Here is a 110,953-nt window from a genome sequence, read left to right as displayed (position 1 = left end):
ACATGTTTTCTCCCCTGTTGCCGACGATCCGGCCTTCGACGTCTGCGCGGCCCATACGAAAGCGGATTTTCTCGACGAGGCGGCCCTCGCCGCTTTCGCCGAGTCGGTCGACGTCGTGACGTACGAGTTCGAGAATGTTCCTGCCCGCACCGCGGAAGTTCTGGAAGCGCATCGGCCCGTGCGACCCAATCCGAAGGTTCTCGCGCTCACCCAGGACCGGCTGATCGAGAAGGAATTCGTGCGCGGGCTGGGCGTCGCGACCGCCGATTTCGCCGATGTGACGGACGCTGAGAGCCTGGCGCGCGCCGTGGCGCGGCTCGGACGGCCCTCGATCCTCAAGACGCGCCGGTTCGGCTATGACGGCAAGGGCCAGACGCAAATCCGCGAGGGGGTCGATCTCGCCGAGGCCTTCGCCGCGCTCGGCGGCGCACCCTGCATTCTCGAAGGCTTCGTGCCTTTCTCCAAGGAGGTTTCGGTCGTGGCCGCGCGCGGGCTAGACGGAGAGTTTCGCGCCTATGACGTCTGCGAGAATGTGCACGAGCGTCATATTCTCGCTGTGACGACCGCGCCCGCCGCGATGAGCGAGGCGACGGCGCGCGCGGCGGTCGAGATGGCCCGGAAGATTGCCGAAGCCGCCGATTACGTTGGCGTCATCGCGGTGGAGATGTTCGTCGTCGCCGACGGGTCCGGGGAGCGGCTCGTCGTCAATGAAATTGCGCCGCGCGTGCATAATTCCGGGCACTGGACGCTCGACGGCGCCGTGACCTCGCAATTCGAGCAGCATATGCGCGCCGTTGCGGGCATGCCGCTCGGCGCCACGACCCGCCATGGGCGGCAGGTGACGATGCAAAATCTCATCGGCGCCGACGTCGACAGATGGGCCGACATTCTCCGCGAAGACGGCGCCTGCCTGCACCTCTATGGCAAGACGGAGTCGCGCCCTGGCCGCAAGATGGGCCATGTCACCCGGGTGAAGCGCTAAGGGGTGACGAGCCAGTCCCGCGCGTTGTCCAATATGGTCGTGATCGCCGGATGATCCACTTTTCGGCGCAGGGTGATCGCGTAGAAACTTTCCGTCACCCCGTCGAGCTCGCCAATATTCACCACGCCATATTGACGCTCGATCGCCTCCGTGACGGCGACGGGCGCGACGAAAAGCCCTGCGCCGGCTGCGGCGAACGTTTTCAACAACGCGCTGTCCTCGATCTCCGCCCGTACTGCGGGCGCAATGCGCCTCTGCTCGAACCACAGATCGAGCGACCGGCGCAGCGCCGTGGCAGGCGTCGGGAACAGGAAAGGCGCGCCCTCGAGCGAATTCGGGAAGTTTTCGCAATATCGGGCGGCAAGCTGCGGCGCGGAGAAGACGGCCACGCCGCACTCCCCGAGCAAATGATTGAAGACGCGCCCGCCGATTGCGGTGGTCGCCGGCGTGTCGGCCAGCACGAGATCGACGCCATGCAGCGTGAGTTCCGCGAGCAGCCGCTCGACCTTGTCCTCATGGCAAACAATTTGAGTCTGCTGCTCCTGGTTGAGCGCCGGCTCGATCAAGCGATAGACGATGAGTTTTGGCAGCGCATCGGCGATGCCGACGCTCAATCTCATGCCCATGGCCCCGGCATGGCCCTTCAGCGTATTGGTGAGTTCGCGCCCTAAAGCGAAAATTTCATCCGCATAGTGATAGACCGTGCGGCCTTTTTCGGTAAGCGTCAGTTTGCGGCCTTCCTTTCGCAGGAGCTGCGCGCCGATCGCGTCCTCGAAGACCGCGAGCTGGCCACTGATCGTCGGCTGCGCCAGTCGCAACTTCTCGCTGGCCCGCGTCACGCTGCCTTCGCGAGCCACGTTCCAGAAGTAGAAGAGATGCTGGTAATTGAGCCGGTCCATGCTGAGCCCATCGGAAATACCTATGCTTTGCACAGAAATATTCTATTTTTAAAATAGCGCAACGTCTGGATAATAAAATTTGCTTTGCCTCCCGACCCCCACACTGGCAAATGACGGGACGGGAAGCGTCGAGAGGTCCGAGAGCTGCATGTATCCTGTATCGCCCAGCAGGCGAAAGTGGTCTCGCGTCTCATCAATCCGCCGACGCTTCCCGGTTCTTCGCGCCGCCTGCGGCGTCTCCTGCGCGCGTGGCGCATCCGTAAAACCTCTCGATCATATTTGTTCTGGCTATTTCCCCTCGGCAAAGCCTCTCTCTATGTTCGGGAAAGTCGCACGGAATTTACGTTGAACGCATGGCCCAGACGCTTGTCCCGAAGTCACTCTCTGGCCTGACATTCCGCGCGCTTCGCCTTTGGGAGGAGACGAAGCCGGCCGAGCAATCCAGCGCTATGTCGTCGGGCGGGGGCCGCTTTGCTGCGCCTGAGACGGTGCGCAGGCTTTCAGCGGCGCCATGACGGCCTCATTCGACCGGCTGACCGGCGGCAGGCTTCTGCTGCTCCTCCTCGCGCTCGGCGTGGGATATGTCGACGTCTTGTCCAATGTCTCGGGCCACAGCGTCCTCACCCCCTATTCGGCGGGCTCGCTCGAGGGCGTAACGCCGAGTTACGCCGCCTGGGGAACGACCTTCTACCTCATCGGCGTCGCGCTCGGCGTGCCGTTGGCGCGCATCCTCTCGGGCCGTTACGGCGACTATCGCGTTCTCACTCTTGGCTATCTCGGCTACGCGATCACCTCGCTGATCTGCGTCTCGAGCTTTTCGGTCTTCATGTATGCGCCGACGCGTTTCGTCTTTGGCGTCTTCGGCGGCTTCCTCGCCGTCGTCAGCCAGGCGGCGGCGCTCGGCGAACTGCCCGAGAAGCAATACCGGATCGGCCTCGGCTATTGGGCCGCGCTCGGCATTCTGCCCTATACGCTCGCCGTTTTTCTGGGTGGCTTCTGGGCCGAATATTTTTCCTGGCGCTGGCTCTTTTACGCCAATGCGACAATCGGCTTTCTGATCTCGGCCACTGTCGGCGCGCTGCTCTATGGCCGCAGCTACGAGCGCAAGATCGTGCGTTTCGACGCCGTCGGCTTTGCGCTGCTCGCCGTCATATTGATCTGCGTGCAGATGATCTTCAGTCTGGGCAACGACTTCGACTGGCTCGACTCGTCGCTTTTGTCGGCGGACGCTATTCTCGTCGCCGTCGCAATTCCGGCTTTCGTCGTCTGGGAATGGGGCGAGCGTCATCCGATCATCGACGTGCGCCTGTTCGCGCGGTCGAGTTACGCCATGGGAGTGCTTTCGGGCTTCTTCGGCTTCCTGACCATTCAGGGGCTGATGTCGCTTCTTTCCGTACAGATGCAGATCCTGCTCGGCTACACATCGTCGATCGCCGGCCACGTCTATCTGACCATGATGATCGCCGGCCTGCCGCTGGCGGCGGTCATGTATGAAATCTCCAAGAAGATCGACGTTCGGCTCGTCATTTGCCTCATGTGCATGTGTTCATCGGTGGTGTTGACCTGGCTCGGCCTCTTCGACAAGCACGCCTCGTTCGACGCGCTGGTCATCCCGGTCATTTTCCTCGGCTTTTGCGTCGCCGCGCTCTCAGCCCCGACGTCGACGCTCGCGACCTATGGGCTCACCGGCAAGACCTACAAACGCGCCGCCGAGGAGTTTCTGCTGTTTCGCCTCGTCGGCGGCGCCATCGGCATCGCCTTTCAAAGCGTGGTTTATTTTCGCCGCACGCCATGGCATCAACTCAATTTGTCGGAATATCTCGGCGGCCGGCGTTACGCGTCTCTGGACACGCTCTCCGCCCTGACCCAACAATTACAGTCGCTGGGCATGTCCGAATCGGTCGCCCGCCGGCAGATTGCGCGATTGATCCGCCAGCAGGCGGGCATTCTCGCCTTAAACGACGCCTTCCTTCTCGGCGCCTGTATCATGTTCCTGTTGGGCGTCCTGGTCTGGTTCGCCCGGCTCAAAAAGGAGCCTTCGGCCTATGCCGCGCAAGCGACGGCCAAAACGAAGATCGAGAGCAGAGCGGCCGTGACGGCGGACCACTGATGCGCGCGCGCATGCGACTTTATCAACCACGACGCCCGTTGGCGCGGCGCGGGGCCCTTGCCGCCGCGCCGCTGGCGCTCGCGCTCGCCGGCTGCATGCCGACCGCCCAGGACCAGCGCGCGGAATTCATGGAGGTCCCCTCCATGAGCCGCACCATCGCGGCCTCCGGCGTGAAAAGCGTCAGCAGCGAAAAAGGCTGGCCCGGCCAGCAGTGGTGGCGGGCCTTCCGCAGCGCGGACCTCGACCGCATCATGGAAAAGGCGCTCATCGACAATCAGAACCTGCGCAAAGCCGCCGACACGCTCAAAGAGGCCGAGGCCGCCGTCGACATCGCGAGTTCGCGTTTAACGCCCTATGTCGAGGCCGATCTCACCTACAAGCAATATCGCTACGCCGAGCGCGGCGTCGCGGCCGGGCTCAATCCCCGCCAGGGCGGGCTCGAGAAATCGGCGGCTTTCCTCAACCCCATTTCGGCGAAATGGGAGCTGGATTTCTGGGGCAAGAACCGCGCCTTGCTCGACGCCGCCATCGGCGACGCGCTGGCGCAGGCGGGCGAATTGGAGCAGACCCGGCTGCTGCTCACGACGAGCGTCGCGCGGGCCTATCTGCGTGGATTCGTGCTCGCCGAACAGCTCAAGCTCGCAAATGAGCTGACCGGCCTGCGGCGCGAACTGCGCCAGCTCGCCGAGACGCGCTACGCGACCGGCATCGAGGCGCTCGACTTCGTCCAGATCGCCCGCAGCAACGAGGAAGCCGCGGTGCGGCGCGAAGCGGCGCTGACAGCGGCCATTTCCATTCAGGAGAACGCCCTCGCCCGGCTGATGGGCGAAGGCCCGGACGTCGCGCGCGGCCTCTTCGAGGCCAGGAAGAAGGTCGCCCCGGTGCAGCCGGCGCTGCCCCAGCGTCTGCCGATCGAGCTTCTTGCGCATCGCCCGGATCTGATGGCGGCGCTGCGGCGTGCAGAGGCCTGGGCCGATCGCATTCATGCGGCCAAGGCGCTGTTTCTGCCCTCAATCGACCTTTCCGTGTCCGCGGGGCTCGAAGCCTCGGTCACGTCGACCCAATTCGCCAAGCTCGGCGGCTACCTCTTTAACCCGGGCGCCATGGTCTACAGCGTCACGCCCGGCCTGCATCTGCCGATCTTCCAGGGCGGCAAGCTGACCGGAAATCTCGAAGTGCAGCGGGCGGATTACGATCAGGCCGTGGACACCTATAACGAGACGCTTCTGACGGCCGCGCAGCAGGTCGCCGACGCGCTGGTCAATCTCAAACGCTTCAAATCCGAATACGAGTCGCAGTCGCGGTTCATCAAGGCCCGTCGCGCCGAAGTCGAGCTGGCGCGCATCAGGCTGCGCGACGGGCTGCGCGACCGGCGCGAATATGTGCAGGAATACGCCGACATGCTCGACGCCGTCTTTATCCAGCGCGGCCTCGAGGGCGACAAATTCGTCTCGACGGTGGACCTTTTCCAGGCGCTCGGCGGCGGCTATGACGCGGGACCGCAGGCCTATGAGCCCAGACCCGCGCCGGAGACCGATCCGATCACACCGGTCGTCGACGCCGTGCAATCGCTCGGGGGAGGCTGAATTTGGCTTCAGAAGAGACAGACGCGCCGCGGGCGATTGGAAGCGCCCCGCCCCTGTCGCGCAAGACCATCCGCGCACGGCGCGCTTTCCTGCTCAAGGCGCTGGCCGTCGGCGTCGGCATCGGGGTTTTGGTCACGGCCTTTCGCTGGTTCACTTATGACCGCGACTGGGTGACGACCGACAACGCCTTCGTCTCCGGCAACATCATTCCCGTGCAGGCGGACGCGACGGGCGTCGTCGCCAAGGTGCTCGCGGAGGAGACGCAGCTCGTCAAGAAAGGCGACGTGCTGATCCAGCTCGACGCCCAACGTGCGCGGGCCGCGCTAGGCCAAGCCGAGGCCGAGCTTGCCCGCGCGGTGCGCAATGTCGGCGCGCTCTACGCCAACCGCCGTCAGGTCTGTCAGAAGATCGGCGCGCGCGCCGCGGTCCGCGAGCGGACGCGCCACGATCTCGCGCGGTATCGCAAGGCCGCGACGAGCGGCGCCGCTTCGGGACAAATTCTGCAGAACACCGAGGATACGCTCGCTGCGCAAGAAGCGGATCTGCGCGAGGCGCGCGCCGAATATCAGGCGATCGAATCGCGCGTCGGCGGGGTAGAGCTCGTCAAACACCCGGACATCGAACTCGCCAAGGCGCGCTTCAATGACGCCTATATTGAATATCTGCGCCAAAACATTCGCGCTCCGGCGACGGGTTATGTCGCCAAGCGGCGCGTGCAGGTCGGCCAGCGCGTGCGCCCCGGCGACCAGATCATGAATATCGTGCCGCTCGACCACCTCTGGGTCGAAGCCAATCTGTGGGAAAACCGCATGGAGCGGATTCGCCCCGGCCAGCCAGCGCTGATCAAGGTCGATCTCTACGGATCGAGCGCGCTGTTCCATGGCACGGTCGAGGGTCTCGTGCCCGGCTCGGGCAGCGTCTTCGCGACCCTGCCCCCGGACAACGCCACCGGCAATTTCATCCGCATCGTGCAGCGGGTGCCGGTGCGCATCGCCATCGATCCCGAGGAGTTGAAGAAAACCCCATTGCGGCCGGGGCTTTCGACGGTCACCTCGATTAATGTGAGCGCCGAACCCAAGACGATGAACGAGTCCATCGTGAAGACGGCCGCCGGCGAATATGCAACCGAAGTCTTCGACAAGGACCTCGAAGAGGCGCGCGCGCGCGCGCAAAAGATCGTGCGGGAAAATCTCGTCGGCGGGGCAAACGCCGGCGACGGCGCATGCGCGGCGGCGGCGGATTAATCCGCAGCCCTGCCGCTTCTCGGCTCGGTTTCGGCGACAACGTCACGCGGCGACGCCGGCTGCTTGCTCGGACCGCCGAGGCTGGTCACGAAGCCGAGCGCCAGGAAGCAAATCCAAAATGCGATCGGCACGATCTTCGAAAAAGGAACCACATCGCCCCCCTGTCAATTTTTTTGTCCACTAATCTTATAGACTAAAAAGAATGTCTTTGAAAGGCGCCCGCAACCGTCCGGGCGGCCGACCGGGCGGAAGCCTCGGGGGGTCTGCGCCGGTGACTGTCCGGTATATGGCGCGTTCATTTCAACGGTTCGCGTCGCGTGGATGACGCTCGCCCCGCTGACGGAATCGGTGATGGACCGCTGACAAATCGCAACAGACGCCCTCGTGCTTCGAGACGCCTGCCGCGCAGCCGCCTCAGGCGAATTCCATGATCACCGCGTCGACGGCGAGACTGTCGCCCGGCTTGGCGAGAATCTTCTTGATGGTCACGTCGCGCTCGGCGCGCAGCACGTTCTCCATCTTCATCGCCTCGACCATGCAAAGCGCCTCGCCCGCCTTGACCTCCTGCCCTTCCGTTACATCCACGGTCTTGACCAGACCCGGCATGGGGCAAAGCAGATGCTTGGACGCGCCGGCGTCCTTTTTCTTGGGCATGAGCGCGGCAAGCTCCGCCTCGCGCTGCGTATAGACGCGGGCCGGAACGCTGACGCCCTGATGAGACAGTTCGTAGCCGTTGAGGATCGCCCGCGCCTGCACATAGACCGTGTGGCCGTCGACGTCGCCGACGAACAGCTCGTGGCCCGGCCGCCACTGCGACGAAATACGATGGGCGCGACTGTCGCCGTCGGCGAAGCGAACGACGAGGGCCTCGCCCTGCTCCTCGAGCTGCACGTCGAAGCGGGCCTCGCCCAACATGCAGACGCGGTCACGGGTAAATTCGACCGGCCGGCCGTTCATCAGCTGGCCGCTGATCTGACGCTTGCGCGCGTTGCCGATGTGATCCATCAGCGTCGCCACGGCGGCGAGCGTCCAGGCGACGTCGCCGATCGGGGCCGGCGCGGAGAAGCCCTCGGGATATTCCTCGGCGATGAAGCCCGTCGACAGATTTCCAGAGCGCCAGCGCGCGCTCTGCATCAGCGACGACAGGAACGGAATATTGTGGCGGATGCCGTCGATCACGAAACGATCGAGCGCGTCGGCCTGTGCCACGATGGCGCGCAGACGATCCGGCGCGTGAGTCACGAGCTTTGCGATCATCGGATCGTAATGGATCGAAATCTCGCGGCCCTCGGTGACGCCGGTGTCATTGCGCACCGTGATTCCGCCGTCCTTGCGCTCTTCCGGCGGGCGATACTTCACCAGTCGGCCGATCGAGGGCAGGAAGTTGCGCGTCGGGTCTTCGGCGTAAATGCGGCTCTCCACCGCCCAGCCGTTGATCTTGACGTTCTCCTGCTTGATCTGCAGCGGCTCTCCGGCCGCGACGCGGATCATCTGCTCGACGAGGTCGATACCGGTGATGAGCTCAGTGACCGGATGCTCCACCTGCAGGCGGGTGTTCATCTCGAGGAAGTAGAAGCTCTTGTCCTGGCCCGCGACGAATTCGACCGTGCCGGCAGAGTCGTAATCCACCGCCTTGGCGAGCGCGACGGCCTGGGCGCCCATTTCGGCGCGGGTCGCTTCGTCGAGCAGCGGCGACGGCGCTTCTTCAATAACTTTCTGGTTGCGGCGCTGAATCGAGCATTCACGCTCATTCAAGTGAATGACGTTGCCGTGCTTGTCGCCGAGCACCTGGATTTCGATGTGGCGCGGATTGACGATGAATTTCTCGACGAAGACTCGGTCGTCGCCGAAGGAGGACGCCGCCTCGGAGCGGGCGCGCGTGAAGCCCTCGACGACCTCGGCGTCGTTGAAGGCGATGCGCATGCCCTTGCCGCCGCCGCCGGCGGAGGCCTTCAGCATCACCGGATAGCCGATGTCCTTGGCGATCCGCACCGCTTCTTCGGGCGTTTCGATGACGCCGAGATAGCCCGGCACGACGCTCACCTTGGCGGCGGAGGCGAATTTCTTCGATTCGATCTTGTCGCCCATCGCCTCGATGGCGCGCGGATTGGGGCCGATAAAGACGATCCCCGCCTCTTTCAGCGCATTGGCGAAAGCCGCGCGCTCGGAGAGAAAGCCATAGCCCGGATGAACCGCCTCGGCGCCGGTCTGTTTGCAAGCGGCGACGATCTTGTCGATCAGGAGATAGGACTGCGCGGCGGGCGGGGGGCCGAGATGGATCGCCTCGTCCGCCATTTCGACGTGGAGCGAGTCAGCGTCGGCGTCCGAATAGACGGCGACCGTGGCGATGCCCATCTTCTTCGCGGTCTTGATGATGCGGCAGGCGATTTCGCCACGGTTGGCGATCAAAATTTTGCGAAACATGCGAGCCCCAATTGCCCTTTCGATCCTCGGACGCTCCGGCGCGGCGGCTATTCTGATCGATAGCGGTTCCGCGCCTCTCCCTTTTGAATTTTACTTGGCTTCTGTCTCGCTCTCGGCGCGCTTCTCCTGCACGCTGTCGACAATGCCGAACGCCTTGGCCTCCTCCGCCGACATGAAATGATCGCGGTCGAGCGTGCGCTCGATCAGGTCATAATCCTTGCCGGTGTGGCGGACGTAGATGTCGTTCAACCGCTTCTTGACCTTGAGGATGTCCTCCGCGTGGCGCTGAATGTCGGAGGCCTGGCCCTGAAAGCCGCCCGACGGCTGATGCAGCATCACGCGGGCGTTCGGCAACGCGAAGCGCAGCCCCGCCTCGCCGGCGCAGAGCAGCAGCGAGCCCATCGACGCCGCCTGCCCGACGCAGAGCGTCGAAACCTTGGGCTTGATGAACTGCATCGTATCGTAGATGGCGAGGCCCGCCGTCACCACGCCGCCCGGCGAGTTGATGTAGAGCGAGATTTCCTTCTTCGGATTTTCCGATTCCAGGAACAAGAGCTGCGCGATGATCACCGAAGCCATATGGTCTTCGACCGGCCCGGTAAGAAAGATGATCCGCTCGCGCAGAAGACGCGAATAGATGTCGAACCCGCGCTCGCCTCGCGACGTGTTTTCGATCACCTGGGGAATGAGATACTGGTTGTAGACCTCGATCGGATCACGCATCGCATCGCCTTCCTAAGACCGCCGCACGGCCTTGCCGGCGGAGGCCGCCCCCCGCCGTCCATATCATTGTCCCGTCATATGCCGGAGCGCGACGGGACGCAAACGAAGCTTACGCTTCATCCTCTTCCTTGAAGAGCTCGTCCTTGGTCACGGGCTTGTCCGTGATCTTGATCAGCTTGGAGATGTGATCGACGACGCGCTCTTCATAGATCGGCGCGCGCAGCTGAGCGAGCGCCTGCTCGTTGTTGCGGTAGAAATCCCAGACCTGCTTTTCCTGGCCCGGGAACATTCGGGCGCGCTCGACCAGCGCCTCGGTCAGATCCTTGTCCTCGACCTTCACGCCGGCGTTCTGGCCGATTTCAGCAAGAACGAGGCCAAGGCGCACGCGACGCTCGGCGATCTTGCGGAACTCGGCGCGCGTCTCTTCTTCGGTCTTGCCTTCCTCAGCGAGCGGCTGGCCGCTGCGGCGGGCCTCGGCCTCATGCTGCTGCCAGATATTGTTGAACTCCTGCTCGACGAGCGTTTCGGGCAGTTCGAAAGAATAACGGCCGTCGAGCGCGTCCAGCAGGGCGCGCTTCAGGCGGTCGCGCGAGACCTTGTGGAAGTCCGCTTCGAGATTGCCCTTCACGGCGGTTTTCATCGCCTCGAAATTCTCGAAGCCGTATTTCTTGGCCAGGTCCTCGCCGATCTCCATCGCCTTCGGCGCGGCGACGCCCTTGACCGTCACGTCGAACTCCGCGTCCTTGCCGGCGAGATGGGCGGCCGAATAGTCGTCGGGGAACTTGACCTTGACGAGCCGCTGGTCGCCGACGCCGGCGCCCTCGAGCTGCTCCTCGAAACCGGGGATAAAAGTGCCGGAGCCGAGCACGATGTCGATGTCGCCGCCCGTGCCCCCTTCGAAGGGCACGCCGTCGAGCCTGCCGGTGAAGTCGATCGTGAGCTTGTCGCCCTTTTCGGCCTTGGAGCCTTCGGCGCGCGGCTCGAACTCCTGAACCCGGTCCGCGAGATTCTTGAGAGCGGCGTCAACGTCGTCATCGCCGACCTCGGCGACGGGGCGCTCGAGCGCAATGTCGTCGAGCGCGCCGACTTCGAACTTCGGCAGGGTCTCGAAGGTGACGGTGAAGGCGAAATCGCCCTCGGCCGCCAGCGCGCGCTCCACCTCGTCCTGTCCGCCGGGGAAATCGAGCTTGGGTTCGACCGCGATTCGCAGCCCGTTATCCTCGACGATCTTGCGGTTGGCCTCGTTGACCGCCTCCTGCAGCACCTCGCCCATGATGCTCTTGCCATAGAGCTTCTTGAGATGGCCGATCGGCGCTTTGCCGGGACGGAAGCCCTTGATCTGGGCCTTGGCCTGCACCTCGGCGAGTTGCGCCCCGAGCTTGGCCGCGAGGTCCGCCGCCGGCAGCACGACCTTGAATTCCTGCTTCAAACCCTGCGAGGAGGTTTGCGTCACTTGCATTGTCGATCGCCTTCTACAACTTCAATGCCGCCGGCGCGCGCCCGGGCGGTTATGTCGATAATTTCCGCGAAACTGCGGCCTTTGGTGCGGGCGGAGGGAGTCGAACCCCCACGACTTTCGTCACCGGAACCTAAATCCGGCGCGTCTACCAGTTCCGCCACGCCCGCGAGAGCGGCCCCATTCGGACCCGCCGCGAAACCCGAACGCCCGCGAGCGCGGGCGCCGCTCTATAGCATGGTCGGCGCAGGATGCTCGAAAAAAATACGAGGCGTTTCGGGGTCTGGCCGCTAAAGTCCGCGCTGGCCGACCGGCGCGGCGCGGAAGCGGGGCGAAGCTGAATTCCGGACGACGAACACGCAAGCGATTCTCGGTTTGCCGGGCAAGCGGAGGCTGGCCTGCGTGCTCCTGGAAGCGCGGTTAGGTTGCCCCCTCTCATTTCGTCGGTCATAGGGAAATCCCGCCAAGATACGGAAGAACCGCCCATGCCCTCGCTCGATCGCCGCGCCTTCCTCTCCGGCGCCGCCGCCACCGTCCTGGCGCTCCCGGCCGGGGCCACGGCGCCGCTCGGCCCCCGGGCGCTCGAGGCGCGGCCGGGAATGGCGGCGCTGGCGCCAGCCGGGGAGACCGACATTCTCGGCTTCGACGGCGTCTCGCCCGGGCCCGTGCTCCGCTACAAGCAGGGACAGGAGCTGAACGTCCACTTCGTCAACAAGCTCGATCTCCCCGCCTCGATCCACTGGCACGGCCTGCGCGGGGAGAACGCCATGGATGGCGTCGCCCCCCTGACTCAGCCCGCCGTTGCGCCGGGCGGCTCCTTCGACTACCGGCGCAAGCTTACGGAGCCCGGCCTCTTCTGCTACCGGCCGAGCGTCTACGGCAAGACGCCCGAATTGATGGGCCGCGGCCTCAAGGGCCTGTTGATCGTCGACGAGCCGGAGCCCCTGCCCGCCGACCATGACCTGCTGCTCGTCCTCGACGACTGGCGGCTCGACGCCAAGGGGAAGATCGAAGGGGCCTTCGGCGATGCGGCGGCGGCGCAGGGCGCGGGGCGCATCGGCCCGCTCCTCGCCGTCAACGGCAAGGCGGCGCCGGCGACCTACGACTTTCCAGCCAATTCCCGCGTGCGGCTGCGCCTCGCCAATCTCGCCAACGCCCGCATCATGATTTTGACCTTCGATGGGGTGCAGCCCTTCGTCGTCGCGATCGACAGCCAGCCGTGCGACGCTTTCGAGCCGGTGCGCCGAAGCATTCCGGTCGCGCCCGGCGCGCGCTTCGAACTCATCTTCGACATGCCGCCGACGGAAGGCGCCAAGGCGCGCGTCATGTTGCGCGGCGGGGGCGGCGCGGACAGCGACTTGCTCGTGGCGACGGCCAAGGGAGCCAAGGCCGAGCGGCGCGGCCTCATTTATTCCTTGCCGCAAAATCCGACGCTGCCGCCGGAAATCAAGCTCAACAACGCCAAGAAGGTCGACCTCGCCATCGACGTCGGCGCCGGCGGCTGGACGATCAACGGCGCCGCAACCAAGGGCTACGAAGGGCCGCCGCTGTTCCGGGTGAAACCCGGAACGCCCGTCACACTCGGCTATGTCAACAAATCCAAGGTTCCGCTCGCAATGCATGTGCACGGGCATGCGATGCGGCTTCTTCACGATCTCGACGACGGCTGGGAGCCGTACTGGCGCAACGGCGTCATCATTCCCGCAGGAAAGACGAAGCATGTCTCCTTCATCGCCGACGCCCCAGGCAAATGGGCGATCCACGACGACATATTGGAGCATGAAGCCGCGGGACTCGCGACCTGGTTCGACGTCGGCTGACGCCGTGGTTTGGTGTGGCGAAAGCCCGACTTGACCTTTACATTAAGGCTTCGCGTTGGTCCACTGGGCGAAATGTCTGCTGCGGGGCTTTGCGTTGCGTATAAGAACCCGCCGCCGCTTTTACCCTTTTGGCGCATTCGTGTGTGGCTGAAGGTCGCAAGACAGGCGCCCTTGAATTGATATATGCTAACCACAAGCTGCTAATCAGGCGGCTCCCCGCCCGCCCGGGCAAGGGGTCGTCCTGCGGTTCGTCCCGTGGCGACGATCACGTAAAGGAGCGCCCGCTGGCCAAGAAGCGGCAAATAATTGGTAAGGGAGAAAACTAAGATGAAAATGCGCTTTCTCGTCGCCATGACGTTGGCGACGGTCGGTTGGGTGGCTCAGGCGCACGCTCACGGCGACGTCGGCTCCAACCAGGGGCAGTGCCTGATGAAAATCGGGCCGGACACGATGAGCTTCACGGGCTATCAGCCGCTCAAGTCGCGCGAGCAGTTCTGTGACGACATCCCCGATGCGGGCCCGACCATCATCACCCTCGACGCGCAGCAGGACGAATTGCGTGATATGAACCTCGAGATGCGCGTGTTGCGCGACGTCGGCCAAAAGGACGACAACGAGAACCTCGAGGCGAATACCGAATATTATTCTCCGCCGAAGAAGTACAAGACCGGCACGCTGACCTTCGACCACAATTTCGTGAACGAAGGCAAATATATCGGCATCGTCAAGGCGAAGAGCGACGACGGCAGCAAAGAATATGTCGCCCGCTTCCCCTTCTCCGTCGGCCTCACCGCCAACAAGGAGTTGATGACCTTCCTCGTGCTCGGCGCCGCGGCCGCGGTGGGCTTCGGCTTGTGGTACAAGCACTTCATCCACGACAAGAAGAAGGCCGCCTGATCGGCAGGCCCCCGCTGCTGAGGAGCCGCCACGGCGGCGCCTCCACCGCGAGGGGGTCGACCGCGCAGCTGGCAGAGGCCTTACGTCAGTTCTTCGATGCGACCGTCGCGTAGCGTTACGCGGCGGTCCATTTGTTTGGCGAGGTCGAGATTATGGGTCGCGATGAGCGCGGCGAGTCCGGAGTGGCGGGCGAGCGTCATCAGCGTCGCGAAGACATGTTCCGCCGTGCGCGGGTCGAGATTGCCGGTCGGCTCGTCGGCAAGCAGAAGATGCGGCGCATTGGCGACCGCGCGGGCGATGGCGACGCGCTGCTGCTCGCCGCCCGACAACTCGGACGGCCGATGCGAGGCGCGCGGCCCAAGCCGCAGATACTCCAGCAACTGCTGCGCGCGGGCCTCCGCCTCCTTGCGGGCGAGACCGCAGATCATCTGCGGCACGACGATATTCTCCAGCGCCGTGAATTCCGGCAGCAGATGATGGAACTGGTAGATGAAGCCGATGGCGTCCCGGCGCAGCCTCGTGCGATCATTGTCGCTCATGCTGGAGGTCGGCGCCGAATTGATCAGGGTTTCGCCGCTGTCTTGCCGCTCGAGCAGGCCGGCGATATGGAGCAGCGTCGATTTTCCCGCGCCCGAGGGCGCGACGAGGGCCACCGTCTCGCCGGGATAGATGGCGAGATTGGCGTCGACCAGAATGTCGAGACGCGCCTCGCCCTCGCGGTAATGCCGGGCGATGTTGCGCAATTCGAGAACGGCGTCGCTCATGCCTTGGCCTTCTGCGCTCATTCGTGCCGGAGCGCTTCGATCGGATCGAGCGAGGCGGCCTTCCAGGCGGGGTAGATCGAGGCGAGAACGGCGAGCGCCAGAGTCATCGCGACGATCATCGTCACCTCCCGCATGTCGACGATCGCCGGCAGCCGCGACAGGAAATAGAACTCCGCCGGGAAAAGATTGGCGTCGAAAGCCTTGTTCAGCGCCACCCGGATCGTGTCGAGATTCTTGGCGATCAGCAGGCCGAGCAGGAAGCCCGCGAGGGCGCCCATGACGCCGATCGACGCGCCGATGATGAGGAAAACGCGCAGCACCGCGCCGCGCGACGCCCCCATGGTGCGCAGAATGGCGATGTCCTGCGTCTTGTCCTTCACCAGCATGGTCAGGCCGGAGATAATGTTGAAGGCCGCGACGATGACGATGAGCGTGAGGATGATGAAGAGGATGTTTTTCTCGACCTGCAGCGTGTCGAAGAAGGTCTTGTTGCGCTGACGCCAGTCCGTGACGATGAGCGGCCGCGCGACCGCCTTGTCGAGGCGCGCGCGAAAGAGGTCCATCTCGTCGGGATCGTCGACGAAAGCCTCGACGACCGTCGCCTCCTTGGCCTTGTTAAAGAAGAGCTGCGCCTCGGCGAGCGGCATGTAGACGAACACATTGTCGAATTCCGACATGCCGATCGAAAAGATCGCCGCCACCGTATAGGCCTTGATGCGCGGCGCGACGCCGAAGGGCGTCTGCGCGCCCTTGGCGACGAGCAGGCTCACCTTGTCGCCAACGGAGACGCCGAGCGTCTCGGCGAGACGCTGGCCGATGGCGACGCCCTCGCCCTTGTCAAATCCTTTGAGAGCGCCGCTTTTCACATTGCCGGCGATGCCCGGCAGGCGGGAAAGATCGTTTTCTCGCACGCCCCGCACCAAGACGCCCGACTGGCCGAACTGCGTCGAAATGCCGGCCGCGCCCTCGACCATCGGAACGGCGAGCTTGACGCCCTGCACGGCCGAGGTCTTCGCGGCGACCTCTGACCAGTCGGTGAAGGGCGTCTCGACGGCCTGCAGGAAGGCGTGGCCGTTGACGCCCATGATCTTGTCCATGAGCTCGCGGTGAAATCCATTCATCACCGAGGTGACGACGATCAGCGTCGCGACGCCGAGCATGATGCCGAGGAAGGAAAAGCCGGCGATGACGGAGACGAAGCCGTCCGCACGGCGGGCCCGCAGATAGCGCAGCGCCACCATCCATTCGAAAGGCGAGAAGGCCCTGGCGCCGTCCTGCGGCGTCGGGGCGGCTCCGGTCTCGCTCATGCGCCCGCCTGCTTGACCGCGGCGACGACTCGCGCCGCCGCCTCTGCGGGCGACAGCAGCTCACGCTCGCCGGTGCGCCGGTTCTTCACCTCGACGCGGCCGTCGGCGAGCCCCTTGGGGCCGACGAGAATCTGCCATGGCAGACCGATGAGATCGAGCGTGGCGAACTTCCCGCCCGGCCGCTCGTCGCGATCGTCATGGAGCACGTCGAGCCCGGCGTTTTCGAGCTGCTCGACCAGTTCGGCGCAGACCTTTCCGGTCGTCGGGTCTCCGACCTTCAGATCGGCCACGCCGACATGGAAGGGCGCGACCGTTTCCGGCCAGATGACGCCCGCGTCGTCGTGATTGGCCTCGATGATCGCGGCGACGAGACGCGAAGGGCCGATGCCGTAGGAACCCATCTGCACGACGACCTCCTTGCCGTCGGGGCCGTTGACCACGGCCTTCATGGGTTCGGAATATTTGGTCCCGAAGTAGAAAATATGGCCGACTTCGATTCCGCGCGCAGAAACTTGCGACTCGGCCGGCACGGCGGCGAAGGCGCCCGCGTCATGCATCTCGCTCGTCGCCGCGTAGCGGCTCGTCCATTGGCCGACGATCCCTTCGAGGGCCGCAACATCGTCGAAATCGATGTTTGCGGGCGGCGGCGGGAAGGACAGGAAATCCTTGTGGCAGAACACCTCGCTCTCGCCGGTCTCGGCGAGAATGATGAATTCGTGGCTCAGATTGCCGCCGATCGGGCCGGATTCCGCGGCCATCGGAATGGCGGTGAGCCCCATGCGCCCGAACGTGCGCAGGTAGGCCACGAACATCTTATTGTAGGAATGGCGGCCGGCTTCGGCGGTGAGGTCGAAGGAGTAAGCGTCCTTCATGAGGAATTCGCGCGAGCGCATGACGCCGAAGCGCGGGCGCACCTCGTCGCGGAACTTCCACTGGATATGGTAAAGATTGAGCGGGAGATCCTTGTAGGAGCGCACATAGGCGCGGAAAATCTCCGTGATCATCTCCTCGTTGGTCGGGCCGAACAGCATTTCCCGGTCATGCCGGTCGGCGATGCGCAGCATCTCCTTGCCATAGGCGTCGTAGCGGCCGGATTCGCGCCACAGATCGGCCGACTGGATCGTCGGCATCAGCAATTCGACGGCGCCCGCCCGGTTCTGCTCCTCGCGGATGATGCGGTTGATGTTGTTCAGCACTTTGAGGCCCAGCGGCAGCCAGGCGTAAATGCCGGCCGACTCCTGCCGGATCATGCCCGCCCGCAGCATCAGCCGATGCGAGACGATCTCGGCCTCCTTGGGCGTCTCGCGCAGGATGGGCAGGAAGTAACGGGACAGGCGCATGGGAGCTTCCACTCAACGATTCGGACGGGTTGGCGAGCATAACGGCCGCTCGCGGGCGGTTGAAGCGCCTAACCACGCAAAAGGCAAGCGCCTCGGGCGTGGCCGGCAGGTCGACGGGGGAGCAATTCAAGCGGGAGCCTGGCCGCCTGCTAGGTGAGGGCGCTCTCTGCGTCCGGAATTTTCTCTACGTCCGTCTCATATTTGCTGAACCAATATCCCTCCGGCGCCTTATCGCCGTGCCTGTTGAAGCACCGGCATGGGAGGTCTTTGATGGTCTTCAGCTCGCGCGCCGCCTCGTCGCCGAGGGCGTCGGCGAAGGCGCGCTCGATTTCTTCCTTTATCTTCTTTGCGGCGGCATAGCGGTCCCTATAGGTTTCCGCGCCCCCGCCCTTGACGAAGATAAACCCGCATTTCTGCATTTCCTTCATGCATAGAATATACTCGACGTAGTTCTCCTTCATGTTCTGGATTGTCGCGCGGTCGTTTTGGTGCTTCAGGCTCAGATATTTGAACCACGACCGGATCAGATGAAGATAAATGTAGAGGTCTCTCCCCGAAAAGGCGGTCGAGTCGTTCTTGCTGTCCTCGATATGCCGCTGAAACTCGACGACCGCGCGTTCGAAAGGGTCGCCGATTGTCGGCTCGCGCCTGTCGGAAAGCGGCGGGGCTGCGCTGCGCGCCCCGCCCGGAAGTAAAGAACTGAAGTAAATGAGCTTGGCTATTACTGACATCTTTTCGTCCTTATGGACGTCCTTTCGAAGGCTTCAGCAAAACTGCAATTTATTAAAATAGTTTGAGTCGTTGTTTACATTGCGGGAAGCGCGTCCGGGTCCAGAAACGGCATGCCCGCGCCCGTCGCCAAGCCCTTGGCGGGCGTGATAATCTCTCTCGATCGTCCAGCGGCGCGAGCCGCCTCAACAAGCCGCCGCCTCATGAAGAAGTTTTTCGCCGCTCTGCTTTTCGCCTTCGCCTGCGCGCCCGCCTCCGGGGCCGAGCGCGTCGTCAATATTTTCAACTGGAGCGACTATATCGATCCGGGCGTGCTGGAGAATTTCACCCGCGAGACGGGGATCAAGGTCGTCTACGACACCTACGACTCCAATGAGATGCTCGAGTCGCGGCTTCTCGCCGGCGCCACCGGATATGACATCGTCGTGCCCTCGGCGACCTTCCTGGAGCGTCAGATCAAGGCGGGCGTGCTGCAGCCGATCGACCGCAAACGGCTCGCAAACGCGGCGAATATCTGGAGCGAGATCGACGGCCGGCTGTCGCGTTACGACCCCGGCAACGCGCATGCCGTAAACTACATGTGGTACACGACCGGCGTCGCCTATAATGTCGCCAAGATCACGCAGCGCCTCGGCAAGCCGATCACCAGCTGGGACCAGGTGCTGCGGCCGGAAGCCTTGAAGAAACTCGCCGACTGCGGCGTCTATGTGCTCGATAGTCCCGAGGACGTTTTCGCGATCACGCTCAATTATCTCAAGCTCGATCCCAATTCGAAGCGCGAGGCCGATTTGAAGCGCGCGGCCGACCATCTTTCGGGACTGCGCCGTTACATCAAGAAATTCCACTCGTCGGAATATATCAACGCGCTCGCCAATGGCGACATTTGCCTCGCCATCGGCTGGGCGGGCGACAGCCTGCAGGCGCGCAACCGCGCGCGCGAGGCCGGCGCCGACGTCGATATCGCCTACGTCATCCCGGCGGAAGGCACGCTGATGTCAATGGACAATTTCGCCATCCCCGTCGACGCGCCACATGTCAAGGAGGCTTATCAGTTCATCGATTACATGCTGCGGCCGGACGTCGCGGCGCGCAACACCAAGGCGACCAATTTCGCCAATGGCGTCGGCCCCTCGCGCCCGCTCATCGACAGATCCATCGCCGACGATCCGGGCGTCTATCCGCCGGAATCGACCATGCGCCGCCTCTTCACCGTGACGACGCCCAATCAGCCCGAGCAGAAATTCATCACGCGCCTCTGGACGACGGTGAAGACCGGCAAATAGCCGCAACGCCAGAAGCGCTGTCGATAACCTGCTCCGCCGGCGCGGCCGGGCTGCTCGTCCCGGCCATCCACGCCGGGACGCAGACGCTTCAGAGTCCTACGCTTTTCCTTGCGGGCGGGACGAACGCCTGCGCATTACTGCTCGCTCAGAATTCGCTTCAACAAATCGACGACTTCCGCGAGGCTCTTGTCCTTGGAGACGAGCTCTTCGATCTTGCGCACCGCATGTAGCACGGTCGTATGGTCGCGGCCGCCGAAGCGCCGGCCGATCTCGGGCAGCGAGCGCAGCGTCAACACTTTCGACAGATACATGGCGATCTGCCGCGGGCGCACGACATTCGCGGTGCGACGCGAGGAGAGAATGTCGGCGCGCGAGATATTGTAGTGCGACGCGACGAGCTTCTGAATGTCGTCGATCTTGACGCGCTTGGGCTCCTGCGTGCGCACGAGATCACGGATCGCCGTTTCGGCCGTGTCGACCGTCAAGGGCGCGCCATTGAGCGTCACATGCGCGAGAAGGCGGTTAACCGCGCCTTCGAGATCGCGGCCGTTTGTGATGATGGTGCGCGCGACGTAAGAGACGACCTCCGGCGGCACGTGGAAACCTGGATTAGCCTCCTGCGCGGCAAAAATGCGCGCGGATAGAATCTTGACGCGCAGCGCCTCGTCGAGCGGTCCGATATCGACGCAGAGCCCGCCCTTGAAGCGGGATAGAACCCGCTCATCGAGCGTCTCCAGGTCGGACGGCGGACGGTCCGCCGCAACCACCACCTGTCGGCCGGCGTCGATCAGCGCGTTGAGCGTGTGACAGAACTCCTGCTGAATGGACTTGCCCTGCAGAAACTGCACGTCATCGATGATCAGCATGTCGATCGCGCGCAGTCTTTCCTTGAAGGCGATCGAGGTCTGTGAATTGAGCGACGCTACGAAGCCGCTCATGAAACGCTCCGCCGTCAAATAGACCGCCCGGCGGCGATTGTCGTTGGTCGCGTGGGCGAGCGCCTGCAGCAGATGGGTTTTGCCGAGCCCCACCGCGGCGTGCGCGTAAAGCGGGTTGAACATCGGCGTGTCGCCCGGACGCGCCTCCGCTACGCGGCAGGCGGCGGCGTAGGCGAGTTGATTGGAGGGTCCGACCAGGAAGGTCGAAAAAGACAAACGCCGATCGAGCGGAGAGCCGATCAGCGCGTCGCCGTCGGCCCTGGCGGGCGCACGCATCGTGCGGCGCGGCGCCATGACGACGTCAGCCGCCTCGACGCCGTTCGCCTGCGCAGGCGTCTTTTCAAAAATAAGCGTCGGCGCGTCGGGCTCGCGCTCCGCCGCCGCCTCTCGCAACTTCGGCTTGCGCGCTGTCGACCGGACGTCGATCACGACACGTTCGATCTTGTCGAATTCATTGGCCGCGCGCGCCTTGATTCGCGACGCATAGTGGGACTGCACCCAGCTCTTCAAGAATTTGGTCGGCACCGAAAGGTGCAAGGCGCCGCTCTCGACGCGATCGAGTTCGAGGCGCGTGAACCAGGAATTATAGACAGCGTCGCCGAGTTCGGCGCGAAGTCGCTGGCGAACGCGTTCCCATCGATTTTGGTGCTCCGCGGGGATTTCGTCAGCCCGCATCTCTCGGTTCGACATTGTGCTTTCCAAAAATTGCGCACGGCGCCAAATCCCCGCGTCACAAAACGCGAGCAGCGCCCTTTCCTGAAGTCAGATACGTGTCGCCGCGGCGGAACGCCGGGTGTTGGAAAAAGCTAGCGCGGCGGTCCCACCGCGCACCCCACGCCGCTGGCGTTTGGCTTGGAGTCGTCTTTACTGAAACCAACGCAAAAAACGGAAGCAACACAAAGTCGCGCGACGCCATCGCGCTCGGTACGCAGCACGCCAATCACATTGGTTCGCCGCAGTTCCGTCATGACAAAGCCCCCGGTTCCCGGGATCGAACAGAACCCGGATTTGCACTAGATTACACACAGAGCGCACGCGCCCTGAACTCAGACTGTTTGAATCAGGTCGAACGGGAAGGGAGACGATCAGACGCCTGAAGCCTTGGCTCTTTGAGGCAGGATACCGACACGACGTCGCTCCTTTGGTGCGCTCAGCCGAAAGCTGATCTGGTCAGGCGTCGATCTCTTTCGTTCGACACAAAAGAACCTACACGCGAGGCCGTCTTCTCGCAACGACCCCGGCGCCCCAGCGTCGCGCTTTTGCCGCGTCTTTGGCGCCATCCTGCGCGCGCCTTCGACTAATGTCTTTCTAAATTTATGATTCGACGCGTGTACGATCGAAACGTCGCAGGCGGCGCGATCGCGCGCTTAAGCGGCGCAATTTCGCCGGGGAGGCCTGTCAAGAGGGGCGCTGACGACGCTCTCTCGGGGTCTTGGTTGCAACAGATTGAATCATGGCGAATTTGCCTGATCACAACTTTCCCGTGAAAAAAATTATACGGCTTGTGTCTTTCCTGCTGCAGGCGCGAGACGAATAAAAAAAGGCCCGGCTGAGCCGGGCCTTTTTTGTGGGCTTTGTAACCGCGAACGAGGCATTTTGCGCGCTAAACTTGCACAATGCCCGCCTACTTGGCGGCAAGCGCCTTAACGCGGGCGCTGAGGCGGGACACCTTCCGCGACGCCGTGTTCTTGTGAAGGACGCCCTTCTGCGCGGCGCGCATCATTTCCGGAACGGCGCTCTGCAGGGCGGCGGCGGCGACCGACGCGTCGCCCGAGGCGATCGCCTCCTCGACCTTGCGCACGAAGGTGCGCATGCGGCTGCGGCGCGCGCGGTTTACCGCCGTGCGGCGCTCGATCTTGCGAACGGCTTTTTTGGCCGAAGCAGTATTGGCCATGTTCTATCTGTCCTCGAAGCTGTGGGCGGCCGCGATGGCGGCCAAAAACCGTTGCGGCCGCGAAATCGCGGCCACGTCGCGCGCCTTATAAGCGGGAGGCCTCATTTCGTCAATGGCGGCCGCCCGCTTCCGCGTCCCTTACCGGTGGCGAAAGCCGGCTTTGCGCTTTTCCACGAATGCGGCCATGCCCTCTTTCTGATCCTCCGTGGCGAAGAGAGAGTAGAACAGCCGCCGCTCGAATCGCACGCCCTCGGTCAAAGTGGTCTCGAAGGCGGCGTTCACCGCCTCCTTGGCCATCAGCGCCGCCGGCAGCGACATGGCGGCGACGGCCGCGCCCGCCTTGAGCGCCTCGGAAAGGAGGTCGGCGGCGGGGACCACCCGCGCCACGAGCCCCGCGCGCTCGGCCTCCTCCGCCCCCATCATCCGCCCTGTAAGAACAAGGTCCATCGCCTTGGCTTTGCCCACGGCGCGGGTCAGCCGCTGCGTGCCCCCGGCGCCGGGAATGACCCCGAGCTTGATCTCGGGCTGGCCGAACTGGGCCGTATCGGCGGCGATGATGAAGTCGCACATCATGGCGAGCTCGCAGCCCCCGCCGAGCGCAAAGCCCGCTACGGCGGCGATGGTCGGCTTGCGGAAGCGCGCCAACGTGTCCCAGCGGCCGATGAAGTCGCTCAAGAAGGCGTCGGCGAAACTCTTGTCGGCCATTTCCTTGATGTCGGCGCCGGCGGCGAAGGCCTTCTCCGAGCCGGTGATGACGACGCAGCCGACGCCCTCGTCCGCCGCGAAGCCGGCAAGCGCGCAATCGAGTTCGCTGATGAGCAGCGCATTCAGCGCATTGAGCGCCTGCGGCCGGTTGAGCCGCACCAGGGCGACGCGGCCGTGCGACTCCAGTTCAATCGTCTCATAGGTCATGCGGGCCTCCTCATGCGCCGGGGCGCTTTAAATCTCGAAATCGCTGGTCGGCTGTTTTTCGCCGAAGCCCTGGGCGACGGCGCGGGCGTAAAGGTCTTCGAGCGTGATGTCGTCGAGCCGGGCGAGCGTCGCCTCCTCGGTTTCGGCAATCAGCGGCTCGAGCACCGCGACGAGCAGCGCCGGCGCCTCGTCGGCTTCCTCCTCGGCGCGCAAGGCGACGCGCACGATCTCGCCGACGCAAAGGCGGCGCCGCTCGCGGGCGAGTTCATAGCCGCCGGCGGGGCCGCGGACGCTCTTCAAGATCCCCGCGCGCACCAGCGCCTGCAGCAGCGTCTCCAGACGCCGCGGCGGCAGATCGTGACGCGCCGCGAGCTCTTTGGACGAGACCGGCCGGCCGCGCGCATGGAGCGCGACGTCGAGCGTCGCCATGAGGGCGAATCGCGCGGGCCGCGGCAGAAGCTTCATTCCCCGCGCTCTCCGAGCCCGGTCGAGCCGAAGCCGCCCGCGCCGCGGGCGGTCTCCTCGAGCTCTTCACATTCGACCAGGGCCGCATGCGCGACCGGGGCGATCACGAGCTGGGCGATGCGCATGCCGCGCGTGATCTCGAAGGGCTGGCCGCCGTGATTGATGAGCAGCGCCTTCACCTCGCCGCGGTAATCGCTGTCGATCGTGCCCGGCGCATTGAGCACCGTCACGCCAAATTCGACGGCCAGTCCCGAGCGCGGCCGCAGTTGCGCCTCGAAGCCAGCGGGCAGCGCAATCTGCACGCCGGTTGGAATCAGATCGCGGGCGCCCGGCTCGAGCACGAGTTTCTGTCCGGCGGGCAGGGCCGCATAGAGATCGAGTCCGGCGGCGCCGTCGCTCGCATAGGCCGGTAGCGGCAAGCCCTCGCCATTGGTCAGACGGCGGATGGAGAGTTTCATTCGGGGGCCTCGCTGTCGGCGATGATTTCAGCAATGCGCCCGACAAGGCGTGCGGCGACCGCCTCCTTGCTCATGCGCGGCCAGCTCTCGACGCCGCCGCTGGAGACGAGATGCGCTTCATTGGCGTCGCCGCCGAAAACGCCAGACCCCTCGGAGACGTCGTTGGCGACGATGAGATCGCAGCCCTTGCGGTTCAGCTTCTGTCGCGCGTGGGCGATGACGTCGCAAGTCTCGGCGGCGAAGCCGACGACGAGGCGCGGGCGTCGCGACGCGCGCGCGACGCTTGCGAGAATGTCGGGGTTCTCGACCAGAGAGAAAGCCGGCGCCGAAGCCCCCTGCTCTTTCTTGATCTTGTGAGCGGCCGCTTCGACGCGCCAGTCGGCGACCGCCGCCGCCCCAATGAACACATCGGCCGGCAGCGCGTCGTTGACCGCGGCGAACATCTCGCGCGCGCTTTCGACGCGCACGACCGCGCAGCCTTTTGGATCGGGCAGCGTCACCGGCCCGGACACGAGCGTCACCCGCGCGCCGGCGGCGGCCGCCGCCGCGGCGATCGCGTGGCCCTGCTTGCCGGAGGAACGGTTGGCGATATAGCGCACTGGATCAATCGCCTCATGGGTCGGGCCCGAGGTCACGATCACGTGGCGGCCCGAGAGCGGGCCTGCCTTGACGAGCGGCAGCGGCAGACGCGCGTCGCCTTGGAGCGCGGCCTCGACCGCGGCAGCGATGTCCAACGGTTCGCTCATGCGGCCGGGCCCATACTCGCCACAGGCCATATCGCCCTCCTCCGGCCCGACGAACAGGGCGCCATCCTGTTTCAGCGTCGCGACGTTGCGCTGCGTCGCCGCCGCGAGCCACATGCGCAGATTCATCGCGGGCGCGTAGAGCGCGCGCTTGTCGGTGGCGAGCAGAAGCGTGGTGGCGAGATCGTCGCAAAGCCCCTGCGCCGCGCGGGCGAGAAGATGCGCCGTCGCCGGCGCGACGACGATCAGATCGGCCGCGCGCGAGAGCTGGATATGGCCCATCTCCTGTTCGTCGGTCGGCGAGAAAAGGTTCTCGTGAACCTTCTCGTTCGTCAGGCTGGCGAAGGCGAGCGGCGTGACGAATTCCTTGGCGGCGGCGGTCATGACGACCCGCACCCGCGCGCCGCGCTCGCGCAGCCGGCGCACGAGATCGAGCGACTTATAGGCCGCGATCCCGCCGCCAACGATCAGCAGAATCGTCTTGCCATCAAGGCTTTGCCTCAAGTTAAACCCCGCCGAGCGCGCAAATTTCCTCTCCCGTAGGGCGCGGAGAATACAGATTTTGGGCGCGGCGCCAAAGCGGCGATAGGGGACGTGGTCAAAGCGGGGGTTTGGCGTTGGACCTTTGGCGTCGACGCGTTTAGGTTTACGCGCGTTTGGCGCCACGACCTGCCTTCAGGCCTTTCCTCAATGATGTACATGACAGTTTCAGAAAGAAGCCGGCGCTTGCTCGCTCTCGGCGCGGCCCTCGCCGCGCTTTTTGCCGCCGACGCTGTCTCTTCACGCGACCGGGACCAGTCCGCGGTCATCGTCAGCCCCGAAGCGACCGCGCCCCCGCCGGAGCAGAAGCTTTCCAACCTCGGACGCAGCTTCGTGCCGCTGCACTCGACCCTCATCGGACAAGGCGGCGTGACGCGGCTCAATTTCTCGGCGACGCTCTCGATCCACAATGCGTCGGCGACCCATGTCCTCGCCGTGCAGCAAATCGACTATCGCAGCGGGTCGGGCCAGCTTGTCGAGAGCTATCTTCCCGCGCCGATCTATCTGAAGCCCTATGCCTCCCTGCAGGTCATCATCGCCCAGGACGACGTGCGCGCCGGCGTCGGCGCGAGCTTCACCGTCGACTGGGGCGCCGCGGCGGGCGCGGACGAGCCCGTGGTCGACGCGCTCATGGCGTCCTTCGTCGGAACGCGCAGCTATAGCTTCCTCTCGCCGGGCCGGCGCGTGTCGCGCCCGCAATGACGCGCTGACGCGATGACTCTGCCCGCGCCGCGCCTGCGGCGCCTGTCGCTTTCCGATTATCGTTCCTATGCGCAGGCGCGCTGCGAGATCGACGCGCAGCTTGTGGCGCTTGTCGGGGAAAACGGCGCCGGCAAGACCAATGTGCTCGAGGCTTTATCGCTGTTCTCGCCCGGCCGGGGCCTGCGTCGCGCCGAGCTCGGCGACTGCGCGAGGCGCGGCGGCGCCGGCGGCTTTGCGGTCTCGATCGAGATGGAAACCGATGGCGCGGCCACGCAGCTCGGACATGGCCTGACGTCTGAAGGGGAGCGGCAATTTCGCATCGATCGCGCCCCCGTCGGCTCTGCGCGCGCCTTCGCCGACCATCTGCGCGTCCTATGGCTGACGCCCGCGATGGACGGATTGTTCAATGGCCCCGCCGGCGAGCGTCGGCGTTTCCTCGACCGCCTCGCGCTGGGCGTCGACGCGGATCACGGCGCGCGCGTCAACAAGCTCGAGCGCGCTTTGCGCAATCGCAACCGCCTGCTGGAGGACGGCGACTCCGACCGCCGCTGGCTCGATGCGACGGAACAGGAAATCGCCGCGCTCGGCGTCGCCGTCGCCGCCGCGCGCCGCGAGACCGTCACCCGTCTTACCGCCTTGATCGTGACCCGAGAAAGCGCCTTTCCCTGGGCCGAGGCGTCGATCGACGGCGAGATCGAGAACATGCTGGCCGAAGCGCCCGCGCTTGCCGTCGAAGAGCATTTCCGCCAGACGCTTTCAGCGACCCGCCGCCGGGACGCCGCCGCGGGCCGAACGCTCACGGGGCCGCAAACCAGCGACCTCCTCGTCCGCCATGGCCCGAAGCAAGAGGCCGCGCGCGACTGTTCGACTGGCGAGCAAAAGGCGCTGTTGATGGGGTTGACGCTGGCGCATGCGCGTCTCGTCGGCGAAATGACCGGCAAGGCGCCATTGCTCCTTCTCGACGAAGTCGCCGCCCATTTCGATCCGAAGCGGCGCGAGGCTTTGTTCACCGAATTGGAGGCGCTCGGCGGGCAAGTATGGATGAGCGGCGCCGATCCGCTGCTCTTCGCTTCGCTGAGGGGCCGCGCGGAAATATTTCAGGTGACGCCGGGAAAGCTTACGCGCTAGCCGGAACCAAGACAGGAGACGCCATGCATTGGCACGTTTATGCAATCATCGCCGGCGTTGCGGCGCCTTGGATCATCCTCGGCAAAAGCCTGCGCAACACCTTCAAGGAAGGCGGCGTCGTGACCGGCCTCTCGGTCTGGGCCGGCATGTCGGTCTTCACGACGCTCGTCGCGCTGCTGATCGGCTGGATCGCCGCCAAGCTTATCGGCTGACTACGGCTGCAGCATCACCTTGATGCAGCCGTCTTTATGATTGCGGAAAGTCTTGTACATCTCCGGCCCTTCCTCGAGCGCGGCGCGATGCGTGACGATGAAGGAGGGATCGATGTCTCCCCGTTCGATGCGCTCCAGAAGACGCGGCAGATAGCGCTGCACCGGCGTTTGCGCCATGCGGAACGTCAGGCCGCGATTGATCGCCGATCCCATGGGGAATTTGTCGATAAAGCCGCCATAAACCCCGACGACGGAGACCGTGCCGAAGTTGCGGCAGCAGTGAATCGCTTGCCGCAAGACATGCGGCTGATCGGTGCCGAGGAAGGTCGCGACCTTGACGCGATCGATCATCGAATCGATGCTGGCGGTTGGATCGGGCTCGGTGCCGACCGCGTCGATGCAGGCGTCGGCGCCGCGGCCATTGGTCATGCTCTGGATGGCGTCGTAGATATCGGCTTTTGAGAAATCGAGCGTCTCCGCGCCGGCCTTTTCCGCGAGCGCCAACCGCTCCGGCACGTTGTCGATGGCGATGACGCGTTCAGCTCCGAGCATGAAGGCGCTGCGGATGGCGAACTGCCCGACGGGGCCGCAGCCCCATATGGCGATGGTGTCGCCGGGTTTGATGTCGCAGAACTCGGCCGCCATATAGCCAGTGGGGAAAATATCCGAGAGAAACAGCGCCTGATCGTCGGCAAGCGACTCCGGCACCTTGATCGGTCCCGAATCAGCGAAGGGCACGCGCAAATATTCCGCCTGGCCGCCGCGATAGCCGCCGAGCAGATGCGAATAGCCGTAAAGGCCCGCGGGCGAGTGGCCCCAGAGTGTCTCGGCCTTCTTATGGTCGGGATTGGTGCGCTCACACGCGGAATAATAGCCATGCTGGCAGAACCAGCAGTCGCCACAGGAGATGGTGAAGGGAACGACGACGCGATCGCCGACCTTCAAATTCTTGACGGACGAGCCGACTTCCACGACTTCGCCCATGGTTTCGTGGCCCAAGACGTCGCCGTCATGCATCTGCGGGATGACCCCGTCATAGATGTGCAGATCGGAGCCGCAGATCGCGCAGGCGGTGACCTTGATCACGACGTCGCGGGGATCTTCGATCCCAGGGTCCGGGATGCTCTCGCAGCGAATGTCTCCTTTGCCGTGAAAGGTGAGCGCTTTCATGTGCGAAGCTCCGATTCGGCCAGATGGCCGCGCGCCAACGCGCGCCCCCCGTGGTCAACGTATCCGGATGGCGATCGTTCCAGGGCCCGGTATGGCGCGGTCCACGCCTGTGCTATTGCACGCACATGCCCCAGCTTCCCCCGCAGGCGCGCGCGCTTCTCAAATCCGTCTTCGGCTACGACGACTTCCGGCCTGGCCAGGCGGAGATCATCGCCGCCGTGCTCGAGGGCGGCCCGGTGCTCGCCGTCATGCCGACCGGCAGCGGCAAATCCATGTGCTACCAGCTTCCGGCGATCATCGAGGAAGCGCTGACCGTCGTGGTCTCGCCGCTCATCGCGCTGATGCGCGATCAGGTGCGGCAGATGCGGGCGCTCGGCGTCGCCGCGGCGACGCTCAATTCGACGAACAGCGCCGAAGAGAACGAGGACGCGCGCCGCGCCATGCGCGCGGGCGATCTGCGCCTGCTCTTCGTCTCGCCGGAGCGTCTGCTGATGGACGGACTCATCGCCGATCTGCGCCGCGCGCGGCCGCGTCGCCTCGCCATCGACGAAGCGCATTGCGTCTCGGAGTGGGGCCACGACTTCCGCCCCGAATATCGCGACATCGGCCGCGCCGCGGAAGCGCTCGGCAAATTGCAGGTCATCGGCCTCACCGCCACCGCCGACGCCGCGACGCGCGCGGACATCGCCGCGCGTCTCTTCCCGTCGTCGCCGCAACTCTTTCTGCACAGCTTCGACCGGCCCAACATTGCGTTGAACTTCGCCGTAAAGGACCAGCCGCGGCGGCAATTGTCGCGCTTTCTCGAACGCCACAAAGGCGAGAGCGGCATTGTCTACTGTTCGTCGCGCCAGCGCACGGAAGACCTCGCGCGTTACTTTGCCGATCAGGGCCATGAAGCCCTCGCCTATCACGCCGGCCTCGATCAGGAGACGCGCAACCGCAACCAGGACCGTTTCCTTCGTGAAGACGGCGTGATCGCGGTCGCGACCATTGCCTTCGGCATGGGCGTCAACAAGCCGGATGTGCGCTTTGTCGCCCATGCCGACATGCCAGGCTCCGTCGAAGCCTATTATCAGGAGATCGGCCGCGCCGGCCGTGACGGGCTGCCCGCAGATACGCTGACGCTCTACAGTCTCGACGATATGGCGTTCCGCCGCCGCCGGATCGACGAGAAGGAAATCGGCGAAGAGCGGCGACGCATCGAGCATGAGCGTTTCTCCGCGCTGGCCATGCTCTGCGAGACGCCGCGCTGCCGGCGCCAGACGTTGCTCGCCTATTTCGCCGAGGAAGCGCCACCCTGCGGGCGCTGCGACCTGTGCGAGGGAAAGGTTGCGGTTTTCGACGGGGTCATCCCCTCGCAAAAGGCGCTGTCCGCGGTCTATCGCACCGGGCAACGCTTCGGCGCCGGCCATATCGCCGAGGTGCTGAGAGGCGAGCCGACCGAGGCGGTGCGCCGCCATGGACATGACGCAATCAAGACCTTCGGCGCCGGCAGGGAACATTCAAAACCGGAATGGGCCTCGATTCTGCGCCAGCTTTTCGCCGTCGGGGCGCTGCAATCGGCGAGCGCGGAACACGGCGGCTTCGCGCTGACGTCGAAGGGCGAGGACATTCTATTCGGCCGCGAGACGATCCTTCTACGCAGCGACCCGCTGACGCCGCGCGATCGCCGCCGCCGCAAAGAGGCGCCAAGCCTCGACGAAGCAACTGACCGCATTCTCGCCGCGCTGAAACGCAAGCGGCGCGAACTCGCGCAGGAGGAAGGCGTGCCGGCCTACGTCATCTTTGCCGACCGCACGCTGATCGACATGGCGGAAAAGCGTCCGGCGACGCTCGACGAGATGCTGAGCGTTCATGGCGTCGGCGAGAGAAAACTCGCGCGCTATGGCGACGCTTTTCTGGAGGCGCTGAACGAGGCGCTGTGAAGCACGATTCTCTGGCGCCACTGTTGCAAAACGGGCGCAATAGAAAGGCTGCTTGCATGAAATTCTACATGACCCCCGGCTCCTGCTCGACGGGCGTTCACATCCTGCTCGAAGAGATCGGCGTCGTTTTCGAAGCCTATGTGCTCAACCTGCCGCGCGGCGATCATCTCAAGCCCGACTATCTCGCCATCAATCCGCACGGGACGATCCCGACGCTGGTGCGCGACGACGGCGTGGCGCTCACGGACTTCGTCAGCATTGCGACATGGCTGGCCGAAACCTATCCGCGCCGCAAGCTCATGCCGGACGATCCGGCGCTGGCGGAGGAGGCCCGCGCCATGCTCGAATTCTGCACGCGCCACATTCATGGCGAAGGCTTTCGCCGCGTCTTCACGCCCGAACGTTATGGCGGCGACCGCGAGACGACGATCGCGGAAGGCCAGGCCATCGCGACCTCCGCCTTCGACGCCGTCAACAGCGCGCTCGCGGGCCGGGATTATGTCGCCGGCGGCTTTTCCATCGCCGATGCGGCGCTGTTCTATGTCGAGTTCTGGGCGGCGAAGACCGGCATGACTCTGCCGCCCAATTGCCTGGCGCATTACGCGCGCATGAAATCGCGACCCGCGGTTGTCCAGGTGCTGGCGGAAGAAGGCTATCGCTGAGAGCGGGAAACAAAAGCCTCGCAAGTCGACGGCGGCCCCTGTAGAAACGCGTGGAGGACCCAGAAACCACGTTTACAATCAATCGTTTGTAAACATCGAAAATCGCTTTTTCCGGCGTGCATTTGGCTTGCAAAACAGCGTAAAATGCGCTCTACGAATCATGAGAGGCCAAGCCTCCGGAAAAGCGGGCAGATGAGCGAGAACGACCAGATCAGAGACCCTTCGGAATATGGCGCTGAATCCATCAAGGTGCTGCGCGGCCTCGACGCCGTCCGCAAGCGTCCGGGCATGTATATCGGCGACACGGATGACGGCACCGGCCTTCATCACATGGTCTATGAGGTCGTCGACAACGCCATCGACGAGGCGCTCGCCGGCCACGCCACGCGCGTCACGGTCACGCTGAACGCCGACGGCTCCTGCACCGTCACCGACAATGGCCGCGGCATTCCGACCGACATCCACCCCGAAGAAGGCGTGTCGGCGGCCGAAGTCATCATGACCCAGCTCCATGCGGGCGGCAAGTTCGACCAGAATTCCTACAAAGTTTCCGGCGGCCTCCACGGCGTCGGCGTTTCGGTGGTCAACGCCCTCTCGGTCTGGCTGAAGCTGCGCATCTGGCGCGGCGGCAAAGAACATTCCATGGAGTTTTCGAACGGCGACGCCGTGGGCAAGCTCGAGATCGTCGGAGACGCCCCCGTCGAGGACGGCGCGCCCAAGCGCGGCACGGAAGTCACCTTCCTGCCCTCGTCCGCGACCTTCACCATGGTGGATTTCGATTATGCGACCATCGAGCACAGGTTGCGCGAACTCGCCTTCCTGAACTCCGGCGTCCGCATCATCCTCACCGACGCCCGCCACGCCGAGGTGAAGCGCGAGGAGCTTTTCTACGAAGGCGGGCTCGAAGCTTTCGTGCGCTGGCTCGACCGCGCCAAGCAGCCGCTGGTCTCTTCGCCCATCCTCATCAAGGGCCAGCGCGAGCACATCAACGTCGAAGTCGCGCTGTGGTGGAACGACAGCTACCACGAGAATGTGCTGGCCTTCACCAACAACATTCCGCAGCGCGACGGCGGCACGCATCTCGCGGGGTTCCGTGCGGCGCTGACCCGCCAGATCACGGGCTATGCGGATTCATCCGGCCTCACCAAGCGCGAGAAGGTCGATCTCTCCGGCGACGACTGCCGCGAGGGGCTCACCTGCGTCCTGTCCGTCAAGGTCCCCGACCCCAAGTTTTCGTCGCAAACGAAAGACAAGCTGGTCTCCTCCGAAGTGCGTCCGGCGGTCGAAAACGTCGTGAACGAACTTCTCGGCCAGTGGCTCGAGGAGCATCCGGCAGAGGCGAAAAACGTCGTCTCCAAGGTCGTCGAGGCGGCGGCCGCGCGCGAAGCGGCGCGCAAGGCGCGCGAACTCACGCGCCGCAAGGGCGCGCTCGACGTCGCAAATCTGCCCGGCAAGCTCGCCGACTGTCAGGAGCGCGATCCGGCCAAAGCGGAACTCTTCATCGTCGAGGGCGACTCGGCCGGCGGCACCGCCAAACAGGGGCGCGACCGCGCCTTCCAGGCCGTCCTGCCGCTGCGCGGCAAGATCCTCAACGTCGAGCGAGCGCGCTTCGACAAAATGCTGTCCTCGGAACAGATCGGCACGCTGATCACAGCGCTCGGCACCGGCGTCGGACGCGACGAATTCAACGCCGACAAGCTGCGCTATCACAAAATCATCATCATGACGGACGCCGACGTCGACGGCGCCCATATTCGCACGCTGATCCTCACCTTCTTCTACCGGCAAATGCCGGAGCTGATCGAGCGCGGCCACGTCTTCATCGCCCAGGCGCCCCTCTACAAGGTGACCAAGGGCAAATCGACGCAATATCTCAAAGATGAGCGCGCGTTGGAAGATTATCTCATCGACAGCCTGCTCGACGGCGCGGTGCTGCGCACGGGGACGGAAGACCGCGCCGGCTCCGATCTGCGCAAGGTGCTCGAGGATGCGCGGGCCTTCCGCACCATCATGGGCGCCCTGCACTCGCGCTACGACCGCAACGTCGTGGAGCAGGCGGCGATGGCCGGCGCCCTCGCGCCGCAGACCGACGAGGCCGAGGCCACGCGACTCGCGACGCTCGTGGCGCAGCGTCTCGACGCCATCGCGGAAGAGACGGAACGCGGCTGGACCGGCGAGGTCCGCGACGGCGGTTATGTCTTCCGCCGCACGTTGCGCGGCGTGGCGCAGGCGGTCGTTCTCGACGCGGCGATGCTCAATTCCTCCGAAGCGCGCAAGCTGCATGAACGGACCGAGAGTCTGCGCGACGTCTTCTCGGCGCCGGCGACGTTGATCCGCCGGGGCGACGAGGCGCCGCTGTCCGGTCCGATTGCGCTCTATGACGCCATGGCCCAGATCGGCCGCAAGGGCCTCACGGTGCAGCGCTACAAAGGTCTCGGCGAGATGAACGCCGAGCAGCTCTGGGAAACGACGCTCGACCGCGAAGCGCGCTCGCTGCTTCAGGTGCGCGTGAAGGAAGCGGCCGAGGCCGACGATATCTTTGTGAAGCTCATGGGCGACGTCGTCGAGCCCCGACGCGAATTCATCCACGAGAATGCTTTGAATGTCGCCAATCTAGACGTGTAGCGGGGCTTCGGCCCCCGAGTATTGAGTTATGAAAAAGCAAGACCTTGTTACGCTCTTCGAGCGCACGCTCGCCTGCGATTACGACGACGACAGCGCATGGGAGGCGGTCAACGCGCTCAGAAAGAGGGGCGGTCGAGAGGTCTTCGGCACAGCGGCGCAATGGCTCAAATCCCCGCGACCCTTGGAGCGCGCGCGCGGGGCCGATATTCTGGGCCAGATCGGGGTCGGTCCCGGACGCCCGCACGAATCGCCGGCGGAAGCCTGCGAACTGCTCATCGAACTGTTGCTCAACGAGCAGCACCCGCGCGTGGCGGCTTCGGCGCTCATCGCGCTCGGCCATATCGAGGATTCGCGGGCGCTGCCGGTGATCTACAGATTTATCGGACATGAGGACGCGGTGTTGCGGCACGCCGTCGCCTTTGCGCTGGGCTGCTTCGTCAAAGACCCGGCCAGCCATCCCGGGCTTATGCTGCTCATGATCGACGCCGACCAGGATGTGCGTGACTGGGCGACTTTCAGCCTTGGCGATCTGGGCGATCTCGATTCGCCGCGCGTGCGTGAAGCGCTCGCCGCGCGGCTCGACGACGCCTTCGAAAGCGTCCGGATCGAAGCCATCGCCGGCCTGGCGAAACGTCACGACCTTCGGGTGCTTTCGGTGCTGATCGAAACGCTCGAGGCGCAGGAAGATCCCGAGCAGAAGCTCATCGACGCCGCCTGCGCCCTGCTGGGGCTCGGCAGAGAGCCCGCCGGCTGGACGGGCCTCGATTACGCCGAGGCCCTGCGCGCGCGCTTCAACGGCGAGGCCACGCCAAAGTGGCAATAGCGGCCGGAAGTCGAACCATCCGCCTTCTTATTTGCGTCGGGCCGCGCTGCGACGCCGAGGGACGCGGGCGCGCGCTGCTCGACAAGGCGCAGGCGTCTCTGAACGAGCGCTTCGCGGAGGCGTTTGCAGAGGGGCGGCTCGCGATCGCCACGCGCGACTGCCTTCGGCTCTGCACCCGCGATCCTGTCGTGCGGCTCGAGCCTTCGGGCGAGGCATTCTCCAACCCCGATCTGGAAGATCTCTTGCGCGACGTGATATGCGCGCTGGAGGCGACGCAAAAATAACCCGCGCCGCCGCTTCCGCCTTTCGTGCGGGCGCTAGATAGAATGGCGACAGTCGGCGCGAGTGGCGCCGGCGGAGCGCCTCCCATGAGAATGAAGTCTTACGCCGCAGCCATTGGGCTGCTGGCCGCCGCAATTTTCTCCCTGCCCCTGGGCTCGGTCTGGGCTGAGCCCGCCGAAGGGCCGCCCGCGGATGCGCGCGAGGCGGAAAGACCAACGCAGGCGCTTCCGAGCTACGGGCCCGAAACCGAAAGCGCGACGCTCCAGGCCGCGCGGCGATATGCGGATATTGCGGCGTCCGGCGGCTGGCCGCGAATCCACCGCCCGCTTCACCCGGACTCCTATGGCAAGCCCGTCGCCGATCTTCGCAGGAGGCTCGCGCTCGAAGGCTATCTGCCTGAGGCCCAAGCCCGGGACGGCGACGAGAACTGGGACGACGAACTCGGCGACGCCGTGAGGCGCTTCCAGGCGCATGTTGGACTGGAACAAACCGGGGAGGCGTCGCGTCAGACCCTGCGCCAGCTCAACGTTGCGCCTGCAGCGCGCGCCCGCGCCCTCTCTGCGACGGCCGCGCGGCTCTCAAAAATGCGATTCCGCTTCCCCGAACGTTATGTGGCCGTCAATCTTCCCGCCGCCTCCGTCGAGGCGGTTGAAAACGACGAAATGCAGGCGCGCTATGACGCCATCGTCGGCGGCAAGCGCAACCGCTCCCCTCAGATCACGGCGCGGATCGTCTCGGTCGACATCAATCCGACCTGGACCGTCCCGGCCTCGATCATCCGCAAGGAGCTGGCGCCGAAACTGCGGCGCAATCCGAAATATTTCGAGCGCGAGAACATCAAGGTGCTCGATGGCCGCGGCCGTGAAGTCGACCTGCAGCGGCTGCGGCGCCTCTCAGCCGCGCGCGCGGCGAATTTTACCTTCCGCCAGGAGCCCGGCCCCAAGAATGCGCTCGGCTCGCTGAGGCTGTTCATGCCGAATAAGGAGCAGGTGTTCATGCACGACACGCCCAGGAAGGATTTGTTCGACAAGAACTATCGCTTCCTCTCGCATGGCTGCGTGCGCGTGGAGGGCGTTTACGACCTCGCCGCCTGGCTTCTCGACGACGGCTCGCAGCAATGGGACGAAGCGGCGTTGCGCGACAAAGTCGACGAGGGCGCTAGCGAAAAGATCGAACTCAGCGATCCAACCGCCGTGGCGTGGGTCTATATGACCGGCTGGGCCACGGACGACGGCCCGGCTCATTTCCGCCGGGACATCTATAACCTCGACAAGGGCGCAAAGCCGCCGCCGCGCGGGAAGGCCTTCGCGAGCCGATGAGGGCTCCCCGTCTTGGCCGGGCTCGTTCCGGCCATCCACGCCTTGGTCAGAACTGCGGCTTGGCGACCATCAGCCAGAAAATAACCAGCATGGAGATGAAGGCGGGCCAGCCGAGCGCGAACCACCACCAGAAGTAACGCTTGTATTCCCGCGGCAACGGCGCGCCTGTCTCTAAGCAGGCCTCGGCGATCTTCGCCATGCGCATCTGCAGCCACACGACCGGCAGCCAGCAGGCGCCGACGAAGATGTAGAGCGCAATCGACGCCAATATCCAATGGCTGTCGAGCGGCCAGCCCTCCTGGAGCGCGAGCGCGACGCCGGTCGCGGGCTGGACGATGACGGCCGGAGTCGTGAAGATCCAGTCGGCCAGCACCACGTTCTTGTTGCCGACGACAATGGCGCGCAGATCGCCGCGAAGATTGCTCGCGAGCCCGTGAAAAGCCGTGCCCAGCCCGGTGCCGAACAGCACCGTGGAGCTGATGATGTGAATCAATTTTAGTAAGTCGATATCCATTCAACCCGCCTCCATCGCGATCATCACGAGGATCGCCGCCGCGATTGGCAAATTCTTCACAATCGGCCCGAACGGATGCAGCCAGTAATCGGCGGGAAGGCCGAACGCGAGCAAAGTGAAGGCCGCCATGCTCGCCAGCATCAGCCAGCCGATGAGCGCCGGGCGCCAGCCGCGCAGCAGGAGCAGCCCAAGCAAAAGATCGAGCGCCGCGCCGCCATAAAGCGACAGCGATGCGACAAGCCCCGTAAGGCCAAGCGTCGCGAGCATCTCGTAGCTCTTCTCCACGGGATAAAGCCCAAAGGACAACAGGCCGGTGACGATCCACAGGATCGCCAGGCTCCAGCGCAACACGGGCTTGAGAAGGAAGAGGCGCGCCGCCAGGCGATCGGCGTCGGACGCCGGCTCCATGGCGAGCGCAGTTCGGATGCTCCTTGGCGGACGCCCCAGCGCCGCCGTCAGTCCCGCCGGATCCGACACATTTCCGCCCGCCAGCATTTTCATCACATCGCGATTGAGCGGGCCGCTGGTGAAGCGGCCGCCGATCGTGGTCGCCGTCTCGAACAGGCGGTCGGGAATGCGCACGGAGCCCGTCGGGCGCAGGCGCAGCCAGTTCCGCAAAATCCGGGTCAGTTCATAGGCCGTCATGGGCTCTGGCCCCACGACGTCGATCATCCGTTGCGAGCTGGCGCCTTCGGCGAGCCGCATCACGAGCTCGGCGAGATCATCGACATGGACCGGCTGGAACTTCCAGTCCTCGCGTCCGATGCGCGGCAGGACTGGCAAGGCGGCGGCGGCGAGAAGCCAGGTCGTGCTCGCCCCGCCCCGCCCCACCACGACGGAGGGGCGCAGCACGCGCCAGTCGAGGCGTTCGCCATCTGGATCGGCGTCCATGAAAAAGGCCTCGGACGTGCCTTTGCTGCGCTGATAATCGGTCTCGCCCTGCGGGGCCGCGCCCAGCGCTGAAAGGTGGATGAAGCGCACGACGCCCGCGCCGATACAGGCGGAAAAGAGGCGCATGGCGCCTTCCGCGTGCACGGCGTCCATGGTATTGCCGCCAACGTCCCGCACGAGGCCGGCGCAGTTGACGACGACGTCGAAGCCCGCGACCTTGGCCTGAAGACGGGCGGCGTCGTCGCGGGCGAGGTCGACGTCGCCGCGTCCGGCGGCCATGACCGAATGGCCCGCGGCTGCAAGCCGCCCGGCGATATGGCGGCCGATGAAGCCGGTCCCGCCAACGATGAGAATCCGGGCCAAGCTCTCCTCCCGCACGGCGCCACCGGCGGACATATAGGCGTTCCGCCGGCTGCGCCCTGCGTTTAGGGCGATTTCATGCGATAAGGGGACTATGGCGACGATTCGGAATGCTTTCGACCCTGGCTTCGGCGTTTATGTCCACTGGCCATTCTGCCTGTCGAAATGCCCCTATTGCGACTTCAACAGCCACGTCCGCCGCGGCGACGTGGATGAGGACCGCTTTGTCGAGGCCTTTGCGGTCGAGCTCGCCCATCGCGCGCGGCTCGCGCCGGGGCGCGAGGTGCGTTCTGTGTTTTTCGGCGGCGGCACGCCCTCGCTCATGTCGCCCTCGACGGCTGAAGCGATCCTGGCGCAGATCGCCAGCCACTGGACCCTGGCCAAGGATGTCGAGATCACGCTCGAAGCCAATCCGACGAGCGTCGAGGCGTCCCGCTTCAGGGGCTTCAAGGCGGCCGGGATCAATCGCGTCTCGCTCGGCGTCCAGGCCTTAAACGACATCGACCTCAAGGCGCTCGGCCGCCAGCATTCCGTCGCCGAGGCGCTGATGGCGGTGGATATCGCCAATTCGGTCTTTGACCGCACCTCTTTCGATCTGATCTACGGCCGCTCGGGCCAGACGCCGGCGGCCTGGCGCAAAGAGCTCGACCTCGCGCTCGCCCGCGCGCCCGAGCATGTGTCGCTCTACCAATTGACCATCGAGCCCGACACCATGTTCGAGCGCATGGTCAACACCGGCAAGATGGCGATTCCCGACGCCGACACGCAGCGCGCGCTGTGGGACGTGACGCAGGAGATCACCGCGCGCCACGGCCTGCCGGCCTACGAAGTCTCGAACCACGCACGCCCGGGCGCCGAGTGCCGGCACAATCTCGTTTATTGGCGCTACGGCGAATATGTGGGGGTCGGACCCGGCGCGCATGGCCGCATCGTCACCCCGCGCGGACGGCGCGCGCAGGCCTGCGAACGCCATCCCGAGATGTGGCTCACCTGCGTCGAGACCGAGGGGCATGGCCTCGTCGAAGACGAATTGCTCAACGCCGAGCAGGAAGGCGACGAGTTTCTGCTGATGGGCCTGCGCCTGCGCGAGGGGATCGATCCGCAGCGCTATTTCCTGCTGACCGGCAAGAAGCTCGCCCAGTCGCGCATCAGCGAACTGGTCGGCGACGGCCTCGTCGAGGTCACGCGCGAAAACCGGCTTCGGGTGAGTTCGGAAGGCTTCCCCGTGCTCGACGCCGTCGTCGCCGATCTCGCCGCCTAGCAACGGAACCAAAGCTCGGACTGAGGAATTATCCTTTGTGGATGATGACTTGGTCTGGAGCTTTCTCAATGTCGATTACCGATATTCTCATTCAGGTCGTCGCCGGCGCGCTCGGCGGCAAGGCGGCTGGCAAGGCGACGAAGAGCGATAATGCGCTGGGCGATCTGATCAGCGGCGCGCTCGGCGGCGGCATTGGCGGCCAGATCCTCGCCGCCATCATCCCCTCGCTCGCGAGCGCCGCGAGCGGCGGCGGAACCTTCGATCTCGGCGTGCTTCTCGGACAGGCGGCCGGCGGCGGCGTGACGGGCGCCGTCGTGACATTGGCCTATAACGTCCTCAAGAAGCGCTTCTTCGGATAGGGTCAGCGCGCATTCTCGCGCATGAAGGCGAGCGCGCCGGGTGCGATGGTCTGGCTTGTCTTGAAGAAGCCATTCCAAGCGTCTTTGACCTTGAGGGCGCTGCGAATGTCGAAGGCGCTGGCGCTCTCGACCGATTGCAGCGCTTCCCATGACAAGGGCGTCGCCACGGTGGCGCCGCGCCGGGCGCGCAGCGACCAGGGCAGAATGGCCGTCGCGGTTTTCTTGTTGCGCAGCCAGTCGATGAAAATGCGCCCCACGCGCCGGCGCTTGCTCATAGTGGCGACGAATCGATTGGGCTCCTGCTGCGCCAGACCGCGCGCAAAGCCCGCGGCGAAGACTTCCGTCTGGGCGTAGGCAAGCGAGCGGTCGAGCGGCAAGACGACATGTATGCCCTTGCCGCCCGTGACCATTGGCCAGCTCTTGAGGCCGATCGCCTTCAGATAGTCGCGAATGTCGGCGGCCGCTTTGCAGACCTCCCTGAACTGCAGCTCCTCGTCCGGATCGAGGTCGAAGACCATCCGGTCCGGCCGGTCGAGATCGCTTGCGAGCGACATCCAGCCATGAATCTCGATGGCCCCAAACTGCGCCGCCGTATGCAGGCCGAGCGCGCCATCGAGCGCGATATAGGGTTCGCCGCCTTCGTCCTCGACCTTGAGGATGCCTTTTGTCATCCCCTTGAGCGGATGTCGCTGGAAGAAGAGGTCGCCGATATTCTCTGGAGCCCGCAGCAGGCTGATGGGGCGGTCGGCGAGATGCGGGGCCATGCGCGGAGCGACTGCGTCGTAATAGGCGGCGATCTCGCCCTTGGTGACGCCATCCTCGGGGAAAACCACGCGGCTCGCATGGGTGATGCGCGCCAGCTTCGGCGGCTCCTTCGACTGCGAGGCCGCGGCCTTTGGCTTTACGTCTTCGCGCACGCCCAGGAACCGCGCCTGCCGCATTTGTCCGTCCATGGTCCAGCCTCCGAACCGCACTTCCGCCGGAAAAGGGTTTTCGAGAAAGACTATGCCTCTTGGAATAAGGTTCGCGGCGGCGATCGGTTGGGGCGGCTTGGCGCCGGCGCGCTTGGCGAGCAAAGGTTCGAGCGCGCGGCGCGTCGGCCCGCCATAGCCGGTTCCAATTCGGCCAACATAGCGCAGCCCCTCCGGCGTCTCCTTGGCGGCGACGAGCGACGCGAAGCTCTCCCCCTTGTCCGAAGGTCGATAGCCGATGATGACCACGTCCTCGCGGAAATCGCCCTTGATTTTCAGCCAGTCCGAGAAGCGCCCGCTGCGGTAGGGCGCGTCGCCGCGCTTGGCGATGATCCCTTCGGCCCCGGCCTGCGTCGCCTGTCGAAAGACCGCGGCGCCGTCGCCCTCGATGTAATCGCCGTAACGCAGCGGGCCGGAGGCGCCGGAGAGAAGCTTCTTCAGCATCGCCTTGCGCTCGCGCAAAGGCTGGCGCCGCAAATCCTTCTCGTCGAGCATGAGCAGGTCGAAGGCGACGAACTCCACCCGCTCGCTGCGCCCGGCCTCGAGCGCCGAGACGAGCATGGCGAAATCGGAAAGGCCCTTCTCGTCGAAGACCACCGCCTCGCCGTCGAGAAGCGCATTGCGGCAGGGAAGCGCGAAGGCGGCGCGGGCGAGCCCCGGAAAACGATTGGTCCAGTCGAGCCCCGAGCGCGTATAGACCACCGCCCCATCGGCGCCGGTCGCCAGCTCCAGACGGTAGCCGTCGTATTTCAGCTCGAAAATCCAGTCGGCGCCCGCTGGCGGCGTCTCGGATGTTTCGCAAAGCTGCGGGGCGACGAATTTCGGCGTGGGCGCGCTCGCGAGCGGCTTATCCGACCAATAAGCGGCTTTGGCGCGGGCGGCGGGAGCTCTCTTTCGCCTGGCCTTGGCGCCGCGTTCAATCTCCTCGCGCGTGCGGCCAGTGGCGACGCTTGTCGCGAAACGCTCGGTTAGATCTTCATCGGGGTCGGCGAATTCGTCGCGCTCTTTTATCAGCAGCCAGTTCTCGTGCTTGTCGCGCGTTTTCATGCGCACGAGCACATAGCCGCCCTGCATTCTCTCGCCATTTACGCGGAACTTGACCTCGCCCTTGTCGAGCGCCGCGAGCGGATCGCCGTTCGTCGGCGCATAGGTCGTGTCTTCCCAGAGCATCACTGTGCCGCCGCCATATTCCCCCTTGGGGATCAGACCTTCGAAATCCCCGTAATCGAGCGGATGGTCCTCCGTGCGCACGGCGAGGCGCCGGTCGGCGGGGTTGGCGGAAGGGCCGCGGGTCACGGCCCAGCTTTTCAGCACGCCGTCCATTTCGAGGCGCAGGTCGAAATGCTCCCGCCGGGCGAAGTGGCGCTGCACGACCAGTCGCTGCGCTCGTCCGCGCGAGGCCCCGCCCTGCGGCTCCGGCGTGACGGAGAAGTCACGTTTGGCGCGATAGGCGGCGAGCGCGCTCTCGTCCTTGCCTCGCGCGCGCGCCGGCATGGATCAGGCTCGCCGGCGCGTGGGCGCCTTGGCCGATTTGGGCTTGGCGGATTTCGTGGTCGGCGGTTTTTTCGCCGGCGCCCGGCCTTTCTTCGGCGGCTCGCCCTTGCGGGGAGGCTCTGGCGGCGCTTCGCCGCCACCGCTCGCCGCGACCGACCGCTTCAGCGCCTCCATGAAATCGAGCACCTTGGCGCCGCCCGGTTCGGCCTGCTCCTCGACCGGCACGGTCTCGCCGCGCCCGAGCTTCGCCTTCACCAGATCGCGCAGCGCCTCGGCGTAATGATTGCGGAATTTCGCGGCGTCGAACGGCTCGCTGCGTCGCTCGATCAAATCCTCCGCCATCTGCACCATATCTTCGCGCGGCCTCTCGCGCCCGATGCCGGAAAAGATATCGTCGGCCGCTTTGAGCTCGGTCTCGTAGCGCAGCGTATCGAGCGCGAGCCCCTGCCCTTCTCCCGTCGGGTAAAGCGCGACGAGATGCTCGCGTCCGCGCAACGTGAGCTGGCCGATGCCGACCTTATGCTTCGCCCAGAGCGCGTCGCGCAACACGCGATAGCCTTCCTCGGCGACCTCGCCGTCCGGCAGAACGAAATAGGGCCTGTTGTAATAGACCGGCTCAATTTCGTCGGCGTCGACGAACTGGGACAGTTCGATGGTGTGGCGAGACGAGAGCTTGAGCGAGTCGAGCTCCTCGTCCTCCATGAAAACATAATTGCCGGGCTCGACCTCGTATCCCAGCACAATGTCTTCCTTCGCCACCTCGCCCTTGCCGGGCGCAACCTTGAGATAGCGGATGCGCTGCTTCGAATTGCGGTCCACCTGATGAAAGCGGATCTCGGATTCGGCCTTCTCCGCCGCGACCAGACGCACGGGGATCGAAACGAGGGCCAGACGCAAGTGGCCCTTCCAGAAAGTGCGCGCCGACTCGGCCATTACTCGCTCCTGCACGCGCGGTGGGAATTCGTTTTTTAGATAAGGCGCGGCAAATGGCGCACAGCCCCCGGCCACGAAAAAGGCTGCGGCCGCGAAAGAACCGGCCTTCGACGAACTCTACTCGCCTTTTGCAGGCGGGTCGGAGAGCGGATGCAGGTCGCGCACCATGGCGCGCATCCGCTCGTCGAGGACATGCGTGTAAATCTGAGTCGTGGCGATATCGGCGTGGCCAAGCAGCTCCTGCACCACGCGCAGATCGGCCCCGTTCTGCAGAAGATGGCTCGCGAAAGCGTGGCGTAACGCATGGGGATGAACTTGGGCCGCCGAGAGACCGGCGGCGACGCCGAGGGTTTTTAATTCACGAGCGAAAGCCTGGCGGGTGAGGTGGCCGCTATCGCTGTCAGCGGGAAAAAGAAAGCGGCCTTCGGCAAGCGCTGGCGTCACCGCTTCGAGAAGGTCGCGATAATCGGCGAGCGCGCGCTTGGCCCGGCCGGTCAGCGGCGCCAGCCGCTCGCGGCCGCCCTTGCCCTTGATCGTGACGAAAGGATCGCGCGCCCGCGCCGCGCTTTTTGGGAGGGAAACAAGCTCCGAGACGCGCAGGCCGGTCGCATAAAGCGTTTCGAGCAGCGCGTGAAGACGCGCGGCGCGCAGCCGTTCGCGCAAGGGGCGCTTCTCGTCGTCGAGCCCCTCGCGCGCCGTGGCGAGCAGACGATCGACCTCCGCGATCGACATGACGCCCGGCGCGCTTCGCCTGAGCCTGGGCCCCTCGAGGGCGGCGGCCGGGTCGTCGGCGCGATGGCGGTCGACATAGAGGAATTTGTGGAACTGCCGCAGCGCCGAGAGCCGCCGCGCAACCGTCGCGGCGGACATGCCGCGCGCGTCGAGCGCGGCGAGATAGGCGCGTAAATCTTCTGTCGCGGCGTCGCCGGGATCGCGCCCCTGGCGGGCGAGAAAGTCGGCGTAATCCGAAAGATCGCGGCGATAGGCGTCCTGCGTATTATGCGCCGCGCCGCGCTCCGCCGCCAGCATGTCGAGGAAGGCGTCGAGCTGGCGGGCGGCGCGCGCCTTCATGGCCATCGCCTCACTTGTTGAGGCGCTGGGCCGGGATCGTATAGGTCATTTCGCGCGGCTGCGGCGTCACGTAGGAGACGACCGCGACCATCGCGCCGTAAACGAGCGCAACGATTGCCGCCACGATGGCGAGGAAACGAAGAAGACTCGGCAAGGAAAGAGCTCGTCAGCAAGAATCCTTCTCAAGTCTATCGCGCGAAGCGCGGCCGAATGCAACCGACGGGAGTCTAGCGAACGACGACCCTCGTCCCCACGGGCGCGCGATCATAGAGGTCGATCACGTCCTCATTCATCATGCGGATACAGCCCGAGGAGACATTTTGGCCGATGGTGCCGGGCTCATTGGTGCCGTGGATGCGATAGAGAGACGAACCCAAGTAAAGCGCCCGGGCGCCGAGCGGATTGGCGGGGCCGCCGTCCATGTGCCGCGGCAGGTCGGGGCGCCGCGCCAGCATTTCGGCAGGGGGCGTCCAATCCGGCCATTCCGCCTTGCGGCTCACCGTCTTCACGCCCGACCACTCGAACCCTGGCCGGCCGACGCCGACGCCGTAGCGGGTCGCCCGGCCGCGACCGTTGATGAAGTAGAGAAATTTGCTCGGCGTATCGACGACGATTGTGCCCGGCGCCTCGGGGCCATCGTAGGCCACATCGGTCCGCGCATAGCTTGGATCGAGCGCGCGCTGCGGCTGCTGCAAGGGCGCCGCCGGCGCATAAGCCGCGACATGTGCGCCCGGCGGCGGCGCGGCGGAGCGCACGCGCGGCGCGCCGGCCCCCACGAGCGCCTCGATCAACCCGCCGCCGAGCGCGCTCTGCTGGGGGTAATAGGCCTCGGGATAGGGCGGCGCGGCGGTGAGCGCCGGATTGGCGCCGGCCGGGTCGGCACAGGCGGCCCCAAGCAAAAGCACCAGGAAAGCCGCCGGCGCGGCGCGACGAAAGAAAGCGGATCGGTCAGCCATGTTGGAAACCATTGACAGGCGCGCGGCCCTCTGCAGGCTTGTGCGAATGACGATGGCGACACTCTGCTATGCTTAAGCTATACCGTAAACGCGCGTCTAGTTACATGGTTACGCGCAAGTGTCGCTTAATCATGAATCGTTTCTTGCGCTTCCGCCGGCTCAGAAATGCGACTCCGTGTCTTCCTCCTCCGGCGCGATCTCGTGGCGCATGATCAAGGGCGCCTGGGCGACGGCGAAGAGGATCGTCAGCGGCAAAATGCCGAACACCTTGAAGTTCACCCAGGAGTCTGTCGAGACCATGTGGCGGACGACTTCATTGAGCCCGGCGAGGAAGAAGAAGAACAGGCCCCAGCGCCAGGTGAGCTTGCGCCAGCCGGCGTCGTCGATATGGATCGCCATGTCGAAGACGATCGGCAATAGGAGCTTGTTGAAATAAAGCGCGCCGATGAGCGCAGCGCCGAACATGGAATAAAGGATCGTCACCTTCAGCTTGATGAAATCCTCGTTTTGCAAGAAGACGGTGAGCCCGCCGAAGACGAGGACGAGGATCGCCGTGACGACCGGCATCGCCGGCAGATGTTTCGTGATCGCCCAGGAGACGGCGAGCGTCAGCAGCACGCCGGCCATCAGCACGCCGGTCGCGTAGAAGATGCCGAACTTGCTGTTGACGACGAAGAAGACGATCAGCGGCCCGAGTTCGAGCGCGATTTTCAGTCCGGGGTTGAGTTTTTTCTTTTGCCTCGCCGCCGGCGCGGTCTTGATTGAGGTCGTCGTTTCCTGGGTCATTGCTTAGCTTTCCGGCGCCGCCTCCGGCGCGTCTTCTTCGTCGAGGCCGGCGATCGCACGAGCGAAGTCACGGGCGGTGAAGGGCTCCAGATCCTCGGCGCCCTCGCCGACGCCGATGAAGTGGATCGGCAGGCCATAGGCTTCCGCGATCGCGACCAGAATGCCGCCGCGCGCCGTGCCGTCGAGCTTGGTCATGACGAGTCCGGTGACGCCGGCCGTGCGCCCGAAAATCTCGACCTGCTGCAAGGCATTCTGGCCGACTGTGGCGTCCAGGACAAGCAGCACCGCATGCGGCGCCTCGCCCTCCGCCTTCTTCATGACGCGCACGATTTTCTCGAGCTCGGCCATGAGTTCGGCGCGGTTCTGCAGACGTCCGGCCGTGTCCATCAACAGAATGTCGGCGTCAGTCTCGCGGGCGCGCTTGATGGCGTCGAAGGCGAGGCCGGCGGCGTCCGCCCCTTCATTGCCCGAAACCACTTCGGCCCCAAGCCGGGAGCCCCAAATTTTCAGCTGATCGACTGCGGCGGCGCGGAAGGTGTCGCCCGCGGCCAGCACCACCTTCTTGCCCTCGCCGGTCCATTTGGAGGCGAGCTTGGCGATGGTCGTCGTCTTGCCGGAGCCATTGACGCCCACAACCAGAATGATGAACGGCTTCTTGGCCTCGTCGAGTTCGAACGGCGTCGCGACGGGCATCAGCACGGCCTCGACTTCGCGGGCGAGAATGGCGCGGACTTCCTCGGGAGCGATGTCTTTTTCGTAGCGCGCCTTACCCACCGCCTGGGTGATGCGCGTCGCGGCGCCGACGCCAAGGTCCGCGCGCAGCAGCACGTCCTCGAGCTCCTCGAGCGTCAGGGCGTCGAGCTTGCGCTTGGTGAAGATGTCGGCGACGCCCTGGGTGATCGCCTGCGAGGTGCGGGCGAGGCCGCCGGACAGCCGGCTCCACCAGGAGCGTTTGGGCGCCTCCGGCTCTACAGCGGCTTCGGGCGCCGCAGGCTCCTCGGCCTCCGGCTCCCCGCCCCTGCCGAACAGGCGCGAGAACATGCCGCGCTTCTTAGACCCGTTTGCGTCCGTGCTCATGCATCCCTCTTGCGGGGGCATGCCTACACTAGTCGCGCATAAAGGGCCAGCGCATCTCCCGGGGAGGCCGCCCTTTTGGGCTGGAAGCTGCGATGAATCGCCGCGCCGCGCTTCTCTGGAGGGCGCGGGACCCTACCTCCCTGGCGAGGGATCGCGTTGCGGCGGCGTAGAGTCGTATTGATCCCCACAAGGGCGAGCGGCCACAGCGGCTCGCCCTTTCGGCGCGGGCGTCACCAGCGCAGCACCGCCCCGCCCCAGGTCATGCCGGCCCCGATGGCCATCATGGCGATGACGTCGCCTCTTTTGAGCTTGCCGGCGCGATGGGCCTCGTCGAGCGAGATCGGCATGGAGGCGCTCGACGTATTGCCGTAGCGGTCGATGTTGATCCAGCACCTCTCACGCGGGACGCCCAAGGCATCCAGGGCCGACTCGATGATGCGCTGGTTGGCCTGATGGCAGATGACGTGATCGACGTCGTCGGGCGACAGCCCCGCCTTCGCCAGCGTGTCGGCCACAACCTCGGGCAGCAGCCGGGTCGCCACTTTATAGACCTCGCGGCCGCGCATTTTGATTTTATTGCCATTTTCCGCGAGCATTTCCGACGAAACCGGGCGGCGGCTGCCGCCGCCGAAAATGCCGAGAATGCCCGTCATCGAGCCGTCGGTGCGCAAGGTGGCGGCGAGCAGCCCGTGCCCTTCCTCCTCCGTCCCGCCGAGCAGGATCGCCCCGGCGGCGTCGCCGAACAATACGCAGGTCTCGCGATTGGTCCAGTCGACGAAGCGGCTCAAGGTCTCCGCGCCGATGACCAGCGCGCGCCTGACCATCCCCGAGCGGATGAACTGGTCGGCGATGGTAAGCCCATAGATCGATCCGGCGCAGGCGGCGGCGACGTCGAAGCAGAAGGCGTTCCGGGCGCCGATCAATTCCTGCACATAGGCCGCGCAGGAGGGCGTCGGCGTGTCGCCGGTGACCGTGCCGACGACGATCATGTCGACCTCGGCGGCCGAGACGCCGGCGTTCGCAAGCGCCTGCCGCGCCGCAGCGGCGGCGAGGTCCGAGGTCGCCTCGCCGTCGGCCGCGACATGGCGCTCCATGATGCCGGTGCGGCTGACGATCCACTCGCTGTTGGTGGCGACGATTTTCTCGAGATCGGCGTTGGTGAGAATGCGCTCAGGCGCATAGGAACCGGTTCCGAGAACGATCGAATTCGGCAAGGCAGGGTCTTTCTGAAAAAGCCGCCGTCCAACGCGGCGTTAACGAGCGCCAGCGCCTCGAGGCGCCCGGCGGGCTCCGGCGCGGCTATTCATATCGGCGCGGGCAGGAAGCGCAAACGGTTTTTGCGGCGCAAGATAATCATCTGATTTCAAAAAGCCTTTTAACCGGCCCAGTCGTGCGCGGGAGAATCGGCGTCCGGATTTCGCACAGTCCGGCGCAGCGCCGCGCAAGCATTCCTTAAGAGGGTTCATTTATTAACGGGAGCCAAGGCATAGGCCGTCGCCTCGCCTTACCTCGTCGTCATTTGTCCTTGCTTCGTGACGGGCCGCCGCCCGCCGCAATAGGAGATTTTGCCCGTGATCCACGCCTTGATCTTTGCCGCTGTGGCGCTCTACGCCCTCGTCGGCGCGCTGACCGCCTGACTTTTCTGCGGTTTCGATTGCCTTCCGCCTCGCGCCGTGGCAATCGGGCGCGATGCAGGAAGACCTGAAGCGCACCGCCCCGCGCGTTTCCTTCGTTTCGCTCGGCTGCCCCAAGGCGCTCGTCGACAGCGAGCGCATCGTCACGAGATTACGCGCCGAGGGCTATGAGCTCGCCCGCCATCATGCCGGCGCCGATGTCGTCGTCGTCAACACTTGCGGCTTTCTCGACAGCGCCAAGGCCGAGTCGCTCGACGCCATTGGCGCGGCCCTCGCCGAAAACGGCAAGGTCATCGTCACCGGCTGCATGGGCGCCGAGCCCGAGGCGATCAGCGCGCGCTTTCCCGACGTTCTGGCGATCACCGGCCCGCAGCAATATGAGAGCGTGGTCGAGGCCGTGCACCGCGCCGCCGCGCCGGCGCATGACCCCTTCCTCGATCTCGTGCCCGAGCAGGGGGTGAAGCTCACCCCGCGCCATTACGCCTATCTGAAAATCTCGGAGGGATGCGACAATAGCTGCTCCTTCTGCATCATCCCGCATCTGCGCGGGCCGCTCGTGTCGCGCCCAGCCGCCGACGTGCTGCGCGAGGCGGAGAAGCTCGCCCGCGCCGGCGTGAAGGAATTGCTCGTCATCTCCCAGGACACGAGCGCCTACGGCCGCGACCTGCGCTACGCCGAAAGCCAGTTCGGCGACCGCGTCATTCGCACGCGCTTCCTCGATCTCGCGCGTGAACTCGGCGACCTCGGCCTCTGGGTGCGCCTCCACTACGTCTACCCCTACCCTCACGTCGACGAGGTCATCGGCCTGATGGCGGACGGCAAGGTCCTTCCCTATCTCGACATCCCCTTCCAGCACGCGGCGCCCAATGTGCTGAAGGCGATGAAGCGCCCAGCCAATGAGGAAAAGACGCTGGCGCGGATCAAGTCCTGGCGCGCCGCCTGCCCCGACCTTACCTTGCGCTCGACTTTCATCGTCGGCTTCCCCGGCGAGACGGACGCGGATTTCGAGACGCTGCTCGACTGGCTCGACGAGGCGGAGATCGACCGCGCCGGCGCCTTCAAATATGAGCCTGTCGCCGGCGCCCCGGCGAATGACCTCGGCCTCGAACCGGTTCCGGACGACGTGAAGGAGACGCGCTGGAAGCGATTCATGGAGAAGCAGCAGGCGGTGAGCGCCCGGCTGATGAAGCGAAAGATCGGCAAGAGGCTCCAGGTCATCATCGACGAGCCCGGCGGCGGCCCGTCCGGCGCGCTCGCCAAGGGCCGCACCAAGGCGGACGCCCCCGAGATCGACGGCTCGGCCTTCGTCTCGTCGCGCCGCCCGCTGCGGGCGGGCGACGTCGTGACCATCAAGGTCGACCGCGCCGACGCTTATGACGTTTACGGCGGCGCCGCCGGTTAGCCGCCCATCTTGGCGGATATCGGTTCCGGTTTGGCGGACACCGCCGCTTCCCCGCCGGCTTCGCCTCCGTATGATCCTCGGAACAACGCGAGGAAACGTCATGTCCGAGAACGAAAGCCAGCAAAACAAGCTCACGTCGCAGCGCCGCCGCGGGGAGGACCCTCAGTTCATTTTCCCCGTGCCGAAGAACATGGTCTATGGGACGGTCGCGGTGGTGGTCGCCTCGCTGCTGGTGACCTTCTTCGTGCGCAACCCCTATACGCAGGCGACCACGGAAGGCAGCCTCTACTACGAGCGCGGCATGGAGACCAATATGGCCCTCTGGGTCGTGATCTTCATCGGAATTCCGGCAAGCTTCCTCGCCTATAAGCACTGGCTCCTGCCAATGCTCGAGCGCCGGGCGAAGGCGCGGCGGTAGGCCTTTCGGCACGTTGCGGAGCGGGGCGCGGGGACGCTCTATGGCGCGGGCTTTCGGTCTGATCCATATTAGACGCCGAAAGCCACGCCTTGAGGAGCGACTCCATGACCGACGACCGCAACGACCGCCGCGAGCCACCGCAAAAGCAGAAGCCGGGGCAGCCGGTCATGCTGATCCCGAAAAGCTTCATCTATATCGTCGGCGCTATCGTCGTCGGCTCCTTTCTGCTGACGCTGTTCGTGCGTAACCCCTACACCCAGTCTGTGCACGAGGGCGGCACCTTCTATGAGAACGGCGTCGACAACTCGGCCCTGATGTGGGTCGCCATCTTCATCGGCATTCCGGCGAGCTTCTGGGCGTATAAGCGCTGGATTCTGCCGCTGTTCGAGAAGAAGTGATCAAGGCGCTTTCCGCCGCAGCGCCGTCGAAGACGAGGCGCTGCGCGGGCCATGCAGATACACCAAGGCCGGGGGCGCAGCCGTTGGAAGGAGACGCGCGTCTCTCTCGTCGAGGCGCGCGCGCGGAAACCGTTGCATCGCCTTGGCGCTTGCGGCCTTGGCTGTCGCGCCGGGTCGGTCGATGATCGCGACCGGCGTCGTGCGCATGATCTCCTCCCAGTCGCGCCAGCGGTGGAATTGAAGCAGATTATCCGCGCCCATGATCCAGACGAAATGGACCCCCGGGCAGCGCTTGCGCAAAAAGCGCAGCGTGTCCGCGGTATAGCGCGCGCCGACGTCGGCCTCTAATCCCGTCACCACGATGCGCGGGTCTTGAGCGATCCGGCGCGCGGCGGCGATCCGCACCGCGAGCGGCGGCAAGGCGCGCGTGTCCTTCAGCGGATTGCCGGGCGTCACGAGCCACCATAGCCGGTCAAGTCCAAGCCGGGTGAACGCCAGGCGCGCGACGAGCGCATGGCCTTCATGCGGCGGATTGAAGGAGCCGCCAAAGAGCCCGATGCGCATGCCGGGCGCATGCGGCGGCAGGCGGACCGGCTGCGCCGTCATTCACGCGCCGCCCGCATTCAAAGCCGCGCTCACCCCCGCACCTGTCCGGCGCCATGCACGCGATATTTGAAGGAGGTGAGTTGCTCGACCCCCACCGGCCCGCGCGCATGCATGCGACCGGTGGCGATGCCGATTTCGGCGCCGAAGCCGAATTCGCCGCCATCCGCGAACTGCGTCGAGGCGTTGTGCAGCACGATCGCCGAGTCGACTTCGTTCATGAACCTCTGGGCGACCGCGTCGTCGCGGGTGATGATGCAATCGGTGTGATGCGAGCCATAGGTCTCGATGTGCTCGATCGCCGCGTCGACGCCGTCGACGACCTTCGCCGCAATGATCGCGTCGAGATATTCCGCGCGCCAGTCGTCTTCGGCCGCGGGCTTTACGCGCGCATCCGCCGCCTGAGTCGAAGCGTCGCCGCGCACCTCGCAGCCCGCGTCGATGAGCATGGAGACGAGCGGCGCGAGATGCGTCGCCGCGCAGGCCTTGTCGACGAGCAGCGTCTCGGCCGCGCCACAAATGCCGGTGCGTCGCATTTTGGCGTTGAGCAGAACGCGTTTCGCCATGCCGAGATCGGCGTCCTCGTGCACGAAGACATGCACGATCCCTTCGAGATGCGCGAACACCGGCACGCGCGCCTCGTGCTGGACGCGCGCGACGAGGCTTTTGCCGCCCCGCGGCACGATCACGTCGATGGCGCCGTCGAGGCCGGCGAGCATGGCGCCGACGGCGGCGCGGTCGGGCGTGTCGATCAGCGCAATCGCAGCTTCCGGCAGTCCTGCGGCCTCGAGCCCCGTGACGAGGCAGGCGTGGATCGCGCGCGACGAGCGCAGGCTTTCTGAGCCGCCGCGCAGAATGGCGGCGTTGCCGGCCTTGAGGCAGAGCGCTCCGGCGTCGGCCGTAACATTGGGACGACTCTCGTAGATCACGCCGATGACCCCGAGCGGGGTCGCGACGCGCTCGATGACGAGCCCGTTCGGCCGCTCGAAGCGCGCCAGCACTTTTCCAACGGGGTCGGGCAGATCGGCGATCTCCTCGACGCCCCGCGCAATGGCCTCTACCCGACCCGGATCGAGCGTGAGCCGATCGATGAAGGAGCCCGCCGTGCCGCGCGCCTTGGCGTCGGCGACGTCGAGCGCGTTCGCTGCGAGAATCGCCCCGCTCTGGCGGCGTATCTCCGCGGCCGCGACCCGCAGCGCCTTGTTCCTGACCTCCGCCGGCGCGAGCGCGACAGCCCGCGCCGCTTTGCGCGCGGCGCGCCCGAGAGCGACAAGCGAAGCCTCGAGGCGCGCTGCCTCCGGCGTATTGTTGATGAGCGGCTGCGTCATGATCGTTAGGTCCAAGACAGGAAGGACATCCGCTATCACGCCGCAGGCAGGCGCGAAAGTCGCCCCGCCGGGGCCTTGCGAAGCCGACCCGGCCAGTCTATAGAACCGCAGCGCCCGCTCCCTTCGTCTAGCGGTCTAGGACGTCGCCCTCTCACGGCGAAAACAGGGGTTCGAGTCCCCTAGGGAGCGCCAGTAAAATCAGCCATTTGCCGCCTTCGCCACCCGAATTCCGGCTCCCCATACGGAGAATTTACGGAAAAGGCGTTGTTGGACAGGCGCGCACAGCGCCCACTCTTGCGCCGTCAGCTGAGCAGCGTTACCCGCCGTTACGCCCGCCAGTCCCGCTTGCCCTCTGTTGCGGCCAGGCTGCACGTCCTTCGAAGGCAGGCGTCCTCAATCCGCGTAAATGCTACCGCTCCCGCTTATCTCCAGTGAACGCAACTCTTATGGCCGAAACCGTCCGATGGGTGATAACGACGCGTCCACTTGATGCATTCCTTGCCCGGAGGGGCATATAAAGCCTCGCCTCTTGGACAAGCGACCGCATCCTGCCGCGACGGCGCACTTGGCCCGCCTGATAGCCCCGCGCATTGGCGACGTTCTTCGATGAGAGCGTTCTCAGCGTCGTAGTTCAACTGGTTCGCTTCGTTTACAAGTGCTAGGAGATGCAAAGCAAGAAGTTGCAGCGAGGCCTCTCGCTACCTGTGACTGACCGCAATTTAGAAAGCTCTAGCATGAGGTCTACTGAGGGAGGGGGGCGCCGGGTTGCTATCCTTGGCGCAGGAATTATGGGCGCAAGTCTAGCGCTCTTTTTGGCCAGGCACGGTTTTAGAGTATCTCTTTTCGATAGGGAGAACGTGCCGCTTGCGGGGGCCAGCCGGTGGAACGAAGGAAAAATCCACCTCGGCTATTTGTACGGCGCTGACCCCTCCTTGGATACGGCTCGCCGCGTCATTCCAGGGGGCTTAAATTTCGGACCGTTGATTTCGAAGCTTATCGGCGCCGATATTTCCCCTGCAATCACGGAGCAGGACGACATTTATCTTATACATCGCGACACGGTCGCCACTCCGGAAGCAGTCGCGGCAACCTTCGAGGGCGTTAGCGCGCTCCTTAGAGAACATCCCGATTCTCGCCGGTATCTGGTCGACGTGTCGCGCGCCAATTTCCGCCGCATGTCTCGCAAGGAGGTGGGCAATGTTGCGAATGATGACCTGCTGACCGCGGGCTTTGTCACGCCAGAGCGCTCCGTCGATACGCGATGGATTGCGGATCGCCTTTGCGATGCGCTTTTGAATGAGTCTCGCATTTCTTTTTGCCCCGGCGTCGCCATTAAAGCGGCTACCCCGGTGGATTCGGTAAACGGTCCTTGGCGCGTTCAAGGAACGCCGGATGTGGATGACCGCTTCGATATCGTAGTGAATGCGCTGTGGCATGGTCGGCTGGAAATTGATCTGACGGCAGGGGCGCCGGCTCCAGACCAATGGTCAAATCGGTTTCGACATTCCCTTTTCATCCAGACCCCAAATGATCTCGACCTTCCTAGCGTCGTAGTCGCTTTCGGCCCCTTCGGAGACGTTAAGAACTATAACGGACGCGATTTTTACGCTTCTTGGTACCCTGCCGGTCTTATTTTTGAATCTAACGAGATCAGTCCACCGGCGCTGCAGCCCTGGACCACCTCGCAACAGAAGGAGCTGATTGCGAAGGTGCGGTCAGCCTTGGGAGAGCTTTTGCCCTGGACGAGCAAGATTTTTGATTCCGCCGAAACGATCGTCGTTCAAGGAGGCTTCGTTTTTGCTCAGGGCCGGGGTTCGCTTGCAGACCCGCGGTCAACGCTGCATAGGCGAGACCGGTTCGGTATATTGAGGCGCGGGCGCTACTACTCGGTAGACACTGGAAAATACTCGACAGCGCCTTGGCTGGCTTGGAATTTGGCGCAGGAGCTTATAGGAAATTGACGCGCAACCAGGCGCGCCAATCGACAGATTGAGGGGGTGACTTTTGACTGATGGCGGCAATCTGCCTGGCCCTGTCGGCGAGATGGAGTGGCGCCCGAAGGTTACGGCGCTCGTCCCGTGTTACAATGCAGAGGACTTCATCCAGCGCACCCTTGACAGCCTAGCTGCCCAAACTTGGCCGAACCTCGAAATCCTCATCGGCGACGATTGCTCGACCGACTCGACACTGGAAATCGTCGAGCGCTTTGCCGCGACACGAGCAAACGTGCGCGTCGCGCCTCGCGACTCGAACTTGGGGTGGTTGCGGAACTCCAACGACCTGATGGCGCAAGCCCACGGCGAGCTGATGTTCTTTGCTTTTCACGACGATGTTGTCGCGCCCACATATGTCGAGCGACTGGCGCATGAGCTATCCGCCCGGCCGAACGCTATCATTGCGTTTAGCGACGTAGAGGTAATAGACCTTGACGGCTCTTCCAGCATCTATGCTTTCACCAGCTTGACCAACGTGACTGGCGCAATCAGGCGAGCAGCCGCGTTTCTAACAGGCGCGAACTGGTGGGTCCCGAATCGTGGCCTTTTCCGCGCTGAGGCTTTCCATCGCATTGGCGGCATCATGCCAAACGATTGCGGGGAGTATTCTGCTGACCATACTTGGCTTCTTCATATGGCGCTTTTGGGAGACTTTGTCCGTACGCCAGAAGTTCTTTGCTGGAAATTCTTCAAGAGAGGCAGCTTAAGCAAGCGATGGGCTTGCGGCTCAGAACAAAATGCTGCGATTCGAAAAGCTACGATGAGAGAGATCAAGCGAAGCGACCTGCCCCGATATCAAAAATGGCTTATCGCTTCTATTATCACAGTGTACCACCGCTTGCCACAGAACACGCGATCTACGCTTAAGTCCGCAGCATTACGTCTGTTATCTGCTGGCGATCCTAAACCCTGAAATTCCCCTTTGAGCGCCTGCGAGTGACGCGATCTGCGCGATCCGCGGAAAGCGCCTTGAACTCGCGTTCCACTTGATATGCGGACGCGACGATCTCTTGAGCCTCGCAGGGTCTACCGCAGAGATTGTAAGTAATAGCACTTAACCCCTATGGACACCTATCCAAAGAGGCGCCTGTGCGTGTGCTTGCCACGGCCTACTTCCTCACCTGAAGCGCCAAAAGGCAGCTTCAATTAAGTATGGAGAATACTCATGAGGAAGCTCCTTCTTATTCCTGCGGCTCTGGTTCTTTCCACTAGCTTCGCATTTGCTCTCGATCTGACCCAGTCGCTCACGCTGAATCAGTCGATCGGCAACACCTCGAAGGGCGGCTTTGCGCTCAACAAGGCTTTCGTCGTGCAAGCGCAGGTCCCGGTCAACCAGTGGCATGGCGATCTGTCGCAGTCAGCGACCATCAATCAGTCGATTGGCAACACTTCGAAGGGCGGCGACGCCATCAACAAGGCGACCGTTATCCAGGCGCAGGTTCCGCTGAACTTCGGCGCTCCATGAGACGTCGCTGCTCTCCTGGCTTGAAAAGGATCGCGGCCAACGGCGGCCGCGGTCTTCTCTTCGAGGGAGCGCGCGTCCTGCCTGTCGCAATCGGCGTATCAGCGGAAAATCGAGGAGCAGAAGATGAGATATTTCACAATTGCCGTTCTTGTCTCGATCGCAGCCGCTCAGGCGCAAGCGCAAAATTTCATCAGCGTCAAGCCGAGCTTCATCGGCGTCAACTTCGGCAACAATCCCCTTCTGAGCGCCAAAGCCGGTGTGTCGTTTGGTCAGAACAACGTAGATAGCACCACGCAGAACAGCGCCGTGGACTTTTACGGGGTGCAGCAAGTCGCCATCGGGAAGGCAGGCAGCAATCTGAGTAATAGCGCGACGGTCAACCAACAGGGCGCGTCGACTTATGCAGGTGTTGGCCAGGCGATTCGATCCTTGCCCCCCATGCCGTCCTTGGGCGGGCCTTAATCGGTTTTCGGCTCACATAAACAGCGCGATCGGCTGCGCTTAGTTACCTTCCAGGCTGAGCGCGGCCCCTTGAGGATCGCTGTGACGCGCCGAAGATGACGTCGCCCTTCCGAAGGTCATTTTCGAATCTTGGCTGCAACTCAAATCAATGGAATTGACAGCTAGTCGCCGATAAAGTCTTCCAAGGGCGGACCAAGATCTGAGATAGGCAGGCTCGCTATGCAGACGCGCTGGTGCTTGGACCAAATCAGACCAACTCCCAACATCGACAGCGAGTGGAGCGCCTCGAAGCACGCAATTATAGCTCATTACATTGGGAGATGGCGCAAAGGCGAGTCGCCGCTCGACGCCCTCGCACGCGCGCTGGGTATCCCCTCTGCAGACCTTCTGGCGGAGCTACTCACTCATAAAGCCAAGCACGACGAACTCGACTTGCTTTCTGAGTGCTTGGGAGCTGGATGGGTTGAACTGCCGGGGCTTGATGTCAGGGGCAGCGTCACCCAAGCGATCACCCTCGTTAACGAAAAACTCGCGCGCGTTCCGCCCGAGGTTCGTGGTTACTTTGGCGCGCCGAAGAAGCTTTCCGCCGCCGGCGTCGACTGGCGGCCCGGGGTTCCCGCACCGCACTGAGCACCAGTTGCGCCTTGCCGTAGCTTTCAGAACTCTTTCACCTCGGCGCCGAAGCAAAGCCGATGCTTGAGCGGGGGTCATGACCCGTCGACTCCAGCTTAGCCTGCGAACCGATATCCCACACCCGGTTCCGTTGTCAGAAGGCGCGGATGCGCTGGGTCGTCCTCGATCTTTCCTCTCAGCTGTCCCACGAAGACGCGCAAATACTGGCCGTCGTTTTCATGAGCGGGTCCCCAGACGGCTTTCAGGATTTCTCGCTGCGATACGGCTCGTCCGGCGCGTCTAGCAAGGAAGATCAGCAGATCGAATTCTTTCGGCGTGAGCTTTATCGTCCTGCCTTTCTTGAGGACGAGGCGCTTGCCGACATCGATCACGAGCTCCTCGACGTTGATTTGCTCGGGCTCGACGTCGCTGCGGGCGCGCCGGAGCGCCGTGCGCATGCGGGCCAGCAATTCGTCCATGCCGAAAGGCTTTTCGACATAGTCGTCGGCGCCAAAGTCGAGGGCCATGACCTTTTCCGTCTCCCGGTCGCGCGCGGACAGCACGATGATGGGCGTATTGGTCAATATGCGCATTCTTCTAAGCGCTTCCTTTCCATCCATGTCGGGAAGACCCAGGTCGAGGATGACGATGTCCGGCATGCCGTCGCGCAATGCGGCGAAGGCTTCCGCAGCCGTGGCGGCGCCGACGACCTGGTAGCCCGAGGCGGTCAACGCCGGGCGCAGCACGCGCAGGATTTGCGGCTCGTCGTCTACGACGAGAACCCTCGCGCCGCTCATGGCCTAGCTCCGCCCGAGGCTTCTTCGACGGCGGGGAAACGCATGACAATTCTCGTTCCGCGCCTGCGGATCGCGGGACTCTGGGCGACGATCTCGCCACCCATCGCCTGCACGAGCCCACGACAAATGGAGAGGCCGAGGCCCGTCCCGGCCTTGCGCCCGTCTGCGCGCCCGCCGCGGTAGAATTTCTCGAAGATGCGTTCGAGATCCGCGGGCTTCACGCCGGGCCCTTCATCCGTGACGGTAATGACCACATCCGCCCCTTCGCGACGCGCATGCACGATTGCGCCCCCTGGCCCGCCATATTTTTGCGCATTATCCAGAAGGTTGAAAAGGACTTGTCCGAGAAGGCTGGCGTCGCCGCGTATGGGCGGCAGGTCGGGAGAGACGCTGATCGCCGTTTTCTGCTCCGGATAGGCTTTACGGACGCGCTCGACGGCGGTGCGAACCGCAGCCGCGACATTGACGAGATCGCGGGTGGGCGCGACGCCCCCCGCCTCTATGCGCGTCATGTCGAGCAAATTGGCGATGAAGCCGCCGAGCCGCGCGGCCTCCTCCTCGATCGACGCCATGAGGTCCCGGCGGTCGTCGGAGGGCAGCTTCTCTCCGAGGCTGCGAAGGCTCGTAATCGCGGCGGTGATCGAGGCGAGGGGCGTGCGAAGATCGTGCGAAAGCGACGCGAGCAGGGTGGTGCGCAATCGTTCATTCTCTGCCAGCGCCGCCGCCTTTATCGAGCCGTCGACGAGGCGTGATCTGTCAATGGCAATCGCGGTCTGTTCGAGAAGCGCGGTCAGCATGCGCTCTTCCTGCCCGGTGAAGGCCTCGTCTCGTCGCTTGGGTTCGACGCCGCAGACGGCGACGACGCCTCGCGGGGTTGCGAGCGGACGAAACTGGAAGCGTACGTTCGGCAGGGTGCCGGTTCGCCAACCGGCCGCCTCCGCCTTTTCCAGCGCCCATCTGGCCGCGCCTTCCTCGCCCGCATCGAGTTGGTCGAACGGCGGCCATGACGCAGAGATCGCAAGCTCGCCGTCGTCTGGCGCGAGGAGAACGACGCGCGGAGCCTCCAGCGCCTTCTGGACCTGGGTCATCGTCGCCCACAAAATATCTTCTTCACTGGTCGCGGCCGACAGTTTTCTCGAGAAATCGAAGAGGGATTGCGCTGTTTCGGCTCTGCGCAGCATGGCGTGGGATTGCTCGCGCATGCGGCTCGCGAGCATCCCTGTGGCTGTCGCGACCGCAAGCGAAACCAGAAGTTCGATGAACTCCTGCGGCTTCGACACGGCGAAACCATAGCGCGGCTCCACAAAGAAGAAGTCGCAGGCGAAGAACGACAGGACGGCGGCCGCGATCGCGGACGAAAGGCCGAGCCAAATGGCGCAGACCATCACCGGCAGCAGAAAGATCACCGCCATGTTCGGGATCGGAAGCCAGTGATCGAGCAAGACGCCAAAGCCGACGGTAAGGAGAACCGCCCCTGCGGCGGCGGCGAAGCCCGCCGAGAGCTGAGAAGGCCTGGGCGGCTTCCATTCGAACTGCGCCGGGGCGCCTTCGCGGACGCCGGCGAGAAGCACGGCGATGTCCTTCGCGCGCCGCGCAATCTCGTCCGGCAGCGAGCGTCTGAAAAGCTTGCCCAGAAAACCCGTGCGGGATCGGCCGAGGACGATCTGCGTGATGTTTTCCTGACGCGCGAATTTCAGAATTTCCCCCGCGAGATCGTCGCCGGAAAGCCGCGCGATCTCGGCGCCCAGTCTTTCGGCCAGACGCAGGGCGTCATCCACTTTCTGAACGGCTTCGGCGGATTGCGCTTCATGCCCCGTTCGTTCGACAAAGGCTGCGATCCAGGAGGCGTTGAGCGCGCTCGCCAGGCGGGCGGCCTCCCGCACCACGCCCTCGGACCCCTCGGCCCCGACGCAAACGAGGAGCCGCTCGGCGGTCGCCCAAGGCCCCTCAATGGCCCCTTGCCGCAGGAACGCAACCATCTGATCGTCGACGCGCTCGGCGGTGCGTCGCAACGCGAGTTCGCGCAGGGCCGTCAGATTTCGGGGGGTGAAGAAATTCTGCGTCGCCCGTCGTGCGGTTTCGGGAACATAGACCTTCCCCTCCCGCAATCGCTGGAGAAGCTCGTCCGGCGTGATGTCGACGAGGATGACGTCGGCGCCTTGCAGGATGCGGTCGGGCACGGTCTCGCGAACCGCGACGCCGGTGATCCGCGAAACGACGTCTGCGAGACTCTCCAGATGCTGAATGTTGAGCGCGGTCCAGACATCGACGCCTGCATCCAGAAGCTCTTCGACGTCCTGCCAGCGTTTGGGATGCCGGCTGTCTGGCGCATTGGTATGAGCGAGTTCGTCGACGACGATGAGCTGCGGCTTGCGCGCCAGAGCCGCGTCGATGTCGAATTCATCGATAAGGCGACCGCGATAGGCGATCTTTCGCCTTGGCAGAATTTCGAGGCCCTCGAGCAAAGCCTCTGTCTCTTTGCGGCCGTGGGTTTCGACAAGCCCGATGACGACGTCCTGCCCGTCGGCGCGCGCCGCGCTGGCGCGCGCGAGCATCGCATAGGTCTTGCCCACGCCTGGCGCGGCGCCAAGAAAAACCCGAAGCTTTCCCTGTCCGTCCTTGCCGGTCAGGGCAAGGAGCGCGTCAGGATCGGGACGGCGCTCTCCGAGGCTCAAGCTCGACGCTTCTCCGATGTTATCTCAGCGTGTCCAGCGCCATGTTCAGCTTCAGGACATTCACGCGCGGCTCTCCAATGACGCCGAAGAGCCGGTTGTCAAAATGCGCTTCGACAAGGGCCTGGACACGATCCTCGGCAAGGCCGCGCGCCTTTGCGACGGCGGCGACTTGCGCCAGAGCGTATTGCGGCGAGATGTCCGGGTCGAGACCCGAGGCGGAGGTCGTGGCCGCGTCCGCCGCAACCATGCCAATTCGCCCTGCGGCGAATTCGGCTTCGATCGCCCCATTCACGCGATCCACAAGCTTCTTCGATGTCGGCCCGAGATTGGAGCCCATGGAATTTGCCGCATTATACGGCGCTTCGACCATCTTGGCTGGATCTGCGGGATCGCTCCCGAGCGTGGCGGAAGGGCGTCCGTGAAAATACCGGTCGCTGACGAAGTTCTGCCCGATGAGCGCCGAGCCGACGACCTTGCCGTCGCGCTCGATCAGCCCGCCATTGGCCTGGACCGCGAATGCGAGCTGGGCGATGGCGGCGATCGCCAGGGGATAAGCGAGGCCGGTGAAGGCGGTGAACAGCAGGATCATGAAGATCGCGGGACGAAATTGCGACAACATGGGTAGCCTCCTCAGGCGAGATGAAGCGCGGACACGATCAGGTCGATCGCCTTGATCCCGACGAAGGGGACCACGAGTCCGCCGAGCCCGTAGACGAGCAGATTGCGGCGTAAGAGCGCGGCCGCGCCGACGGGACGGTATTCGACGCCCCTCAAGGCGAGCGGTATCAGGGCGACGATAACGAGCGCATTGAAGATGACGGCGGAGAGGATCGCCGACTGGGGCGAGGCCAGCTTCATGAGGTTGAGCGCGTCGAGTTCTGGAAATGCGACCACGAACAGGGCCGGAATGATCGCAAAATATTTCGCGACGTCGTTGGCGATCGAAAAGGTGGTCAGCGAGCCGCGCGTCATGAGCAATTGCTTGCCGATCTGAACGATCTCGATGAGCTTCGTCGGATCGCTGTCGAGGTCGACCATATTGCCCGCTTCCCGCGCCGCCTGCGTGCCCGTCTGCATCGCGACGCCGACATCGGCCTGCGCCAGCGCGGGCGCGTCATTGGCGCCGTCGCCGCACATGGCGATGAGACGCCCGCCCTGCTGTTCCTTGCGGATATAGGCGAGCTTGTCCTCAGGCTTCGCTTGCGCAATGAAATCGTCGACGCCTGCTTCGCCGGCGATGGCGGCCGCGGTGATCGGATTGTCGCCCGTCACCATCACCGTCTTGATTCCCATCGCCCGCAGCGCAGCGAAGCGGGCCTTGATGTCCGGCTTAATAATGTCCTTGAGATGGATCACGCCGAGCAGGCGCCCGTTCTCGGCGACCGCCAGGGGCGTTCCGCCCGCGCGTGAAATGCGCTCGACCGCCCGTTCGAAATCAACGGGGATGGACGCAGCCTGTCCGACGATTGCGTCCACCGCCCCCTTGCGCAGCGAACGGCGAGGCAAATCGACGCCGGAAACGCGTGTGTGCGCCGAGAAGGGAACGATCGTCGCCTCCGCGCCGAGCGGCGGAGCCGCAACGCCGTAACTCGACGTCGCGAGCGAGACGATGGAACGCCCTTCCGGCGTCTCGTCCGCAAGAGAGGCGAGCAGCACCGCCTCCGCCAGGGCCTGATCGGTCGCGCCGCCGACGGGGACGAACTCGTCCGCCATGCGATTGCCGAAGGTGATGGTGCCGGTCTTGTCGAGCAGCAGCGTGTCGACGTCGCCCGCAGCCTCTACGGCGCGTCCGGAAGTGGCGACGACGTTGAAGCGGATGAGACGGTCCATGCCGGCGATCCCGATCGCCGACAGCAAGCCGCCGATGGTCGTAGGGATCAGGCAGACGAGCAGCGCGATCAGGACCGTGATCGACAGGGTCGTTCCCGAATAGAGCGCCAACGGCCACAGCGTGACGCAGACGATCAGGAATACGATGGTCAGGCCCGCCAGCAGGATCGACAGAGCAAGCTCGTTCGGCGTCTTCTGCCGTTGCGCGCCTTCCACGAGCGCAATCATCTGGTCAATGAAAGTGGAGCCCGGCGCCGCCGTGATCCTGACCCTGATCCAGTCGGATAGAACGGTTGTGCCGCCCGTCACCGCCGACCGGTCGCCGCCAGCCTCGCGGATGACGGGCGCGGACTCGCCGGTGATCGCCGATTCATTGACCGAGGCGCAACCTTCGACGACTTCGCCGTCGCCTGGAACAAGGTCTCCCGCTTCGACGAGAACCATGTCGCCGACCTTCAATTCGAGAGCGGAGACTCCCTGATAGACTTTCTTCATCCCGGCGGCGCCCTCCGGGTCGATCAGCCGTTTTGCGTGGGTGTCGGAGCGCGTTTTTCGCAGCGCGTCCGCCTGCGCCTTGCCACGTCCTTCCGCGACCGCCTCGGCGAAATTCGCGAAGAGAACGGTGAACCACAGCCAGGCCGCAATCTGGCCTGAGAAAAAGGCGACGCCATTGTGGGCGAGGAGATCGCGGACGAAGAAGCCCGTCACGACGAAGGAAACGATCTCGGTGACGAAGATGACGGGATTGCGCGCGAGCTTTCTCGGGTCGAGTTTGATGAAGGCGTCGATGCAGGCGCGCTTGACGATGTCGGGATCGAACAGGCCGGGAGCGGCGACTTTTGGAGACATGATCGGCTCCTTAGAAGCTCTTGCCGGCGTGCATGAGAAAATGCTCGACGATGGGGCCGAGCGCGAGCGCCGGGAAATATTGCAGCAGGTAGAGGATGACGATGACGCCGAGCAGCAGGCCGACGAAGAGCGGCCCATGCGTCGGAAACGTGCCGACCGAAGCGTGCGCCTTCTTCTTGGCGGCGAAGGAGCCTGCAAGCGCCAGAACCGGCACGACGAAGAAGAAGCGCCCGACGAACATGGCGACGCCGAGCGTCGTATTGTACCATGGCGTATTGCCGGCGAGGCCCGCGAAGGCCGAGCCGTTATTCGCGTTGGTCGAGGCGAAGGCGTACAGGACTTCCGAAAGCCCGTGCGGTCCGGCGTTGCCGAGGCTGTCGAGGCCGGTCTTCAGCATAAGCGACGCGGCGGTGAAACCGAGCACCGTGAGCGGGTAGATCAGCACAGCAAGCATGGCGAGCTTCATCTCCCGCGTCTCGATCTTCTTGCCGAGATATTCCGGCGTCCGGCCGACCATCAGCCCGGCGACGAAAACGGCAATCACGGCGAGAACGAGGAATCCGTAGAGCCCGGCGCCGTCGCCGCCCGGCGAGATGCAGCCCAGCAAGATGTTGAAGAGCGGAACGAGGCCGCCGAGCGGCGTGAAGCTGTCATGCATCGCGTTGACCGAGCCCGTGCTCGTGCCCGTCGTCGCCGCCGCGAACAGCGCGCTGGTTGCGACGCCGAAACGCACTTCCTTGCCCTCCATGTTTCCAGGCGACGGATCGACGCCGATCTCGGTAAGAAGCGGATTGCCGGCGGCTTCCGCCCAATAGGCGATCAGCGCGCCGGCGACGAGCACGATACCCATCGTGACCGCGATCGCGCGTCCCTGCCTTGGATCCAGGACGGTCTTGCCGAAGGCGAAGACCGAAGCGAAGGGAACAAGAAGCAGCGCGAAGATCTCCAGCATGTTGGACAGGGCGTTGGGGTTCTCGAAAGGATGCGCCGCATTTGCGTTGAAGAAGCCGCCGCCATTCGTGCCAAGCTCCTTGATCGCCTCCTGACTGGCGACGGGCCCGATCGATATGATCTGCTTCGCCCCTTCGAGGGTGGTCGCTTCGACGGAGCCCGCAAGAGTCTGCGGCACGCCCAGCGAGACGAGGACGAGCGCAAAGACAATGGAGAGCGGCAGCAGCACGTAAAGCGTCGCGCGCGTGAGATCGACCCAGAAATTGCCGACGGTCGCGGATTCGGAGCGCGCGAATCCGCGCACGAGCGCGAAAGCCACGGCGAGGCCCGTCGCGGCCGAGACAAAGTTATGAACCGTCAGGCCGAGCATTTGCGTGAGATGACTCATCGTCGTCTCGCCGCCGTAGTTCTGCCAGTTGGTGTTGGTGATGAAGCTCAGAGACGTATTGAAGGCGAGGTCGGCTGGGACGCCGGCGAAGCCCTGCGGATTGAGCGGCAGAACGCCCTGCAGCCGTTGCAGGGCGTATAGCGAGAAGAAGCCGACGATGCTGAAGGCCAGCATGGCGAGCGTGTAGGCGAACCAGCCTTGCTCCTGCGCGGGATCGACGCCGGCGATGCGGTAAAAGACTCTCTCCACCGGGATCAGTGGGGAAGACAGCAACGTTCTTTCGCCCGCAAGAACGCGAGCGAGATAGCCGCCAAGCGGAATTGCGGCCATGATGGCGGCAATAAGGACAATGGTGATCTGGGCCAATCCGATCAGAGTCATGGCGTCAGCCGGACGCTGCCGGCCCTTCGATTAGAGTTTTTCGGGGCAAAGTAGCGTGTAGAGGAGATAGCAGCCGAGAAGCACGGCGACGATCAGGCCGATGACGGGTTCCGACATTGGCGAGCCTCCTCTAGAACCGCGCGCAAGCGCGCGCATAAACGGCGACGAGGCCGAAGAGGAGCAAGCCGAGTCCAAGAAAAGCGAGGTCGTCCATGAGCGCGATCTCCAATTGGATGTCGGCCGGGACAATGCACGCGTTCGATGTAAAGGCTCTATTCGGATTTTTTGAAAGTCGATCGAGGGGGATCGCCTGCGGGCCGCTTCCTCTCACTCAAACGGGGAGAAAAGCTTAGACGGCGCTTCGCCTTGCCCTTGAAATCAGCCATTTATTGTGCGGCCACGCGCACGGTTGAAAGTCCTTCCTGTAGCTGCGCAACGCTTTGCTCTAAAATCAGGTCAGCGCCTCTACAAAGGTTTTGTGACGGCCATATAACCATCCGGTCGGTGTGCTCTCACACCGCGTCTTGCCGGGAGGATGGCGTGTCCAGAACTCTCCTTTTTGCGTGCTCGTTCGCCTTGCTTTGCGGGGCTCAGCCTTCTCTCGCGCATGGTTACCGTTGCTCTTACGGTCAGCCGCCACTCGCGTGCGCGCCTCCCCCCTACTACGCTCGCGGCTATGTTGTTTTGCCCCGGTGGGCGTCGGCCCTGCCCTTCGCGTATCCGCAAGATCCGTCAGGCAACATTGTTCTCGAGGGCGCCGCTGGCGCGGGCGCCCCCCACGGCGATTGAGCGGGCGAATCTGGGGAGAGTTAAAAGGGCCTGCGTCCCCGCCGGGGCGCAGTCGGCCCATTGCCTTTGCCCAATAGCTCCAGGGCGTCCTCCGCGATTTCCTCGGGCTCGCCTTGAGCGTCCCCTTCCCCGGCGACGGCGCGCACGGCCCGCATGAGCGCGTCGTCAGAAACGTTCATGTTGCGATCCGTCGCCATTCGCGTCGCGGCGCGGAAGGCCTCGTCGATCAATTCTTGATTCATTCGGGCTCCTTGCGCGCCGTCTCCGCACTGCCTTGTTCCATCGCCGCCGAATAAGCAAGACGCGGCGTCGCGTCTTTCGTGTGCCCGACCGCACATCCAAGCCGCTCGCTCCCCTGTAGCTTCCTCTCATCGACAAGGAAACAGCGTTCCATGGAGGGAGCAATGACCAACTTCGGCAAGATCTTCACAGGCTCGATTGTGGCTCTGGCGCTGGCCAGCACGATTGCGGCGACCCCGGCGTCAGCGGGCGGCTACTACTACCGCTCCGGTCCGAATGCGGGCGCCGTGGCTGGCGCCGCCATCGCCGGCATGGCGATGGGCGCGATGATCGGCGCGGCGGCGAGCCAGCCGCATTACTACGGCTATCGCTATCCGGCCTATGGCTACGGCCCGGCTTACGGATATCGCGGCGGCTATTCCGGCTGGTGAACCGGATCGGCCGCGCGAACGTCGCCAAAACTGCGTGACGCGCAATCCTGCAAGCGCTTCGCCGATCATGTGCGCCATCGCACCTACGACCCGAGGCGCATGGTCTAACGTCTGACCATCGAAACGGAACACGAACCGAGGGAGCTGAAGATGAGGAAATCCGCCGCCATCATCGCCGCCATTGCGATCGCCCTGAGCATCGGCTTCGCCAGCGCAGCTTCTGCGGCTCCCGAAGGCTTCAACAACTTCGACGGCGGCGCCTGCTACTGCATGGACCCGTGATTTGACTTTCTGCGGGGGCGGAAAACCGGAAAGGGGGCGCGTTCATGCGCTCCCTTTTTTCGTCTCCCTCTCATGCGACGGGGGCCCACTCGCCTGCGCCGGTCTGCGCGCTAAATAGTGGCGCTGCGGCGTAGATAAGAGGGGGTCGACATGACTCACGACGACTCGAAAAAGCCGGACGCCCGCACTTCAGGCAAAGAGGTTGATAAATATGGGGGCATGGTCGAGTTCGACATGGCCTTGACGCCGAGCGTCATCATCTGCGGCGTCGCCGGCGCCGTCCTCGGCGCGATCCTCGCCATGTGGGGAACGACGGAAATTCCGATCATAATCGCGACAGTCATCGTCTTTGCCGTGCTGTCCGGCATCTTCGGCTTTTTCGTGCCCTGGTATAAGCCTCGGTGAAATCGTCGCACGCGCAGCGACTGCGTTAACGCTCTTCGAGGAAAGCGGCGGCGAAGCTAAGGATATGACTGGCTACGAAAAAACAATTCGGGCACGATGAACGCGTTTAAGGACGGATTTTCATCTTGTGCACGCGCGTGACGGCGCGGCTTCATTAATAGAGCCCGATCCTGAGCGCCTACTGGAGCGAGGCCAACGCCTCGCTCTTCTTTTTCGCACTTGAACCTAAAAGAAAATCGAGGTCAGGCGCGCTGTAAGGACGATGCAGGCGCCAGTGAGGACCAAGCCGATCCTGGTCGCCTCCCAGTCGCCATCCCTTGCAACCCTATAGGTCGAGAAGGCGAGGAGAAGGCTCGAGACTTGCGAACAAACGCCAAAGAGCAAGGCGCACATGCCGAGGGCGACGATGCCCGTGGCGGCGAAGAATTGGTGGATCAGGGACAAAGTCATGGGTGACCCCGCGACAGGCGCCGCGCGCATCCGCGCCGTGGCGGCCGGACAGCACGAGGGTGGTTGAAAAAGCATCTACGCGCAAACGGCCTCTTTTACGTTTTGGTTGCCCGCCACGACTTTTCCAGCCTTCCGGCACAAAAATAGGCAAGCTTCCGAGGCGCGTCGGGTCGGCGGGCGCACTTTCAACTGATCCCGCGATCCGAGACGTTCACGCAACGACTACGTAGTTTCCACAATGCGCACCGGGATAAGCAAGTCAAGCTTGACCATTGCGGGGCGCGAAAATTCAGCCGCGCTACGGCTCTGCCGTCACGGGCGAGGAAGGCAATGGGCTTTTGGCGCGCGGGCGCGGAAAAGAGATTAACGGGAGCTCGACAGCGATTGGCTTAAACGTGATCTTTCAGCGCTCTCACGAACTTCACAATTCGTTTCATTTCACGTTGCCACTCGTGGGAATATTGGGTCCGGATGACGGGCTGTCCGTCTCTCACGGCCACCCGCCATTCGTCGCGCGGGCCTTTCTCCAGCAGGCCCCTGCTCCCGAGCTGGTGAAGTTTCCGTCGAACGGTTTCACGCGGCAGGCGGGTGGATTCGGCGACTTTCGAAGCTGTCAGGCCGCCACGCTGATCGACATCGTCCTCGTCGGGCGACAGGCCGAATCGCTCGTCCCGCAAATAATGGCGGGATATGGCCGTGTAGACCAAAAGGGAATCCAGGTCGTTCCCGAATATGGGCCGCTCATCGACGAGGACGCCGAACAAAAGCTCCAGGAACTCGTGTTTGAACTGCGCATAATTTCCCGACACGACGGTTTGAGGAAACTTTGCCTGCGCCTGGGACATTGTTTCTCCTGCAAGAAAACTTCGCCGCCGCAACCATCCCCGCCGATCCACGCGCGCTCGGCAAACGCGGGTCTTCGCACAACGATCAAGCGGGACAGATGTTGCTTTGCGTGCCTCCTGATCGCCTCGCCGTCAATCCCGTTCATCGCATTCTCAAAGATTTAGCCCGCGCGGAGCTGAAAGAGCTCCCGCGCGAGGCGCTAAGAAAAGGAATAGGGTTTCTTAAAAACTGAACAGACCGAAAAGGCTCTTCGATTTGCGCTCGAGCTTCTTCACGTCGTTCTGCAGGCGCCGCACCTGCGAACGAAGCTCGAGAAACTGCTCGTCGGGGATGCTGAAATCCATCGCCGCGAGCCCCATCTGGCGACGCGCGTCCTCGAATCGCGCCTGCTCATGTTGCAAGAGGGATTTCTGCTTGGCACCCATGCTTCCGGCTCCAGTCCTCGAGCGCGAGATCGCGTCGATCCAAAAGTCAGCCGCGCGAGCGGCTCCCTTGCAATCTACTCAAAGAACCTGCCGCGCTGCAACATGACATGCGCGGGACCCGCTCAGCGCGTCTCCAGCCACGCCTTTGCGGCGTCGCGCATGGCCTTACGGGACTCCTCGTAGAGATAGGGCATATGGCCGCCCTTGAGCACGATCAGCCGCGCCCGCGAAGCATCGCCGAAATCCGGCAACTGATCGAGCATGAGCTTGGTTGCAAAATAGGGGGTCGTGAGATCGTAGAGGCCGTGCACGACGAGCAGCTTCGCTTTTGGATCCAGCGCGAGCGCCTCGCGCAAACCAGAGATTACTTCGGCGTTGGCGCGTCCTTCGTCGCCATAGCGCCATTGATGCGAAATCTGGCTGCTCAAGACAGAATAGCGCGCTTCGCCAATGGGCCAGCCGAGCTTCTCGATCGTCAAGCGCGTCATCGCGGCGCCGAGCGGCGCGCGCCAGGACTCGAGCAAAGGATCGGCCCAGTCGCTATCCGGGGCGAAGGGCTGAGGATCGTAACCCGAGATCTCGGCGTCATAGACGCTGAGGACACGGCCCGCGTCCCGCGCGCGTTCACGAGAGAAACTCCTTGCGTCGATGCGAGCGCCGAGGCGCGACACGAACTCCCGGTCGAGCCCCGTGAACCGCGCGACGGCGGCGCTCATGCGCGCGAGCGCCGGCGCATCTCTCGCGCCCTTGAGCAGATCGGTCACATACTCGCCGGCCGCGTAAGCCTCTGCGTCCGCAACATCCGCGCGGTCTTTCGCGTGACGGGCGACCGCTGCGAAAGACGGCAGCAACGCGGCCCGCGCGAGCGGGTTGCCGCCAGCGAGCAGCCAGCTGAAGTCGAGCGCCGGCGAGACCAGAAAGAGCCCCTCGACGCCGATGTTTTCATGCTCTCTCAGCGAATTCGCAAGCTTCACGCCACGAAAGCCGCCGTAACTCTCGCCCACGAGGAATTTCGGCGAGGCGAGGCGCCCGTGTGCGGTCAGCCATTTGCGGATGACGACGGCGAGCGCGTCGGCGTCGCCCTGAGCGGAATAGAAGCGCTTTTTCACCTCATCGCTGTCAGAGAGGATTTTGCTGAAGCCCGTTCCCGGCGGATCGATAAACACGAGATCGGCGAAGGGTATCCAGCTTTCCGCGTTCTCCACGAGCGCCGGCGGCGTCGAAGGAGAGACTGTCTCGGGCGAAAAGCGCAGCCGCCAAGGCGACAAGGCCCCGAGCGCGAGCCAAGCGGAGGCCGCCCCCGGGCCGCCATTGAACACGAACAATATCGGCCGCGTCGTCTGATCGACGCCGGCGCGTTCATACGAAATACAAGCGACCTCCGCCTGCGGCGCCTCGGTTTGGGCGTCACGCAGACGCACGGAGCCAGCGCGGGCGGTGAAGCTGATTTTCTCGCCCTGCAAGGTGACTACGTGGTTGGTGACGCTCTCCACGGGAAGGCCGCGCGCTTGTTCGTCGGGGCCTTTACGATTGGGCGGGGTCTCTTCAGCGACGCCGGGGTGCGCGAAGGCGCTCATCGACAGGATCAGCGCAGCGAGCGCCGTATGCAAAGAGTTCATCAGTGTCTTTCGCTTATTGGAAAACGCCAGCCTTCCTGGCTGCTCGACTGAATATAGGGCTGCGGCCGGAACGCGTACATGTTAACGGCCCGCCCCTCTTTTGGAGGGGACGGGCCGTTTGCGGTTGTCACCGGATCGCGAATTAACGCTTTCCTCGAACCGCACCAATAAAACTGCCAGATCAAAGACCTGTTCCCCCGTGGTGGAACTTTTTTGACGTTCTTTCGACGCGCCGCGATCGGCTCGAGCTTTGCGAAGCCTGCGGCTGCTGGGCAATTGTGGACGATCGCCCCTCCCCGCCCCATTTCCCGACAGAACGCCAGGGGAAGAGCCCATGCATTTCGGCGATACCCAATATCTGCCTGTCGCGCCGCCCTTCTTCATGCTGCTCGTCGGCATTGTCGCGCTTCTCGCAGTCCTGATCCAGTTGCGCATTCTGCAGTACGTTTATGTGCAACTTGGCGTCAGCCCCGGGACCGCAGTTTACCTCCTCCTCGCCTCGCTGATCGGCAGCTACATCAATATCCCGCTCGGGACGCTCGGCAGCGAAAGATATCTGCGGCAAGAAGAGATCATCTATTACTTCGGCGTTCCTTATGTCGCGCCGAGAATTTCGGCTGCGCCGGAAGTCATCCTCGCGGTGAATGTCGGCGGCGCGGTCATCCCGACGGTGCTGTCCATCTATCTTCTGTCGAAAAACAAGCTATGGGGGCGCGGCCTCATCGCCGCCGCCTGCGTTGCGGCGGTTTGCTACGCCTATGCGGAGCCCGTGCGCGGCATCGGCATTGCCCTGCCGATCTTCGTCGGACCGCTGGCCGCGACCCTCGTCGCCTTGCTGATATCCTGGCGACATGCGGCGCCGCTGGCCTATGCCGGCGGAAGCCTCGGCGTCCTGATCGGCGCTGATCTGATGAATTTCGACAAGCTCACGCGCCTCGGCGCGCCCGTGCTGTCGATCGGCGGCGCAGGGACCTTCGACGGCATTTTCATGACCGGCGTTCTCTCCGTCCTGCTTGCAAGCCTGATCGGCGGTCTGCTCGGAAGGCGCCATGAAAGCGTCAGCGCGGGCTGAAGCGCGCAGCGCCGCTTGCGCATCGCGCTCAGCAATGGCAGGAAGGGCGAATGACCATTGAGCCGCGCATGGGACGCCTGCCGGTAACCCTCCTGACCATTCTCGCGATGGCGCTCGCCGCGCCCATGGCGGCGGCGGGACGCGAGCCTGCGTCGAAAGCCGCAACCGCGAAAAAGACCCACGGCGGCGCGTTCATCGAGAAGCCGATCGAGCCCGCGCCCGAGCGTGAAGAAAAGCCCCGCGGCGGGTGGAACGGCTTTTACGGCGGCTTGAACGGAGGCGGCGCCTCCGGTGATCGCTGAGCGCGCCTTAAAAGCCCCGCGCGGCGTTCTGACGCCGCAAGAGCAAGGACACATCCACGCCGACCGGCTGGTCCAGGAACGAAGTGCCGTAGAGGATGGCGTTGGCGTTCGCGGACGCCGCCGTCCCGGCGCCAGGATTGTTGAGATCGTACATCGCCGCGAAGCGCGCAATGAATTTCTCGAGCTTCTTGGGGTCCTTGAAGTCCTCGACATTCAGCTTCGCCTTGAGGAGGCGCGCCTGCGTGTCGATCGGCTGCGCCGCCGACGCGGCGGGAATGTTGAGCGTCGCCTGCACGACTTCGAGAAGGTTCTTGTCGGCGAGCACGCCATAGACGCTCGAAAGCTGCGGCGCGCGCGCCTTGAAATAGAGCGCCCGCTCCACACCAGGGTTTGTCTCCCCTTGCTGGGCCTGTAGGGCCTGCTCGACATAGCGCCCCGAGATTGTCTTGACGAAATCGCCAGACGTCACATCTGCTTTGCCTCCCGCATAGTCGAAGGCTTCGGCGAAGGCGAGGATATTGGCGTTGCTGAGCGTACGGGCAAGATCCCTCGAATTGTCGACGCCCTGCTCCAGCACCTTTCGCATCATGCCGAGGGCGTTGGTTCGGTCGCCGAGTCCGAAGGCCTTCATGGCGTAATTGAACAGCCGGCGGTCCTTGAGCAGCGCGTCGATCGACGTCGCCCTGCCAATATTGGCCTTGAAATATTTCGTCTCCAGCGCAACCGTCGGCTTGTTCGCGGCGATGGCGCGCCAGCGGTCGAGATTCCTGGATACCGACAGATAGGCGCCGGCCGTCGTCATCGCAGCTTCCTTTCACGACAGGCGCGCGGCGCGCTCATCGTCACGGAAACATGCTACACGAGGTTTGCCGCAGGCTGTCCCCTTTGCCCGGACATCCGTGCGTCGACATTAACAGGCTATTTCTTGCAGGCCGTCGCGGGCTGCAGCGCAAGCTCCTTCATCTCGCCCTTGAGAACAAAATCGCCGTAGTCGAGCGACAGCGCGCGGGAGATTCCATTCTCGTAGAGATCGAAGGAGAGAACGTAGATCGGCTGGCCGTCGCGCTTGCCGGTCTCGAAATAAGACACGGCGACCCGCCACCGCTTCAGGCCCTTGAGCGACTCCGTCGCCTTTTCCGAAGCTGGCGTTTCAATGGCCTTGCTGATGACGGTCAACGTATCGAAGCTCTTGTCGCCGCGGCCAGTGCCGTCGTAAACGCGCGCCTCGAGGAGTTGCTGTCCCGCGCGCGCCGCCTCGATGATGTGAATGAGATGTTCGCTGGGGAAGAAAACCTGCCCCTCGAGATCGACATGCGCGCGCTTTGGCTTGGTGAGATCGATGAGGATCTTTCCGTCCTTCTCTCGGCGCGCTTTGCCGTCGGTTGCTTCGCTGACGCGATTGTCGACCTTGGTCTCGACCTTGAACCTCATGTCGCTCGCATCCAACGATTCGAATGTCGCGGAGATCATGTCGGACAGCTTGGTCGCGCCTTCGGCCGGCTGAAGCTCGGTTATCTGCCGGAAATTCTGCACATAGCCCTCGCAGGAGGCTGCAAATTCGAAAACGATGCGGCCACGCGCCTGCGCCGGCGCCTTCGAGCCGGAGGCCTTGTCGAGGGTGAGTTCGTAGATCGCGCGGTGGCTCGCGAGCGGCGGTTCGCCTTGGGCGAAAGCTGGAGCGGCGGGGGTCAGAGGGGCGGCGAGAATGGCGGCGAAAAGCGCGCGCGTCGAATTCATGAGACCCTTTCACCGTCTGGACAGCGCCGCCATTGCGTCGCGGGACGGCTGAAATTAGGGTCAGGGTGGCGCCGGAGCAATTCTTTTCTCGGGGAACCACAAACATGACGAATCCAACCGACGGGACTCCTGACGCGCGTCTCGCCGCCCTCGGTCTCGCGCTGCCGGCGGCCGCCGCCCCGGTCGCCAATTACGTCCCCTACGTCCGCACAGGCGCGCTGCTCTTCATTTCGGGCCAGCTGCCGATGGGCGCCAACGGGATCGATCCCGCGCATAAAGGCAAGCTCGGCGCGGAGGTCTCGCTCGAAAACGGGCAGGCCGCAGCGCGGCAGGCGGCGTTGAACGTCTTGGCGCAGGCGCGGGCGGCGGTGGGCGATCTCGCTTTGCTCAGGGCCGTGCGGATCGGCGGCTACGTCAACGCGCGCCCCGACTTCGGCCAAGTGCCCCAGGTCGTGAACGGCGCCTCGGACCTCTTCGCCGCCGTGCTCGGCGAAAACGGCAAACATGCGCGCTTCGCGGTCGGCGTCGCGCAATTGCCGCTCGACGCCGCAGTCGAGGTCGAAGCGATCTTCGAGATCTTCGGATGACGATCCGCGCGCTCGATCGGCTGATCGCACGGCCGATCGCGCATCGGGGCCTGCATCAGGTGGCGGCTGGCGTCATCGAGAATTCGGTGGGCGCCGCCCGCGCCGCCATCGCCAAGGGCTATGGCGTTGAATGCGACGTGCAGGCGACGCGTGACGGGGACCTCGTCGTCTTCCACGATGACACGCTGGAGCGCCTGACAGCCGCGAGCGGCCGCGTCAACGCGCTCGACGCGCAAGCGCTCTCGCGCTTGGCGCTGAAAGGCTCGAAGGAGACGATCCCCACCTTCGCCGCATTTCTTCACGCCATCGCCGGCCGCACGCCCCTGGTCGTGGAGCTGAAAAGCAATTTCGACGGCGATCTGACAGTAGCGAAGCGCGCCGCGGCGCTTCTTGGCCCCTATTCGGGTCCCGTTGTCATCGAGAGCTTCGACCCGACGCCCATCGCCTTTCTGCGCGCCAATGCGCAGGCTCTCGGCGTCGCCCATATTCCCCTCGGCATCGTCGGCGAGGCGACTTATGGCGACAAAGACTGGCCGATGCTGAGCCCGGCGCAACGCGCGGAGATGACGGAGTTTCTGCATTTTCCGCGCACCCGGCCAGATTTCCTGTCATGGCGCGTCGCGGATCTGCCGCATGCGATCCCCTTTCTTGCGCGGCAGGCGTTGCAGTTACCCGTGACGGCTTGGACCGTGCGTTCGCCCGCGCAGGCCGAAGCGGCGGCGCCATGGGCGGATCAGATCGTCTTCGAAAATTTTACGCCGACCTAGCAAACAGCCAGCGAAGCGATCAGGGCGAGCCATGGCCGCCCTGATTCGCTTGGTTACGCCGATGCAGGGGCGCGAAAATCGCCCCCTCAGGCCGCGACCATCACAGGCGCTGGCGCAAGGCCGCGAACATTTTTCAGCTCGACGCGGATATTATTGTCGCCCGCAGCTTTCATGAAGTCCTCGAGCGTCTCCATGATGTCGTGATCGATGAAGGTCGCGCGCGTGCCGTCGATGACGACATAGCTGTCTTCCTCGATGTCGGCGAGCAAGTTGCGCAAGGGCGCCCTGTTGAGGAAGGACACGTCCTTCTGCAGACGGAGCAGGTAATTCTTGTTGTCGCGCGTGAGCGTGAAAGCGGAATGGTAATTGCCGTAGAGCACGAAGAACAGGCCCACCGCCATGCCGATGGCCATGCCCTTCAACAGGTCCGTCAACAGGATCGCCGCGATGGTGACGGCAAAGGGCGCGAACTGGGCGAAGCCTTTCTCGAACTGCTCGATGACGAGTTTCGGCTTCGCGAGCTTGTAGCCGGTGAGCAGCAGCACGGCGGCGAGACAAGCGAGCGGGATCATGTTCAGCACGGCGGCGAGGAACATCACGCTCAACAGCAGCAGCACGCCATGCACGATGCACGCGACCTTGGTGTGCGCGCCGGCGTTGATGTTGGCCGAGCTGCGGACGATCACCGCGGTGATCGGCAGGCCGCCCATCATGCCGCTGATGAAATTACCGACGCCTTGCGCCTTGAGCTCCTGATTGGTGGGCGCAGTGCGCTTGAGCGGGTCGAGCTTGTCCACGGCCTCGAGGCTCAGCAATGTCTCGAGACTGCCGACGAGAGCGAGCGTCGCCGCCGTGACGTAGATATGGTAGTTGGTCAGCAACCCGAAATCTGGGAACCGGATTTCCGCCGCAAACTGCATGGGACCGAAGATCTGCGGCAAAGTAACGAGATGTTGCGGCGCAATGCCAAGGGCAGGCGCCAGGCTCTGGGCCAAAACATTGAAGAGAACGCCGAAGACGACGGCCACGAGCGGCCCGGGAACGAGCGAAAGAAACCTGTTTTCCTTCACCCTCTCCGTTTCCCAAAACAGCAGGATCGCAAGCGACGCCAGCGCCACGATCGTCGCGCCGGGCGAGATCGAGCTCATCGACGACCAGACGAAGGAAAAGGTCGCGTTGTTGTCGTCCTCGAGGAACGAGAGGTCGCTTTCGGCGTCCGCGTCATAGCCGACCGCATGCGGCAACTGCTTCATGATCAGGATGAGGCCGATCGCGGCGAGCATGCCCTTGATGACGGCCGAAGGGAAATAGGCGCCGATCACGCCGGCGCGGGCGTAGCCCATGCCGATCTGGATGAGGCCGGCGAGCGCGACGGCGAGCAGCATGCCGCCGAGGCCGTGTTTGTCCACCGCGGCCGCCACGATGACGGTGAGGCCGGCCGCCGGGCCGGAGACGCTCAGCTGCGAGCCGCTGACGACGGAGATGACGAGCCCGCCGACAATCCCCGCGATGACGCCGGAGAAGGGCGGCGCGCCCGAGGCGACGGCGATGCCGAGACACAGCGGCAGCGCCACGAGAAACACCACGATCCCGGCCGGGATGTCGTGGTCGAGATAGCGCATGTAATAGTCGAGATGCTTACGCAGCACGGCTTGACGTCTCCTGTTCAACCGCTTGGGGGGATCAAGCGTCCCACTCGTAGATTCTGTCGACCTGGCTTTCGGGTCCCAGGGTGACGAGCTGCTTCAAGAGGCCGTCGTCGAGCGCATACACCCAACCATGCACGAGGGGACGTTGTTCGCTTTTCCAGGCGTTCTGCACGATGGATGTATAGGATAGATGATTGACTTGTTCGATGACGTTGAGCTCGACGAGGCGGTTTACCTTGTCGTCTAGGGAATTGATGGCGTCCAACTCGTCCCGGTGGAGTCGATAGACGTCCTTGACGTGCAGCAGCCATTTGTTCAGCAGCGTGAAGTCCGAACGCTGATGGGACAGCGCAGCCTTGACGCCGCCGCAATTGTAATGGCCGCAAACGATGATGTGCTTCACCTTCAAGACCTGAACGGCGTATTGCACGACGCTGAGGCAGTTGAAGTCCGTCGCAATGACCTGATTGGCGATGTTTCGATGCGCGAAGATGAGACCCGGCTCGGCGTTGACGATGATGTCCGCTGGCACGCGGCTGTCTGCGCAGCCGATCCATAAGAACTCCGGCTGCTGGCCATGGGCGAGGCGTTCGAAATAATCGGGCTCCCGATGCTTTTTTTCGTCGGCCCAGGCTTTGTTTTCGAGCAGAAGCTTCTCGTGTGACCGCATTCGACGCCTGTCTTTATCGTCCCGAGATTGGCGCGGGAGCTTCGCCATAAACCGCGTCCGCGCGGGACTCTCTGCAGTCTAGTCACGCGTGACTGCCCGCACAAGGCGCAGCGGCCGCAAGCTATAGTTCCACAGCAAGTTTCTTTTCTGACGCCAGCTTAATCACTGTTTTGTGACGGGCCGGCCCACCCGCGGTCAATCGCTGGCGCCGCAGAGTTCGCGCCACACCTGCGGCAGCGTAGCGATAATGTCGTCAGCGATAAGGCCGGGGCCGAAAATCTCAGCCGCGCGCGCATGCATCCAGACAGCGCAGGACGCGGCGAGAAATCCGTCCATCCGTTGCGCCAGCAGCCCCGCGACGACTCCAGTCAGCACGTCGCCAGAGCCGGCGGTGGCCAGCCACGGACTCGCCCAGCTCTGGATCGAGACGCGGCCGTCAGGCGCGGCGACGACCGTGTCCGGGCCCTTGTAGAGCACAACGGCGCCGCTCACCCGCGCCGCGTCGCGCGCCTTGTCGAGTTTGGAGCGATTGGCGCGATCATTGTCGCATTCGGCGAACAGCCGCCCGAATTCGCCCGCGTGCGGCGTCATGACAACCGGCCCCGGCGCGGCGCGGGTGGCGCGCCACAGGCGGAAGGGATCGCTCTCGAAGCTCGTCAGCGCGTCGGCGTCGAGCACGGCGGCGCGCCGATAGGCCTGCGGCGTCAACGCCGCCTCGACCTGCTCGCAGCTCGCTTCGCTCACGCCGAGGCCAGGGCCCAGCGCCACCGCGTTCTTGCGCTCGTCGGCGAGCACGGCGGCGAGGCCTTTGGCGCCGTCGGCGGGGCGCACCATCACCGAGGTGAGCGCGCTGGCGTTGACGAGCAGCGCGTCGCTCGGGCTCGCGAGGGTCACGAGTCCGGCGCCCGATCGCAGCGCCGCCGCCGCCGAGAGCCGCGCCGCGCCGGTGAAAGAGGCGCCGCCGGAGACGACCAGCGCATGGCCGCGCGTGTATTTGTGGCCCTCCACCTTGGGCCGTGGCAGCGCCGAGAGCCACAGCGCCGGCGCGTTGACGAAGGTCCTTACGCCGAGCGTTTCGAGCGTGCTCGAGCGGATGCCGATATGGGCGCAGGTCAGCCGCCCGCAGCGCGATCGTCCGGGCAGCAGCAAATGGCCCGTCTTCACCCGGAAGAACGTGACGGTTTCGTCAGCTTCGACCGCCGCGCCGCGAATCGCGCCCGTCGTGCCGTCGACGCCGCTGGGGATGTCGACGCTGACGACATTCTGTTTGGTTTCGCGCCGCCATTGGTTGAGGCGGTTGACCAGCGTCTGCGCGGTGGGATCGAGATCGCGCGCCAGCCCCGTCCCGAAGAGCGCGTCGATCACGAGGTCGACGCCGTGAAAATCGCACTCCTGCGCCGGCAGCAGCGTTCCGGTCCATCCCGCCGCCGCGCGCGCCGCGTCGCCGCGCAGCTGGTCGGGCGGCACGAGCGAGGCGACGCGCACCTTGTAACGCTGCGCGCGCAGAAGCCGCGCCGCCACATAGCCGTCGCCGCCGTTGTTTCCCGGCCCGCACAGCACGAGCACCCGCCGTCCGCTGGTGCGCTGAAGAATGCGACTCGCCACCCGCGCGATCGCCACGGCCGCGCTCTCCATCAGCTCAATGCTCGGCACGCCGCTCTCGATCGTCATTCGATCGGCGCGGGCCATTTGCTGGGTCGTGAGCAGTTCGAGCGGGAAAGGGCTGAGCGGCATGGCGGCCGGATGGTGACCGATGGCGGCTGTCCGCGCAATGGCCGGCGCCCGGTCCTTAGCTCCGACGCCTCAATATTTGGCGCCGCATTCCGCCGCAGCGCGCTTTCGGCTATGTGATGCGCAATGCTGACCGCTCTTCTCCTCGCCCATGGACCGTCCGCCGCGCCGCTTCGGCGCGACGCGATCGCGCGCAGTCTCGCCTCTCTCGTCGAATCATGCGTGCAGGGCCTCGTGGCGGACGCCGTGCTGATCGGCGCGCCCCAACGCGGCCTCGAGACCATCGCCGACGAAGCCGGCTGCGCGCTCGTCGAGACCGCGTCGGCGGAGGAAGGGCTTGCGCAGGGCCTCGACGTCGCGCGCCGCGACCACATCCTGCTGCTCTCGGCGGGAAGCGCGGTCGAGCGCGGCTTCGTCGACGAAATCGACGACGTGTTCGCCTATGGCGCACAAGACCGCGCGCTCGTGCTCCGCCTCGCGCCGCATTCATTCTGGACGCGGCTGGCGCCGGGGTTTTCTGAGCCGGTCGGCATTATCGCGACGAAAAGCGCGCTCCGCGCGGCGGCGACGGCCGATCTCGCGCGCCTCGCCAAGAAGCTCGGCTGCGCGGAACTCGCCTGTCGCGCCCGTCGGACCTTTTAGACCTTTACCGGCCGAAGGTGTTGCAATCGTCGATTCGGCCGCTCTTCAGGCCGCGCAACAGCCATTCGGTGCGTTGCGCCGACGAGCCGTGCGTGAAGCTGTCGGGGACCACCATGCCGCGCTGCGCGCGCTGAAGGCGGTCGTCGCCGATCGCCTGGGCCGAGGCGACCGCCTTTTCGAGATCGCCCTCCTCCAGGAAATTCTGGCTCCTGTTGCCATTGTTGGCCCAGACGCCAGCGAGACAATCGGCCATCAGCTCGACGCGGACCGAAAGCGAATTGGCCTCGGCGCGGCTGCCCGCGCGCGCCTGGGCCCGCTGCACCTTGGGCAAAAGGCCGAGAAGATTTTGGATGTGATGCCCCATCTCATGGGAGATGACGTAGGCATAGGCGAAGTCGCCGCCGCCGCCGAAGCGCTGCTTCATGTCGCGGAAGAACGAGGTGTCGAGATAGATGCGCTGGTCGAGCGGGCAATAAAACGGGCCCATCGCCGACTGCGCGGTTCCACAACGGGAGCTCGTCGCGCCGTCGAACAGCACGAGCCGCGGCGCCCGGAAGGCCACGCCCTCCTGCTGCGGCAGGATCTGCGACCAGACCTGCTCGTTGGAGCCCACGACCTTGGCGACGAATTGCCCGAGCTGGTCGGTCGGCTGCGACGTGTCGCGCGTGCGATCCTCCCGCTCGATTCGATGGCCGCCGCCCATACGGCTCAGCATGTCGGCGCCGCCGATCAGCAACGACGGATTGATGCCGAGCGCCCAGCCGATGATGCCGAGAACGACAATGGTGCCGAGGCCGATGCCGCCGCCGCCAACCGGTCCGCCGAACCCGCCGCTCTCGCCCCGGCGATCCTCGATGTTTTCAGAGGTCTGCAGATCTTCCCATTTCATCTGTCGCGCTCCGCCGTCCCTTTCCGCCTTATCTAATGGACGCAAGCGCGGCTGAACAGAGATGAAATCAGGGCGCGCCCCATTCCTGGGGCCACTCCTGCCGCAACCTGCCCCCAAGCCGCACCGGGGCGATCATGCCGGCAAGCCCGTCCTGCCCCACCTCGACGGCCACGCCGCACAGCGTCGCCTCGCCATTGGCCGGCTCGTAGCGCGAGCCCGGCGTCTTGCGGATGAAGCGGCGCACCGGCTCTTCCTTGTCCATGCCGATGACGGAATCATAGTCGCCGGTCATGCCGGCGTCGGTGAGATAGCCGGTGCCGCCCGGCAAAATCTGCGCGTCGGCCGTCGGCACATGGGTATGGGTGCCGACGACGAGCGACGCCTTGCCGTCGACGAAATGGCCCATCGCCATTTTCTCGCTCGAGGTTTCGGCGTGCATGTCGACCACGATGGCGTCGCAGCCCACGCCCAGCGGACACGCGCCGAGCTCCCGCTCCATGGCGGCGAAGGGGTCGTCGATGGCGTCCATGAAGACCCGGCCCATGGGATTGACGACCAAAATCTGCTGGCCGCGCGCCGCGGTGAAAAGATTGGCGCCCCGCCCCGGCGTGCCGGGCGGATAGTTGATCGGCCGCAGGAGGCGCGGCTGGCGCTCGATGAAAACCAGCGTTTCGCGCTGATCGAAGGCGTGGTTGCCGAGCGTGACGCAATCCACCCCGGCCCCGAGCATTTCCTCGCAGATCGCCTCGGTGATGCCGAATCCCCCGGCCGCGTTCTCGCCGTTGCAGACCACGAAATCGAGCGCCCATTTTTCACGCAGGCGCGGCACATAACGGGTCACCGCCGCACGGCCGGACCGGCCGAGCACGTCGCCGATAAAGAGAAGGCGCAGCGGCTGCGCGGGTTGCGAGGCGGTTGACATGGCTCTCCATAGCTCGCGCCGCCCCCAAGATCAAAACCTGTATCGCGCCCGGCGGAAATCGAGATTGCGCAATTGCCCCGCCTTTCATAGGTGAGGGCGGTTGTTGTAACATCCCGCGTGAAACGAGCCCCGCCCCAGATGCCAGACGCCGCCGCCCGCACCGACGCCCCGACGCAGACCGACGCGCCGGCGCGGCCCTACATCGTGTTCGAGGACGGGCGCGACGGCGGCCGGGCGCAGCTCTTCGACGCGCCGGAGGAGATCATCGTCGCCCGGGAAGCCGCCGACGTCGGGGACGCTTTCGCCCGCATGGAGGCCGCGTCGCGGCGGGGTCTCTATCTCGCCGGCTACGCCAGCTATGAGCTGGGCTATGCGCTGGAGCCGAAATTCTGGACCCAGACGACGCCGCGCTCGCGCACGCCGCTCCTGCTCTTCGGCGCCTTCCGCGCGGCCCGCCCCTGGACCCTGCCGCCGGCCGAAGGCCCCGCCCCGCGCGTGACGCTGACGCCCGCCTGGAGCGAGAGCGAGTATGCCGAGCGTTTCCGCGCGTGTCGGGACTATATTTTCGCCGGCGACGTCTATCAGATCAATCTGACCTTCCCGCTTTACGGGCGCTATGACGGCGATCCGCTGGCGCTCTACCGCGCGCTGCGCAAGCGCCAGCCCGTCGCTTATGGGGGCGTCGTGGCGCTCGGCGAGGAGACGGTCGTCTCTCTCTCGCCGGAGGTTTTCTTCGAGGCGCAGGGCCGCGCCATCCGCGCCCGGCCGATGAAGGGGACGGCGCAGCGCGGCGTCATGCCGACCGAGGACATGGCGCGCGCCCAATATCTCGTCGAGGACGAGAAGTCGCGCGCCGAAAATCTCATGATCGTCGATCTCCTGCGCAACGATCTTTCCAGGCTCTCGGAGGTCGGCTCGGTGAAGGTCACCGACCTCTTCACGATCGAGACCTATCCGACGCTGCATCAGATGACGTCGGGGATCGAGGCCAAACTGCGCGACGACGTCTCGCTCGCCGAGCTCTTCACCGGCCTCTTCCCCTGCGGCTCGGTGACCGGCGCGCCGAAGATCCGCGCCATGGAAATCATCCGCGACCTCGAATGCGCGCCGCGCGGCGTCTATTGCGGCTCGCTCGGCGTCATCGCGCCCAGCGGCGACATTCGCTTCAATGTCGCAATCCGGACGTTGACCATTTTCCCGGACCACGAACTCGTCTGCAATGTCGGCTCGGCTGTCGTCGCCGACTCGCGCGCCCGCGAAGAGTATGAGGAATGTCTGATCAAGGCCCGGTTCCTGACCGGCGCGCCGACGACTTCGGGCTGATCGAAACGCTGCTGTGGACGCGTGCGGGCGGGTTCGACCTCCTGCCCGAACATCTCGCCCGCCTCGCAGCGTCGAGCGCCGCTCTGGGGTTTCGCTACGACGAAGCGAAGGTCTGCGCTGCGCTGGCCTCGGCAACCTCTGCCGTTACGCCGATCATCGCTCCCCCTTGCGGGGAGGGATTAGATGGCCCCAAGATCCGCGAGTCCGACGGTTTGCAGGAAAGCGAGCAGCGCGTCGCCCTCCCTGAGAGGCTCAGGGTACGGCTGGTGTTGTCGCGCGACGGCGCGATCGAGACGAGCGCGACCCCCATTGTCCCCGTTCCGCCCGAGACAATCTGGCGGGTCGCCATTGCGGCGCGCCGCTTTTCCTCATCCGATCCGCTGCTGCGCCACAAGACGACGCGCCGCGCGCTTTACGAGGACACGCTTGCCGCGGCCATGAAAACGCGAGGCGCCGAGGAGGTTCTCTTCCTCAACGAGCGCGACGAACTCTGCGAGAGCGCGCGTTGCAATCTCTTCGTCCCGCAAGGGGACGTCCTGCTGACCCCGCCGCTTTCCTGCGGATTGCTGCCCGGAACGCTGCGCGCAAAGCTCATCGCCGCGGGCCGGGCGCGTGAGGCGATCCTGCGTCTCCAAGAGCTGCCGCGCGACTTCTATCTCGGCAATTCCGTGCGGGGCCTCGTCCGCGCGCGGCTGATCGACTGATTAACCACGCCGGCAGGCGCGCGACGCGCGCTCGCGATTTGTTAAGTCCTCTCTCTGGACGCTTGCCTCACGCGCGACGGCGACGCGAGGAGGACGACAGGTGGACTTTCTTTCCGAATGGACGGCCGCGCATCCGATTGTTTCGACCTGGGCCGCGCTGGCGATCTGGACCCTGCTCATCACGCGCAAGGCGACGAGCGACTGGCGCGCCCTCTGCGCGCGTTACGTCTGGCCGGGCTTCAGCCGATAGAAGATGTGACGGCCAATCATGTCCATGCGGGTCAGCGCCCGCGCCCAGCGCGGCTTGACGTAGGTCGCGTGGTAATGCGTCGAGCGGCCGACGTCGGTGATATAGGTGCGCCCGTCCATGACCTCATTGGCGATGCGCACGGCGGTCGCCCATGACTCCGTTTCGGTGATGCGCAGCGACTTTCCTTCGCAGGCGAAGGAGAACTGGCACGCCTTGTAGTGACTGCGGTTTTGATAAACGACGCCACAGACGCTCGATGGGTAAAGCCCGCTTTGAACGCGATTGAGAACGACTTGCGCCACGGCCGCCTGCCCCGCCTCCGGCTCGCTGCGGGACTCGAAATAAACGGCCTCGGCGAGGCAGCGTCTTTCACGGTCCATATTGTCGCGGCTGGCGAGCGCCCCGTAATCGGGTCGCGCATCCTTGCCGAGCGCCAGCGTGGCGCGCGGGAAGGACGAGACCTCGATCGGCAGCGCGTCCGGCTGCGCGGGCGTCGAGGAGCTCAGCGCCACGGCGCGCGCGACGGCGGGCGTCGCGCCATGCAGGACTCGCTCGGCAAGATCCTTGGGGCCTGTGTCGCGGGGCGTTTCGCTCGCGCTTTTCGTCACCGGCTTGTCGGCGCTTGGCTCGGCCGCAGCCGGGGTTTCGTTTGACAGCGATGGCGGCGTTGAGGTCGAGGCGTTCTGCGCCGGCGAGGCGGCGGCGGTCGATTTCTGCGTCTGCGTCGTCGTCAGCGCCTCGGCGCGCGCGGCCTCGGCCTCGTAGATCGCCTCGTCGCCGGGCACGGGACCGCGGGGCGCAAGCGCGAGATTGGCGCGAGCGCCATGCTTGCCCTTTATGCTGAAGGTCAATTGGGCCGGCTCGGCGAGGCCGAGCGCAGCGGGATTGATGACCCGCGTCTCGAAGCCGGGCCGCATGGCGACGATGGGGTCGCCCTTATGCGTGCGGTCGACCTCGGGGAAGTTTCTCACATCGGGCTTCAGATCGACATGCGGCTCGCTCTCGTCGGGGATGGAGCGCAAATCGTCCGGCGCGCCGACCATCAGGCGGGCGCTCTGAACCAGCGCCCGGCTCTGGCCGGAAAGCCCCAGATCGCCCGACGCCGCTTCGCCGAAAGAGGCGAGCTGAAAGGTCGCGGGCTTGGCGGCGGCGCGGGCGCGGGCGGTCAACGGCGAGACGTTCCAGTCGCCGACGGGGTCTTGCCCTGCGCTCGCCGTGAACGAGACCAGAACCCCGACGCCGAGCGCCCAGGGCGCCATGACGCTCAACGCCCAGGGCGCCCTGGCGTCCCCACTCCGGCGTCTTTTCGACTGTCGACGCATAAGCGAACCCAAATCCCACGGGGCGCGGACAGGGACGCGGCGTTGCCGCGCGCCCACACGCAAAGACTTTTGCTGATCGTGATTATCGACCCGTTATGCTTGCAGAAGCGTTGCAGCTCAGCTCGAGGTCGCGTGTCAGAATGAGGCGCCCCGCAGTCCTCCCCCGCTTCGCACAATGAGGAGCGGACCCGTCACTCCCCCATCAGATGCAGGGCGATTTCGCGCCGGTGCGGGCGGCGGCGGTGTTCGAAGAGATAGACGCCCTGCCAGGTTCCGAGCGCGAGCGCGCCGCCGATGACGGGAATGGAGAGCTGCGTTTGCGTCAGCGCGGCGCGAATATGCGCCGGCATGTCGTCTGGGCCTTCCGTGTCATGGGCATAGGCCGCCCCCTCCGGCGCGAGCCGCGAGAACACGGACTCGAGATCCCGCAGGACGCTCGGATCGGCGTTCTCCTGAATGAGCAGCGAGGCCGAGGTGTGCCGGCAAAAGACCGTGAGCAGCCCCTCGCCCATGCGCGCGCCGCGCAGAAAATCGGCAAGCGTCGCCGTGACGTCGTAGAAGCCCCGTCCGCCGGTCTCGACCCTGATGATTCTTGTCGTCTGTCGCATGGAGCTCCAATGTGCGCGGACGCGCATGAATGTCGAGCGTCGCGGGCTCTTATAAAAACGCCGGAGCGGGCTTAAGGAAGCGGCGGGCTCCAGATTGCAGAGGAGAAACGATGACTGAGACCCTGATCGACGCTGTGACGAGTTGGGCCGCGTCGGAAGGCGGCAAATATGTCGGGGCCACCGCCCTCGCGGCGCTCGCCTGGTCGGAGGCCGCGGCGATCGTCGGATCCACCTATTTCAAGCGCATGATCCCGCTGCGCGCGGCCGCGATGGTCGCCAATGTGCTCGGCGTCACCCTTGGGCTCGTGACCGGCAATCTGCCGACGATCACGAAACACGCCATCAATTTTCCGCTCAATTTCAGCCGCTTGCGGGAAATGCGCCGGCTGATCGCCAGCGTGCGCGAGGCGAGCGTGACGGATTTCAATTTCGAGTGGCTCAAGCCCTTCATGCATCCCGAAAGCTTCCGCGCGACCGACTTCGTCTTCGAGAAGGGGGCGGTCGCCAAAAAGGCTTATCTGGTGGTCGAAGGAAAAATCGAAATTTCGGAGCGCGGCGTCATTCTCGAGCCTGGCGCAATTTTCGGCGAGATGGCGCTGTTCACCAAGAGCGGCAAGCGCACGGCGTCGGCGAAATGCCTCACCGACGTCAGCCTTCTCGCCATCACCTACGAGCAGTTCGAGCAGCTTTACTTCCAGAACCCCGAGTTCGGCCTCTATCTCGTCCGCCTGATGGTGCGCCGCTTCGAAGCCAATCATCTCGGCGAGGAACTGGAAAGCGCGTGAAAAAACACGTGGCGACGCCCCTCGTGCTTCGAGACGCCGCCCAGGCGGCTCCTCAGCATGAGGGGCTTGTTGCATCCTCACCCTGAGGAGCGCGCGTCTCGAAGGGCGAGGCCGCTTCGCAATGAGACCCTTACGCCGTCCCGTCCGCCTTGCGCCCCAGAACCGCCTGAGCGGCGGCGAGGCGCGCAATCGGCACGCGGAAAGGCGAGCAGGAGACGTAATCGATGCCGATCGTCTCGAAAAAGGCCACCGACGCCGGATCGCCGCCGTGCTCGCCGCAGACGCCGAGCGCAATGTCCGGGCGCGCGGCGCGGGCGCGCTGGCAGCCGAGCGCGACGAGTTCGCCGACGCCCTCCTGGTCGATCGAGACGAAGGGATCATGCGGCAGCACGCCCTGTTCGACATAGGCCCCCAGGAATGAGCCGGCGTCGTCGCGCGAGATGCCAAGCGTCGTCTGGGTGAGATCGTTGGTGCCGAAGGAAAAGAAATCGGCGGAGGGCGCGATCTCGTCGGCGCGCAGCGCAGCGCGCGGCAGTTCGATCATCGTGCCGACTTCGAAGCGCGGCCGAACGCCCGTCTCTTGCTCGACCAGCGCCGCCATCGCCTCGATGCGCGCCTTAACGAGATCAAGCTCGGCGCGGGCGAAGACCAGCGGGGCCATGATTTCGATGCGGGCGGGCTCACCGGTCGACAGGCTCGCCTCAATGGCGGCTTCGAAAATCGCGCGCGCCTGCATGTCGACGATCTCGGGAAAGACCACCGCGAGGCGCACGCCGCGAAAACCCAGCATGGGGTTGAACTCGGAAAGCTGTAGCGCACGGCGCCTCAGCTTCACAGGATCGGCCCCCATGGCGCGGGCGACCGCCGCAAGCTCTGTGTCGTTATGCGGCAGAAACTCGTGAAGCGGCGGATCGAGCAGGCGGATCGTCACCGGAAGGCCCGCCATGATCTCGAAGAGATGTTTGAAGTCCTCGCGCTGGATCGGCAGCAGCTTGGCGAGCGCCGCGCGGCGCCCCTCGGCGTCGTCGGCGAGGATCATCTCGCGAACCGCGACGATGCGTTCGCCCTCGAAGAACATGTGCTCGGTGCGCGCAAGGCCGATGCCCTCCGCGCCGAAGCGGCGCGCGGCGCGCGCGTCGGCGGGCGTCTCGGCGTTGGCGCGCACCTTGAGCCGCCGGATCTTGTCCGCCCAGCCCATCAGCACCGCGAATTCGCCCGTCAGCTCCGGGCGTTGCATCTTAACTTCGCCGAAGATCACATGGCCGGCCGAGCCGTCGATCGTCAATTTGTCGCCCTTGACGAAACGCTTGCCGGCGACCGTGAAGCTTTGATCCTCGTAGTCGATGCGCAGCGCGCCGGCGCCCGTGACGCAAGGCTTCCCCATGCCACGGGCGACGACCGCCGCATGCGAGGTCATGCCGCCGCGCGCGGTCAGAATCCCCTCGGCGGCGTGCATGCCGTGGATGTCCTCGGGGCTCGTCTCGGTGCGCACGAGAATGACCTTGCGGCCCGACGCCGCCAGCGTCTCCGCCTCTTCCGGGTTGAACACGATCTCGCCGAAGGCGGCGCCGGGCGAGGCCGGCAGCCCCGTCGCCAGAATGTCGCGCTTCGCCGCCGGATCGATGGTCGGATGGAGCAACTGATCGAGCGACGTCGGCTCGACGCGCAGCAAGGCCTCCTCGCGCGTAATGAGCCCCTCATTGGCCATGTCGACGGCGAGCTTCAACGCCGCGCGCGCGGTGCGCTTGCCGTTCCTCGTCTGCAGCATCCACAATTTGCCGCGCTCGACGGTGAACTCCATGTCCTGCATGTCGCGGTAATGGCGCTCGAGCTTGTCCGCGACCTGCGTGAACTCCGCGAAAATCTTCGGCATGGCCGCTTCGAGCGAGATTTTCTCGCCGGGCGAGGCGCGGCTCGCGACTTCGGTGAGCGGCTGCGGCGTGCGCAGCCCGGCGACGACGTCCTCGCCTTGCGCATTGATGAGATATTCGCCGTAAAGCTCCTTGACCCCCGTCGACGGATTGCGCGTGAAGGCGACGCCGGTCGCGGAATTGGCGTCCATGTTGCCGAACACCATCGCCTGCACATTGACCGCAGTGCCCCAGCTCTCGGGAATATTGTGCAGATGGCGGTAGACGATGGCGCGGTGGTTCATCCAGGAGGCGAAGACCGCGCGGATCGCCCCCCAGAGCTGCGCGCGCGGCTCCTGCGGAAAGCTCACGCCGGCGTTGGCTTCGACGATCGCCTTGAAGCGCGCCACGGCCGCGCGCCAGTCGTCGGCGCAAAGCTGCGTGTCGAGCGTGAGGCCCTTCGCCTCTTTGATCTCCTCGAGCGCCTCCTCGAAGATGTGGTGCTCGACCCCGAGCACGACCGAGGAATACATCTCGATGAAACGCCGGTAGCAGTCCCAGGCGAAGCGGGCGTCGCCCGAATAGCGGGCGAGGGCCTCGACCGTCTTGTCGTTGAGGCCGAGATTGAGCACCGTGTCCATCATGCCGGGCATGGAGGCGCGGGCGCCCGACCGGACCGAGACCAGGAGCGGCCATTTGGGATCGTTGAAGGCGTGGCCCGCGATCCGGCCGATCTCCTCCATGGCGGCGTCGACCTCGGCCTCGAGGCCCTTTGGAAAGGCGTGGCCGTTGGCGTAGAAATGGGCGCAGACTTCGGTGGTGATGGTGAAGCCTGGCGGAACGGGAAGGCCCAGCGCGGCCATTTCGGCGAGATTGGCGCCTTTTCCGCCCAACAAGTCCCGCATGGCGGCCGATCCCTCCGACCGGCCGGCGCTGAAACGATAAACCCACTTTGTCATTGCACCTATCTTCCCGCCACGCCGGGTGAGCCCTCTGCGGCCGAACCCGGTTCGGGTTCGCGGGCGCACAATAGCAGATAGGCGGGACAATTGTGGCGGCGAGGGCTCTTTTTTCAGGCGCGTGACGCGGGGCGCGCCTGGCAGGCCGGTCACCTGCTTCGGTGGATGACGGCTTCCCGGCGGGCGGAGGCCCTGTTCTTCGTGGTCGAAGCGTCCTCCAGGATAGGGAAGACAGCGATCCTGGCGACGCTCGCCGCGCAGGCGCCGCCCAGCAGGAGCATGAAGCCGACCCCCGCCGCAAAGCAGATCGCGGCGACGCTGACAGGCCCTTCTGCAGGCACGAGCGACACCCAGCCAAGGGCGACCGCCCCGACCTCGAGCAGGCTGACAAAGCCCTTCGAGACAATCCCCCGGTCGGCGAATTGCGGCGCCGAGACGACCGCCCCCAGAATGGCCAGGCTCGACGTCGTCAAGCCGAGGAGAACAAAGCGCGTTGAGTCAAACCCGACGGCGTCGGCCGACTGCATCATTGCATAGGCTGCGCCTCTGATCCGACCCTGCACCGTCAAGGCGAAGGGGCTCGACAGCAGGCTCGACAACCTCTCGACGGACAGGATCGGCAGAAGCGGGACAAACCAAAGCATGAGCCTCATGACCGTACTCCTTCCAATCCAAGTCATCGCATCCGGTCAGAAGCGCATTAGACTCAATTGAAGCGAACTTTGACAATCAACTTGACCTCGAGAGGTAAAGCATTCGTAGGAGAAATACATGAGCGACGAGGATCCTCCCCGCCCCCGCCCGGCCGGGCAACTCAGCCAGCCGCTTGACCTTCTTTCGATCGCGGAGCTCGAGGAGCGCATCGCGGCGTTGAAGGCGGAGATCGCCCGGCTCGAGCAGGCCGCGCAGGCCAAACGCGCCGCGACCGCCGCCGCCGAGGCCTTTTTTCGGAAATGACCCGTCGCGCCGAGGCAGAGGCCGGCTCGGCTTGACAGCGGGGAGGCCATTGCGCTTCTTGGCGCAAATCCGCCGGTCGTCCCGGCGATTTCCGAGGCTTTTCCAAACCGAAAGCGGCCCATGCATCGCTACCGTTCGCATAATTGTGGAGAGCCCAACGAGGCGCTCGCGGGTCAGAAAATCCGCCTCTCCGGCTGGTGCCACCGCATCCGCGACCACGGCGGCGTGCTGTTTATCGACCTGCGCGACCATTATGGCCTCACCCAATGCGTCGTGGACCCCGATTCGCCGGCCTTCGCCCAGGCCGAGAAGCTGCGGTCGGAGTGGGTCGTGCGCCTCGACGGCGAGGTCCGCCGCCGTCCGGCCGGCACCGAGAACCCCGACATGCCGACAGGCCAGGTCGAGGTCTATGTGAGCGAGATCGAGGTCTTGGGGCCCGCGGGGGAATTGCCGCTTGCCGTCTTCGGCGACCAGAACTACCCCGAGGACACGCGCCTCAAATATCGGTTCCTCGACCTGCGCCGGGAAAAGCTGCACGCCAACATCATGCTGCGCGGGAGGATCATCGATTCGATCCGAACGCGCATGAAGCAGGGCGGCTTCTTCGAATTCCAGACGCCGATCCTGACCGCGTCGAGCCCTGAGGGCGCGCGCGACTTTCTGGTGCCGTCGCGTCTGCACCCAGGCAAATTCTATGCGTTGCCGCAGGCGCCGCAGCAGTTCAAGCAGCTGCTCATGGTCGCGGGCTTCGACCGCTATTTCCAGATCGCGCCCTGCTTCCGCGACGAGGACGCCCGCGCCGACCGCTCGCCCGGCGAATTCTATCAGCTCGACGTCGAGATGAGCTTCGTTACGCAGGAGGACGTGTTCGAGGCGATCGAGCCCGTGTTGCGCGGCGTCTTCGAAGAGTTCTCGAACGGCAAGCCGGTCACGCAAAGCTTCCCGCGCATCCCCTATCGCGAGGCCATGCTGAAATATGGCTCCGACAAGCCGGATCTGCGCAATCCGCTCGTGATCGTCGACCTCTCGGCGGAGTTCGAGGGCGAGAGCGTCTCCTTCAAGGCGTTTCGCGGCAAGACCGTGCGCGCCATACCGGCGCCCGGCGCCGCGAGCCAGCCGCGCAGCTTCTTCGACAAGCTCAACGACTGGGCGCGCTCCGAAGGCGCGCCGGGGCTCGGCTATATCATCTTCGAAGCGGAAGCCGGCGCGCTCGTCGGCAAGGGGCCAATCGCCAAGTTCATCCCCGCCGACGTGCAGGCGATGATCGCCGCCAAGGCGGGCGTCAAGGCGGGCGACGCGGTCTTCTTCTCGGCGGGAGAGGAAGCCGCCGCCGCCAAGCTCGCGGGCATGGCGCGGCTGCGCATCGGCCATGAACTCGGCCTGTCAAAGCCCGACGTTTTCGAATTCTGCTGGATCGTCGATTTCCCCATGTACGAGTGGAACGACGAAGACAAGAAGATCGACTTCTCGCACAATCCCTTCTCAATGCCGCAAGGCGGCATGGAGGCCTTGGAGACGAAAGACCCGCTCGACATTCTCGCCTATCAATACGACATCGTCTGCAACGGCGTGGAGCTGTCGTCGGGGGCGATCCGCAACCATCGCCCAGAGATCATGAAGAAGGCCTTCGAGATCGCCGGCTATGGCGAGGACGTGCTGATCGAGAAATTCGGCGGCATGTATCGCGCTTTCCAATATGGCGCGCCCCCGCATGGCGGCATTGCGCCGGGCGTCGACCGCATCGTCATGCTGCTCGCGGAGGAAGAAAATCTTCGCGAGGTGACGCTCTTCCCGATGAATCAGCGCGCCGAGGATCTGCTGATGGGCGCGCCGTCCGAAGCGACGATGAAGCAACTGCGCGAACTGCATATCCGGCTGAACCTGCCGGAGAAGACGGCATAGGCCAGCCGTATGCAGGAGGATCTCCTCATCCTGAGGGCGCGCAGCGCGCGTCTCGAGGGACGAGGAAATCCGATAGTCCCAAGCGGCCCATCCTTCGAGACGGCCCTCCGGGCCTCCTCAGGATGAGGGGGAAGAGACCGCCAACGGCACTAAGCGCAGGCGAACAACCGTCCCAACGCTGGCAGGAGGATTTCCTCATCCTGAGGGCGCGCGAAGCGCGTCTCGAAGGACGATGAAGTCCGTCAGTCACGGCTTGCCGGCCGATCCTTCGAGACGGCCCTTCGGGCCTCCTCAGGATGAGGGGGCTCTGGCGGCGTGGCTCCAAGCAAGAACGCCCGCGAGCGCCGACCGTCTGCAAAAGGATTTCCTCATCCTGAGGGCGCGCGAAGCGCGCGTCTCGAAGGACGAGGAAATCGGTCAGTCACGTCCCGCCAGCCGCTCCTTCGAGACGGCCCTTCGGGCCTCCTCAGGATGAGGGAGCTCTGGCGGCGTGGCTCCAAGCAAGAACGGCCGCGAGTGCAGACCGCGCAGGAGGATTTCCTCATCCTGAGGGCGCGCGAAGCGCGTCTCGAAGGACGATGAAGTCCGTCAGTCACGTCTTGCCAGCCGATCCTTCGAGACGGCCCTTCGGGCCTCCTCAGGATGAGGGGGCTCTGGCGGCGTGGCTCCAAGCAAGAACGCCCGCGAGCGCCGACCGTCTGCAAAAGGATTTCCTCATCCTGAGGGCGCGCGAAGCGCGCGTCTCGAAGGACGAGGAAATCCGTCAGTCACGTCTTGCCGGCCGATCCTTCGAGACGGCCCTTCGGGCCTCCTCAGGATGAGGGGGCTCTCGGGGCGAGGCGCCAAGCAAGAACGCCCGCGAGCGCGGTCCGCGCAGGAGGATTTCCTCATCCTGAGGGCGCGCGAAGCGCGCGTCTCGAAGGACGAGGAAATCCGTCAGTCACGTCCCGCCAGCCGACCCTTCGATACAGCCCTTCGGGCCTCCTCAGGATGAGGGGGCTCTGGCGAGCTGCTACTTTTGACCAGCCTTCCACTTCTTCACGGTCTCCAGCGCGCTTTCAATGTGCTTCGTCGCGCCAGAGTCGGACACCGCCGACAAAATCTTTCCCTCCGGCGAGATCACATACGAAATACGGTTCGCGAACACCGACCCCGCAATCGGCAGGCTGAACGAAGCGTCATAGGCCTTGATGACGTTGAACTGCGGGTCCGCCCCGACGGGAAATTTGTCGCGGCACTCCTTCGTGGAAAACTCGCGCTGCGTCTCGATCGCGTCCCCCGACACGCCGATGACCGACGCGTTCATGGATGCAAATTGATCCATGGCTTCCGCGAATTCATGCGCCTCCTCGGTGCAAACGCTGGTGAAGGACTTGGGGTAGAAATAAAGCACCACCGGCCCCTTCTTCAACGCCTCCCGCAGCGAGAAAGTGAAGTCCTTCCCGCCTTGCGCCGCCTTGATGGAAAAGTCGGGCGCGTCGGCGCCCGGCTTCAGCGCGGCGAGCGCCGCGGTGGCCACGAAGCACAAGGCCAGAGAAAGAAGCGCGCGTTTCGCGGGGCGACAGGTCATCGGATCAAAGCCCGCCTTCATTCGTTTGCGACATGACGTCCGCGACGACGCCGCGCTTCACCAGACAGCGCCACGGCGCGCGCTCGGGGCCAACGCCGATCGTCACAGTATTGTTCGCTTCCGAGGAAATGGCGTCGACCACCGTCACTTTCGGGTTGTTGGTTTTCTTCTTGACCGCGCGCAGGCAGGCGCTTTTGTCTCGCGCAGGCACGTCATCTGCCCTGGCGGGCGCCGGCGCAGCGCTCTCGACCGTCTCTTGTTCCGTGACCTGGCAAACGCCGTTTGCTCCGTGAGCGCCTGTGTAGGTCACGATGAGCGAGCCTGCGTCACGCGCCACGCTGATGGTGACGCCGGCGCCTCTCACTTCGAAATAATTTGCGTTTTTCGAACGCACCGACGCCTTTTTCCCGCTGACGTAGGCCCGGCCAGCGCGATCGGTTTCGACAACGATGTCCATCGGGCACTTGGCGGCGAAGGGAGGAACCTTCGCCAAAGCCGGCGCCGCCGTTGCGATGACGGTCGACGACGCCAGAACGGCGAGAACAAAAAGTTTCATCTTTGAAACCTCCGACGAAGGCTATCTTCGCCTCCATACTAACCAGTTCAACGAGCAAACGCCAAGGTCAAGCGGCCGTCATACATGGATCGCCCGCCCATAGGCGTCGAGCACGCTCTCGTGCATCGTCTCGGACAGCGTCGGATGCGGGAAGATGGTTTTCATCAGCTCCTCCTCGGTCGTCTCGAGATTCATGGCGATGACGAAGCCCTGAATGAGCTCCGTCGCCTCCGCTCCCACGAGATGCGCGCCGAGCAGGCGCCCCGTCTTCTTGTCGAAAATCGTCTTGACGAGACCCTCTGGCTCGCCGAGCGCGATCGCCTTGCCATTGCCGAGATAGGGGAAGCGGCCGACCCGGATCTCGAAGCCGGCGGCCTTCGCCTTCTCCTCCGTGAGCCCGACGGAAGCGACTTGCGGATGGCAATAGGTGCAGCCGGGAATGAGCGCTCTGTCGAGCGGATGCGCCGGCAGGCCGGCGATCGCCTCGACGCAGGAAACCCCCTCATGTTCGGCCTTGTGCGCAAGCATCGGCCCGCCCGCGACGTCGCCAATGGCGTAGACGCCCGGCGCCGACGTCCGGCCGAGGCCGTCGATTTTGATCACGCCCTTTTCCAGCGCCACGCCGGCCGCCTCGAGCCCGAGATTTTCGACATTGGCCACCACGCCCGCCGCGGACAGAACGCGCTCGACCTCCAGCGCCTCCGTCGCGCCATCGGGACCTTTCAAAGTGGCGACGACGCTGTCCGCCTTCCTCTCGAGCCCGGCGACCATCGTCGCCGTCCGTATGGCGACGCCCTGCTTCTCGAAGCTCTTGCGCGCGAGCGCGGCGATTTCCGCATCCTCCGCGGGGAGGATCTGCGGCAGCGCCTCGACCAGCGCGACCTCGACGCCGAAGGTCCGGAAGAAGGAGGCGAATTCCACGCCGATCGCGCCAGCGCCGACGACGAGCAGCGACTTCGGAAAGCGGTCCGGCTTCAATGATTCGAAATAGGTCCAGACCAGGCGCCCGTCCGGTTCGAGGCCGGGCAGGACGCGCGGGCGCGCGCCGGTGGCGATGATGATGTGCTTGGCCTGATAGACGCCCTCCCCCAGCGTCGTCTTGGGGGCCGGGAGTTGCGGCGTGACGGGCGGTTTGGTCGGGGCGCCGACCTTGACGTCGCCCTTGCCGAGAAGCCGCGCCTCGCCCCAGATGACGTCGACCTTGTTCTTCTTCAACAGGAAACCGACCCCGGCGTTGAGCCGCGCCGCCGCCTCGCGCGAACGCGCCACGATGCGCGCGGCGTCAAAGCTCAGACCGGCGCCCGTGACGCCGAAATGCGCGCCCTCTTTGGCCAGTCGGTAGACCTCCGCCGATCGAAGCAGCGCCTTGGTGGGAATGCACCCCCAATTGAGACAGATGCCGCCGAGGTGCTCACGTTCGACCACTGCGGTCTTCAGGCCGAGTTGGGCGGCGCGAATCGCCGCGACATAGCCCCCCGGCCCGCCGCCGATGACCAGAACGTCGTAAGCGCCCATCGATGCCTCGCCTGTTGCCGCCGCACGCTGCCGCAGTGTTAGCCGCGCGCACGCGCCTCGTCGAGGCCGCCCTCGCCATTGGGTTCAGAGTCGGGAGCAGAGGGCGCCATAGGCGCGGACTTCGCCGCCAGCCTTCAAAGTGTGGGGAAGACGCCTGCGTCGGCCGGTGAGTGGGTCTTCGCGACAGTCGTGAAGACAAGGCGACGCCGGCGCAGGCGCGAGAGGTGTATGAAAAGGGACATGTCCTAATACGGGCGCGGGATGGTGGGCCGGCGCACCGGGACCGGAACCGGCCTCAACACGGGGGCAGGTCCGGGGAGAGCGCGCACGGCGTCCAACACCTTGCCGAGCGCGGCGGCGACCATGCCGCTTTTCTGTTTGCCTTTCATGAGCGTTACTCCTGTCGACCTCCTCTGACAGATGCAACACTCCAGCCGCTTCTTTTGATCCGCCAAAAATTGGAATAAATCAAAAAAGCGCCCGCCGGGACTCGGCGGACGCTTTCAAAAATCTATTTGTTTCAGCGTGTTACGCAGCCGCCGGCAAGGCCGCCTTGGCCTGCGCGACGATCGCCGCAAAGGCCTCCGGCTGCTCGATAGCAAGCTGGGACAGAACCTTGCGGTCGACGCCGACGCCCGCCTTGGCGAGGCCGTCGATGAAGCGCGAATAGGTCAGGCCGTGCTCGCGCACGGCGGCGTTGAGGCGCTGGATCCACAGAGCGCGGAAGGTGCGCTTCTTCGCCTTGCGATCGCGCGTGGCGTATTGCATCGCGCGGTCGACTGCGGCCTTGGCGGTGCGAATCGTATTCTTGCGGCGGCCATAAAAGCCCTTGGCGGCCTTCAGCGTCTTTTTGTGCTTGGCGTGGGACGTAACGCCCCGTTTCACGCGAGCCATGACGAAACTCCTCGAAATTCTGCGTTAGATTGCGGGACGATCAGCCGTTCGGCAGGAAATATTTCTTGACGTTGTCGCCGTCCGTCTTGAACAGAACATTCGTCCCGCGCAGATTCCGGATCTGCTTGTTCGTGCGCTTGATCATGCCGTGGCGCTTGCCCTGGTGGGCATAGACCACTTTCCCGGTTCCGGTGATCTTGAAGCGCTTCTTGGCGCCGGATTTCGTCTTCAGCTTGGGCATTTTGCTCTCCTGGGCCGCTGGCCCCGTTGTTTTTGACGCGCCCTGGCCTCTGATGGACCTTGCGGGCGCTTTTCGCGCGAGCGAAAAGAACCGCCACGGCAGCCCATCACTGGCCGGGCGGTTCAGAAGCGCCGCATATAGAGGGAAAGCCGCGGCAATTGCAAGAGGCGGTGGACAGACGCCGTTTCGGAGACATATTCAAGTCGACCCCGGCCGGCTGAAGCCGGGCAAGAGGAGCATGACCGAGGGCTTTTTACGATGAATGTCTACGCGCCATTGCCTGCTTCCGTCACGGCCGAATGTCCCGTCAACTCTCACAATGAGTGGGACCCACTCGAGGAAATCATCGTGGGCCGGCTCGAAGGCTCGACCATCCCCTCCGACCATCCCGTCGTGACCTGCAATATTCCCGGCATGGCGGCGCGCGCGCAGGCGCTGGCCGCGGGCTTTCGTTTTCCCAAGTTTATGATCGAGCCGGCCCAGGAAGAGCTCGACAATTTCATCAAGGTTCTCGAATCACTGGGGGTGAAGGTCACCCGGCCGGAGCCCTTCAATCACAAGGCGAAATTTTCGACCCCTTACTGGTCGTCGCGCGGCTTTTGCAATTCCTGCCCGCGCGATTCGATGCTGGTGATCGGCGACGAAATTCTCGAAACGCCGATGGCCTGGCCCTGCCGCTATTTCGAGACCCACTCTTATCGGCCGATTCTGAAGGAGTATTTTCGCCGTGGCGCGCGCTGGACTTCCGCCCCCAAGCCGCAACTGACCGACGAGCTTTTCGACCCGAATTTCAAGCTGCCCGAAAAGGGCGAGCCGATTCGCTACATTCTGACCGAGTTCGAGCCGGTCTTCGACGCGGCCGACTTCTTCCGCTGCGGTCGGGATATTTTCGTCACCCGCTCGAATGTGACCAACGCCATGGGCGTCGACTGGCTGCGGCGTCATCTCGGCGACGGCTATCGCATTCACGAGATCAAGAGCCGCTGCCCCAACCCCATGCATATCGACACGACCATCCTGCCGCTGGGCCCGGGCAAAATCCTGATCAATCCGGAATACATCTATCCGGACGAACTGCCCAACATCTTGAAAAAGTGGGACATTCTCGTCGCGCCGGAGCCAGACCCGATCGAGGACCGCATCCTCAAAATCACCTCCATGTGCGGCAAATGGCTGAGCATGAACATTCTGATGGTCGACGAGAAACGCATGATCGTCGACCCGCATCACACCAGGATGATGCGGCAGGTGGAGAAATGGGGCTTCGAGCCGATCCCGGTCCCCTTCCTGCATTACGCCGCCTTCGGCGGCGCGTTCCATTGCGCGACTCTGGACGTGCGCCGCCGGGGGACGCTTGAGCGCTATTTCTAATTTACGCCGCTCAATCTGAGGCCGATCATCCCGGTGACGATCAGGGCGATCGACGCCAGACGCATCGGGGTGGCCGGCTCGTTGAAAAGATAGACGCCGACGACGGTCACGGCGGCGACGCTGCCGCCCGTCCAGACGGCGTAGGCCGTTCCGGCGGGAATATATTTCACCGCGATCCCGAGACAGCCGACGCTGGCGATCATGAAGAACAGCATGATCACGGTCGGCCACAGCCGCGTAAAGCCTTCGGCGTATTTCATGCCGACGAGCCAGCCGACTTCGCACAGGCTGCCGATCAGAAGAATGATCCAGGCCATTGTAGAAAATCCCCGACGAAACGCTCCCTTGAGGCCTTGTTCGTGTTCCCGCGCTCCGCGTCAAGGCTCTCTGGGCCGCCGGCGCAGGCGCGGCGTTTGAATTTCGCGTGCGCGGACCAAAATAAGCTTTGAGGAGTCGCGCATGAGGAAAATCATCGGCGTCTATCCGCCGCCAGAGACGATGCACTGGGTCGGCGACGGCTTCCCCGTCCATCGGCTGTTCTCCCACGCCGAGCATGGCGCGCGGGTGAGTCCCTTCATCCTCCTGGATTACGCAGGGCCCATGGATTTTCCACCCACAGACCACCGGCGGGGCGTCGGCCAGCATCCGCATCGAGGTTTCGAGACCGTGACCATCGTCCTCGACGGCGAGGTGGCGCACCGCGATTCAACCGGCGCTGGCGGATTGGTCGGCCCGGGCGACGTCCAGTGGATGACGGCCGGATCGGGCGTGCTGCACGAGGAATATCATTCGGAGGCCTTCTCACGGCGGGGCGGGCGGCTCGAAATCCTGCAGCTCTGGGTCAATCTGCCGGCGCGGCTGAAAATGGCGGCCCCGCGCTATCAGACCCTCAAAGACTTGGACATTCCGCGCGTCGATCTGCGCAACGACAGCGGGCTCGTCCGGGTGATCGCCGGAGAGTTCGAGGGCGTCAGGGGTCCGGCGCAGACGTCGACGCCGATGAACATCTGGGATGTCCGCCTCGACGCCGGAAAGACAGCCGCCTTCGTTATGCCAGAAGGGCACAACCTGGTCCTCGCGGTGCTCGACGGCCCCGTCGTGATCAACGGCGAGGGCCACGCCCGTTCGGGCGAAACGGTCGTGTTCGACCGCTATGGCGGCGAGGCGATCTTGTCGGCGCAGGCCGACGCCAAGGCGCTCCTGCTCAGCGGCGCGCCGATCGACGAGCCTGTCGAGCAGCAGGGCCCCTTCGTGATGAACACCAAGGAAGAAATCCGGCAGGCGGTCGAAGATTACCGGTCCGGCCGCTTCGGCGCCATCGCCCCCGCGGGTGCGTAAGCGACGGGTTGAATGCTGGCGTTGACGCAGGGCGTGAGCCTGAGCTCCTCGACGGTCGCGGCAAGCGCCGCGAGTTCGACAGGCTTCGTCAGATAGGCGTCGACGCCGGCGCGCCGCGCCGCGCGCGAATCGTCTTCCTGAGCGCTCGCGGTCAGCATGATGATCGGGGTGCGGGAGGCCCGCGCGCGGAACTCGGCGTCCCGTATGCGGCGCGCTGCCTCGCGGCCGTCCAGCTCCGGCATGAACAGATCCATAACAATGAGGTCGTAGGTTTCCGCGTCGCCATCGATGGCGCGCAAGGCCATGGCCAGCGCTTCCGCCCCGTCTCGCGCGCGCGCCGCCCGGGCGCCGAGCTTTTCCAGGCTGCGCGTCAGGATCAGCGCGTTGACGTCGTTGTCCTCCGCGACCAGCACGCTAAGACCGTCGAGCATGGCGATAGGCTCGACCGTTTGGATGGGGGCCTGTTGGCGAACCGTGACGCGCGCCAGTCGCGCCGCCAGGGAAGCGCGACGCACCGGCTTGACCAGCCAGCCGTCGAAATCACGCAGCGCCGCTTCGCCGAAAGCGCGCCGCTCCAATGGCGAGAAGAGCAGGAAAAGCCGGCCCGCGCCTGCGGCGCGCGCCGCCCTGGCGAGACTGGCGACCGAGTCCGCCCCGAGCGCACAATCGATGATCACGGCGTCGAAAGGTTCCTTTTTCAACAGGCGCAGGCCTGCGTCGGGCGCCGTGGCGACGGTCGCTGAGGCGCCCGACGCCTCGAGCGTCTCGGCGATATAGGGCGCCTCGAACCGGCTTCCGCCCACGATCAGCGCGCTTTGTCCCTGCAAGGGGCGCGAGGCCCCGGTTGCGAGACCGAGGCGCGGCGACGGCAGGGCGACCGAGAAGGTCGACCCCTCGCTCGACGATTCTGCAAGGAGCAGAGAACCGCCCATCAGCGCGACGAGCCGCCGTGAGATCGCCAGGCCGAGCCCGGTTCCGCCCTGCCGGCGCGTCGCGGAGGGATCCACCTGCGTGAAATCCTCGAAGATCGCCTCCCGCGCCGCCGCGGGCACGCCCGGGCCCGTGTCGCGCACGTCGATCCGCAGCGTCTCGCCGTCGCGCCACAGCCGCACGCCGACGCCGCCTCGCTCCGTGTAATTCACGGCGTTGCCGACAAGATTGATCAGAACCTGACGCAGACGCGCCGGATCGCCCGTGATCTCGCGTGGGGCATCGGGCGCGACGACGCTCGCGATTTCCAGCCCCTTCGCCTGGGCGCGTGGGGCCAGTAATTCGACGACGCTTTCGACGAGCCCGGCGGGCGCGAAGCTGTCGCGACGCAAGTCGAGCCTGCCGGCCTCCAATTTCGAATAATCGAGAATGTCTTCGATCAGTTGAGCGAGCGCCCTGCTCGAGTCGCCGATCGCTTCGACGTAACTCGCCTGCTCGGCGTCGAGCCGGGTCATGCCGAGGAGCTGGGCCAACCCCATGACGCCGTTGAGCGGCGTCCGGATTTCATGACTTACGACTGCAAGAAAGCGCGACTTGGCGACAGTCGCGGCCTCCGCCTTCCTGCGCGCCGCCGCCGCCGCGCGCAACTCCGCGACTTCGATGTCGAGCGCGACGCTGCGCCGATGGGCGCGGAAAGCCACGAACGCGGCGGCCGTCAACAGGACGCCGGCAGTGAAGAGGAGAAGGAGGGCCAAAGCGGTCACGCCGCGATCCGTCCCGACGAGAGTCCCGAACGATAGGCGAGCGCCTCGGCAAGATGGGGGCGCGAGACTTGGTCTGCGCCGTCGAGATCGGCGATCGTGCGGGCGAGTTTCAAGACCCGATGGAAGCCCCGCGCGGTGAGCGCGAAGCGGTCGGAGGCTTCGCGGATGAGCGCCGCCCCCGGGGCGTCCAACTCGGCGACGCGTTCGATGACCGCGGCCGGCGCGGCGGCGTTGGTCGTAACGCCCGGGAGGCCCAACGCGTCAAATCGATCTCGCTGTACGGCGCGGGCATGGGCGACGCGCGCGCCCGCCTCTCTCGATCCCTCGGCGGGCGGCGGCAGGACGAGATCGGCGGCGCTGACGGCCGGCACTTCGATCTGCAGGTCGAAGCGGTCGAGCAGCGGACCCGACAGGCGCGCCTGATACTGGGCGACGCAGCGCTCGTTGGGCTGGCGCCGGCAGGCGTAGCCCGGGTCCCGCCCATGCCCGCAGCGGCAGGGGTTCATCGCCGCGACGAGCTGGAAACGAGCCGGATAGACGGCGCGATGATTGACCCGCGAGACGGCGACTTCTCCCGTCTCGAGCGGCTGTCGCAGACTGTCGAGAACCTGCGGCTGGAACTCCGGCAATTCGTCGAGGAACAGAACGCCGTGGTGGGCAAGCGAGATTTCGCCTGGCCGGGCGTGCGTCCCGCCGCCGACAAGCGCCGCCATCGAGGCCGAATGATGCGGGGAGCGAAAGGGCCGCCGATCGGTCAATTCGCCACCGGCGATCTGCCCCGCCACCGAATGGATCATCGAGACTTCCAGCAGCTCGCGGGGGGTAAGCGGCGGCAGGATCGAGGGCAGCCGGGCCGCCAGCATGGACTTTCCCGCGCCCGGCGGACCACTCATCAAAAGATTGTGTCCGCCCGCGGCGGCAATCTCCAGCGCGCGCTTGGCGCTCTCCTGTCCCTTGATGTCGGCAAGGTCCGGCATGTCGACGGCGCGGGCGCGAATGGCGGGCTCCGGGCGCGCCAGGGCCTGGACGCCCTTGACGTGATTGACGAGTTGAATGAGCGAGCGCGGGGCGAGAACGTCCATGTCGCGCGACGCCCAAGCCGCCTCCGGGCCGCATTCCTTCGGACAGATCAGCCCCTGCCCCCGTGCGTTCGCCGCCACCGCCGCCGGCAGGACGCCAGCCACGGGCGTGAGCGTCCCGTCGAGCGCGAGCTCGCCCAGGACCACGAAGCCCTCGAGCGCATCAGAGGGAATCGCGCCGATCGCCGCCATGACGCCCAATGCGATGGGCAGATCGTAATGACTGCCCTCCTTGGGCATGTAATGCGCAAAACTAACCTTTATTTTCAATCACTTCGACGGGAAACGGCGGGGCGGTCACCAAATAGTCACCAAACCCGCCGCGCGTCCTAAACCGCCGCAGTAACCCGCGCTTCGCTCCAGCCGCCGGGCAGGGAGTGCAGGACGGGCAAGCCCGCCGGGGTAGCGCCAAACGCCTTCAGGAAGCCCGCCAAGCGGGCAAGGGCGACGTCGGCGGTCTCGGCAGGTCCGGAAGAAAATTCGATACGCATGGCCTTCTCTCTTCGATTGAAACAGGAAGAGCCTGCCACGGTCCCGGGCGCAGCACAATAGCCTTGACCGTAGCTTTTGGAGGTCCACAAGACCGACAATCGATGCGAGGCACAAGCCGCAACGCTGGAGGCCCCATGCCCGACGTCGCCTAATCCTTCGAAACCGCCGTCTTTGCCGCAGAACGCCCGAGGCCCGCCCGAACGCGTTTCTGGAGTTAGGGACGCGTGATTGCCGCTGGCCTTTGGGCAGCATGCGCGATCCGGTTGAGCTCTTTTGCGGCGCGGCGCGTCCGTCCTCGCGGCGCGTCACCTTCGAAGTTGTCCCGAAAGCGCTCCGAATGGCGTCGACGCTCTCTGACCAATCGGAGCCCTTCTTGACATACACCAGAATCCCCTCCTATTACTCCTACTACCACTTTTGAAGGAGGGCAAGGTGACCTGCTTTCGAAACATTGCAGTCGATTTCGACGTACACAAAGCGATTGAAAACGAGCGCCGCGGTTTCACTGAGAGCCCAAACGACGCGCTGCGCCGGCTTTTGAAGCTCCCGCCGCCTGCGACCCCGAGCAAGCTGAGTGCCCCGCCCCCTCCTGCAAAGCGTAGTTGGAGCGACAAAGGCGTAACGCTCTCAAGTGGCACCGAACTGCGGATGAAATACAACCGTCGCACTTACGAAGGGGTAATCGTTAACGGGGAATGGGTGATCGGATCTAAGAAATTCGACTCCCCTTCGGGGGCTGCAAGCGGCGTTGCGATTACAAAAAACGGCGGCACGACCAAGCTCGACGGTTGGAAGTATTGGTATGTGAAAGCCCCGGGTGAAGACAAATGGACGCTTATTGATGATTTGCGCCCGGAAACCCGGCCGATCCTAACGCCTGAAGACATCGAAAATCTATTCAATGAGTCCCCATCCGCATGAGGAAGGGCCGTTGACAAGCAGACAGCGCCAGCGTCCGCCCTGGCGCAGTCAGGCTTAACCCCAACGGCGGGAAAGGATCTCGGTCTTTCGGGTAGCCCATTCCGGAGCGTCCGGGTGTGGAATGCCGCAGCTGAGAAATATACGATCTAAGAACGCCTGCTCTTTCTCACTTAGAAAGATGTCAGTGCCGTACTTATCTGCGCGTTTTCGGATGCCATCCAGAAAGCCCATCACTTCGCCGCTTGTGTCCGGTGACGAAAGCGCAAGCTCGATACGCTTTTTTAGGGCCGTCAATCCATTGTCCGACAGTTTCGCCATCATCGGTTCTCCCCTTGAACGAGCATCGCCAGCATGGCCCCAACCGGGAAATTGCGCCGCCTTTGCGAGAGCCACGCCGCGCGCGATCCCTTAGTTTGCCAAGCGAAAGTAGGCGCAAGTTGCGAAATTGTGAATTGTGGAGAGCGACAATGGCGAAGACATTGGTTCTTATGGGTGCGGGTGCAAGTTTTGGGAGCGAACCGTATTCCAAGGTGCGCACCCCTCCGTTAGGAAAAAACCTCTTCGAAGAGCTCGAAAAAGCGGGCGGAATAGCCGCCTCTTTGCCCGAATGCATAAAGGAGATATTCAAGGCTGATTTTGAGTTAGGAATGATTGAATACCAAAAATATTCTGACAAAGAGGTTGGGAGATACATTAGAAGCGGAGGCGAACATGGCCGACGCGAACCTACTATGATAAAATTCCAGCTACAGCTGGCATATTACTTAGCACGATTTTTGCCCAGTCCATTTAGCATTTATTTGTTTCTCATTAGAGCTCTAGGAATTAAAGAGGTGGTCTATTCTAGCTTGAATTACGACCTATTATTCGAACAATGTGCTCTGAATATGGGTCTTGGGATTCGGTACGACTGGAACAGAAAAGGCGCCACGGAAGTGTGCCTTGTAAAACCACATGGATCTAGCAATTTCTGGCCGGACATTGGCGAGAGCCAGCTTTCTGGTATCCTCGTTGCTAATTGTCCCGGCGATTTACTTGCGCCGATATATCCTATACACCGCGCCGAAACGCTGCGGCGGTGCAAAGAAGAGGATAGCCTTGCCCCCTCTATGTCCGTGTATGCGCCCGGAAAGGAGGTAAGAGTAAGCCCTTATTACGTGGCGCAGCAGCAACAGCGGTGGAAAGAGGCACTCGCGCAAGCCAGTCACGTTTTCATCGTGGGGACTCGAGTCCATAAGGTCGATCAGCACATCTGGGAACCACTTGCGTCAAGCTCTGCGCAAATCCATTATTTTGGCCTAGAGTCGGATCGGAATGAGTTCGAAGAATGGAAAGCTAGTGCCCGGGTGCGTGATGCTCGCTTCGTTTGCTCGACTTTTGATCAGTCCGTTTTGCAAATGAGAAGCATCATGCGATCCCGCGTTCTATAGAGCGAAGCAGAAACGAGCGTGTGTTTGCTGTTCCGTCACGAGAGTTAGCGCCGTCATGCGGCGCCGGGGGCGTCTTCTTTTTAGTGAGCCGTTGCTCCTGAGCCCCTACGGTCGGCGCTCTCCACCTCAGCTAGGAGCTCGCGCGCCCTCCGCGCCTGCTCTTCGAGCCCTGCGACAATCTTCCGTTGGTTTTCTACCATCCAATCGAGCGTCTTAATAAGCGCCCGCAGCTCGGCCGTCCGATCAATCGGGTTTCGGTCACTCATTTGCGTTTGCCCTTCGTATTTTCAGCTTGCGCGAGGCGCGATTCCGCCGACGCGAGGCGCGTTTCGAGCAGCAATAGGCGCGCCTCCATCGCAGCAAATTTTTCGTTCGCTTGCTTCTCAATCTCGGCCTGCGTTTGCCCGATTACTTTCCCGGTTTGGTCGACAACGGTGAGGATTGCTTTCTTGATTGCCGCATCCCGGTCACGCTGTTCCTGCGCGATGACTCGACCGATCGCTTTTGCGAGGGCTGAGTCGTCGCGGCGGGTCAGAACACGCGGCGCGGGAGATGGCGACGCCGCAGGGGGCAAGGTTACATTGTCACCTTGCCCTTTCGAGAGCGCCATACCGGCGGCCCACGCGTCGCCGGCGCCGGCATAGGGCCGCGGCCGTGCAAGCGCTTCGTCCGCGAGCGCAAGGGCCGCGGCGGCGCGCGCCATCACGCGCTCGCGCACTGGATCGGTTTCGCCGAGGTCGTCTTGATCGTCGCTCACAGCCACGAAATGCCCTCCATAACCGCGATGCGATCGCCGCGCGAAACCCATGCGCAGTCCAAAATGACGCGAATAAAAATGCTGGCGGTTTGGAATGCGGAGCGCACAGGATCGGCAGTCACAGGCGCGCCGCTCACAATCGGCAGAGGAACGTCCGACATGTGAATGACGGCCTCTTGCGACTGCATGATTTCGATCTCGCCCATGCCACTGGCGAAGCTATCAAGGTCGATCGCCAGCGCCGTGCCAGATGGCAGGCCGCGACTCGCCCAAATCGGGACAGGCGATTGCGGGAACCGCAGAATCGCGAGAGCGTGCTCACGAGGCGAGAGAACGATTGCGCTGTTGCCGCCGCCCCCAGCGTCGACAACGGCCTGCAAGAGCGTGGCAAAATCGCCCTCGATAGTGCCCGTGCCCGGCGTAGGAGTGACGCCTTCCCGCAAGCCGCGATGCGTCGACGTGCTCGCCGCCTGGTCGCCGAAAACTGCCGCGTCAAGCATGCCGGCGACCGTCTCGCGCACAATGGCGTCAAAAACGATGCGACCGTTGCCCCGGCGCCAGAGTTCGCGCGTCATGGGAACAATGAAAGACAGCTTGCGACTCGGTCCGATTTCGGCGGCGTCAAATACGCCGTTGATTACCGGAATTGCGTCATCTTCCGAAACCCAAGTCGGCGTTCCGACGTTGGCATTGATCGGAAAGGAAATGCTTTCCCTCCCGGCAAGACTGAAACGCTGGCCCGCCGCAAATAGCTTGCTCGCCGCAGATAGCGGCGCAATCTCGCTCATGAAGCCATAGACGAGACTGCCGACAAGCTCGTCACCCCAACCGGCGACGGTCGATCCGCCGGGTGAGGCGTCGGCGCGCATCACGGGCGCCTGCAGCAACGCTTTTGCGATCGGATCGGCGCCGAGGATTTTGTCGACGTCGGAACGCCGATTGCACGCGCCGAGATATGTTGCCCAAAATGCGCTGCGCACGCTGGCGCCGGACGGCTGGCGAGCGGCGTTGTTACGAAGATGGATTGTCATCGTTCCTCCAGAAGTTCATTCGTGGTCGTTACTCAGGGCGATCAACGCCTGGACGCGTAAGTCGGCGGGCGTGTTCTCGGCCGCGACGACGCCGCACAAAAGCTGGCGCACATCATACTTGGAAAGCTGAGGCGCGGCAGCTATTGCACGGCGAAGCTGCTGCTCGCGGGTCGGTCGGCCGCCGCGCGACGGCGCCGGCGCCGAAACCCCCGCTTTACCCCTCGAAACTTGCGCGCATTTCACAGTAAGACTCCAGTGGTTTTCGTTTATCTACAGATAATTAGAGTTGAATCGCCGGTTAGGCAAGGTTAAATTCGTAACTAATTGAAAAGATGCCTTTTTCCTCCATTTTGCCCGGACAAAAATTTGACTACCCCAGCGGTGAAAGCCCCAAGCGTCAGCGAAACTATTCCGACCGCCCCCCTGGTGGTGCGTTCCGGTCGCGATCTCGTGCAAGGCGCGCTTCGAGTTCGCGCGCGAGTTCGTCGGCTTGAAAGAATGCGCTCAGGTCATCGAGGCCTTGCGCGACTAATGCCGCCGCGGTCGTGCGGCGTAGCTTGTCGACAATTTTTGCTTGCCGTTCCGGCGGCAAGTGCCGGACCTGTCGCACGGTCACATTCAGCTTCAGGAATAGCGCGAGCCGGAAGTCGTCTAGATCGATCGCCGTGGGCGTTGTGGATTCAATTTTCGGCATGCTGTGTGGCCTCCTTTTCACTCCGGTTGAAAATGTCGCCGATCTAGTTCCGTGTTTTTTCTTGCCAGTGGTTATTCGCCGTGTGCTTCCCCACCTTGGAAAACCGCAACCGGGGGCCATTAGCCACCCCACCCCACCCCACCCCCTAAAGGGGGTGGTGGTGGTGGGGAAGGGTGTGGCTCCCCACCTCCCCACCTTTCCCCACCTCGAGGTGGGGAAGTGGGGAAAGGTTGAATGGCTACAAAATCGACCATCATTCGAAACCCGCTGGCACGATCATTTTTTGCTCACGGGCCTTTTTCTGATTGCGTCGACGAATGACTCGAAGCGCCTTTCCATCAATCCAAGACTTAAGCATTGCTTTTATTCGCTCCCGGTCGCGCGGGTCCTCGACGTCGAGACCCAGAACCGTTGCGACGGCATGCCCGGCCCAGTTGGCGGCTTGGACGTTCTCGGCGTGGTCGCCCTCGGAAAGCGCGCGCTTAATCTCTGGCAGGATGTCATCGGCGACGCCTTCGAAAGCGTCCGGCCAATGCCATCTTGTCGCGACGCCAACACTGTCGCCGTCGCTTCCGAAAGGATCGCCGTCGCCGTTGCAGAGCGCTACAGAGACGATTTGATACCACTCTGACTCATCAGCTGGCGGGGCCATCGACGGCTTGCCGTCGTCGACGCGAAAGTAGGTCCGGCGCTTGTCCGCAATACCCGCGCGCTCCGCCTCCCTTTCAGTCATGCCATTAAGGACGCGCGCCGATCGCGCTGCGGCCAAAAGGGAACCGGCGCCGCGCCCGTCTTCTGCGGTTGCTTCTGCGCCGTTTGTCTTGCGCGTATGATGGATGAGCTCGACGGCGCAGTTAGTCTCGTCCGCGATCTTGCCCCACGTCTTTGCAACAAGATCGATCGCGCCATTATCGTTTTCAACGACGCGATGGGATGCCACGAAAGGATCGACAATCACGACGTCAAAACCGCCGGCCTTGATCGCCTCCACAACAGAGCCGAAAACGGGTTCCGCGACCTTCGCGCCGCCGACCTCCATCTGTGCGAGCACAAGCGGTTGCTCGCGCCCAGAGTCGAAAAACAGCCGGTCGCCGATGTCCTCTGCGGTGATGCCGTAGTAAATGCAGGCTGCGGCAATGCGCCGCTCGATTTCTATGCGCGGATCTTCGCCGTTCCAAACCCAAACACGCAATTTCCTCGGAGGTTTCACGCCGAGCAAAGGACGGCCGGTCACAAGGGCGAGCGCCTCAGCCAATACAAGCGACGATTTGCCGAGACCGCCAGGCGCAAACGTGCAGGAAACGAACTGGCGGACCAAGTGGCGCCCGTAGAGCCATTCACGACGCGGAATGTCTGCGGCGTCCCGCCAAGAAAACGGCGTCGGTTGAATCGAATACGGCGCTTCTGTTTTTCCCGCTTCCGCAACATGGATGATCTTTTCGCCGTGCTTTGTTATGGTCCTCGCGATCGAGTCCCAGTCAATCGGGCTTTCCTCGAAAATCTTCCGTAGGTCGATTTTTTCGCGCTCTTTCCAGCCGAGCGACGCGGGGTCAACGTCGAGCGTTTTGCACAGCCATAAAGCCGCTTGCAAAGGCGTCATCGTCTCGCCTTCGTGGCCCTCTAGTCCGCCGAGCTCTGCGGCCATCATTACGCAATCGATCGGCGTGCGCTTCCCTTCGCGCGGGTCGCCCATGTCATGCTCGCCAAAGTCGACAATTCCCTGCGGCGTGATGGACAAATCTTCTTCGCGATTGCGGCAGAGGTCTTTGGAGGAAACGCGCCAGCCGATCGCGCTTTCAGCAATTGCGGGAAATGCTTCGCTTACCCAATATTTGAGATTTTCCATCGCGAGGTCATTAACCTTCCCGAAGAAGCCATCTTTCCTTTCGCGGCCCGAATTTTCCGAAATGGTCGCGGGCTTCTCGCCATTGGCGCGAAGCGACTCCACGCGCGCCAATAGAGCGGCGATCGTCTTCGGCGCGGGATTGATTGCGTTCGGGCTGCTTTGCATTCTTAAAGCGGTATAGGTGAGATATCGCTTTCCGCCGTAAATCTCGACGCCAGCCGCTTTGCTCGCAACATCTTTGGCAGGCTTCCCGCGCGCCCAAAGTCTCAACCCTCTTCCACCCGGCGAAACCTCGCAATACGTTTCGCCAAGGGCGAGAATTTCCGCCGCCCACGGCGCCGGCCTCCCGTCGTCTCCAATGCAGTCGTCAAGATCGATGCCGGTAAGGTCATCGTCCGGTGAGAGAGCAAATCCAATGCCGTCTGCTGCGAAACGCTTTTTTGCGGCGCGCGCCTGTTCATAGGTTGCCCAGTTGGTGGGGTCGGTCGCAGAACAAATCGAGCCAGTGACAGGGCTGTGTGGGGGCTTAGTTGGTTTCTCACGGCCGGGAACCGAAACGTATTTCCAGACTAGCCACTGCCGGCGCGAACGCAGATAGTCGATTGCAGTGTTGCTTTTTGTCGCAATCGCGCTCATATTCTTTCCTGTCATTGACGGTTCTCCAAAGAAAGAAGGGCGCGGCTTCGCATCGGCCGCGCCCTTCGCTTTTTCAGTCCTCCAGTTCGAAAATCACATTCTCTCGCGGCTCATTGCCGATTTGCTCCCACCCGTCGCGAAGCGCTTGCGCGATGCCGAAATGGAGCTCGCCACGATAAGTCACGAACAACGTGCCCTTGTGATCGTGGAGGCGAGCGATACGGCGATTAAAAGTGCATTGGGGGTGCGCGCCCGTGCGAGGATTTTGCAACGCTCGCCACACTCGTCCGAGGGCGAAGGCCGCGACTAAGCGCAAACGTTTTTCGCGCCATGGATCCGCGTCGTAAGATGTGCATGGCAGCGCAATCGGTCCGGGGTCCGCTAGCAATTCAATGTCGCGCGGCGCTTGCGTCGCGCGGTCGTTTTCGATTACTGTCGCGGTCTGGAGCGCATTCTCATTGCCCCGGCGGGATTGCGCCTCGCCGGGGTTTTTCATCGCGTTTTTCATGTTCAGCCCTCTGGACTTTCATCGTGTTGCTAGCTCCAACAGT

111 protein-coding genes and 2 tRNA genes (1 of these 113 only partly in view) are annotated in these 110,953 nt (G+C 64.2%); 46 read left to right on the top strand and 67 right to left on the bottom strand.

Annotated elements, in window-relative coordinates:
- Positions 1–982, top strand: the 3' portion of a protein-coding gene (locus ACETII_RS15770; RefSeq protein WP_472786124.1) for a 5-(carboxyamino)imidazole ribonucleotide synthase. The gene continues 92 nt to the left of window position 1, outside the view; only the last 982 of its 1,074 coding nucleotides appear in the window; its start codon lies beyond the left edge, outside the window; it ends in the stop codon at positions 980–982.
- On the opposite strand, the gene nhaR is transcribed toward ACETII_RS15770, so the two are convergent.
- On the bottom strand, positions 979–1,914 hold the full coding sequence (nhaR, locus tag ACETII_RS15765) for a transcriptional activator NhaR (protein ID WP_472786123.1): 936 nt from the start codon (positions 1,912–1,914) through the stop codon (positions 979–981). The two genes, ACETII_RS15770 and nhaR, sit on opposite strands and share 4 nt — an antisense overlap.
- A 478-nt stretch (positions 1,915–2,392) precedes the next feature.
- Between nhaR and ACETII_RS15760 the strand changes: the two genes are divergently transcribed.
- Genes ACETII_RS15760 through ACETII_RS15750 form a run of 3 tightly spaced genes read left to right on the top strand, consistent with a single transcriptional unit; the run spans position 2,393 to position 6,821 of the window.
- Positions 2,393–3,991 carry an MFS transporter gene (locus ACETII_RS15760; RefSeq protein WP_363347546.1) on the top strand — a complete coding sequence of 533 codons (1,599 nt, stop codon included), beginning with the start codon at positions 2,393–2,395 and terminating at the stop codon, positions 3,989–3,991.
- Positions 3,992–4,002: 11 nt separating this feature from the next.
- Positions 4,003–5,577, top strand: coding sequence for an efflux transporter outer membrane subunit (locus tag ACETII_RS15755; RefSeq protein WP_472786122.1), 1,575 nt, complete (start codon positions 4,003–4,005; stop codon positions 5,575–5,577).
- 2 nt (positions 5,578–5,579) lie between these two features.
- The gene (locus ACETII_RS15750; protein ID WP_363347542.1) at positions 5,580–6,821 is read left to right on the top strand and encodes an HlyD family efflux transporter periplasmic adaptor subunit; all 1,242 of its coding nucleotides are present in this window, start codon (positions 5,580–5,582) and stop codon (positions 6,819–6,821) included.
- On the opposite strand, the gene ACETII_RS15745 is transcribed toward ACETII_RS15750, so the two are convergent.
- From ACETII_RS15745 to ACETII_RS15725, 5 genes are all read right to left on the bottom strand, one after another.
- Positions 6,818–6,973 carry a hypothetical protein gene (locus ACETII_RS15745; protein WP_363347540.1) on the bottom strand — a complete coding sequence of 52 codons (156 nt, stop codon included), beginning with the start codon at positions 6,971–6,973 and terminating at the stop codon, positions 6,818–6,820. The two genes, ACETII_RS15750 and ACETII_RS15745, sit on opposite strands and share 4 nt — an antisense overlap.
- A gap of 262 nt (positions 6,974–7,235) precedes the next feature.
- Entirely contained in the window at positions 7,236–9,245 is a 2,010-nt protein-coding gene (locus ACETII_RS15740; RefSeq protein WP_472786121.1) for an acetyl-CoA carboxylase biotin carboxylase subunit, read from the bottom strand.
- A gap of 90 nt (positions 9,246–9,335) precedes the next feature.
- A complete protein-coding gene (clpP, locus tag ACETII_RS15735) occupies positions 9,336–9,968 on the bottom strand; it encodes an ATP-dependent Clp endopeptidase proteolytic subunit ClpP (RefSeq protein ID WP_363347536.1) in 633 nt (210 codons plus the stop codon).
- Between the two features lie 109 nt (positions 9,969–10,077).
- Positions 10,078–11,427, bottom strand: coding sequence for a trigger factor (gene tig / locus ACETII_RS15730; RefSeq protein WP_363347534.1), 1,350 nt, complete (start codon positions 11,425–11,427; stop codon positions 10,078–10,080).
- 82 nt (positions 11,428–11,509) lie between these two features.
- Positions 11,510–11,594, bottom strand: a tRNA-Leu gene (locus ACETII_RS15725).
- Positions 11,595–11,909: 315 nt separating this feature from the next.
- Here ACETII_RS15725 and ACETII_RS15720 point away from each other — a divergent pair.
- A complete protein-coding gene (locus ACETII_RS15720; protein ID WP_363347532.1) occupies positions 11,910–13,244 on the top strand; it encodes a multicopper oxidase family protein in 1,335 nt (444 codons plus the stop codon).
- A 327-nt stretch (positions 13,245–13,571) separates the two neighbouring features.
- A complete protein-coding gene (locus ACETII_RS15715) occupies positions 13,572–14,141 on the top strand; it encodes a hypothetical protein (protein WP_363347530.1) in 570 nt (189 codons plus the stop codon).
- A gap of 80 nt (positions 14,142–14,221) precedes the next feature.
- Here the strand turns inward: ACETII_RS15715 and ACETII_RS15710 are convergent, their stop codons facing one another.
- The 4 genes from ACETII_RS15710 to ACETII_RS15695 form a co-directional block, all read right to left on the bottom strand.
- Positions 14,222–14,905, bottom strand: coding sequence for an ABC transporter ATP-binding protein (locus tag ACETII_RS15710; protein ID WP_363347528.1), 684 nt, complete (start codon positions 14,903–14,905; stop codon positions 14,222–14,224).
- Positions 14,906–14,922: 17 nt separating this feature from the next.
- Positions 14,923–16,212: a lipoprotein-releasing ABC transporter permease subunit gene (locus ACETII_RS15705; RefSeq protein WP_472786120.1), complete on the bottom strand. Its 1,290-nt coding sequence runs from the start codon at positions 16,210–16,212 to the stop codon at positions 14,923–14,925.
- Complete coding sequence (proS, locus tag ACETII_RS15700) at positions 16,209–17,552, bottom strand: proline--tRNA ligase (protein ID WP_472786119.1); 1,344 nt, start codon at positions 17,550–17,552, stop codon at positions 16,209–16,211. The genes ACETII_RS15705 and proS overlap by 4 nt, the downstream gene beginning before the upstream one ends.
- A gap of 149 nt (positions 17,553–17,701) precedes the next feature.
- On the bottom strand, positions 17,702–18,283 hold the full coding sequence (locus ACETII_RS15695) for a hypothetical protein (protein WP_472786118.1): 582 nt from the start codon (positions 18,281–18,283) through the stop codon (positions 17,702–17,704).
- 201 nt (positions 18,284–18,484) lie between these two features.
- On the opposite strand from ACETII_RS15695, the gene ACETII_RS15690 reads away from it, so the two are divergent.
- Positions 18,485–19,564: a polyamine ABC transporter substrate-binding protein gene (locus ACETII_RS15690; RefSeq protein WP_472786117.1), complete on the top strand. Its 1,080-nt coding sequence runs from the start codon at positions 18,485–18,487 to the stop codon at positions 19,562–19,564.
- A gap of 134 nt (positions 19,565–19,698) precedes the next feature.
- Here ACETII_RS15690 and dnaA read toward each other — a convergent pair whose 3' ends face one another.
- From dnaA to coaBC, 6 genes are all read right to left on the bottom strand, one after another.
- Complete coding sequence (gene dnaA / locus ACETII_RS15685) at positions 19,699–21,192, bottom strand: chromosomal replication initiator protein DnaA (protein WP_472786116.1); 1,494 nt, start codon at positions 21,190–21,192, stop codon at positions 19,699–19,701.
- A gap of 934 nt (positions 21,193–22,126) precedes the next feature.
- A complete protein-coding gene (gene rpsT / locus ACETII_RS15680) occupies positions 22,127–22,396 on the bottom strand; it encodes a 30S ribosomal protein S20 (protein WP_363347516.1) in 270 nt (89 codons plus the stop codon).
- A gap of 138 nt (positions 22,397–22,534) precedes the next feature.
- Positions 22,535–23,308 carry an enoyl-CoA hydratase gene (locus ACETII_RS15675; RefSeq protein ID WP_363347514.1) on the bottom strand — a complete coding sequence of 258 codons (774 nt, stop codon included), beginning with the start codon at positions 23,306–23,308 and terminating at the stop codon, positions 22,535–22,537.
- 27 nt (positions 23,309–23,335) lie between these two features.
- The gene (locus ACETII_RS15670) at positions 23,336–23,773 is read right to left on the bottom strand and encodes an RrF2 family transcriptional regulator (protein WP_363347511.1); all 438 of its coding nucleotides are present in this window, start codon (positions 23,771–23,773) and stop codon (positions 23,336–23,338) included.
- Positions 23,770–24,231, bottom strand: coding sequence for a dUTP diphosphatase (gene dut, locus ACETII_RS15665; RefSeq protein WP_363347509.1), 462 nt, complete (start codon positions 24,229–24,231; stop codon positions 23,770–23,772). The genes ACETII_RS15670 and dut overlap by 4 nt, the downstream gene beginning before the upstream one ends.
- Positions 24,228–25,478, bottom strand: coding sequence for a bifunctional phosphopantothenoylcysteine decarboxylase/phosphopantothenate--cysteine ligase CoaBC (gene coaBC / locus ACETII_RS15660; protein ID WP_472786115.1), 1,251 nt, complete (start codon positions 25,476–25,478; stop codon positions 24,228–24,230). Before coaBC ends, dut begins: the two co-directional genes overlap by 4 nt.
- A gap of 222 nt (positions 25,479–25,700) precedes the next feature.
- Here coaBC and ACETII_RS15655 point away from each other — a divergent pair, with 222 nt between their 5' ends.
- The 3 genes from ACETII_RS15655 to ACETII_RS15645 are packed head-to-tail and all read left to right on the top strand — an operon-like array spanning position 25,701 to position 27,556.
- Positions 25,701–26,216 (top strand): DUF3124 domain-containing protein, encoded by a 516-nt coding sequence (locus ACETII_RS15655; protein WP_472786114.1) that lies wholly within the window; start codon positions 25,701–25,703, stop codon positions 26,214–26,216.
- Between the two features lie 12 nt (positions 26,217–26,228).
- On the top strand, positions 26,229–27,344 hold the full coding sequence (gene recF, locus ACETII_RS15650; RefSeq protein ID WP_472786113.1) for a DNA replication/repair protein RecF: 1,116 nt from the start codon (positions 26,229–26,231) through the stop codon (positions 27,342–27,344).
- A 23-nt stretch (positions 27,345–27,367) separates the two neighbouring features.
- Positions 27,368–27,556 (top strand): hypothetical protein, encoded by a 189-nt coding sequence (locus ACETII_RS15645; protein WP_472786112.1) that lies wholly within the window; start codon positions 27,368–27,370, stop codon positions 27,554–27,556.
- On the opposite strand, the gene ACETII_RS15640 is transcribed toward ACETII_RS15645, so the two are convergent.
- A complete protein-coding gene (locus ACETII_RS15640; RefSeq protein ID WP_363347499.1) occupies positions 27,557–28,726 on the bottom strand; it encodes a zinc-dependent alcohol dehydrogenase in 1,170 nt (389 codons plus the stop codon). It lies immediately after the preceding gene.
- Between the two features lie 125 nt (positions 28,727–28,851).
- On the opposite strand from ACETII_RS15640, the gene recQ reads away from it, so the two are divergent.
- The 6 genes from recQ to ACETII_RS15610 all read left to right on the top strand — a co-directional run bounded on the left by recQ (position 28,852) and on the right by ACETII_RS15610 (position 36,362).
- Positions 28,852–30,651 carry a DNA helicase RecQ gene (gene recQ, locus ACETII_RS15635; RefSeq protein WP_472786111.1) on the top strand — a complete coding sequence of 600 codons (1,800 nt, stop codon included), beginning with the start codon at positions 28,852–28,854 and terminating at the stop codon, positions 30,649–30,651.
- Between the two features lie 56 nt (positions 30,652–30,707).
- Positions 30,708–31,313: a glutathione S-transferase family protein gene (locus ACETII_RS15630; protein WP_363347495.1), complete on the top strand. Its 606-nt coding sequence runs from the start codon at positions 30,708–30,710 to the stop codon at positions 31,311–31,313.
- A gap of 192 nt (positions 31,314–31,505) precedes the next feature.
- Positions 31,506–33,938: a DNA topoisomerase (ATP-hydrolyzing) subunit B gene (gene gyrB, locus ACETII_RS15625; RefSeq protein WP_472786110.1), complete on the top strand. Its 2,433-nt coding sequence runs from the start codon at positions 31,506–31,508 to the stop codon at positions 33,936–33,938.
- Between the two features lie 28 nt (positions 33,939–33,966).
- Positions 33,967–34,761, top strand: coding sequence for a HEAT repeat domain-containing protein (locus ACETII_RS15620; protein WP_472786109.1), 795 nt, complete (start codon positions 33,967–33,969; stop codon positions 34,759–34,761).
- On the top strand, positions 34,752–35,045 hold the full coding sequence (locus tag ACETII_RS15615) for a (2Fe-2S) ferredoxin domain-containing protein (protein WP_472786108.1): 294 nt from the start codon (positions 34,752–34,754) through the stop codon (positions 35,043–35,045). Before ACETII_RS15620 ends, ACETII_RS15615 begins: the two co-directional genes overlap by 10 nt.
- 84 nt (positions 35,046–35,129) lie before the next feature.
- On the top strand, positions 35,130–36,362 hold the full coding sequence (locus ACETII_RS15610; RefSeq protein WP_472786107.1) for a L,D-transpeptidase family protein: 1,233 nt from the start codon (positions 35,130–35,132) through the stop codon (positions 36,360–36,362).
- Positions 36,363–36,408: 46 nt separating this feature from the next.
- Here the strand turns inward: ACETII_RS15610 and ACETII_RS15605 are convergent, their stop codons facing one another.
- Positions 36,409–36,876 (bottom strand): DUF2269 family protein, encoded by a 468-nt coding sequence (locus tag ACETII_RS15605; protein WP_363347485.1) that lies wholly within the window; start codon positions 36,874–36,876, stop codon positions 36,409–36,411.
- On the bottom strand, positions 36,877–38,130 hold the full coding sequence (locus ACETII_RS15600; protein ID WP_472786106.1) for an SDR family oxidoreductase: 1,254 nt from the start codon (positions 38,128–38,130) through the stop codon (positions 36,877–36,879).
- Between the two features lie 91 nt (positions 38,131–38,221).
- On the opposite strand from ACETII_RS15600, the gene hemW reads away from it, so the two are divergent.
- A complete protein-coding gene (gene hemW, locus ACETII_RS15595; RefSeq protein WP_363347481.1) occupies positions 38,222–39,388 on the top strand; it encodes a radical SAM family heme chaperone HemW in 1,167 nt (388 codons plus the stop codon).
- 68 nt (positions 39,389–39,456) lie between these two features.
- Positions 39,457–39,747, top strand: coding sequence for a hypothetical protein (locus tag ACETII_RS15590; RefSeq protein ID WP_472786105.1), 291 nt, complete (start codon positions 39,457–39,459; stop codon positions 39,745–39,747).
- A gap of 2 nt (positions 39,748–39,749) precedes the next feature.
- Here the strand turns inward: ACETII_RS15590 and ligD are convergent, their stop codons facing one another.
- From ligD to ACETII_RS15550, 8 genes are all read right to left on the bottom strand, one after another.
- Positions 39,750–42,212: a DNA ligase D gene (ligD, locus tag ACETII_RS15585; RefSeq protein WP_472786104.1), complete on the bottom strand. Its 2,463-nt coding sequence runs from the start codon at positions 42,210–42,212 to the stop codon at positions 39,750–39,752.
- Positions 42,213–42,215: 3 nt separating this feature from the next.
- Positions 42,216–43,145, bottom strand: coding sequence for a non-homologous end joining protein Ku (gene ku, locus ACETII_RS15580; RefSeq protein WP_472786103.1), 930 nt, complete (start codon positions 43,143–43,145; stop codon positions 42,216–42,218).
- Between the two features lie 117 nt (positions 43,146–43,262).
- A complete protein-coding gene (locus ACETII_RS15575) occupies positions 43,263–44,216 on the bottom strand; it encodes a tyrosine recombinase (RefSeq protein ID WP_472786102.1) in 954 nt (317 codons plus the stop codon).
- 10 nt (positions 44,217–44,226) lie between these two features.
- On the bottom strand, positions 44,227–44,370 hold the full coding sequence (locus ACETII_RS15570; protein WP_363347471.1) for an oxidoreductase: 144 nt from the start codon (positions 44,368–44,370) through the stop codon (positions 44,227–44,229).
- 73 nt (positions 44,371–44,443) lie between these two features.
- Entirely contained in the window at positions 44,444–45,172 is a 729-nt protein-coding gene (locus ACETII_RS15565; protein ID WP_472786101.1) for a L,D-transpeptidase, read from the bottom strand.
- Positions 45,173–45,331: 159 nt separating this feature from the next.
- Entirely contained in the window at positions 45,332–45,958 is a 627-nt protein-coding gene (locus tag ACETII_RS15560; protein WP_363347467.1) for a septation protein A, read from the bottom strand.
- 3 nt (positions 45,959–45,961) lie between these two features.
- Positions 45,962–47,035 carry a signal recognition particle-docking protein FtsY gene (ftsY, locus tag ACETII_RS15555; protein ID WP_472786100.1) on the bottom strand — a complete coding sequence of 358 codons (1,074 nt, stop codon included), beginning with the start codon at positions 47,033–47,035 and terminating at the stop codon, positions 45,962–45,964.
- Between the two features lie 230 nt (positions 47,036–47,265).
- Positions 47,266–48,249: a beta-ketoacyl-ACP synthase III gene (locus ACETII_RS15550; protein ID WP_472786099.1), complete on the bottom strand. Its 984-nt coding sequence runs from the start codon at positions 48,247–48,249 to the stop codon at positions 47,266–47,268.
- 475 nt (positions 48,250–48,724) lie between these two features.
- Between ACETII_RS15550 and rimO the strand changes: the two genes are divergently transcribed.
- The 3 genes from rimO to ACETII_RS15535 all read left to right on the top strand — a co-directional run bounded on the left by rimO (position 48,725) and on the right by ACETII_RS15535 (position 50,887).
- Positions 48,725–50,071 (top strand): 30S ribosomal protein S12 methylthiotransferase RimO, encoded by a 1,347-nt coding sequence (gene rimO / locus ACETII_RS15545; protein ID WP_472786098.1) that lies wholly within the window; start codon positions 48,725–48,727, stop codon positions 50,069–50,071.
- Positions 50,072–50,171: 100 nt separating this feature from the next.
- Complete coding sequence (locus tag ACETII_RS15540; protein WP_472786097.1) at positions 50,172–50,489, top strand: hypothetical protein; 318 nt, start codon at positions 50,172–50,174, stop codon at positions 50,487–50,489.
- A gap of 104 nt (positions 50,490–50,593) precedes the next feature.
- Positions 50,594–50,887 carry a hypothetical protein gene (locus tag ACETII_RS15535; RefSeq protein ID WP_363347457.1) on the top strand — a complete coding sequence of 98 codons (294 nt, stop codon included), beginning with the start codon at positions 50,594–50,596 and terminating at the stop codon, positions 50,885–50,887.
- Here ACETII_RS15535 and ACETII_RS15530 read toward each other — a convergent pair whose 3' ends face one another.
- Both ACETII_RS15530 and ACETII_RS15525 read right to left on the bottom strand, forming a co-directional pair.
- Positions 50,888–51,493 (bottom strand): nicotinate-nucleotide adenylyltransferase, encoded by a 606-nt coding sequence (locus ACETII_RS15530; protein WP_472786096.1) that lies wholly within the window; start codon positions 51,491–51,493, stop codon positions 50,888–50,890.
- A gap of 29 nt (positions 51,494–51,522) precedes the next feature.
- Positions 51,523–52,818 (bottom strand): glutamate-5-semialdehyde dehydrogenase, encoded by a 1,296-nt coding sequence (locus tag ACETII_RS15525; protein ID WP_472786095.1) that lies wholly within the window; start codon positions 52,816–52,818, stop codon positions 51,523–51,525.
- Between the two features lie 116 nt (positions 52,819–52,934).
- On the opposite strand from ACETII_RS15525, the gene ACETII_RS15520 reads away from it, so the two are divergent.
- The 6 genes from ACETII_RS15520 (at position 52,935) to ACETII_RS15495 (ending at position 57,369) form a co-directional block, all read left to right on the top strand.
- Positions 52,935–53,010, top strand: a tRNA-Glu gene (locus tag ACETII_RS15520).
- A gap of 473 nt (positions 53,011–53,483) precedes the next feature.
- A complete protein-coding gene (locus ACETII_RS15515; RefSeq protein WP_472786094.1) occupies positions 53,484–54,779 on the top strand; it encodes an FAD-dependent oxidoreductase in 1,296 nt (431 codons plus the stop codon).
- Between the two features lie 43 nt (positions 54,780–54,822).
- Positions 54,823–55,725: a glycosyltransferase family 2 protein gene (locus ACETII_RS15510; protein ID WP_472786093.1), complete on the top strand. Its 903-nt coding sequence runs from the start codon at positions 54,823–54,825 to the stop codon at positions 55,723–55,725.
- Between the two features lie 252 nt (positions 55,726–55,977).
- A complete protein-coding gene (locus ACETII_RS15505) occupies positions 55,978–56,277 on the top strand; it encodes a hypothetical protein (RefSeq protein ID WP_363347413.1) in 300 nt (99 codons plus the stop codon).
- Between the two features lie 123 nt (positions 56,278–56,400).
- The gene (locus tag ACETII_RS15500) at positions 56,401–56,739 is read left to right on the top strand and encodes a hypothetical protein (RefSeq protein WP_363347411.1); all 339 of its coding nucleotides are present in this window, start codon (positions 56,401–56,403) and stop codon (positions 56,737–56,739) included.
- 237 nt (positions 56,740–56,976) lie between these two features.
- Entirely contained in the window at positions 56,977–57,369 is a 393-nt protein-coding gene (locus ACETII_RS15495) for a hypothetical protein (protein ID WP_472786092.1), read from the top strand.
- A 98-nt stretch (positions 57,370–57,467) separates the two neighbouring features.
- Here ACETII_RS15495 and ACETII_RS15490 read toward each other — a convergent pair whose 3' ends face one another.
- The 7 genes from ACETII_RS15490 to ACETII_RS15460 all read right to left on the bottom strand — a co-directional run bounded on the left by ACETII_RS15490 (position 57,468) and on the right by ACETII_RS15460 (position 66,253).
- Positions 57,468–58,148, bottom strand: coding sequence for a response regulator (locus ACETII_RS15490; RefSeq protein ID WP_472786091.1), 681 nt, complete (start codon positions 58,146–58,148; stop codon positions 57,468–57,470).
- Positions 58,145–60,823: an ATP-binding protein gene (locus ACETII_RS15485; protein WP_472786090.1), complete on the bottom strand. Its 2,679-nt coding sequence runs from the start codon at positions 60,821–60,823 to the stop codon at positions 58,145–58,147. Before ACETII_RS15485 ends, ACETII_RS15490 begins: the two co-directional genes overlap by 4 nt.
- A 19-nt stretch (positions 60,824–60,842) precedes the next feature.
- Positions 60,843–61,442: a potassium-transporting ATPase subunit KdpC gene (kdpC, locus tag ACETII_RS15480; protein ID WP_472786089.1), complete on the bottom strand. Its 600-nt coding sequence runs from the start codon at positions 61,440–61,442 to the stop codon at positions 60,843–60,845.
- 11 nt (positions 61,443–61,453) lie between these two features.
- A complete protein-coding gene (gene kdpB / locus ACETII_RS15475) occupies positions 61,454–63,502 on the bottom strand; it encodes a potassium-transporting ATPase subunit KdpB (protein WP_472786088.1) in 2,049 nt (682 codons plus the stop codon).
- Positions 63,503–63,512: 10 nt separating this feature from the next.
- Positions 63,513–65,222: a potassium-transporting ATPase subunit KdpA gene (gene kdpA / locus ACETII_RS15470; RefSeq protein ID WP_472786087.1), complete on the bottom strand. Its 1,710-nt coding sequence runs from the start codon at positions 65,220–65,222 to the stop codon at positions 63,513–63,515.
- Positions 65,223–65,252: 30 nt separating this feature from the next.
- Positions 65,253–65,339 carry a K(+)-transporting ATPase subunit F gene (kdpF, locus tag ACETII_RS15465; protein WP_405044885.1) on the bottom strand — a complete coding sequence of 29 codons (87 nt, stop codon included), beginning with the start codon at positions 65,337–65,339 and terminating at the stop codon, positions 65,253–65,255.
- Between the two features lie 692 nt (positions 65,340–66,031).
- On the bottom strand, positions 66,032–66,253 hold the full coding sequence (locus tag ACETII_RS15460) for a hypothetical protein (protein ID WP_472786086.1): 222 nt from the start codon (positions 66,251–66,253) through the stop codon (positions 66,032–66,034).
- Positions 66,254–66,415: 162 nt separating this feature from the next.
- Here ACETII_RS15460 and ACETII_RS15455 point away from each other — a divergent pair, with 162 nt between their 5' ends.
- From ACETII_RS15455 to ACETII_RS15445, 3 genes are all read left to right on the top strand, one after another.
- Positions 66,416–66,682 (top strand): hypothetical protein, encoded by a 267-nt coding sequence (locus ACETII_RS15455; protein ID WP_472786085.1) that lies wholly within the window; start codon positions 66,416–66,418, stop codon positions 66,680–66,682.
- Positions 66,683–66,832: 150 nt separating this feature from the next.
- A complete protein-coding gene (locus tag ACETII_RS15450; protein WP_363347392.1) occupies positions 66,833–66,964 on the top strand; it encodes a hypothetical protein in 132 nt (43 codons plus the stop codon).
- A 150-nt stretch (positions 66,965–67,114) separates the two neighbouring features.
- Positions 67,115–67,369 carry a hypothetical protein gene (locus tag ACETII_RS15445; RefSeq protein WP_363347390.1) on the top strand — a complete coding sequence of 85 codons (255 nt, stop codon included), beginning with the start codon at positions 67,115–67,117 and terminating at the stop codon, positions 67,367–67,369.
- A 225-nt stretch (positions 67,370–67,594) separates the two neighbouring features.
- On the opposite strand, the gene ACETII_RS15440 is transcribed toward ACETII_RS15445, so the two are convergent.
- Complete coding sequence (locus ACETII_RS15440; RefSeq protein WP_472786084.1) at positions 67,595–67,819, bottom strand: hypothetical protein; 225 nt, start codon at positions 67,817–67,819, stop codon at positions 67,595–67,597.
- 389 nt (positions 67,820–68,208) lie between these two features.
- Positions 68,209–68,664 (bottom strand): hypothetical protein, encoded by a 456-nt coding sequence (locus ACETII_RS15435; RefSeq protein WP_472786083.1) that lies wholly within the window; start codon positions 68,662–68,664, stop codon positions 68,209–68,211.
- On the opposite strand from ACETII_RS15435, the gene ACETII_RS15430 reads away from it, so the two are divergent.
- Entirely contained in the window at positions 68,664–68,897 is a 234-nt protein-coding gene (locus tag ACETII_RS15430; RefSeq protein ID WP_472786082.1) for a hypothetical protein, read from the top strand. The genes ACETII_RS15435 and ACETII_RS15430 overlap by 1 nt on opposite strands.
- Here the strand turns inward: ACETII_RS15430 and ACETII_RS15425 are convergent.
- Entirely contained in the window at positions 68,887–69,090 is a 204-nt protein-coding gene (locus ACETII_RS15425) for a hypothetical protein (protein ID WP_363347383.1), read from the bottom strand. The two genes, ACETII_RS15430 and ACETII_RS15425, sit on opposite strands and share 11 nt — an antisense overlap.
- Positions 69,091–69,212: 122 nt before the next feature.
- A complete protein-coding gene (locus ACETII_RS15420; RefSeq protein ID WP_472786081.1) occupies positions 69,213–70,709 on the bottom strand; it encodes a S10 family peptidase in 1,497 nt (498 codons plus the stop codon).
- 334 nt (positions 70,710–71,043) lie between these two features.
- On the opposite strand from ACETII_RS15420, the gene ACETII_RS15415 reads away from it, so the two are divergent.
- Both ACETII_RS15415 and ACETII_RS15410 read left to right on the top strand, forming a co-directional pair.
- Positions 71,044–71,781 (top strand): DUF1614 domain-containing protein, encoded by a 738-nt coding sequence (locus tag ACETII_RS15415; RefSeq protein WP_472786080.1) that lies wholly within the window; start codon positions 71,044–71,046, stop codon positions 71,779–71,781.
- A gap of 50 nt (positions 71,782–71,831) precedes the next feature.
- Entirely contained in the window at positions 71,832–72,083 is a 252-nt protein-coding gene (locus ACETII_RS15410; protein ID WP_472786079.1) for a hypothetical protein, read from the top strand.
- A gap of 7 nt (positions 72,084–72,090) precedes the next feature.
- On the opposite strand, the gene ACETII_RS15405 is transcribed toward ACETII_RS15410, so the two are convergent.
- Both ACETII_RS15405 and ACETII_RS15400 read right to left on the bottom strand, forming a co-directional pair.
- A complete protein-coding gene (locus ACETII_RS15405; protein ID WP_472786078.1) occupies positions 72,091–72,885 on the bottom strand; it encodes a DUF1217 domain-containing protein in 795 nt (264 codons plus the stop codon).
- Positions 72,886–73,001: 116 nt separating this feature from the next.
- On the bottom strand, positions 73,002–73,820 hold the full coding sequence (locus tag ACETII_RS15400; protein WP_363347373.1) for a cell envelope integrity EipB family protein: 819 nt from the start codon (positions 73,818–73,820) through the stop codon (positions 73,002–73,004).
- 104 nt (positions 73,821–73,924) lie between these two features.
- On the opposite strand from ACETII_RS15400, the gene ACETII_RS15395 reads away from it, so the two are divergent.
- Both ACETII_RS15395 and ACETII_RS15390 read left to right on the top strand, forming a co-directional pair.
- Positions 73,925–74,407 carry a RidA family protein gene (locus ACETII_RS15395; RefSeq protein ID WP_472786077.1) on the top strand — a complete coding sequence of 161 codons (483 nt, stop codon included), beginning with the start codon at positions 73,925–73,927 and terminating at the stop codon, positions 74,405–74,407.
- The gene (locus ACETII_RS15390) at positions 74,404–75,174 is read left to right on the top strand and encodes a glycerophosphodiester phosphodiesterase family protein (protein WP_472786076.1); all 771 of its coding nucleotides are present in this window, start codon (positions 74,404–74,406) and stop codon (positions 75,172–75,174) included. Before ACETII_RS15395 ends, ACETII_RS15390 begins: the two co-directional genes overlap by 4 nt.
- Positions 75,175–75,260: 86 nt before the next feature.
- Here the strand turns inward: ACETII_RS15390 and ACETII_RS15385 are convergent, their stop codons facing one another.
- The 3 genes from ACETII_RS15385 to ACETII_RS15375 all read right to left on the bottom strand — a co-directional run bounded on the left by ACETII_RS15385 (position 75,261) and on the right by ACETII_RS15375 (position 79,227).
- The gene (locus ACETII_RS15385; RefSeq protein WP_363347367.1) at positions 75,261–76,823 is read right to left on the bottom strand and encodes a SulP family inorganic anion transporter; all 1,563 of its coding nucleotides are present in this window, start codon (positions 76,821–76,823) and stop codon (positions 75,261–75,263) included.
- A 34-nt stretch (positions 76,824–76,857) separates the two neighbouring features.
- On the bottom strand, positions 76,858–77,493 hold the full coding sequence (locus ACETII_RS15380; protein WP_472786075.1) for a carbonic anhydrase: 636 nt from the start codon (positions 77,491–77,493) through the stop codon (positions 76,858–76,860).
- Positions 77,494–77,688: 195 nt separating this feature from the next.
- On the bottom strand, positions 77,689–79,227 hold the full coding sequence (locus tag ACETII_RS15375) for an NAD(P)H-hydrate dehydratase (protein WP_363347363.1): 1,539 nt from the start codon (positions 79,225–79,227) through the stop codon (positions 77,689–77,691).
- 123 nt (positions 79,228–79,350) lie between these two features.
- Here ACETII_RS15375 and ACETII_RS15370 point away from each other — a divergent pair, with 123 nt between their 5' ends.
- A complete protein-coding gene (locus ACETII_RS15370) occupies positions 79,351–79,866 on the top strand; it encodes a transposase (protein WP_472786074.1) in 516 nt (171 codons plus the stop codon).
- 4 nt (positions 79,867–79,870) lie between these two features.
- Here the strand turns inward: ACETII_RS15370 and ypfJ are convergent, their stop codons facing one another.
- Positions 79,871–80,755 carry a KPN_02809 family neutral zinc metallopeptidase gene (ypfJ, locus tag ACETII_RS15365; RefSeq protein ID WP_472786073.1) on the bottom strand — a complete coding sequence of 295 codons (885 nt, stop codon included), beginning with the start codon at positions 80,753–80,755 and terminating at the stop codon, positions 79,871–79,873.
- A gap of 67 nt (positions 80,756–80,822) precedes the next feature.
- Positions 80,823–81,647 (bottom strand): TIGR00282 family metallophosphoesterase, encoded by an 825-nt coding sequence (locus ACETII_RS15360; RefSeq protein WP_472788178.1) that lies wholly within the window; start codon positions 81,645–81,647, stop codon positions 80,823–80,825.
- Between the two features lie 168 nt (positions 81,648–81,815).
- On the opposite strand from ACETII_RS15360, the gene ACETII_RS15355 reads away from it, so the two are divergent.
- The 3 genes from ACETII_RS15355 to ACETII_RS15345 all read left to right on the top strand — a co-directional run bounded on the left by ACETII_RS15355 (position 81,816) and on the right by ACETII_RS15345 (position 83,954).
- Complete coding sequence (locus ACETII_RS15355) at positions 81,816–83,000, top strand: aminodeoxychorismate synthase component I (protein ID WP_472786072.1); 1,185 nt, start codon at positions 81,816–81,818, stop codon at positions 82,998–83,000.
- On the top strand, positions 82,949–83,704 hold the full coding sequence (locus tag ACETII_RS15350) for an aminotransferase class IV (protein WP_363347355.1): 756 nt from the start codon (positions 82,949–82,951) through the stop codon (positions 83,702–83,704). Before ACETII_RS15355 ends, ACETII_RS15350 begins: the two co-directional genes overlap by 52 nt.
- Positions 83,705–83,804: 100 nt before the next feature.
- Positions 83,805–83,954, top strand: a complete 150-nt coding sequence (locus tag ACETII_RS15345; protein ID WP_363347353.1) for a hypothetical protein — start codon at positions 83,805–83,807, stop codon at positions 83,952–83,954.
- On the opposite strand, the gene ACETII_RS15340 is transcribed toward ACETII_RS15345, so the two are convergent.
- The gene (locus ACETII_RS15340; RefSeq protein ID WP_405044807.1) at positions 83,927–85,276 is read right to left on the bottom strand and encodes a cell wall hydrolase; all 1,350 of its coding nucleotides are present in this window, start codon (positions 85,274–85,276) and stop codon (positions 83,927–83,929) included. The two genes, ACETII_RS15345 and ACETII_RS15340, sit on opposite strands and share 28 nt — an antisense overlap.
- A 191-nt stretch (positions 85,277–85,467) precedes the next feature.
- Entirely contained in the window at positions 85,468–85,884 is a 417-nt protein-coding gene (locus tag ACETII_RS15335) for a secondary thiamine-phosphate synthase enzyme YjbQ (RefSeq protein ID WP_363347351.1), read from the bottom strand.
- A gap of 110 nt (positions 85,885–85,994) precedes the next feature.
- On the opposite strand from ACETII_RS15335, the gene ACETII_RS15330 reads away from it, so the two are divergent.
- Positions 85,995–86,669: a Crp/Fnr family transcriptional regulator gene (locus ACETII_RS15330; protein WP_472786071.1), complete on the top strand. Its 675-nt coding sequence runs from the start codon at positions 85,995–85,997 to the stop codon at positions 86,667–86,669.
- Positions 86,670–86,799: 130 nt separating this feature from the next.
- Here the strand turns inward: ACETII_RS15330 and ppdK are convergent, their stop codons facing one another.
- Positions 86,800–89,478 carry a pyruvate, phosphate dikinase gene (ppdK, locus tag ACETII_RS15325; protein ID WP_363347347.1) on the bottom strand — a complete coding sequence of 893 codons (2,679 nt, stop codon included), beginning with the start codon at positions 89,476–89,478 and terminating at the stop codon, positions 86,800–86,802.
- Between the two features lie 149 nt (positions 89,479–89,627).
- Entirely contained in the window at positions 89,628–90,131 is a 504-nt protein-coding gene (locus ACETII_RS15320; RefSeq protein WP_472786070.1) for a hypothetical protein, read from the bottom strand.
- Between the two features lie 118 nt (positions 90,132–90,249).
- Here ACETII_RS15320 and ACETII_RS15315 point away from each other — a divergent pair, with 118 nt between their 5' ends.
- Together ACETII_RS15315 and aspS are read left to right on the top strand one after the other, a co-directional pair.
- Positions 90,250–90,435, top strand: coding sequence for a DUF1192 domain-containing protein (locus tag ACETII_RS15315; RefSeq protein ID WP_363347343.1), 186 nt, complete (start codon positions 90,250–90,252; stop codon positions 90,433–90,435).
- Positions 90,436–90,555: 120 nt separating this feature from the next.
- Positions 90,556–92,337: an aspartate--tRNA ligase gene (aspS, locus tag ACETII_RS15310; protein ID WP_472786069.1), complete on the top strand. Its 1,782-nt coding sequence runs from the start codon at positions 90,556–90,558 to the stop codon at positions 92,335–92,337.
- A 1,012-nt stretch (positions 92,338–93,349) separates the two neighbouring features.
- Here the strand turns inward: aspS and ACETII_RS15305 are convergent.
- The 6 genes from ACETII_RS15305 to rpmI all read right to left on the bottom strand — a co-directional run bounded on the left by ACETII_RS15305 (position 93,350) and on the right by rpmI (position 97,113).
- Positions 93,350–93,907, bottom strand: a complete 558-nt coding sequence (locus tag ACETII_RS15305; protein WP_472786068.1) for a peroxiredoxin — start codon at positions 93,905–93,907, stop codon at positions 93,350–93,352.
- A 4-nt stretch (positions 93,908–93,911) separates the two neighbouring features.
- A complete protein-coding gene (locus ACETII_RS15300) occupies positions 93,912–94,463 on the bottom strand; it encodes a hypothetical protein (RefSeq protein WP_472786067.1) in 552 nt (183 codons plus the stop codon).
- A 78-nt stretch (positions 94,464–94,541) separates the two neighbouring features.
- On the bottom strand, positions 94,542–95,978 hold the full coding sequence (lpdA, locus tag ACETII_RS15295) for a dihydrolipoyl dehydrogenase (protein WP_472786066.1): 1,437 nt from the start codon (positions 95,976–95,978) through the stop codon (positions 94,542–94,544).
- Positions 95,979–96,223: 245 nt separating this feature from the next.
- Positions 96,224–96,367 carry a hypothetical protein gene (locus tag ACETII_RS15290; RefSeq protein ID WP_363347333.1) on the bottom strand — a complete coding sequence of 48 codons (144 nt, stop codon included), beginning with the start codon at positions 96,365–96,367 and terminating at the stop codon, positions 96,224–96,226.
- Positions 96,368–96,506: 139 nt separating this feature from the next.
- On the bottom strand, positions 96,507–96,872 hold the full coding sequence (gene rplT / locus ACETII_RS15285) for a 50S ribosomal protein L20 (protein ID WP_363347331.1): 366 nt from the start codon (positions 96,870–96,872) through the stop codon (positions 96,507–96,509).
- Between the two features lie 40 nt (positions 96,873–96,912).
- Positions 96,913–97,113, bottom strand: coding sequence for a 50S ribosomal protein L35 (gene rpmI, locus ACETII_RS15280; RefSeq protein ID WP_341106048.1), 201 nt, complete (start codon positions 97,111–97,113; stop codon positions 96,913–96,915).
- 258 nt (positions 97,114–97,371) lie between these two features.
- Here rpmI and ACETII_RS15275 point away from each other — a divergent pair, with 258 nt between their 5' ends.
- Positions 97,372–98,484 (top strand): amidinotransferase, encoded by a 1,113-nt coding sequence (locus ACETII_RS15275; RefSeq protein ID WP_472786065.1) that lies wholly within the window; start codon positions 97,372–97,374, stop codon positions 98,482–98,484.
- Here ACETII_RS15275 and ACETII_RS15270 read toward each other — a convergent pair.
- Positions 98,481–98,801 (bottom strand): DMT family transporter, encoded by a 321-nt coding sequence (locus ACETII_RS15270; RefSeq protein WP_363347325.1) that lies wholly within the window; start codon positions 98,799–98,801, stop codon positions 98,481–98,483. The two genes, ACETII_RS15275 and ACETII_RS15270, sit on opposite strands and share 4 nt — an antisense overlap.
- Positions 98,802–98,943: 142 nt before the next feature.
- On the opposite strand from ACETII_RS15270, the gene ACETII_RS15265 reads away from it, so the two are divergent.
- A complete protein-coding gene (locus tag ACETII_RS15265) occupies positions 98,944–99,822 on the top strand; it encodes a pirin family protein (RefSeq protein WP_472786064.1) in 879 nt (292 codons plus the stop codon).
- On the opposite strand, the gene ACETII_RS15260 is transcribed toward ACETII_RS15265, so the two are convergent.
- From ACETII_RS15260 to ACETII_RS15250, 3 genes are all read right to left on the bottom strand, one after another.
- Positions 99,777–101,516, bottom strand: a complete 1,740-nt coding sequence (locus ACETII_RS15260; RefSeq protein WP_472786063.1) for an ATP-binding protein — start codon at positions 101,514–101,516, stop codon at positions 99,777–99,779. The genes ACETII_RS15265 and ACETII_RS15260 overlap by 46 nt on opposite strands.
- A complete protein-coding gene (locus ACETII_RS15255; RefSeq protein WP_472786062.1) occupies positions 101,513–102,835 on the bottom strand; it encodes a YifB family Mg chelatase-like AAA ATPase in 1,323 nt (440 codons plus the stop codon). Before ACETII_RS15255 ends, ACETII_RS15260 begins: the two co-directional genes overlap by 4 nt.
- A gap of 89 nt (positions 102,836–102,924) precedes the next feature.
- Positions 102,925–103,086 carry a hypothetical protein gene (locus ACETII_RS15250; RefSeq protein ID WP_472786061.1) on the bottom strand — a complete coding sequence of 54 codons (162 nt, stop codon included), beginning with the start codon at positions 103,084–103,086 and terminating at the stop codon, positions 102,925–102,927.
- A gap of 433 nt (positions 103,087–103,519) precedes the next feature.
- Here ACETII_RS15250 and ACETII_RS15245 point away from each other — a divergent pair, with 433 nt between their 5' ends.
- Positions 103,520–104,008 carry a hypothetical protein gene (locus ACETII_RS15245; RefSeq protein WP_472786060.1) on the top strand — a complete coding sequence of 163 codons (489 nt, stop codon included), beginning with the start codon at positions 103,520–103,522 and terminating at the stop codon, positions 104,006–104,008.
- A gap of 54 nt (positions 104,009–104,062) precedes the next feature.
- On the opposite strand, the gene ACETII_RS15240 is transcribed toward ACETII_RS15245, so the two are convergent.
- Positions 104,063–104,329, bottom strand: a complete 267-nt coding sequence (locus ACETII_RS15240; RefSeq protein WP_472786059.1) for a hypothetical protein — start codon at positions 104,327–104,329, stop codon at positions 104,063–104,065.
- Between the two features lie 146 nt (positions 104,330–104,475).
- On the opposite strand from ACETII_RS15240, the gene ACETII_RS15235 reads away from it, so the two are divergent.
- Complete coding sequence (locus ACETII_RS15235; protein ID WP_472786058.1) at positions 104,476–105,438, top strand: hypothetical protein; 963 nt, start codon at positions 104,476–104,478, stop codon at positions 105,436–105,438.
- 262 nt (positions 105,439–105,700) lie between these two features.
- On the opposite strand, the gene ACETII_RS15230 is transcribed toward ACETII_RS15235, so the two are convergent.
- From ACETII_RS15230 to ACETII_RS15210, 5 genes are all read right to left on the bottom strand, one after another.
- Positions 105,701–106,246 (bottom strand): hypothetical protein, encoded by a 546-nt coding sequence (locus ACETII_RS15230; protein ID WP_472786057.1) that lies wholly within the window; start codon positions 106,244–106,246, stop codon positions 105,701–105,703.
- Entirely contained in the window at positions 106,192–107,064 is an 873-nt protein-coding gene (locus ACETII_RS15225) for a hypothetical protein (RefSeq protein ID WP_472786056.1), read from the bottom strand. Before ACETII_RS15225 ends, ACETII_RS15230 begins: the two co-directional genes overlap by 55 nt.
- 568 nt (positions 107,065–107,632) lie before the next feature.
- Positions 107,633–107,920 carry a hypothetical protein gene (locus ACETII_RS15220; protein ID WP_472786055.1) on the bottom strand — a complete coding sequence of 96 codons (288 nt, stop codon included), beginning with the start codon at positions 107,918–107,920 and terminating at the stop codon, positions 107,633–107,635.
- A 253-nt stretch (positions 107,921–108,173) separates the two neighbouring features.
- A complete protein-coding gene (locus ACETII_RS15215; RefSeq protein WP_472786054.1) occupies positions 108,174–110,402 on the bottom strand; it encodes an AAA family ATPase in 2,229 nt (742 codons plus the stop codon).
- 73 nt (positions 110,403–110,475) lie between these two features.
- On the bottom strand, positions 110,476–110,910 hold the full coding sequence (locus tag ACETII_RS15210; RefSeq protein ID WP_472786053.1) for a hypothetical protein: 435 nt from the start codon (positions 110,908–110,910) through the stop codon (positions 110,476–110,478).
- Positions 110,911–110,953 lie beyond the last annotated feature (43 nt).

The organism is Methylocystis sp. NC52PC (genome assembly GCF_055698645.1).
Note: the sequence above shows the minus strand (reverse complement) of the source record. Positions and strands in the feature narration are given on the sequence as shown.

Excerpts from the sequence above, each read along its gene's own strand:
- ACETII_RS15760 (WP_363347546.1), top strand. The coding sequence starts at position 2,393 with ATGACGGCCTCATTCGACCGGCTGACCGGCGGCAGGCTTCTGCTGCTC.
- ACETII_RS15755 (WP_472786122.1), top strand. The coding sequence starts at position 4,003 with ATGCGACTTTATCAACCACGACGCCCGTTGGCGCGGCGCGGGGCCCTT.
- ACETII_RS15740 (WP_472786121.1), bottom strand. The coding sequence starts at position 9,245 with ATGTTTCGCAAAATTTTGATCGCCAACCGTGGCGAAATCGCCTGCCGC.
- clpP (WP_363347536.1), bottom strand. The coding sequence starts at position 9,968 with ATGCGTGATCCGATCGAGGTCTACAACCAGTATCTCATTCCCCAGGTG.
- tig (WP_363347534.1), bottom strand. The coding sequence starts at position 11,427 with ATGCAAGTGACGCAAACCTCCTCGCAGGGTTTGAAGCAGGAATTCAAG.
- ACETII_RS15720 (WP_363347532.1), top strand. The coding sequence starts at position 11,910 with ATGCCCTCGCTCGATCGCCGCGCCTTCCTCTCCGGCGCCGCCGCCACC.
- ACETII_RS15715 (WP_363347530.1), top strand. The coding sequence starts at position 13,572 with ATGAAAATGCGCTTTCTCGTCGCCATGACGTTGGCGACGGTCGGTTGG.
- ACETII_RS15710 (WP_363347528.1), bottom strand. The coding sequence starts at position 14,905 with ATGAGCGACGCCGTTCTCGAATTGCGCAACATCGCCCGGCATTACCGC.
- ACETII_RS15705 (WP_472786120.1), bottom strand. The coding sequence starts at position 16,212 with ATGAGCGAGACCGGAGCCGCCCCGACGCCGCAGGACGGCGCCAGGGCC.
- proS (WP_472786119.1), bottom strand. The coding sequence starts at position 17,552 with ATGCGCCTGTCCCGTTACTTCCTGCCCATCCTGCGCGAGACGCCCAAG.
- ACETII_RS15695 (WP_472786118.1), bottom strand. The coding sequence starts at position 18,283 with ATGTCAGTAATAGCCAAGCTCATTTACTTCAGTTCTTTACTTCCGGGC.
- ACETII_RS15690 (WP_472786117.1), top strand. The coding sequence starts at position 18,485 with ATGAAGAAGTTTTTCGCCGCTCTGCTTTTCGCCTTCGCCTGCGCGCCC.
- dnaA (WP_472786116.1), bottom strand. The coding sequence starts at position 21,192 with ATGTCGAACCGAGAGATGCGGGCTGACGAAATCCCCGCGGAGCACCAA.
- rpsT (WP_363347516.1), bottom strand. The coding sequence starts at position 22,396 with ATGGCCAATACTGCTTCGGCCAAAAAAGCCGTTCGCAAGATCGAGCGC.
- ACETII_RS15675 (WP_363347514.1), bottom strand. The coding sequence starts at position 23,308 with ATGACCTATGAGACGATTGAACTGGAGTCGCACGGCCGCGTCGCCCTG.
- ACETII_RS15670 (WP_363347511.1), bottom strand. The coding sequence starts at position 23,773 with ATGAAGCTTCTGCCGCGGCCCGCGCGATTCGCCCTCATGGCGACGCTC.
- dut (WP_363347509.1), bottom strand. The coding sequence starts at position 24,231 with ATGAAACTCTCCATCCGCCGTCTGACCAATGGCGAGGGCTTGCCGCTA.
- recF (WP_472786113.1), top strand. The coding sequence starts at position 26,229 with ATGACTCTGCCCGCGCCGCGCCTGCGGCGCCTGTCGCTTTCCGATTAT.
- ACETII_RS15645 (WP_472786112.1), top strand. The coding sequence starts at position 27,368 with ATGCATTGGCACGTTTATGCAATCATCGCCGGCGTTGCGGCGCCTTGG.
- ACETII_RS15640 (WP_363347499.1), bottom strand. The coding sequence starts at position 28,726 with ATGAAAGCGCTCACCTTTCACGGCAAAGGAGACATTCGCTGCGAGAGC.
- recQ (WP_472786111.1), top strand. The coding sequence starts at position 28,852 with ATGCCCCAGCTTCCCCCGCAGGCGCGCGCGCTTCTCAAATCCGTCTTC.
- ACETII_RS15630 (WP_363347495.1), top strand. The coding sequence starts at position 30,708 with ATGAAATTCTACATGACCCCCGGCTCCTGCTCGACGGGCGTTCACATC.
- gyrB (WP_472786110.1), top strand. The coding sequence starts at position 31,506 with ATGAGCGAGAACGACCAGATCAGAGACCCTTCGGAATATGGCGCTGAA.
- ACETII_RS15620 (WP_472786109.1), top strand. The coding sequence starts at position 33,967 with ATGAAAAAGCAAGACCTTGTTACGCTCTTCGAGCGCACGCTCGCCTGC.
- ACETII_RS15610 (WP_472786107.1), top strand. The coding sequence starts at position 35,130 with ATGAGAATGAAGTCTTACGCCGCAGCCATTGGGCTGCTGGCCGCCGCA.
- ACETII_RS15605 (WP_363347485.1), bottom strand. The coding sequence starts at position 36,876 with ATGGATATCGACTTACTAAAATTGATTCACATCATCAGCTCCACGGTG.
- hemW (WP_363347481.1), top strand. The coding sequence starts at position 38,222 with ATGGCGACGATTCGGAATGCTTTCGACCCTGGCTTCGGCGTTTATGTC.
- ACETII_RS15590 (WP_472786105.1), top strand. The coding sequence starts at position 39,457 with ATGTCGATTACCGATATTCTCATTCAGGTCGTCGCCGGCGCGCTCGGC.
- ligD (WP_472786104.1), bottom strand. The coding sequence starts at position 42,212 with ATGCCGGCGCGCGCGCGAGGCAAGGACGAGAGCGCGCTCGCCGCCTAT.
- ku (WP_472786103.1), bottom strand. The coding sequence starts at position 43,145 with ATGGCCGAGTCGGCGCGCACTTTCTGGAAGGGCCACTTGCGTCTGGCC.
- ACETII_RS15575 (WP_472786102.1), bottom strand. The coding sequence starts at position 44,216 with ATGAAGGCGCGCGCCGCCCGCCAGCTCGACGCCTTCCTCGACATGCTG.
- ACETII_RS15565 (WP_472786101.1), bottom strand. The coding sequence starts at position 45,172 with ATGGCTGACCGATCCGCTTTCTTTCGTCGCGCCGCGCCGGCGGCTTTC.
- ACETII_RS15560 (WP_363347467.1), bottom strand. The coding sequence starts at position 45,958 with ATGACCCAGGAAACGACGACCTCAATCAAGACCGCGCCGGCGGCGAGG.
- ftsY (WP_472786100.1), bottom strand. The coding sequence starts at position 47,035 with ATGAGCACGGACGCAAACGGGTCTAAGAAGCGCGGCATGTTCTCGCGC.
- rimO (WP_472786098.1), top strand. The coding sequence starts at position 48,725 with ATGCAGGAAGACCTGAAGCGCACCGCCCCGCGCGTTTCCTTCGTTTCG.
- ACETII_RS15540 (WP_472786097.1), top strand. The coding sequence starts at position 50,172 with ATGTCCGAGAACGAAAGCCAGCAAAACAAGCTCACGTCGCAGCGCCGC.
- ACETII_RS15535 (WP_363347457.1), top strand. The coding sequence starts at position 50,594 with ATGACCGACGACCGCAACGACCGCCGCGAGCCACCGCAAAAGCAGAAG.
- ACETII_RS15530 (WP_472786096.1), bottom strand. The coding sequence starts at position 51,493 with ATGACGGCGCAGCCGGTCCGCCTGCCGCCGCATGCGCCCGGCATGCGC.
- ACETII_RS15525 (WP_472786095.1), bottom strand. The coding sequence starts at position 52,818 with ATGACGCAGCCGCTCATCAACAATACGCCGGAGGCAGCGCGCCTCGAG.
- ACETII_RS15515 (WP_472786094.1), top strand. The coding sequence starts at position 53,484 with ATGCAAAGCAAGAAGTTGCAGCGAGGCCTCTCGCTACCTGTGACTGAC.
- ACETII_RS15505 (WP_363347413.1), top strand. The coding sequence starts at position 55,978 with ATGAGGAAGCTCCTTCTTATTCCTGCGGCTCTGGTTCTTTCCACTAGC.
- ACETII_RS15500 (WP_363347411.1), top strand. The coding sequence starts at position 56,401 with ATGAGATATTTCACAATTGCCGTTCTTGTCTCGATCGCAGCCGCTCAG.
- ACETII_RS15490 (WP_472786091.1), bottom strand. The coding sequence starts at position 58,148 with ATGAGCGGCGCGAGGGTTCTCGTCGTAGACGACGAGCCGCAAATCCTG.
- kdpC (WP_472786089.1), bottom strand. The coding sequence starts at position 61,442 with ATGTTGTCGCAATTTCGTCCCGCGATCTTCATGATCCTGCTGTTCACC.
- kdpB (WP_472786088.1), bottom strand. The coding sequence starts at position 63,502 with ATGTCTCCAAAAGTCGCCGCTCCCGGCCTGTTCGATCCCGACATCGTC.
- kdpA (WP_472786087.1), bottom strand. The coding sequence starts at position 65,222 with ATGACTCTGATCGGATTGGCCCAGATCACCATTGTCCTTATTGCCGCC.
- kdpF (WP_405044885.1), bottom strand. The coding sequence starts at position 65,339 with ATGTCGGAACCCGTCATCGGCCTGATCGTCGCCGTGCTTCTCGGCTGC.
- ACETII_RS15460 (WP_472786086.1), bottom strand. The coding sequence starts at position 66,253 with ATGAATCAAGAATTGATCGACGAGGCCTTCCGCGCCGCGACGCGAATG.
- ACETII_RS15455 (WP_472786085.1), top strand. The coding sequence starts at position 66,416 with ATGACCAACTTCGGCAAGATCTTCACAGGCTCGATTGTGGCTCTGGCG.
- ACETII_RS15450 (WP_363347392.1), top strand. The coding sequence starts at position 66,833 with ATGAGGAAATCCGCCGCCATCATCGCCGCCATTGCGATCGCCCTGAGC.
- ACETII_RS15445 (WP_363347390.1), top strand. The coding sequence starts at position 67,115 with ATGACTCACGACGACTCGAAAAAGCCGGACGCCCGCACTTCAGGCAAA.
- ACETII_RS15440 (WP_472786084.1), bottom strand. The coding sequence starts at position 67,819 with ATGACTTTGTCCCTGATCCACCAATTCTTCGCCGCCACGGGCATCGTC.
- ACETII_RS15435 (WP_472786083.1), bottom strand. The coding sequence starts at position 68,664 with ATGTCCCAGGCGCAGGCAAAGTTTCCTCAAACCGTCGTGTCGGGAAAT.
- ACETII_RS15425 (WP_363347383.1), bottom strand. The coding sequence starts at position 69,090 with ATGGGTGCCAAGCAGAAATCCCTCTTGCAACATGAGCAGGCGCGATTC.
- ACETII_RS15420 (WP_472786081.1), bottom strand. The coding sequence starts at position 70,709 with ATGAACTCTTTGCATACGGCGCTCGCTGCGCTGATCCTGTCGATGAGC.
- ACETII_RS15415 (WP_472786080.1), top strand. The coding sequence starts at position 71,044 with ATGCATTTCGGCGATACCCAATATCTGCCTGTCGCGCCGCCCTTCTTC.
- ACETII_RS15410 (WP_472786079.1), top strand. The coding sequence starts at position 71,832 with ATGACCATTGAGCCGCGCATGGGACGCCTGCCGGTAACCCTCCTGACC.
- ACETII_RS15405 (WP_472786078.1), bottom strand. The coding sequence starts at position 72,885 with ATGACGACGGCCGGCGCCTATCTGTCGGTATCCAGGAATCTCGACCGC.
- ACETII_RS15400 (WP_363347373.1), bottom strand. The coding sequence starts at position 73,820 with ATGAATTCGACGCGCGCGCTTTTCGCCGCCATTCTCGCCGCCCCTCTG.
- ACETII_RS15395 (WP_472786077.1), top strand. The coding sequence starts at position 73,925 with ATGACGAATCCAACCGACGGGACTCCTGACGCGCGTCTCGCCGCCCTC.
- ACETII_RS15390 (WP_472786076.1), top strand. The coding sequence starts at position 74,404 with ATGACGATCCGCGCGCTCGATCGGCTGATCGCACGGCCGATCGCGCAT.
- ACETII_RS15380 (WP_472786075.1), bottom strand. The coding sequence starts at position 77,493 with ATGCGGTCACACGAGAAGCTTCTGCTCGAAAACAAAGCCTGGGCCGAC.
- ACETII_RS15375 (WP_363347363.1), bottom strand. The coding sequence starts at position 79,227 with ATGCCGCTCAGCCCTTTCCCGCTCGAACTGCTCACGACCCAGCAAATG.
- ACETII_RS15370 (WP_472786074.1), top strand. The coding sequence starts at position 79,351 with ATGCTGACCGCTCTTCTCCTCGCCCATGGACCGTCCGCCGCGCCGCTT.
- ypfJ (WP_472786073.1), bottom strand. The coding sequence starts at position 80,755 with ATGAAATGGGAAGATCTGCAGACCTCTGAAAACATCGAGGATCGCCGG.
- ACETII_RS15355 (WP_472786072.1), top strand. The coding sequence starts at position 81,816 with ATGCCAGACGCCGCCGCCCGCACCGACGCCCCGACGCAGACCGACGCG.
- ACETII_RS15350 (WP_363347355.1), top strand. The coding sequence starts at position 82,949 with ATGTCTGATCAAGGCCCGGTTCCTGACCGGCGCGCCGACGACTTCGGG.
- ACETII_RS15340 (WP_405044807.1), bottom strand. The coding sequence starts at position 85,276 with ATGCGTCGACAGTCGAAAAGACGCCGGAGTGGGGACGCCAGGGCGCCC.
- ACETII_RS15335 (WP_363347351.1), bottom strand. The coding sequence starts at position 85,884 with ATGCGACAGACGACAAGAATCATCAGGGTCGAGACCGGCGGACGGGGC.
- ACETII_RS15330 (WP_472786071.1), top strand. The coding sequence starts at position 85,995 with ATGACTGAGACCCTGATCGACGCTGTGACGAGTTGGGCCGCGTCGGAA.
- ppdK (WP_363347347.1), bottom strand. The coding sequence starts at position 89,478 with ATGACAAAGTGGGTTTATCGTTTCAGCGCCGGCCGGTCGGAGGGATCG.
- ACETII_RS15320 (WP_472786070.1), bottom strand. The coding sequence starts at position 90,131 with ATGAGGCTCATGCTTTGGTTTGTCCCGCTTCTGCCGATCCTGTCCGTC.
- ACETII_RS15315 (WP_363347343.1), top strand. The coding sequence starts at position 90,250 with ATGAGCGACGAGGATCCTCCCCGCCCCCGCCCGGCCGGGCAACTCAGC.
- aspS (WP_472786069.1), top strand. The coding sequence starts at position 90,556 with ATGCATCGCTACCGTTCGCATAATTGTGGAGAGCCCAACGAGGCGCTC.
- ACETII_RS15305 (WP_472786068.1), bottom strand. The coding sequence starts at position 93,907 with ATGACCTGTCGCCCCGCGAAACGCGCGCTTCTTTCTCTGGCCTTGTGC.
- ACETII_RS15300 (WP_472786067.1), bottom strand. The coding sequence starts at position 94,463 with ATGAAACTTTTTGTTCTCGCCGTTCTGGCGTCGTCGACCGTCATCGCA.
- lpdA (WP_472786066.1), bottom strand. The coding sequence starts at position 95,978 with ATGGGCGCTTACGACGTTCTGGTCATCGGCGGCGGGCCGGGGGGCTAT.
- ACETII_RS15290 (WP_363347333.1), bottom strand. The coding sequence starts at position 96,367 with ATGAAAGGCAAACAGAAAAGCGGCATGGTCGCCGCCGCGCTCGGCAAG.
- rplT (WP_363347331.1), bottom strand. The coding sequence starts at position 96,872 with ATGGCTCGCGTGAAACGGGGCGTTACGTCCCACGCCAAGCACAAAAAG.
- rpmI (WP_341106048.1), bottom strand. The coding sequence starts at position 97,113 with ATGCCCAAGCTGAAGACGAAATCCGGCGCCAAGAAGCGCTTCAAGATC.
- ACETII_RS15275 (WP_472786065.1), top strand. The coding sequence starts at position 97,372 with ATGAATGTCTACGCGCCATTGCCTGCTTCCGTCACGGCCGAATGTCCC.
- ACETII_RS15270 (WP_363347325.1), bottom strand. The coding sequence starts at position 98,801 with ATGGCCTGGATCATTCTTCTGATCGGCAGCCTGTGCGAAGTCGGCTGG.
- ACETII_RS15265 (WP_472786064.1), top strand. The coding sequence starts at position 98,944 with ATGAGGAAAATCATCGGCGTCTATCCGCCGCCAGAGACGATGCACTGG.
- ACETII_RS15255 (WP_472786062.1), bottom strand. The coding sequence starts at position 102,835 with ATGCCCAAGGAGGGCAGTCATTACGATCTGCCCATCGCATTGGGCGTC.
- ACETII_RS15250 (WP_472786061.1), bottom strand. The coding sequence starts at position 103,086 with ATGCGTATCGAATTTTCTTCCGGACCTGCCGAGACCGCCGACGTCGCC.
- ACETII_RS15240 (WP_472786059.1), bottom strand. The coding sequence starts at position 104,329 with ATGATGGCGAAACTGTCGGACAATGGATTGACGGCCCTAAAAAAGCGT.
- ACETII_RS15235 (WP_472786058.1), top strand. The coding sequence starts at position 104,476 with ATGGCGAAGACATTGGTTCTTATGGGTGCGGGTGCAAGTTTTGGGAGC.
- ACETII_RS15230 (WP_472786057.1), bottom strand. The coding sequence starts at position 106,246 with ATGGGTTTCGCGCGGCGATCGCATCGCGGTTATGGAGGGCATTTCGTG.
- ACETII_RS15225 (WP_472786056.1), bottom strand. The coding sequence starts at position 107,064 with ATGCGCGCCGACGCCTCACCCGGCGGATCGACCGTCGCCGGTTGGGGT.
- ACETII_RS15220 (WP_472786055.1), bottom strand. The coding sequence starts at position 107,920 with ATGCCGAAAATTGAATCCACAACGCCCACGGCGATCGATCTAGACGAC.
- ACETII_RS15215 (WP_472786054.1), bottom strand. The coding sequence starts at position 110,402 with ATGAGCGCGATTGCGACAAAAAGCAACACTGCAATCGACTATCTGCGT.
- ACETII_RS15210 (WP_472786053.1), bottom strand. The coding sequence starts at position 110,910 with ATGAAAAACGCGATGAAAAACCCCGGCGAGGCGCAATCCCGCCGGGGC.